The sequence below is a fragment of the Tsukamurella serpentis genome, assembly GCF_054780975.1.
Map to the genome: position 1 here is coordinate 450,590 of NZ_BAAGVH010000003.1, position 111,704 is coordinate 562,293.

Sequence of the window (111,704 nt, forward strand, 5' to 3'; positions counted from 1 at the left end):
GTGACCAAGCAGGTCACCCTCGACAGGTTGGATCGGTGACGCAAGGAGATGGGCATGACCACGGATCTCAATGACGGTAGGGGAGCGGCGCAGCCGTCGTGGCTGCGGGACGACGCCCTCGACGTGCCGCAGTTCGACGAGGCGGCCGACGGCGCGGGTGCCACCGGCCGGGCGCTGGTGATCGTGGTCGACGACCACCTCCAGCCCGGTGCCGCGGGTTCGGGCAAGTCGGTGGGCTCGCTGGTGACGGAGCTGCTGGAGGAGGCCGAGTTCGAGGTGGACGCCGTGGTGGTGGTCCCCGCGGAGGAGGTCGACGTGCGCAATGCGCTCAACACTGCGGTGATCGGCGGCGTCGATCTGGCCGTCACCATCGGCGGTGTGGGTGTGGGCGCACGGGATGTGACCCCGGAGGCCACGGAGGAGATCCTGGACAAGAAGCTGCCCGGGATCTGTGAGGCGCTGCGGGCCTCGGGTTTGGCGGCCGGTGCCCCGGATGCGGGCCTGTCCCGGGGCCTGGCGGGCGTCTCGGGCAGCACGGTGGTGGTGAACCTGGCGAGTTCGCGGGCCGCGATCCGGGACGGTATGGCGACGTTGACGCCGCTGGCCGGACACGTGATCCGACACATCGCGGGTGGGGATGACCAGGCGCGATGAGTCCGAGCCGGGCAGGGTGCCCGGCCGCAGGTACAGCGCGAGTGACATCGCGCGGATCTTCGGTGACGTCCTGCCCTCGCAGACCAAGGACGATCTGCCCGACGGTGCCGCTTCCGGTGCGGAGGCGGCACCGTCCGCATCTGCGGATTCTGATGCTATCGCACAGCGAACGGAACGCTGGTACCGCGAAAACCGGCCGCCGCATCACGGTGGCTGAGAATGCGCGCAAGGGCTGAAAAGCCCAGATTACGGACATCGCCGCAGGTCGTGTGACCAAGGACACACACCGCCTGGATGACGGGGAGGTTAAGAGGTTGGGTTGCCTGAGTGAATTCTCAGGGGGAGATAACCCCAACCTCTGTCCAGGTCAGGGCGGTTTGGGCACTGTGGGTGACCTAATAACCGCTGGATGCGCGCGATTATCTCGGTTGCGCATCGAGAATATGGCGTTCCGCAACGTGGAATTAACAATCATTGAATCCGTTGCGCCCCTGAGAATCCTGAGGATATGCTCCGCGTGAACCGAAGGCCCGCGAAGGCCTGCGGGGAACCGATAGTGATTCCGGGCGCCACGCCCGGGATTCGGCGAGTGGCTGGGTGAGCCGCGATCACGCCGACCGCCCCCACCGGGGCGGCACACGATGATTCCTGGTGAGGGGAACGAATGAGCAAGATGAGTAAGGTCGCAGCGCGCACTGGCGTCGTCGCGGTCGCGGTGGCGGCAGCCGCTTCGATCGCTGCAGGCTCCGCCAACGCCGGCCCGCTGCCGAGTGGTGAGAAGATCGTCCCCGCTCCCGCGGGCTGGTCCGTGAAGCTGAAGTCGACGGGTAACTCCTTCGCCATTCAGGGGTCGCTGGCCACCGCGCAGTCGCGGAGCGCCTGGTACACCTCCAACGGCTCGGTCGAGGTCAAGGCTCCGGCGGACGCCAAGGACATCAAGGGCAAGCTGGGCGTCGGCGTGATCGTCGGTTGCCAGTTCCCCGGCCAGATCGGCGGCGAGATCGGCGTGACCGGTCCCGGTGCGTCGCTCGGCACCTCAGGTCCTAAGGCAACGTTGGGTGGAGCCACGGGTGGCATCTCGGTGCCGCTGACCCCGGGCGCCACCTCCAGCGTCTCCGGCTACGGCCGCCAGGATCAGCTGGGCTCCACCGACTCGATCAGCTTCTCCAAGTCCGGCACGTACAACGTGGCCATCAAGGACCAGAACATCGATATCAAGTTCTGCTCCGGTTACGCGCAGGCCCGCGTGGTGACCTGGGTGGAGATCAAGGGCAGCAACCGTGTGCAGGGCTTCCTGTACGGTGCCCCGTTCTCGCTGGGCTGATTCCGGCTTCCGACTGACCTGACTCTCTTGCCCGCCCTGCGGGGCGGCGAAACCTGAAGGAACTTCATGAAGAAGATCGCGATCCGCGGCGCCGCTGTGGCCGCCGCGGCCGGTGTTGCGCTCGGCGCCCTCTCCACGGGAGCGGCCAACGCCGATACGTTCATCCCGCTGCCCACCGACAGCACCACCAACAAGGTCGGTGACGCCACCGTGACCGTCACCGTGAGCAACCAGTCCGCGAAGCTCTCGCCGGGCATGGTGGCGCTGCCCACCACCCGCAACGCGTGGGTCTCCGGTGTGGTCACCGCCAAGATCGCCGGCGGCAAGCCGGACGGTGGCTCCATCTCGGCCGGCTACGCCGTGGGCTGCCAGATCGACGTGGGCTCGGCCGGTGTGAAGGCCGGTGTCGAGGCCAAGTCGGGTGCGTCGGTGACCTTCAACGGCCCGACCATCGAGCCGTCGGTGGAGGGCACCACCGGCGCCTCGATCAAGCTGGCGGCGGGCAGTGTGGGCACCCAGATGCTCACCTACGACCGCGCCACCTGGCCGGCCGCCGGTGACGAGGTCGCCCCCGACTGGGCCGATCCGTCCACCAGCTTCAAGTTCAAGGGCGCCTCGGGCTCGCTGGCCTACACCGAGCAGACCATCGGTGTGGACGGCTGCGCCGGTTACGCGCAGGCCCGCTTCTTCGCCAAGGTGAAGACGAAGGTCGGCAACACCCAGGGCACCACCATCCTGTGGAGCAAGCCCTTCACCCTGGGCTGATCCGGATGCCTCGCGAAGGCGGTGCCCGGCTTTCGGGCACCGCCTTCGGCGTCTTGATCGATTGGTACGAACGTACAACTGGACCCGGCGCCGGCCAGTTGTGAGCTAGATCAGGGCGCCACCTCCGAATGGCTCTACGAAAGCTGAAGAAATGAAGAACAAGGCCCTCTCGTTCACCGCGCTCGCCGCAACGGTGGCCATCGTCGCCGCTCCGGTCTCCGGTGCGGTCGCCGCCACCACCAACCCCGTCACCCCGGCGGTTGTCGTCCCGGGCGCCACCGCCGCCCCGGCCGAGGTCGTCAAGAACATCGCCCCCGCCACCGGCCCGGCCGCCGCACTCGGCGCCTTCACCGTGGTCACCGATGAGGTCATCGGCGCCGCCAAGTCCGCCACCGGCGTGGTCGAGCTGGCCGCTGTGCCGCAGCCGGTCACCGACATCCTCAACGCCGCGGGGCTGCCCGTGCAGGCCGTCTACCGGGTGCTGCAGACCGCCCAGGGCGTCTACACCATCTGGTACAAGATGCTCACCTCGGTGCCGCAGGCCATCTTCAAGGGCGAGTTCGGTTCCGTTCCCACCCTGTTCCAGAAGGCCATCGGCGACTCGCTGACCTGGATCACCACCGGCGCCGGCCCGAAGGCCCCCGCCGCCCCCAAGGCCGCGGCCGTCGATGCCGCCGCCGCGCCCACGGCCGTTGCTCCGGTGAACCCGTTCACCGCCGCGCTCGACGTGATCGGTATCCCGGTGGCCAGTGCCTATGCGGCCGGCCAGGTGGGCCTGACGATCTACAAGACCTTCTACGGGCTGCTCACCTCGGTGCCGCAGGCGCTGTTCAAGGGCCAGTTCGGCGACGCCGCCAACCTGGTGGTCGACGCCTTCACCAGCTCCGCCAAGGCGATCATCGAGTACCCGGGCAAGCAGCTCGCGGATGCCACCAAGAAGATCACCACCCTGATCACCTCGCTGACCCCGGCCACCGTCGCCCCCACGGTGACGGCGACCTCGCTCACCTCCGCCTCCGAGAACACCCTGCTGAGCGCGCGCACCCTCGGTGCCGACACCGTCTCGGACGTCACCGCCAAGCCGGGCGCCGAGAAGAAGTCGGTCCTCGACTCCGTCGATTCCGCCGATTCCGCGCCGGTGCTGGGCAAGAAGGACGAGAAGAAGGACGAGAAGAAGGTCGTCACGAGCAGCGTCCCGGCCACCGTTGAGCCGTCGGAGACCGCGAAGCCGGGCGCCCCGAAGACGGATGCCCCGAAGACGGACTCGCCTGAGGCCGCGCCCACCTCCGGCGCCTCCGAGGCGAAGCCGGGCAAGGTCGACAAGACCGAGACTCCGAAGACCGAGAAGGCCGAGACCCCGAAGGTCGAGAAGACCGAGACCGCGAAGGTCGAGAAGACCGAGACCGCGAAGGCCGAGAAGGCCGACAAGGCCGACAAGGCCGGCACCTCGTCCTCGACCGGCTCCACGTCGGGCGCCTCCGAGGAGTAGTTCCCCCCGGATCTCCATTCGGAGATATCTCACTGCGCAGCGCGCGTTCCCATTGCGGGAACGCGCGCTGTGCCGTTTCCCGCATCATTGATTGCCCATATGTGAATATGTAACCCGTTGTGCAGCAATGCGATTCGAGAACCTTGTGCAATCGCGGATTGGATGCATTGTGCATTCAATAGCGGTTCTTCAACTGTTTGTTTCTGTGGGCGTCAGGCCGTACGATCTCTTTCATTCAATGGCATTGCCAAGAGATCGCAAAGCTGCTAAGGTTTGCCTGCCCTTATGTGTTCGCGCCTGTGGTCAGACCATGACCGGAGCCGCACCGAAGGGTCTCGGATGCACAGGCTCCGAGTCGAACAGGTGAGGTGGAAACTTGGCAACAGGATGGAAGATCGGTGCCGCAGTGGCGGCCGCAGCGGCGATCGCAGCGGTCTCGGCACCGTCGGCGAGCGCAGGACCCCTGCCCTCCGGTGAGAAGATCGTTCCCGCTCCCGCGGGCTGGTCGGTGAAGTTGAAGTCGACGGGGAACTCCTACGCGATCCAGGGATCGCTGGCTACTCCGCAGTCGCGCAGCACGTGGTTCACCACCACCGGCTCGGTGGAGGTCAAGGCTCCGGCCGATGCCAAGGACATCGACGGCAAGCTGGGCGTGGGCCTGGTGGTCGGGTGCCAGTTCCCCGGCCAGATCGGCGGCGAGGTCGGCGTGACCGGACCGGGTGCCGGACTCGACAGCAAGGGCCCGTCGCTCTCCGTCGGCGGTGTGAAGGCGGGGATCGGTATCCCGCTGACCCCGGGCGCCACCTCCAGCGTCTCCGGCTACGGTCGCGCGGACGCGCTCGGTGCGATGGATTCGATCAAGTTCAAGAAGGCCGGCACGTACAACGTGGCCATCAAGGACCAGAACATCGATATCAAGCACTGCTCCGGTTACGCGCAGGCCCGCGTGGTGACCTGGGTGGAGATCAAGGGCGGCAACCGGATTCAGGGCTTCCTGTACGGCGCCCCGTTCTCGCTCGGCTGATCAGTCCGATTCCCCTGACCGCCCGTGAGGGCGGCCGATCCTTGAAGGACCTCCCATGAAGAAGATCGCGATCCGCGGCGCCGCCGCGGCCGCTGTGGCCGGCCTGGCCGTGAGTGCATTCACCGCAACGGCCGGCGCCGATACGTTCATTCCGCTGCCCAACGACAGCACCACCGCCAAGATCGGCGACGGTACCGTGACCGTCACCATCACCAACCAGTCCGCGAAGCTCTCGCCGGGCATGGTGGCGCTGCCCACCACCCGTAACGCGTGGGTCTCCGGTGTGGTCACCGCGAAGATCAAGGCCCCCAAGGCCGACGGTGGCTCCATCTCCGCCGGGTACGCCGTGGGCTGCCAGATCGACGTGGGCTCGGCCGGCGTCACCGCCGGTGTGGCCGGCGAGACCGGCGGTAGCGTCGACTTCAACGGCCCGAAGTTCGAGCCGTCGGTCAAGACCACCACCGGAGCCTCCATCAAGCTGGCCGCGGGCAGCGTGGGCACCCAGATGCTCACCTACGACCGCGCCACCTGGCCCAAGCCGGGCACCGAGGTCACGCCGAGCTTCGCCTCGCCCAGCTCGAGCTTCTCCTTCAAGGGATCGAGCGGCTCGCTGAGCTTCACCGAGCAGACCATCGGCGTGGACGGTTGTGCCGGCTACGCGCAGGCCCGCTTCTTCGCCAAGGTTCGCGCGAAGGTGGGTAACACCCAGGGCGCCACGATCCTGTGGAGCAAGCCCTTCACTCTCGGCTGATCAGTACCCCCAACGCGAAGGCGGCGCCCGGCGGGTGCCGCCTTCGTGCTTTCCGATCGCCGGAAATCTCCAAGGAGTAGACCGTTTTGAACCCGAAGACATCCATTGCGGCGGCCATCACCGCCGTCGCGGTGGCCCTGACCCCGCTCGCCGGCGTGAACGCCGGTATCGGCTCGGCGGCGATCGCCGCACCGGAGACCGCGCGCGAGATCCGCGCGACGGCAACCGGACTCGCGCCCATCCCCGGCGTGGTCATTCCCCGTCCGTGGGTATCGGCGAACTCGCTGATCGTCTTCGACGCCCTGCGTGATGTGGGCGTCACCGAGGCTCCGATCAGTGATTCCACGCGAGTGGGTATCAGCGTGCGCGAGGTGCTCCGCACCGTCTTCGCCGGTGTCGACGAGGACGTGCTGTTCTCCAGCTGGCCGAAGGATCTCCCGACGCTGCCGGCGTTGATCTCGACCGGCCACTACGGCACCGCCACGCTGATGATCGGCGCGGCGGCGGACCAGATCCGTCGGCTGACCCAGCCGGTGCAGGGGCCCACGGTGAAGGCGGCCTTCGCGTCTTTGCCGACGGCGTCCGAGGTTCTGCTCACCCGCGCCGGCCAGGTGTTCATCGCCGGCCTGAACCTGATCGGGCTGCCCTGGCAGGTGGTCACCGCGGCGGGCGGCGCAGGGGCGCGGATCCTGGCATCGCTGCCGGAGGTCTTCGCCGCCGAGTCCGCGGCCGCGCGCTGGGACGTTTTCAACGCCAAGGTGAACCAGGTGGGCGACGAACTGCGCACCACGATCGATCGGAGCGTGGCCGATTCGATCGGAGCCCTGCGGAACTCGGTGAATGCGCCGGACCCGTCGACCTTCGGTCGCGTGTCGCCCGTGCGTTCTGCGGCTGAGCCGTCTGCGCTGCCTGCGCTTGCTTCGGTGGCTGAGCTGCCCGCGCTGCCGCTGCCGCAGCCGCGTAGTGCCCGCGCTGCCGATACGGCCGGCACTGCTGATACCGGGTCCGCCGCTCCTGTCACCGGCGCTGCTGTCACCGGCGCTGTGGTCGCCGGTGGCGCTGCTGGGTCCGGTGGCGCAGCAGCACCGGGTGCTGCTGCTGGCGGTGGCGTTGTCGAGACGTCCGCGAGCTCGCCGGTTGTCGCCGCGAGCACCGCGGGTGAGGTGGTGGAAGCCGATTCGTCTGCCGGTCCGGCAGGCGCGAACGCTTCCGCCTCGGGCGGGAGTGAGGAGGTGTCCGGTGGATCCGGTGCACCTGCGTCCGACTCGGTCACCACGGCTCCGGCCGCCGAGTAAGACCCCTCGCACCTGTTCGGAGCACACATCGGCGCGGTGCACGTCCTCTCACCGGGAGGTGCGCCGCGCCGATGGAGTTACAGCTTGCGCCCTCGTGTGAACGCACGGTTAACCCGCGGGGCGGAAATGAACACGTGGTGGTACTTTGCTTTCTCAACCGAGACGACGAGGGTCGTGCGGTTGGCGAAAGGAATCTGCCTATGTCGAGAAGAACGCTCTGCGCTGCAGCAACGGCGACCGTGGTCACCGTCGGACTGCTGGTACCGGCCTCCGCTGGTGCCGACACCGTGATCCCGCTGCGGGACTCGGTCAAGAGTGTGAAGGCCGGTTCCGGCTCCATCACCGTCTCGGTGAAGGGGCATTCGGCGAAGCTCTCACCCGGGATGGTGGCGCTGCCCACCACCCGCAACGCGTGGGTGTCCGGCACGATCAGCGTCAAGGTCGACGGTGCCGAGGCCGACGGCGGTTCCATCGAGGCCGGGTACGCCGTGGGCTGCCAGATCGACGTGGGGGATGCCAGCCTCGATCTGGGCGCGGGAGTGGACTCCGGGGTGACGGTCGGTGCCGGTGGCGGTGTGGCTCCGTCGGTGACCGGAACGACCGGTGGCTCCCTGAAGTTGGCGGCCGGGTCGATCGGTACCCAGTCGCTGACGTACGACCGCGCCACCTGGCCCAAGCCCGGCGATGAGGTGACCCCGGATTGGGCGTCCCCGTCCACCAGCTTCGACTTCACCGGATCGGGCGGCGGTTTCAGCTACGCCGATCAGACCATCGGTGTGGACGGCTGCGCCGGCTACGCGCAGGCCCGGCTGTACGTGATCGCCGCGGCGCAGGTGGGCAACACCAAGGGGCGGGTGCTGCTCTGGGGTGATCCGTTCACCCTGGGCTGACCGGACGAGAAAGCCGGCCTCCCCGTGCGGGGAGGCCGGCTTCCTCTGTGGTGGTGTTGCGGTAGTCGGAGACTACGGATGGTGCGGTAGTCGGTGGCTACTGCTGCTGCGTGGGGAACTGCCCGGTCGGGGGCAGGGCGGCGTGCGCTCCACCGCGCGACGGGCCGGCCTGAGCGGCCAGCAGGTCGCGGATCTCGACGAGCACGTCCACCTCGTCCTCCGAGGCCAGATCCTCGGGTGCGAAACGCTCCTTCATGCGGGTGTACGGCATGATCAGCAGGAAGTACACGACTGCGGCGACCAGCACGAAGTTGATCGCAGCGGTGAGCACGGCGCCCAGGTCGACGATGGTCTTGTCATTGCCGTCGACGATCTGCCAGGCCAGGCCCTGCACGTCCTTGCCGCCGCCGATGGAGGCGATGAGCGGCTGAACCACGTGCTCGGTGAACGCGGTGACGATGGCGGTGAAGGCGGCGCCGATGACAACGGCGACGGCCAGGTCGAGAACGTTCCCCTTGAGGAGGAAGTCTTTGAAGCCCTTCAACATGTGTGGTCCTTCGGTCGCGTGTAACTAGAGTTACGGATGGGACATACCTCGCGATTATGCTAACTGGTATGCACCGCTTCCGTGTAGTGGACGTGGGCGTTTCGACCGTTGTGTTCCTACTCGTGTCCGGTCTTGCAGCCGGGTGGTACGGGCTCGAACGCGCTGTTCCCACGCCTGTCACCGATGTCTCCGGTTCGACGATCAGCGTGGGCCCCGGCGCGCGCGAGGTCGAATTCCGGGCGCCGCAGGGCTGGAGCCGGGTACCGACCGGCCGCGCCGAAGCCGTGCGCCTGGTACATCCGACCGGCAGCACCCTGCTGGTACAGCTGACCATCGGCCTGACCGATTTCGACACCGCAGCGCCGCGCCGCCTGCGGGAACTGTCCGCCGGTGGAGTGCACGCGAGCTTCACCGGTGACCTGCGGGCCGCCTCCTTCTCCGGCCGCGCCTGCACCGCCACCGCTCCCGGCCGCAGCGGGGAGTGCGCGGTGCTCGGCCGCGACGACCTGCTGGTCACCGTCCTCACCCTGCGCCGGCCCGACGGTGCCGTCCCCGACCTCGGGGTTCTGGCCGACTCCCTGCGGGAGGCGTGATGCGCGCCTGGTCCCGCACCGTCAGCTTCTGGATCCTGCTACTCGGCTTCCTCCTCGGTGGTTTCGTGCTGGTCCGCGATCTGGCGCCCCGGATCGGTGAGACCGCGGTCGCCGTCGCGGCCGCGCTGCCGATCATCGTGATAGCCGCGCTGCTGGTCGCGGCCCTGATCTGGCTGCTCGACCGATCACACGCACAGATCCGCTCGGCGTGGGTGCTGGCCTTCGGGTGGGGCGCGATCGGTGCCTGCGGGCTGGCGCTGGAGATCAACGGCTTCGCGCTCGACGCCCTGGGCGACACCCTCAACGATCCGACGGCCACGCTCTGGGGACCGGCCATGGCGGGGCCGCTCAACGAGGAGACGATCAAGGGTGCCGGGGTGGCGCTGCTGCTGGTGCTCTACCGCGACCGCCTGCGGCGGCCGATGCAGATCTTCGCCGTGGGCGCCTTCGCCGGGCTCGGATTCCAGGTGGTGGAGAACATCTCCTACGCCACGACCTTCGCCCTGCGTGATGCCCAATCGGACGTGCAGGGCGCGCTGATGGTCACCGCGATGCGCGCGCTGTTCGGCTTCCAATCGCACTGGGTGTACACCGGTTTCTTCGCTCTGGGACTGGCACTGCTGCGGTACCGGGCCGGCCTCGCCCCGGTGCCCCTGCTGCTGTCGTACCTGCTGCACTTCTGGTGGAACAGCCCGAGCGGTGAGCAGCCCGCGCTGATCCTGGTGCTGGTGCTGGCCAAGTGCACGGTGGTGGTTCTGGTACTCGGCCTGGCCTGGCTGTGGATGCTGCGTGAGCAGCGACGATGGCTGTACTACGCGATCAGCACCCCGGTGGCCGCCACGCTCGCCCCACCCGGTGAGCTGGCGACGCTGCCCACCCGTGCACAGCGCGTGGGCAGCCAGGCGTACATGCGCCACTACTACGGCCCCGCGTACGCGGAGGTGACGAAACAGCGCCAACGCTGGCTGCTGCGGGAACTGACCTACCGGGTGCGCTGAGCTCATCGGAAGACCACCGAGACCGGGGAACTGAGCGCCGCGGCCGCCACCGCGTGCGCCTCGGCCTCCGACATCGCCAGCATCACCGTCCGCGCCTGCTGCCGGGCCGCGGGCGCCGCCGCGGCCACCGCCACCGTCGCCGCACGGGCCAGCACCGCGGGGCCACCGTCGTCCCGGTCGCCGGGGCGGGGTTTGCGCTGCGCGACCACGTCCACCACGTCACCGGCGCGCAGCAGATCCATGGTCGCGGCGTCCTGCAGGGCCACCGGTACCAGCCGCGATCCCGGTCTGATCCGGTCCGCGGTGCGATCGGTGAGCACCCGCCCGGAAGTGAGGATCTCACCTGCACCCACCGGGCCGGTCACACTGCGGCCCACTGCCGCATCGGCGCCGGTCAGCGCCTCGCGCGGTGCCAGCTCCGCGGGCACCGTGCGCAGCGCGACATCGTCGTCGGTGAGTTTGCCGCCGGGGCCGAGCTCCCGGGCGGCCACCAGCACCTGCACCTGCGGACCGCTCGGGCGGCTGGTGACGGCGACGATCAGCGCGAGCACGGCCAGTGCGGCGGCGGCCGCCCGGCGCGCGGTCAGTGTGCGCGCCCACCCCGGCCGCAGCGCGGCGCGGATCCGTTCGATGCCCGTCGGCTGCAACGACTCCATGCCCGCACGCTACGACCGCCCACCGACAGGAACCGCCCGGCAGTGCCCGAGAACGGCGGTCAGAAGAGCAGCCTGTGGATAACCCGGTTCCTGTGGAGGAACCGGGTCGATCAGGCCTGCGGATCCTTGTAGTAGACGATCTGGTGGGAGGTCGCCAACAGGGTGCCGTTCCGGCCCCAGAGCTGCGCGTACTGGTCGAAATGGCCGTGTCCGAACCGGGCCCCGCGGGCGGTGCCGAGCAGGTGGTCGTCGGACTGTTGTGCGATCTCGTCCGGGCTGGCGTGGAAGTACGTGGTGAGGGAGATCGTCCCGGCCGGGAGGTACGCGCCCCGGCGCAGGAAGACCCGGGGGAAGAAGGCGTCCGCCACGCTCGCCAGGGCCGGGTAGTCCAGCGGGCGCGGCGGCTGATCGCGCACCCATAGCGTGCTCAGTGAGGATTCCTGCTCACCGTCGACGACCGGGCTGCCGGCGGCGAACCGGAACTCGTACTGCTTGGCCCACTCGATGAACTCCGGGAACGGCACCGCGGGATGCTCGTGCGGCGCCCCTGCCTGCGGGAACGGTGATTCGGTATGGCCCCAGGTCTCGCGGCGTGTGCCGAACACCGCGGTACCGGAGGCGACGGCACCGTCGCCCTGGTCGATCAGGAAGGTGAAGTGCTGATTGGTGCGGTTGGTGCGCAGCACGGTGACTGCGATGTCCCACGCGCCCTCGCGGATCGGGGCGGCGTAGTTCAGGGTCAGGCTCAGAGGGTGGCCCTGCGCCTGCGGATGCGCCTGCAGTGCGGCGACCACGGTGCCGGCGGTGATCCCCCCGAACGGTCCCACCATGTTGTTGTAGGCCGGGTGGGTGTGCGCGCGGAAGCCGCCGTCGATCGGCTCGACGGCGGTGGCCTCGTCGAAGACGTGAGTCATCGGCTAGGAACTGGTGGCCTTCTCGACCTTGGTCGCGGTATCCGACGAGGCCGGGGACTTCGCCGTGGTGTCGGACTTCGCGCTGGTGTCGGCCTTGCTGCGGGAATCGGTGCGGTAGAAACCGCTTCCCTTGAAGACCACGCCCACGGAGTTGAACAGCTTGCGCAGCGGTCCGCCGCACTCGGGGCACACGGTGAGGGGTTCGTCGGAGAACGACTGCGCGATGTCGAAGGCGTTGCCGCACTCCTTGCACGCGTATGAGTAGGTAGGCACCTGGCGATTCTACCTGGCACTCTGGTGATTCGAGTGCCAGGGCCGCGAGCCGATACGATGGGGCAATGACGGTCTCTGAGCGCACGCCGTCGCCTGCCCGCCGAATCGTCGACGCGGCCCGCGAGGTGATCGCCGAGAACGGTATCCCCGGGGTCAGCATGGACCAGGTCGCGAAGCAGGCGCGCGTGTCCCGCAGCACGCTGTATCGGATCTTCCCCAATCGTGATCAGTTGATCGCGCGGGTGGTCGCGATCGAGATCCGCACCCTGCGCCGCAAGCTGGACAAGGTCATTGTCGGGTACACGCCGCGGCAGACGCTGGTCGAGGTGTTCGTGCTCAGTGTGGAGCAGGCGGCGGCGAACCTGGCCGTGTCCAAGGTGCTCGCCGCCGAGCCGGAGTACTTCCTGCGCATCCCGCGCGGCGTGTGGGACCTGCTGATCCAGGGCATCGTGATCCGGCTGCGCAATTCCGGCGCCGAGCAGGATTACGCGGATCTGTGCTCGGTCACCGACCTGATGCTGCGGATCACCGGCTCGCTGCTGTCCAATCCGCCCACCGGCCTGGACATCGAGGATTCCGCCGCACTGCGCGCCTACGGCGAGAAGTACATCTCCCGCCTGCTCGTGTAGCTGTGAAATCAGCTGATTTCTTCGCTACGAGGCCAGATCCGGCTTCGTAGCCCAAGAATCCGCCGGTTTCACAGGCCGCACTCGCCCGGTGTGCCGATCGGAGCGCACGATCTCCAGGATCTCGGCGAAGATCGCATCCCAATCGGCCATGATCTCGCTGTAGTCGAAGCGCATCACCCGGTAGTCGCCGCGGACAGCGGCCCGGTCCCGTCGGTTGTCGGTGATCCGCTGCCGGTTGTTGTGGTGGCCGGCGCTGTCGCACTCGATGATCAGCTTGTCGCCCACCAGCAGGTCGACTCGGCCCACGCCGGGGATCACCACCTGGCTGCGGACCTTGATCCGGGCGCACTGCAGCCGGAACCGGGTGATCGACTCCGTCCCCGAACCCGACTGCGGATCGAGGTGGTCCAGCAGCCGGGTGACCCGGGCCGGCCCGGTGAACAGTTCCCGCAGCGCCCCGAGCGTGTACACCCGCAACCGCAGGGTGGAATCGAGGACCGCGACCAACTCGTCGGCGGCCAAGCAGTTCGCGGTGCACAGCAGTGCCTGCGGCAGCGGGTCGATCGCCCGCGTGGGGACCGGCAGCCCCCGCGCCCGGCAACCCACCGGGGGCTGAGCCCGCCGCATGTGCGTCCGGGTTCTCGGCGGGGTCCACAGTCCGTAGTGGGCCAGCGCGTCGACGCAGGTGATGACGGCGCCGCTGCGCACGGCCGCCACCACGGCCGGATCCGCACCGGGGAGGCGGTACCAACCGCGGCGGATGTTCCTCAGGTGGCCCTTGCTGCGCAGGCGCTCGATCTCCACCGGGTCCGCGCCGTGGGCCAGAGCCGCACGCCGCGAAACCACGCCACCATCGGCCGCTGCGATCCGTTCGAGCAGATCACGGGTATCCATACCGGCATCCTCACCCGTGGGGCCGCACGGCAGGACCGTTGCCGCGGTCACCTGTGGAGAGAAGAAGTTTCGTACGCGAAGTTGTGGACAGCGCGTGTGAATCCGCCGGATTCCTGCACTACGAAGCCGTTTTGGGCCTCATGGCGCGAAAATCCGCGAGATTCACAGCTCGACCAACCCCGACGGGGTCAGCGCCGCGTGAACCGGCACGTCCGTCGGCTCCGACGGCAGGTGATCGACCAGCTCGTGGTCGTAGACCACCGCGATCAACCGGGCGGTGCACCCGGTGAGCGAGCGGTCGTAATAGCCCGCGCCACGCCCGAGTCGAACACCATCTCGGGAAACTCCCAAAGCGGGCAATAACACCGTGTCAACGGAGTGCAGGGCGTCCGGTCCGAGCCGGTCTCCGGTGGGCTCGCGCAAGCCGAACGGACCGCTGCCCAGGGAGCCGGTGTAGAGCGCCCAGTCCAGGGGTCCGGGCTCCGGGGGAGTCACCGGCAACAGCACCCGCGGACCCAGAACGTCCAGCATCGCCGCCGAACCGGGCTCCGATCCCACCGGCACATAGGCCGCCACCGGCCCCAGCTCCAGCTCCGCGAGCACCGCCAGCAATGCATCCGCCGTGGTCGCGGGATCGACCTTCGCGCGCGCCGCTCGCAGGTGCCGCCGCCACTGCGCCTTGGTTCGCTCCACCATCACCTCTGCACGGTAGTCCCGGTACTCGCACCCGTGGCCGGGCGTGTCCTCACATATGGTGGAGCAATGACTGAAGAGCCGTCCATCCCGAAGACTGCTGTCGTCCCCGCCGCCGGATTGGGCACCCGTTTCCTGCCCGCGACCAAAACGGTCCCGAAGGAACTGCTCCCCGTCGTGGACACCCCCGGCATCGAACTCGTGGCCGAGGAGGCCGCGGCCGGTGGCGCCGAGCGTCTGTGCATCGTCACCAGCCCGGGCAAGGACGGTGTGGTCGCCCACTTCGTCGAGGACCTGGTGCTCGAGGGCACGCTGGAGAAGCGTGGCAAGCAGGCCATGCTGGACAAGGTCCGCCGCGCCCCGAACCTGATCCACGCCGAGGCCGTGGTGCAGGACAAGCCGCTGGGCCTGGGCCACGCGGTGGCCTGCGTCGAGTCCGCCCTCGACGACGACGAGGACGCCATCTCCGTCCTGCTGCCCGACGATCTGGTGCTCCCGATCGGGGTGCTCACCACCATGGCCAAGGTGCGGGCCAAGCGCGGCGGCTCGGTGCTCTGTGCGATCGCCGTCCCGGAGGAACAGATCAGTGCCTACGGCGTGTTCGACGTCGAGACCGTGCCCGATGCCGCCAATCCGGACGTGCTCAAGGTCAAGGGCATGGTGGAGAAGCCGAAGGCGGAGGACGCACCGTCGAACTACGCGGCGGCCGGACGGTACCTGCTGGACCGGGCCGTCTTCGACGCGATCCGCCGCACCGGTAAGGGCGCCGGCGGCGAGATCCAGCTGACCGACGCCATCGCGCTGATGATCAGTGAGGGGCATCCGGTGCACGTGGTGGTGCACCGCGGAACCCGACACGACCTCGGAAATCCCGGTGGCTACCTCAAGGCTGCGGTTGACTTGGCGTTGGACCGTGACGACTACGGCCCCGGCCTGCGCGACTGGTTGCAGGACCGTCTGAACCGATAGGGAGGCTGCGGACATGCGCTCCGTTGAGGACCATCTGGCTCGGGTCACGGCGGCGGCGGTGGCTCCGAGGCCGGTGCGCGTGGGCATTTCCGAGGCGCAGGGTCTGATGTGCGCGGAGGAGGTCGTCGTCGAAAGTGCCCTCCCCGCCTTCGATCAGGCCGCGATCGACGGTTACGCGGTGCGCTCGGTGGACGTCGCCGATGCCGGTGCCAGCGACGAGGAGACCGGCGAGCCGATCGTGGTGGGTCTGCCGGTGGTCGGCGAGGTGCGCGCGGGCAACCGCCAGCCGATCCGGCTGCAGCCCGGCCAGGCCGTCAAGGTCGAGACCGGTGCGCCGCTGCCGACCCTCGCCGACGCAGTGCTGCCGGACAAGTGGACCGACGGTGGCCTCTCGCGCGTGCGGGTGGGGCACTCGGTGCGCTCGGGCCAGTACGTGCGCCGCACCGGTGATGACGTGCAGCCCGGCGATGTGGCCGTCCGCCGCGGCACCGTCGTCGGATCGGCGCAGGTGGGCCTGCTCGCCGCGGTGGGCCGGGACAAGGTCTCGGTGCATCCGCGGCCGCGGGTCGCGGTGATCTCGGTGGGACGCGAACTGGTGGACATCGATCGTGACACCGGCGCCGGACAGGTCTACGACGTGGCCTCCTACGCGCTGGCTGCGGCCGCGCGGGACTGTGGTGCCGAGGTGCACCGGGTGGGCATCGTCGGGGCCGACGGTGTCCGCGAGGCGGTGGAGGCGCAGTTGCAACGCTCCGAGGTCGTGGTGATCACGTCCGCGCTGGGCGGTACCGCTTCCGACGAGATCACCTCTGCACTCAGCGAACTCGGCGATCTGGCGGTGGAGCGGATCGCCATGCACCCGGCCTCGGTGCAGGGGTTCGGCACCCTCGGCCAGGACGAGGTGCCCACCTTCCTGTTGCCCTCGAATCCGATGAGTGCGCTGGTGGCCTTCGAGGTGATGGTGCGCCCGCTGATTCGTATCGCTCTCGGGAAGCGGCAGCCGATGCGCCGATTGGTCACTGCGAAAATCGCTGCGGCACATCAGTCCCCGGCCGGCCGCCGGGAGTACGTGCGAGGCCAGTTGATGCGCGACGAGGAGACCGGCGAGTTCATGGTGGCGCCGATCCCGGACAACGGATCGCACCTGTTGGTGAGCCTGGCCGAGGCGAACTGCCTCATCGTGGTGGACCCGGAGATCACCGAGGTCCGCGCGGGTGACGACGTCGTCGTCGCCTTCCTCGCCCAGCGCGGCTGACGTGCTCGGCGGAAACTGGCGGGTCCGGCTCGGGCCGCTCACGACATCGGCCGGCGAGGTGGTCCTGCGCCCGATCCGTGCCCGCGACGGCGGGGCCTGGTCCCGGCTCCGGCAGGCGAATCAGGCCGAACTGGAGCCCTGGGAACCGTCGGGGGTGGTGGACTGGACTCGGCGGCACTCCCCGTCGTCCTGGCAACCGATGTGCGCTTCCCTTCGCGCGCAGGCGCGTTCGGGCACGGTGGTACCGATGGTGATCGAAGTCGACGGTGCCTACGCCGGGCAGATCACGCTGGGGAACATCACCCGGGGGCAGTTGCAGAGCGCGTGGGTGGGGTACTGGGTGGACCGCCGGGTGGCCGGGAACGGGGTGGCGACGGTGGCCGTGGCGCTGGCGGTCGATCACGCCTTCGGCCGCTTGGGGCTGCACCGGGTGGATGCCACGGTGCGGCCGGAGAACCTCGGCTCGCGGGCGGTGCTCGCGCACTCCGGGTTCCGGGAGGAGGGGCTGCTGCGCCGGTATCTGCACGTCGACGGTGCCTGGCGCGATCACCTGCTGATGGCGATCACGGCGGAGGAGATCGCCGATTCGATGGTGGCGCGAGTGGTGCGATCGGGACGCGCCCGCTTCTGAGTCTGTTACTGAAGTGACTGATTGAGATTTTTGGGGTTTCGCTTCGGCGCGTCGAGTGGGATCGTCTGCCCAGTTGAAATAGCCTTCAAGGCGACTTACACGGATGTGATCCGTGCTCGCTATGCCGGAGGGAGCCGACATGATCCCGCAGACACTGCTCTGGGTGGGGCTGATCGTCGCGTGGCTGGTGGTGCTCGTTCCGATGCTCGCCGCGCGGCACCCCAAGGTGAACCAGGTGTCCGATGCCACGCTCAAGACTCGACTGCTGCACCGCGGCGGTTCGGCGAAACTGGCGCTGCGCCGCAAGATCCGCCCGACCGGACAGTCGGCAGAGCGGGACGAGCCGGCGGAGTCGGAGTCCGGAACCGCCCTGGAGGCCGAACGCGCAGCCGAGCTGACCGAGGACGACGAGGTGCTGTTCACCTCGCGGGCCGATGATCCCGCCGAGCAGGCGGACGAGGAGGCCGAGGCGCACGCCTTCGTCGACTCCGATGTGGATGATCTGCACGCGGTGAGCCCGATGGACGGTGAGACCACCCCGATCCGCACGGTCCGGCGTGCCGATATGACCGTGCCCGTCGAATCTGCGGAGCCCGACGAGTCTGCCGAGCCCGTCGAGTCTGTGGAGCCCGTCCGGCGTGCGGAGCCCGCCGAGCTCGAGGTCCGGCCGGCCGACGCCGCTGACCTCCCGAGCGAGACCTCGGACGAGGTCGCTGACGAGTCGAGCGAGCTCGCGGACGAGGTCGATGAGGTCGATGAGGCGTCCGGCGAGATCCCCGCCGACGAGGCGCTCACCGAGGAAGTGACCCCGGTCGACCGCGCCGCAGTGGAGCGGATCGACGGTACCCGCAGTCGCCGTGGCGGCTTCGACCCGGAGAACGACGCACGGATCACGGAGGCGCGCTTCCGGTTCCGCCAACGCGTGACGCTGGTGCTCGGCGTGCTGGCCGTGGTCGCGCTGGGCGCCGGACTGATGAACGTGCCCTTCGCCTGGTACGGACTCGGTGCCGTGGTGCTCGCGCTCGCGCTGTACCTGACCTACCTGCGCCGCACGGTGCGGATCGAGGCCGAGATCCGCCGGCGCCGCACCGCCCGGCTCGAGCGGGCCCGCCGGGAGCGTGCCCGTGAGGCGGAGGAGTTCGACGGGGTGCCCGCGCACCGTCGGCGCGGCGGCTGCATCGTCATGGAGATCGACGACGAGGACCCCGCTTTCGACCACCTGCCGCGCTACCGGGCCGAGGAGTTCGAGTTCCTGCACCGACCTGAGCTGCGCGAACCGATGGAGCGCAAGGTCGGTTAACGGTTCGCCGGGCGGACTTGCTAGAGTGGTCGAGTTCCGCAAGGGGCTATAGCGCAGTTGGTAGCGCGCCTCGTTCGCATCGAGGAGGTCAGGGGTTCGATTCCCCTTAGCTCCACAGAGGAAACCGCAGGTCAGGCGGGGTTCTGAGTAATCAGAACCCCGCCTGATCCGTATTCGCACCGCTGACCGCCCCACGCGGGTCTCGCAACTGTGGTGTAAAGCAACTCCGGTTGATAGGTTTGCCCAGTTGGTATGTCAGTGACTGGAGGAGACCATGACGCAGCCGCCGAACTACCCCGGCGACAACCAGGGCCAGGGTCCGCAGGATCCGTATCAGGGGGGATACCCGCAGCAGCCCCAGCAGCCGGACTACCCGCAGGGCGGATTCCCGCCGCCCGCCGGTGGTTTCCCGCCGCCGCAGGGCGGTGAGCAGGGCCAGGGCGGATTCCCGCCTCCTCCCGCCGGTGGCTACGGGCAGGGCGGATTCCCGCCTCCGCCCGGCGATTACGGGCAGGGCGGATTCCCGCCTCCTCCCGGCGGTGGATACGGACAGCCGCAGTTCGGTGGTCCGGCCCCGTTCAGCATCGGTGACGCCTTCAACTGGGCGTGGAACAAGTTCACCAAGAACGCCGTCCCGCTGATCGTCGCGACGCTGCTGTACGGGCTCGCCATGGGTGCGCTGCTGGGAGCGTTCTACTTCCTGCTGTTCTCGTACCTGGTCAACACGGCGGAGACGGATCCCGACGCCATGGCTCAGTTCTCCACCACCGGGTCGGTGGGCATGATCGGCGCCTCGTTCGTGGCCGCGATCGTCTTCGCGGTGATCGGCTCCCTGATCAACGCGGCCTTCTTCACCGGCCTGCTGGACATCGCCGACGGGCGTGAGGTCTCGATCGGCTCGTTCTTCAAGCCGCGCAACGTCGGGCAAGTGGTCATCGCGGCGCTCATCGTGGGCCTCGTCACGGCGATCGTCACCCTCATCCCGCTCCTCGGAATGATCCTCGCGTTCGTGCTCGGCTTCCTGACGATGTTCCTCATCCCGGTGATCGTGGACCGCGGAGTCAACGCCATCGACGGGTTCAAGCAGGGCTTCGGCATCATCCAGGGCGATGCCGGAAACTCGATCCTCACCTACCTGCTCATGGTGGTGATCACCCTGATCGGCGCTTGCTTGTGCGGCGTCGGCCTGCTGGTCGCCGGACCGGTCGCCGGCCTGCTGCTGGCGTACACCTACCGCCGTCTCTCCGGTGGTCAGGTGGCTCCGCTCACGCCGTAACGGACCCCAGCGCCGAGGCCCGCTCCGTATCCGGAGCGGGCCTCGTCGTATCAGCCCAGCCAGTAGCTCAACGCCACGCACACCCCGGTGCCGGCCATGATGGACAGCACCGCGTTGCGCCGCCACAGGTGCGCGAGCACCGTCGCCGCCACCCCGGCCAGCTGCGGAACGCCGTGCCCGGGAGCGGAATAGTCCACCTGCGCCATGCAGTACACCGCCAGCACCATCACCGCACCGGCCGGCATCCAGCGCCCGAGATCGGTGAGCAGGGGCGAATCCCGCAGCACCGATGCCAGCGCGAAGGGCGCGAGCCGCAGGGCGAAGGTGATCGCCGCGGCCACCGCGACCCCCGCCAACAAGTACCCGGTACTAGCCATGAGCGGCCTCCCGTCGTGCCAGCAGGTGCCGCACCACCAGCACGCCCGCGAACGATCCCATCGCCACCAGGAGCATCGCGCCCGGCGCGATCGCCAGCGCGATCGCGGCAGCGCCCAGCGCCAGGGCCACCGTCGTCCGATCCGGGTACTCGCGATAGGCGTCCATCGACAGCACCACGAACAGCGCGGTCAGCACGAAATCGATGCCCGGCACATCACGCAGGAAGGCGCCGCCGGCCAGGCCGCCCACCAGTGAACCCGCGGCCCACGCCAGGTGCAGCCCCACCTGCGTGGTCAGGATCCGCCGGCTGGTCAGCGTGGCCGACGGTGCCGTCGCCACCAGGGCGTACGCCTCGTCGGTGAGCGCGTACACGCTGTAGGCCTTGGCGAAAGGGCCCTTGACCTTCCCTAGCGGGAAGGTCAGTCCGTAGAACAGGTGCCGTGCGTTCACCAGGAAGGTGGTGGCTGCGATCGCGGCCAGCGGCATGGTGGCCGCCAGCATTCCCGCCAGCAGGAACTCCACCGAACCGGCGAAGACCACCGTCGAGATCACCGGGGCGAGCCACCACGGCAGGCCGTTGCCGGTGACCACTACGCCGAGCCCGATGCCCAGGACGAACAGGCCCAGCCATACCACCGCGATCCTGGACGGAACTTTCACGCAACAATCCTATTTCAGATGTCACGCAATATGCTTGCGTAAAAGTGCTCATAGGAGACTGCTGTGGCAATATGTACCAGGTGGATTCGCTGGATAGAGCAATAATCGCCGAGTTGGTGCGCGACGGCAGGCTCACCAATCAGGAGCTCGCGCTCCGGGTCGGTCTCACCCCCGCACCGTGCCTGCGCCGCGTCCGCCGGCTCGAGGCCGACGGCGTGATCACCGGCTACACCGCCGTCCTCGACCCGGCGTCTCTGGGGCAGGGATTCGAGATCCTGATCAACGCCGACCTGTCCGCGAACGACCGCGCCTCGGTCGAGGCCTTCGAGGCCCGGGTGGCCTCCTTCGACGAGGTGATCGAGGTGCGCCGCATGTTCGGGCTTCCGGACTACCTGATCCGGGTGCGGGTGCCCGACGCCGACGCCTACGAGCGCTGGCTCACCACCCACCTGATGGGCGATCCCGCGATCGTGCGGGTGGATTCGCGGATGACGATGAAGGTGGTCAAGTGAGCAGCGATGTCGCCGCGGCCGCGCAGCGGATCGTCGACGATGCGTTCCCCGGCGCCCACGCCGAACCGCTCCTGGTCAGTGAGAACGCCACCTTCCGGGTGCGCGGCGCAGACACCCCGGCGGTGCTGCGCGTGCACCGTCCCGGCTACCAGGGCGACGCCGCGATCGACAGCGAACTGGCCTGGATCACCGCGCTCCGCCGCGACACCACCGTCGCCGTGGTGCGCCCGCTCAGCGGAGTGCTCATCGACCCGCCCACCGGCCGGCGCGCGGTCCTGTTCGAGTCGGTGCCCGGCGGCCCCGTGCCCGAGTCGGCGCTGGACAGCGCGCACTTCACCGCGCTCGGGGAGATCGCCGGAACCTTCCACGATCACGCCCGGACCTGGAAGCGCCCCACCGGGTTCCAGCGATTCGGCTGGGACCTGGCGGACATGATCGGCCGGCGGCCGCGGTGGGGCTCGTGGCGAGAGGGCCTCGCCGTGCAGGAGCGGCACTGTCGGGCGATCGAACCGGCGGCGCAGCGGGCGGCGCAGCGGATCGACGCCTTCGGCCGCGCAGCCGACCGGTTCGGCCTGATCCACGGCGACCTGCGCGCGGCCAATCTGATCACCACCGGCGCCGGGTTCACCGTGATCGATTTCGACGACTCCGGATTCGGCTGGCACCTGTTCGAATTCGCGGCCGCGGCCTCCTTCGTCGAGACCGATCCGCGGCTACCGGACTGGGCGCACGCCTGGGTCACCGCGTACCGCGACCACCGGTCTCTCCCCGAAGCGCACGCCGCGCTGCTCGCCGATTTCGTCCTGGTGCGCAGACTGCAACTGTTGGGCTGGCTCGGCACCCACGGGCACGCCCTGGAGGCCGACCCGGAGTTCGCGGACGGCACCGTCGAGGTGGCGGGGAAGTACCTGGCGGGCCGGCTGCTGTGACCCGGCGGCAGAAGTGCGGTCACCGGTGGCCACGATCGTCGGTCCAGATCACCGCACTCGAGGCAGGACGTCAGGGCAGGAAGCGGTAACCCATCCCCGGCTCGGTGACGAAGTACCGCGGATGCGCCGGATCCGGCTCCAGTTTGCGGCGCAATTGCGCCAGGTAGACCCGCAGGTAGTTGGTCTCCCGCGAGTACGACGGTCCCCACACCTCGTGCAGCAGCGTCTGCTGCGAGACCAGTCGGTCGGCGTTGCGGACCAGCACGTCCACGATCTTCCACTCGGTCGGCGTCAACCGCACCGGCGCACCGCCCCGGGTCACCGTCCGGGCCTCGAAGTTCACCTCGAAGGCGTCGGTGCGCACCGGCGCCGGAGCGTCCACCAGCCCGGTGCGCCGGACCTGCGCCCGCACCCGCGCCAGGAACTCGTCCATCCCGAAGGGCTTGGTCACGTAGTCGTCCGCACCGGCGTCCAGCGATTCCACCTTGTCGTCGCTGCCGTGCCGCGCCGACAGCACGATCACCGGTGAGGCGCAGTACTCACGCAGTTTCGTCAGTACCGTGACCCCGTCGATGTCCGGCAGACCCAGGTCCAGGATCACCACGTCCGGGGTGCGCTCGCGGGCGATCTGCAACGCCGAGCGTCCGTCCCCGGCGGTCTCCACCTCGTAGCCGCGGGCCTTGAGGTTGATCCGCAGGGTGCGGCAGATGGCCGGCTCGTCGTCCACCACCAGTACGAAGGTCACGAGATCACCTCATCACCCGTCACCGCGTGCGCCGCGGGCAGGTCCACGATCATGGTCAGTCCACCGCCCGGAGTGTCCTCCGCGGTCAGAGTGCCACCCATCGCCTCGGTGAGCCCGCGCGCCACCGCCAGCCCCAGCCCCACACCGTTACCGGCCGGCGCATCACCCATCCGCTGGAACGGCGCGAACATCGCATCGCGCTGCTCGAGCGGCACCCCCGGACCGTGATCGCGCACGTGCACCTGCAACCGGTCACCGGCCGGGGTGTGCACCCCGGAGACGCCGACGGTCACCGCGGCGCCGTCGCAGTGCCGCACCGCGTTCTCCACCAGATTCGCCAGCACCCGCTCCAGCAGACCGGGATCGGCCAGCGCGGTGGGCGCATCGTCGGCGAAGTCGAACGCCAGATCGGCGTCCGGGAGCGTGGTCCAGATCGCCGGCAGCACCTCCTCGATCCCCACCTCGCGGGTCAGCAGCGTCAGCGAATCCGACTGCAACCGCGACATGTCCAGCAGGTTCCCGACCAGCGAATCGAGCCGGTCCGCGCTCTCCTCGATGGTCGCCAGCAGCTCGGCCTCGTCCTCGTCGGACCACTCGACGTCGTCCAGGCGCAGCGAGGTCACCGCCGCCTTGATCCCGGCCAGCGGAGTGCGCAGATCGTGCGAGACCGCGCTGAGCAGCGCCGTCCGCGCCCGGTTGCCCTCGGCCAGCGAGCGGGCCTGACGCGCCTGCACCGACAGTTCCTCCCGGTCCAGGCGGGCCGCGGCGTGCGCCGCGAAAGCCACCAGCAGCCCGTGCTCGGACGCCGACAGCGGCGGACCGTCGACCACCAGGGCGACGGTGCCGGACACCAGCGCGGTGTCGGTGCCCGCGTCCGGTGTGAGCGGTGAATCACCGCGGCCGGCCACCAGTTTCCACTCGTCGTCGGGTGTCTCGCGGCGCAGCAGCGACGCGCCCCGCAGGCCGAAGGTGGACACCGCCTCGTCGAGCAGGGCCGGTAGTTCGTCGTCGGCGGCGAGCAGGGTGTCCGCCAGGCCGGCCAGGACATCGGCCTCGGCTCGGGCGCGCGCCGCGCGTGAGGTCTGCCGCGCCGCGAGGGAGACCACACTGGCCACCGCGATCGCGGTCAGCACGAACATCAGCACCGCGAACACGTTCTCGGCCGCGGCGATGGTGAACGTGTACAGCGGCGGCGCGAAGAAGAAGTTGAGCAGCACCGAGCCGAGCAGTGCCGCGGGGATCGCCGGACGCAGCCCGCCGACCAGTGCCACCGCCACCGTCAGCATCAGGAAGAGCATCATCTCGGTCGGTAGCGAATGCCACTGCCGGGTGTGCGCCAGCACCGTCGTCAGCAGCGGGGGACCGGCCAGTGCCAGCGCCCAGCCCAGCAGTGTCCGACGGCCACCGAGCAACTCGGCGTCGTTGCGTTCGACCCGCGGCAGCATCCGGCGGCCCGCCCCGGCGGCCCGCTCATGGGTCACCAGTTGCACGTCGATGTCCCCGGAACCCTCGATCACGGCATCGGAGACCGGCCTGCGCACGATCGAGGTCAGGGCCCGGTGCCGGGACGTGCCGAGCACGATCCGGGCCGCGTTCACCGACTTCGCGTACTGCAGGATCGCCGAGGCCACATCGTCACCGGTGACGATCTGGAAGGTCCCGCCGAGTGATTCGGTGAGCTGGCGCAACTGCGCCAGCGAGGCCGGCGACGCTCCGGAAAGGCCGTCGCTGCGGGCGACGTACACCGCCCGCAGTTCGCCGCCCGCACCCTTGGCCGCGATCCGCGCCCCCCGCCGCAGCAGCGTTCCGCTCTCCGGGCCGCCGGTCAGCGCGACGACGGTGCGGTCCCGAGTGGGCCACACCGCGGAGATGCCCTGCTCCGTGCGGTACTGCTCGAGTCGCTCGTCCACCCGGTCGGCGAGCCACAGCAGTGCCAGTTCCCGCAGCGCCGTGAGGTTCCCGATCCGGAAGAAGTGCGAGAGCGCGGCGTCCACCTTGGACGGGTGGTAGATGTTGCCGTGCGCCATCCGCCGGCGCAGTGCCTCGGGCGTCATGTCCACCAGTTGCACCTGTTCGGCGCGGCGCACCACGGTGTCCGGGATGGTCTCGCGCTGGCGCACTCCGGTGATCGACTCCACCACGTCGCCGAGCGATTCCAAGTGCTGGATGTTGACGGTGGTGACCACCGTGATGCCCGCCTCCAGCAGCTCGGCGACGTCCTGCCAGCGTTTCTCGTTGCGGGAGCCGGGGGCGTTGGTGTGCGCGAGTTCGTCGACCAGGGCGACGGTCGGATGCGCGGCGATCACCGCGTCGACGTCCATCTCCTCCAGGACCGCACCGCGGTACTCGAACCGGCGGCGGGGGATCACCGTCAGGGCCTGTCCGCCGGCGCGCAGTTGCGCCTCGGTCTGCGGGCGGCCGTGCGTCTCGACGTAGCCGACCACCACGGACGTCCCGCGAGAGGCGCGCCGCACCCCTTCGGTGAGCATGGCGTAGGTCTTGCCCACACCCGGCGCCGCGCCCAGGTAGATGCGCAGTTGCCCCTTCGGCATCGTCGCCTCCGTCCTGGTCCGTCCGCTACCTCGCGCCGGCGAGTGCGGCGAGCGCGCTGTTCAGCGTCACCACGTTAACCCGCTCCTCGCCGAGGAAACCCAGTTGGCGTCCGGCGGTGTGCGCGGCCACCAGCTCGGTGACCTTCTCCGCGGGGAGACTGCGCGCCTGCGCCACCCGGGCGATCTGCTGCCGCGCGTACGCGGGGGAGATGTGCGGGTCGAGCCCGGAGAAACTGGCCGTGACCGCGTCGGCGGGCACGTCCGACGGTGCCACCGCCGCCCCCGGCACCGAGTCCTGCGCGGCGACGGCGGTGCGCCGCTTGGCGATCTCCTCGGCCAGCTCGGCGCTGTCCGGGCCCAGGTTGGAGCCACCTGTGGCGAGCGGGTCGAAGTCACCGGCGGACGGACGCGGGTGGAACCACTGCGGTCCCTCGAACTTCGAGGCCAGCAGCTCGGACCCGACCACCGTGCCCCGCTCGTCGCGGATCTGGGAGCCGTTCGCCGCCGACGGGAAGGCGACCTGTCCGATACCCCAGATCAGTAGCGGGAACAGGGCCCCGACGATGACGGTCATGACGATCAGCATGCGCAGCCCGGCCAGGAGTTGGCGGGGCGCCGCGGCGATGGAACCGGAGAACATGTCAGTGCCTTTCAGGACAATCCGGGGAGCAGGGAGACCACGAGGTCGATCAGCTTGATCCCGATGAAGGGAGCCACGATGCCGCCGATGCCGTAGATCGTGAGGTTCCGCGCGAGCAGTTTGTCGGCGGACTTCGCGGTGTACTTGACCCCGCGCATGGCCAGCGGGATCAGCGCCACGATGATCAGCGCGTTGAAGATCACCGCGGACAGGATCGCCGATTTCGGGCTGTGCAGGTCCAGGATGTTGAGCACTCCCAGTTGCGGTGCGATCGCCAGGAACATCGCCGGGATGATCGCGAAGTACTTCGCGATGTCGTTGGCGATGGAGAAAGTGGTCAGCGCGCCGCGGGTGATCAGCAGCTGCTTGCCGATCTGCACCACGTCGATCAGCTTCGTCGGGTCGGAGTCCAGGTCGATCATGTTCCCGGCCTCCTTCGCGGCGGAGGTGCCGGTGTTCATCGCCACGCCCACATCGGCCTGGGCCAGTGCGGGTGCGTCGTTGGTGCCGTCACCGGTCATCGCGACCAGCCGGCCGCCCTCCTGCTGCTGCTTGATCAGCGCCAACTTGTCCTCCGGGGTGGCCTCGGCGAGGTAGTCGTCGACGCCGGCCTCCTCGGCGATGGCCTTGGCGGTGAGGGGATTGTCGCCGGTGATCATCACCGTGCGGATGCCCATCTCACGCAGCTGCTCGAAACGCTCGCGCATACCGGCCTTCACCACGTCCTTGAGGTGCACCACACCCTGGAGGACGGGTGCCGCCCCGGGCTGCGCGTGTGCCACCACCAGGGGAGTACCGCCGGAGGCGGAGATCTCGTCCACGGCCAGTCGCACGTCGACCGCGCCGAGGGCCTCGACCTCGTCGGCGTGCGGTGCCGCGTCCCCGCGGTGCTCGGCCGCCACCCACGCCAGGACCGCGGCGGAGGCGCCCTTGCGGATGCGGGTGCCGTCGGGCAGGTCCACCCCGGACATCCGGGTCTGCGCGGTGAACGGCACGAAGCCGCCCAACTGCACCGTCGGGCGCTCGTGCCCGCAGGTGGTGGCCAGATCGACGATGGAACGGCCCTCCGGGGTCTCGTCGGCGAGCGAGGCCAGCAGAGCACTCTCGGCCAGCGTGTGCTCATCGACGCCGGCCACCGGATGGAACGAGGTGGCGCGACGGTTGCCGTAGGTGATGGTGCCGGTCTTGTCCAGCAGCAGCGTCGAGACATCGCCCGCCGCCTCCACCGCGCGGCCGGATTTGGCGATCACATTGCGCTGCACCAGCCGGTCCATCCCGGCGATGCCGATCGCGGAGAGCAGCGCGCCGATCGTGGTGGGGATCAGGCACACCAGCAGCGCCACCAGGATCACCACGTCCACGGCCCCGCCGGAGTAGATCGCCATCGGCTGCAGGGTCGCCACCGCCAGCAGGAAGATGATGGTGAGCACGGTGAGCAGGATGTTCAGTGCGATCTCGTTCGGCGTCTTCTGCCGGTTCGCGCCCTCGACCAGACCGATCATCCGGTCGATGAAGCTCTTGCCCGGTTCGGTCTTGATCTCCACCACGATCCGGTCCGAGAGCACCCGCGTGCCGCCGGTCACCGCACACCGGTCACCACCGGATTCGCGGACCACCGGCGCGGATTCGCCGGTGATCGCGGACTCGTCGACGGTCGCCATGCCCTCGATCACGTCACCGTCACCGGGGATCACCTCGCCGGCGTCGACGATCACCACGTCACCGACCGTCAGCTGCGAGCCGGGGACCTGCTCCTCACCGCCGCCGGGCCGGCGACGCCGGGCCACGGTCTCGGTCTTGGCCCTGCGCAGCGAATCCGCCTGCGCCCGGCCGCGGCCCTCGGCGACCGCCTCCGCGAGGTTCGCGAACAGCACCGTCGCCCAGAGGAACAGAGCAACCGCCCAGGCGAACACCGAAGGGTCGGCGATGGCCAGCGCCGTGGTGAAGACCGAGGCGATCCACACCACGAAGACCACCGGCTGGCGGAACTGGGTGCGCGGGTCGAGCTTGGCCAGTGCCCGCGGCAGCGCCGATTTCAGCTCCGCGAGGGAGAAGGCGCCGTGGCGCGTGGGTTCCGGTGCGGCGGGGCCGGTCTCCGGAACGCGGGTGAGGGTGTCGCTCATCGGGTGACCTCCGAGATCGGTGCGAGCGCGAGGGCGGGAACGAAGGTGAGGCCGGCCACCAGGACCACCACACCCACCGTCAGGCCCACGAACAGCGGTCGGTGGGTGGGGATGGTGCCCGAGGTGGCGGGCACGGGATGCTGCCGGGCGAGCGCGCCGGCCAGGACCAGGATCGCGAGCATCGGTGCGAACCGGCCGAGCAGCATCGCCGCACCGAGCGTGTAGTTGAACCACGGGGTGTCCACGGCCAGGCCGGCGAAGGCACTGCCGTTGTTGTTGCCCGCGGAGGCGTAGGCGTACAGCACCTCCGACAGGCCGTGCGGCCCACTGTTGGTCATCGCGTCCACGCCCTGCTGCTGGATCACCGTCGCCGCGGTGCCCACCAGGACCAGTGCGGGCATCACCAGGATGTACAGCGCCGCCAGGGTGATCTCGGTGCGGCCGATCTTCTTGCCCAGGTACTCCGGGGTACGACCGACCATCAGCCCGCACAGGAAGACGGTGAGTACCGCCACCACGAGCATCCCGTACAGACCCGATCCCACACCGCCGGGGCTGATCTCACCGAGCAGCATGTTCGCCAGCGCCGCACCGCCCGCGCCGGGGGTGAGGCTGTCGTGCGAGGCGTTCACCGCACCCGTCGAGGTGTTGGTGGTGGCGGTCGCGAACAGCGCCGTGGCCCACTGCCCGAAGCGCATCTCCTGGCCCTCCAGCGGGGCGCCGGCTGCGCGGGCGGCAGTTCCCTGCCCGCCGAGCTGCGAGGCCACCGAGACGGCCAGGGAGATCGAGAAGATGGTGCCCATCGCGGCCAGGATCGCGTAGCCCTGACGGTGGTTGCCCACCAGATTGCCCAGCATCCGCGGCATGGCGACCGGGATCAGCAGGATCAGGAAGATCTCGAACAGGTTCGTCGCCGGTGTGGGGTTCTCGAAACCGTGCGCCGAGTTGGCGTTGAAGTATCCACCGCCATTGGTCCCGAGCAGCTTGATCGCCTCCTGCGAGGCGACCAGACCTCCGGTGATCAGTTGCTTCTGGCCGTCGAGTCCGGTGATCTCCTGCTGCTGCCACAGCGTCTGCACGGCGCCCTGCGCCATCAGGATCACCGCGGCGATCGCCGAGATGGGCAGCAGCACCCGCAGCGTGATCCGGGTCAGGTCCACCCAGAAATTGCCCAGGCGGTCGGTGCGCGAGCGCACGAAACCGCGGACCAGGGCCACCGCCACGGCGATGCCCACGGCGGCGGAGACGAAGTTCTGCACCGCGAGGCCGATCGCCTGCGCGATCAGGTTCATCGCCGACTCCCCGGAGTACCACTGCCAGTTGGTGTTGGTGACGAAGCTGATCGCGGTGTTCAGGGCCTCGTCGAGGCGCCACTGCTTCGGAGTCGTGCCGGGCAGCAGTCCCTGCGCGAGCAGGATCACCGTCAGCACCGCGATGCACACGGCGCTGAACGCGAGCGCCGCCACGGCGTAGGTGCGGTAGCCCTGTTCGGCATCCGGATCGGCGCCGACGGCCCGGTACACCAGCCGTTCCACCCGCCAGTGCTTCGGCGTACTCACCACGTGCGCGAGGTAATCGCCCAGCGGGCGGTAGCTGATCGCCAATGCGGCGAACAGCGTGGCGACGGTGAGCAGGCCCGAGGTCGTCCCACTCATCAGAACCGCTCCGGGCGGATCAGTGCGTACAGCAGGTACGCCAGGGTGGCGATGGTGGCGGCGAGTGCCAACGCGTTGGAGATGTCCATGTGACCACCAGATCACCCCGGAGGTGGCGAATCGCCGGTTGTTAACGGCCCCCATGCAGGTCTTGACGGCGTCTTAGCGGATGATGTGGGCCGTGACGAAGGACGCCGGAGGCGCACCGGCCCCGGCCCAGCGGGTGCCCGGTGAGGTGTGGGTGCTGGTCGCCGCCGCCTTCGTGATCGCCCTCGGGTACGGCGTGGTCGCGCCCGCGCTGCCGGCCTTCGCCCGCACCTTCGACGTGGGTGTCGGCGCGGCCTCGGCGGTGGTCAGCGCCTTCGCGATCATGCGGCTGGCCTTCGCGCCCGCTGCCGGGCCGCTGGTGAAGGCCTTCGGGGAGCGCTGGGTCTACATGGCCGGACTGCTGATCGTGGCGGCGTCGATGCTGGCGGTCGCGTTCGCCCAGACCTACTGGCAGTTGATGGTCTTCCGCGGTGTCGGCGGTATCGGATCGGTGATGTTCACCGTCTCGTCGATGAGCCTGATGATCCGCATCGCGCCGCCACCGATCCGCGGCCGGGTCAGCGGTGTGTACTCGTCGAGCTTCGTGCTCGGCGGAATCTGCGGGCCGCTGCTCGGCGGTGCCCTGGTCGGTTTCGGGTTGCGGGTGCCGTTCGTGGTGTACGCGATAGCCCTGGTCGTGGCCACCGCGGTGGTCGGGATCGCATTGCGCGGGAGCACGCCGGCCGGCCGGGGAGAGACGTCACCGGTCCCCGGTACCACCGTGCGGGAGGCGCTGCGCGACTCCGCCTACCGGGCCGCGTTGCTCACGTCGGTGGTCTTCGGCTGGGTGTTCTCCATGCGGGTGTCGTTGCTGCCACTGTTCTTCGCCGAGGTGCTGGGCCAGCCCGCCGCGATCGCCGGCTACGCGCTCGCCGCGTACGCCGCCGGTGACGTGCTGGCCATGTTCCCCGCCGGCCGGGCCTCCGACCGGTACGGACGCCGCCCGTTCATCGTGACCGGGATGCTGGTGATCGGCGTGGGCACCGTCGCTCTCGGGTTCACCGACTCGGTGCTGGTGGCGTTCGCGGTGACCGTGATCGCCGGTGTCGGCACCGGTCTGGTCGCGCCCGCGTCACAGGCCGCGCTCGCGGACGTCCTCGGCGGTAAGGGCCGCAGCAGGGGAGCGCTCTCGGCGTTCCAGATGGCGCAGGACGTGGGCACCATCTCCGGTCCGCTGCTCGCCGGGGCGATCGCCCAGTACTTCGGTTTCACCTGGGCGTTCGCGGTGACCGGCGGACTGTGCGTGCTGGCCGTGATCGCCTGGACGACGGCCCGTGAGACCCGACCGGTCGCAGCGGACACGGCGGGGTAGCCCGGATCGCCCGGCGGTCACTGCCAGCTGGGCAGCCACAGTTCGAGCCGCCACCACCACGACGGGATCGGGGTGGCGGTGAGGATCGGCCACAGCCAGGCGTAGTTCAGCACCACCACACCGGTGTAGATCACCACCAGCCAGCGGCCCAGCCGCAGGCGCTCGAAGCCGAAGAAGCGTGAGCGCCCGTCCAGGCCCAGGACCTCACGGCAGATCAACGCGATCATGATGCACAGGAAGGGCATCAGGGTCAGCGCGTAGAAGTAGTACATCTGCCGGTCCAGGTTCAGGAACCACGGCAGGTACGTCGCGAAGTACATGGTCACCGGCGCCGCGTAGGCCCAGTCCCGTTTGACGAACATCTTCCACAGCGCCCACAGCAGCACCGGGACCGCCAGCCACGCCAGGCTCGGGGTACCCACGGCCATCACCGCACGGACGCACGGACCGTCGCCGCACATCCCGTTCGACTGGTCCGAGGTGTAGTGGTAGAGCATCGGCCGCAGCCCCATCGGCCAGGTCCACGGTTTCGATTCCCACGGATGCCGGTTGCCCGCCGAATTGGTGAGGCCCTCGTGGAACCGCATGATCGAGCCCTCGTAGTAGAACAGCGAGCGCAGTGCCGCGGGCACCCACGCGAACGGGCCACCGGTTCCGATCTGATTGCCCTCCGCGTACCGGTACACCGAGGTCTCCGAGCCGAACCACGGCCAGAACGTGCCCAGGTACACCAGGACCGGCAGCGCCCCGAGCGACATCCCCGAGGGCACCAGGTCGCGCAGCAGCACCCCGCGCAGCGGCCTGCGCACCCCGTAGGCGCGGCGATTGGCGAGATCGAAGGCCACCGACAGCACCGCGATACCGACCAGGAAGTACAAGCCCGACCACTTCACCCCGCACGCCAGGCCCACCATGAGCCCCGCGGAGAACCGCCACCACCGGAAACCCAGCCGCGGACCGTACGGGGAATCGTCGATCCGGCCCTGCAGCGCGGCCAGGTGCAGCCGGCGCCGCATCTGGTCGCGGTCGACCAGGATCATCGAGAACGCGGCGAAGCCGAAGAACACCAGGAAGATGTCCAACAGCGCCACCCGGGACGAGACCATGGTCAGGCCGTCGCAGATCAGCAGCAGCCCCGCCAGCCCGCCGATCAGGGTGGAACGGGACAGCCGGCGCGCCGCCCGGATCACCAGGAACACCAGGAGGGTGCCGCAGACCGCGGACATGAACCGCCAGCCCATCGGGCTGTAGCCGAACATCGCCTCGCCGAGCGCGATCATCCACTTGCCCACCGGCGGGTGCACCACCAGCCCGAAGCCGGGATTGTCCTCGATCCAGCCGCCGCCGGTGAGCACCTGCCAGGCCTGCGGCGCGTAATGCTTCTCGTCGAACACCGGGGTCTGCACCGGGGTGCTGCCGACGAAACCGGTGTTGCTCGGGTAGCCCAGGGTGAAGAAGCGGGTGGCCGCCGCGACCGCGGTCAGTACCAGGGTCACCGTCCACCCGAAGGCGCGGTCGGTGGCCCCGAACACCGCGGGCGGAAGGGTCGGCCCCGGACTGACCAGGGTCCGCTCCTCGGGCGATGCCACAGTGCTCACGCGGCCCATCGTAAGGTGTGTGGCGTGGGATCCGAGGATACGAGCGGTGTGCTGATCGTCGCCGGGGTCCCCATGGGCAATCCCGGCGATGCCACCGCGCGGCTGACCACAGCACTGCGCGAGGCCGATGTGATCGCCGCCGAGGACACCCGCCGCGCCCGCTCCCTGGCCGCCTCCCTGCAGGTCGAGCCGCGCGGGCGGATCCTCAGCTTCTACGACCACAACGAGCAGGGCCGGATCCCCCAACTGCTGACCGCTCTCGAAGCCGGTGAGACAGTGCTCCTGATCACCGACGCCGGTATGCCCTCGGTCTCCGACCCGGGATATCGCCTGGTCGCGGCCTGCGTCGAGGCCGGACACCGGGTGACGTGCCTGCCCGGACCGTCGGCCGTCACCACCGCGCTGGCGCTGTCCGGCCTCCCCGTGGAGCGGTTCGCCTTCGACGGTTTCGCGCCCCGCAAGTCCGGTGCCCGGCGGTCCTGGCTGGCGGAACTGGTCGGCGAGCGGCGCGCGTGCGTGTTCTTCGAGTCCCCGCACCGTCTGGCCGAGACCCTGGCCGACGCCGCGGACGTGCTCGGCGCGGACCGCCGGGCGGCGGTCTGCCGGGAACTGACCAAGACCTACGAGGAGGTCCGGCGCGGCGGCCTCGGCGAACTCGCCCAGTGGGCCGCGGACGGGGTGCGCGGTGAGATCACCGTGGTGATCGCCGGCGCCGATCCGGCCTCCGCCGACCCGGAGGACCACGTGGCCGCGGTGTTGGCGCGGGTCGAGGCGGGGGAGCGGCTCAAGGACGCCTGCGCCGCCGTCGCCGCCGACACCGGCGCCTCCAAACGCGAGCTCTACGAGGCGGCGCTGGCCGCCCGGTAGCCCACGATCGTCGCGGCCTTGTCCAGGCATTCGCGCCACTCGGCGTCCGGCTGCGAGTCGATGGTGATACCGCCGCCCACCCCGAGCCGGAGGATGCCGCCGCGCGCCTCGACGGTGCGGATCGCCACGTTGAGGTCCAGGCCGGTCAGCGGATGGTCGATGCCGATCGCACCGCAGTAGGTGCCGCGGCTGTGCCGCTCCCAGGTGGTGATGCGTTCGCGGGCGGCGAGCTTCGGAGTGCCGGTCACCGAGGCCGGCGGGAAGGTCGCCTCCAGCAACTCGGCGCGGGTGGTGCCGGGCCGGGCGGTCGCGGTCACCGTCGACACCAGGTGCCATACGCCCGGCGCGGCGTGCACCCGCAGCAGCTCCGGGGTGCGGACGGTCCCGACCTCGGCGACCCGGCCCAGGTCGTTTCGGACCAGATCGACGATCATCACGTTCTCGGCGACGTCCTTACCGCTCGCCCGCAGGTCCTGCGGTGGTCGGCGCAGCGGCAGGGTGCCCTTGATCGGTCGTTCGGTGAGCGCGCCGTCGCGGTCGGTGAGGAAGGTCTCGGGGGAGAACGACGCCACCGCGCCCCAGTCGCCGTCGAGGTAGGCGGCCTTCGCCGGGCCGGTCGCCGCGGCGATGTCCGCGAACAGGTCGAGCGGGTCACCGGTGAGGGTGCCGTCGAACCGGGTGCAGATGTTCACCTGGTAGACGTCGCCGGCGCGGATCGCCTCCTGGCAGGCCAGCACCGCGGCGCGGTGATCGCCACGGTCCGGGGCGGTCCAGGCGGCGGTCCACGGCCGCGCTGCCGGCGCGGTGTCGGGGACGTCGAACTCCGGATCGGTGCAGGTCCAGCGTCCGTCGTCATCCAGGAGCAGCAGTGGTCCGGGGTCGCCGCCCACGACCTGCGGGACCAGGCGGGAGTCGCCGGTGGTGTCCGGGTAGCCGAGGAAACCGAGCCACGGGCCACCGTCGGGCAGTGCACCAGGACGCAGTTCGGGAGTCGGTGCGATCACCGCGCGGTAGCCGCCCCAGGAGCCGAGGAGTGCGGCGGGGCGCAGCCCGCGTTCCCGCAGCGCCCGCAGCAGCTCGACCGGTTGCACTGCGCCATCCTGTCACGCGACCGCACCCGGACTGGGGGAAGGATGGGGGATTCACCGGATGTGCCGGACCGGGTGCGCCCGGCAGGGTGAGAAGTGGCCGGCGGATCTCTCCCACTCACCCCGATCCGCCTGCCACCCATCTCCCTAGAACGTCCGAGCATCCACCTGAGGAGCTGTGATGAACGCGGTGATCGACGGCGGCGCCACCCTGGGTGGGCGTCTGACCTGGGTGCATGTGCGGCACGGTGCTCGCAGCCGGGTCCGCTTCTACGTGGCCGGGGAGTTCGCGGGCTCCGCGGCGACCGGTCCGACGCCGGACACCGAGGTGCTCGGTGTGGACGTCGATGTGGTCTACGTGCGTTACGGCCGCGAGATCGCGCGGTTCCAGCTCGAATCCGGATCCGTGCTGGCCCTGGACTCGGTGCCCGCGGTGCCGCCCTCAGCCGCTGTACCCGGAGAGCCCGCACGAATGTCGGTCTGAGCGGCGCACCCCCTCTGTTTTCCCAGGTCGCAGAACTCGAGCGCCGTATGCACCGACATTCGTGCGGCCACCGCCGGTATCACGGCCGGTAATCGGTCTCCCGCAGGTGATCGCCGGCCGCGACCTTCCTGGCGATCGCCGCCGCCACCGCAGGAAACCGGGTGAACACCTGCTGGTAGGTCACTCGCAGCACCTCGAATCCCAGCGTGGTCAGCACCAGATCCCGGTCCCGGTCGGTGTCGATCGCATCCCCGGCGTGATGCGCGCGGCTGTCGCACTCGATCACCAGACTGCGTCCGACCAACAGATCCACGTATCCGACACCAGGGATGAAGACCTGCGTGCGGTGGGGTAACCGCTCGCGCCGCAGATGCAGCCGCACCTGTGTCTCGGTGCCGGACTCGGCGGAGCCGTCCACCGCCAGCAGTGCCCGGTGCACCCGCCGCGAGCTGCCGCGCAGCAGTCCGGCCAGCTCGCCCGGTTGCAGGAGCCCGCGATTGCACACCGAATCGAGGACCGCGACCAGCGCATCGCCACGGACACAACCGGTGGCCGCGCGCACCGCCACCGGGACCTCGTCGACCGGTGCGATCGGTGCCACGATCGACGGCCCGCACACCCGTAGTCCCTTGTGCCCCCGCTGCCGGGACCGTTCACTGAGCCGCACGTGCAGTCCGCGCGCCGACTCCGGTACCCACACCCGGTGCCTGGCCAGCGCGGATACACAACTGACCCCGCCGCCCGCGGTGACCGCGCGCACCACCTCGGCATCGGCGCCGGTCTCGGCGTACCAGCCGCGGCGCAGCAGGGTCAGCCGCTCGCTGTGCAGGGCCCGCCGGATCTCCCGGGGTGAGTAGCCGCCCGCCAGCAATTCGGTCCGTGTGATCACCCCGTGTCCGGCCATGCGATCAGACTGCTCCGCCACGACCGGCGCACCCCCGCGCTCGGGCCCCACCTGTGGAGAGAACCGCTCCGTCCACAGGCGCCCCGGCGATTCCCGCCCGAGGCCGCCCGCGACACCGGCGATAAGCTGGGCGCATCATGGCTGCAGACAAGGCTTTCTACATCACCACGGCGATCGCCTACCCCAACGGTGTCCCGCACATCGGGCACGCCTACGAGTACATCGCCACCGACGCGATCGCGCGGTTCAAGCGCCTCGACGGCTTCGACGTGTTCTTCCTGACCGGCACCGACGAGCACGGCCTGAAGATGCAGCAGACCGCCGCGAAGGAGGGCATCGAGACCAAGGCCCTCGCCGATCGCAACGCCGCCGCCTTCGAGTCCCTTCAGCGTGCAGTGGGGTCGACGTTCGACCGGTTCATCCGCACCACCGATACCGATCACTACCAGGCGTCGAAGGCCATCTGGCAGCGGATGGTGGACGCGGGCGACATCTACCTGGGCAAGTACTCGGGCTGGTACTCCGTCCGCGACGAGGCCTACTACGCCGAGGACGAGACCACGGTCACCGAGAACGGTGTGCGGGTGTCCACCGATACCGGCACCGAGGTGGAGTGGACCGAGGAGGCCTCGTACTTCTTCAAGCTGTCCGCCTATCAGGACAAGCTGCTGCAGATGTTCGAGCGGACCCCCGGCTACCTGGAACCGGCCACCCGCCGCAACGAGATCGTCAGCTTCATCTCCGGCGGACTGAAGGACCTCTCGATCAGCCGCGACACCTTCGACTGGGGCGTCCCGGTACCGGGCGACCCCGAGCACGTCATGTACGTCTGGGTGGACGCGCTCACCAACTACCTCACCGGCGCCGGATACCCGGACACCGATTCCGAGCGGTTCCAGGCCTACTGGCCGCCGAAACTGCAGATCATCGGCAAGGACATCATCCGCTTCCACGCGGTGTACTGGCCGGCCTTCCTGATGAGCGCGGGCATCGAACTGCCTGAGCGGGTCTTCGCACACGGCTTCCTGTTCAACCGCGGCGAGAAGATGAGCAAGTCGGTCGGCAACGTCGTCGACCCGCACGCCCTGATCGCCGAGTACGGACTGGACGCGCTGCGCTTCTTCCTGCTCCGCGAGGTCAGCTTCGGCCAGGACGGCAGCTACAGCCACGAGGCCATCGTCGGGCGGATCAACGCCGACCTCGCGAACGAGCTGGGTAATCTCGCACAGCGGTCACTGTCGATGATCAACAAGAACTGCGCGGGCACGGTGCCCACGCCGGGCGCGTTGACTCCCGACGACGACGCCCTGCTCGCCAAGACCGACGCCCTGCTGGCGACGGTGCGCGGGCACGTCGACAACCAGGCCCTGCACCTGTACCTGGAGGCGGTCTGGGAGGTGCTCGCCGACACCAACCGGTACTTCTCCGCGCAGGAGCCGTGGAAGCTCAAGGCCAGTGATCCGGACCGGATGGCGACGGTGCTGTACGTGACCGCGGAGGTGGTGCGGCAGGTCTCGCTGCTGCTGCAGCCGGTGATGCCGGAGTCCTCGGCGGAACTGCTCGACCTGCTCGAGCAGCCGCGCGAGGAGCGCAGCTTCGCCGCGCTGACGGACCGGTTGCGCCCGGGGACCGCACTGCCCAAACCGCAGGGCGTCTTCCCTCGCTACGTCGAACCCGAGCCCGCCTGACGGCACCCGTCCCGGGCTGTTGCCCCCCCCGGGGCTACCTCGCGTTCGCCAGGATCACGTACTGCGCCGAGGCCTTGCGCTGCGCCTCGATCAGTGAGCTGCCGTTCGCCGTTCCCACCCAGCGGCCGACCACGACCACGCAGGCGAAGACCTTCGAGTCGGAGCGCTGGTAGCACGGCGACTGAGGCAGCTGGGCCGGTGACGGTGCCTTCGGCTGCGCCCGCGTCGGGGTGGACTTGGCCAGTTCGGCGGCCAGGGTCTGCGCCGCGGACTCATCCGAGGTCCGGTACACGACGGACCCGCGCTGGGCCGCACTGTCGACTCCCGCGGCGCGGTAGACGTCGGCCGACCGGATGTCGGAGATGCGGTGCAGGACCCCGTCGATCCCGAAGGCTCCGGTGGACAGTTCCTGCTTCTCCGTGTCGGAGTCCTGCGGCAGGGTGCGGCCCAGGGCGCCGTTGACGTCGGTCGCGAGCCGCCCGATCTCGGCGTCCGGGGTGGGGGTGAACTTCCGGAGCTGCGGCAGCTGCTGTTCGTACCCCTTGGCCACCAGCTGCGCCGCCGCGGCGGTGGTGGAGTCGGTGCCGCTGATGTTGATCACGAACGGGCCCTCGGCCCGGTACGAGTCGACGGTGCCCGGTTTGAACTCGGCGGCGCTGACCCCGTCGGTCCCGGTCACCGGGATCGGCCGCAGCCGGGCGGTCGCGACCTTGACCGCCTCGAAGGCCTTGGTGGCCGCCTCGGGTGTACCGAACCGGTACAGGCCGATCCGCATGGCGATCCGGGGTGACTCCAGGGTGTCGCCACGGGTGGTGGTCATGCCCACCCGCATTCCGCTGCGCTGGAAGACCTCGGCGGTCGCATCGGGGACGCGGGTGCGCAGCTGATTGCCGCTGAGCACCGGGAACGACCGCAGCGCGGCGCCGCCGATCACCATCCGCGGATCGACCTGGTTCACCTGGATCAGCGCGTCCGCCATCCGGTTGCCCTCCATCACCCACGCCGATTCGGGCGTCGGCGCGGGTACCGGCACGGCTGTGGTGGGGTACCCGCCGGTGTCCAGTCCGGCCGGGACGGCGTGAGTGGTTCCGGCCGGCGAGCCGCCCGACGGCGCCCCTGACGGGGTGTTGACCGGCTCACCGGCGGTGGTGCTGCACCCGGTGAGCAGTGCGGCGAGGCCGAGTGCGGCTGCGGACAGGATGGGCCTGTTCATATACGTCTTCTCCTCGTGTGTACTACCCGTCGAGCCCACCGGAGCGCGCTTCGCGGTCGCTTAACATCGGATTAAACATGGTCCGAAGGTCGGGCGCGCGAGCACGACGGCGACAATGGACGTCATGGGGAAGAAGAAGCCGCCGCCTCCGCTGCCCACACCGCTGCCCGGCCTGGTGGATGCGCACACCCACCTCGACGGATGCGGCGCCCGCAGCCCGGAGGCGGTGCGCGAGCTGCTCGACCGGGCCGGAGCCGCCGGCGTCGGCCGGGTGGTGACGGTGGCCTGCGATCTGGATCAGGCCCGGTTCGTGATCGACGCCTCCCGTTGGGACGAGCGGGTCTTCGCCGCAGTGGCACTGCACCCCACCGATGCGCACCAGCTCGAACTCGACGGTGCCGCGGCGGAACTCGAACGGCTCGCCGCGGACCCGCGGTGCGTGGCGATCGGTGAGACCGGTCTCGACTGGTACTGGCTGGGCAAGCGTGACTCGGTGGCCACACCGGAGCAGCAGCACACCGCCTTCGGCTGGCACATCGACCTGGCCAAGCGGCTCGGCAAGCCGCTGATGATCCACAACCGGGACGCCGACGCCGACATCCTGGCCGATCTGGACCGGTTCGGCGCCCCGGAGCAGGTGATCTTCCACTGCTTCTCCGGTGACGCCGCGATGGCCCGCGAGTGCGTGGACCGCGGGTACGTGCTCAGTTTCTCCGGCACCGTCACCTTCTCCAATGCGACGGAGCTGCAGCAGGCCGCCCGCCTGGTGCCCGGGGATCAACTGCTGGTCGAGACTGATGCGCCGTATCTCACCCCGCATCCGTACCGGGGCGCGCCGAACGAATCCTACTGTGTGCCCTACACCGCACAATTCCTCGCTGACCTGCGGGAAATGCCGGTTCAGGAGCTGGTGGCAGAGTCCACGGCGACGGCGGATCGTGTGTTCGGCGCCACATTCTCGGCGGATGTTTGACGCGGAAGTGGCATGAGTCCCGGTTCTCCGTTACCGTACTGTGATGTAACGGCGACCTAAACGACGCCGTATGAACAACATCGCATGAATCCACGGGAAGTCACCAGTGCCTGAACTCGACGCAGACGACAACGCCATCACCGACGATCAGCGGATCGCTCGGCAGCGCCGCGGCGCGTTCAGCCGGACCGGCGAGCGCACCGCGGAATTCGACGTCGACCAGGTGCTGGCGCGCAGCAGCGCCGCCGGCCCGGTCGACCAGGAGCTGGTCGATCTCGAGGTCGAGGTGTACGGCCACGAGACCGTGCAGGAGGCCGAGGCGCTGACCCACGTCGCCGACTCCGCGCCGCAGCCCGGCGCCCAGGAGCTCGATTCCCAGCAGGGTGAGGCTCAGGCAGCTCGTGCTCAGCAGGCCGAGGCGGAGCAGGGTGCTCCCAGGAGCGGTCTCGCGGCCCGTCTCGACGCGCTGCACACCCGCCCCGTGCAGGCCGTCACCGGCGCCATGCTGATCGCTCTCATGGCGACCGGCGGCACCGCCATCGCGATGTACGAGGACGTCACCGTCACCGTCGACGGACAGCCCCGCGAGGTCTCCACCATGAGCCGCTCGGTGGAGTCCATCCTCCGCTCGGCCGGTATCGAGGCCGGCGGCGCCGACAAGGTGACGCCCGCACTGAACCAGTCCCTCGGCGCCGACAGGACCATCTCTGTCCAGCGCGCCCGGGACATCGCGGTCAACGTCAACGGGCAGGTCCGCACGGTCAAGACCACCGACCTCACCATGGGGGCCGCGCTGGCCTCCGCGGGTCTCGGTGGCGCGAAGAACTTCGTCTCCGTCCCGCTTGACGGTGCCGTTCCGCTGACCGGCGGTGCGGTCTCGGTGGTCACGCCGGTCGCGGCCACCGTCGTCGACGCCGGGAAGACGGTCAAGGCCGACGCGGCCGGGCGCACCGTCGGCGAGTACCTCGCCAAGATGGGCGCGCCGCTGATCCAGAACGACAAGGTCACCCCGAGCGCGTCGTCGCCGATCACACCGGACATGACCATCACGGTCTCGCGTGACCGGGTCTCCGACGTCACCGTCACCGAGCCCTACACCGCGCCGCCGAAGAAGATCGACGACCCGAAGCTCACCAACGGCAAGACCCAGGTCGTGAACCCGGGGAAGCCCGGGACGCAGGAGGTCCAGTACCGCGAGCGCGTGGTCGACGGCAAGGTCGTCTCCCGCGACAAGATCACCTCGAAGGTCACCGACCCGGGCGTGGCCGGTGTGACGGCCACCGGCACCGCCCCGGGTGCGCCGTTCGTGGCTCCCGGCTCGGTCTGGGATCGCCTGGTGCAGTGCGAGGCCACCGGCAACTGGTCCATCAACACCGGTAACTCCTTCTACGGCGGCCTGCAGTTCACGCACTCGACCTGGCTGGCCTTCGGCGGCGGCAAGTACGCCCCGCGCGCCGATCTCGCCTCCCGCGAGGAGCAGATCGACATCGCCCGCAAGACCTTGGCCGAGCAGGGCTGGGGCGCCTGGCCGACCTGCTCGTCGAAGCTGGGTCTGTCCGGCCGGTCGGAGTAGCCCAGTACAGTCACATGCTGTGACCGGCGCCGAATTCAAGAACAAGGCACGACTGCTCGGCCCCGCGGAGATCCGCGCGCTGGCCGGGCAGTTGTCCGTTCGCCCCACCAAGACGCTGGGGCAGAACTTCGTGCACGATCCGAACACGGTCCGCAAGATCGTCGCCGCCGCCGATGTGCGCCCCGGCGACATCGCCCTCGAGGTCGGCCCGGGACTGGGTTCGCTGACCCTGGCACTGCTGGACGCCGCGGCCGCGGTCACCGCCATCGAGATCGATCCGGTGCTCGCGCAGCAGCTTCCGCAGACGGTGGCCGAGCGCGCCCCCGAGCTCGCCGCCGGCCTCACCGTGATCGGGCAGGACGCGCTCAAGGTGTCCGGTGCACAGGTCGCTGCCGCCGGCGCTCCGACGGTGCTGGTGGCGAACCTTCCGTACAACGTCTCGGTGCCGGTGCTGCTGCACCTGCTGGCCGAGGTCCCCACCCTGCGCACGGTGCTGGTGATGGTCCAATTGGAGGTGGCGGACCGGCTCGCCGCCGCCCCGGGGTCGCGGGTGTACGGCGTCCCGTCGGTCAAGGCCGCCTACTACGGCGCGGTCCGCAAGGCCGGCACCGTCGGCCGGGCGGTGTTCTGGCCGGAACCCAACGTCGAATCCGGGCTGGTGCGGATCGATCTGCTGAGCCCGGACCAGCGCCCCGACGTCGACCGCATCCAGCTCTGGGCGGCCGTGGACGCCGCGTTCGCGCAGCGTCGTAAGACTCTGCGGGCGGCGCTGGCCGGCTGGGCCGGTTCCCCCGCGGCGGCGGAGGAACTGCTCGTGGCGGCGGGGATCGATCCGCGCGAGCGGGGCGAGAAGCTCGGTATCGACGGTTTCGCCGCGCTGGCGCGCGCGAAGGCGTTGCGCGGTTGCGGGCCCGCTGCGCCGTAGGGTGGACCGCGTGCTGTCCGTCGTCCCCAGTTCCCTGACCGTGCGCGCCCCCGCCAAGGTGAATCTGCACCTGGGCGTCGGTGATGTGCGTCCGGACGGCTTCCACGAACTGGTGACCGTCTTCCAGGCCCTGTCGTTGCACGACGACGTCACCCTGACCCTCGCGGACGAGCTCAGTGTCGAGATCATCGGCGACGGTGCCGGCGAGGTACCCGGTGACCGGACGAATCTGGCGGCGCGCGCGGTGATCGCGCTGGCGCAGCGGTACCACCGGGATCCGGCGGTGCGGATCAGGATCGCCAAGGGCATCCCGGTCGCGGGTGGGATGGCCGGTGGGTCCGCCGACGCCGCCGCCGCGCTGCTCGGTGCCGCCACGCTGTGGGGGCTCGACGTCTCCCGCGACGAGCTCGACGACATCGGCACGACCCTGGGCTCGGACGTGCCGTTCTCGTTGCACGGGCACACCGCGCTGGGCACCGGCCGCGGCGAGAGCCTGGTGCCGGTGCTGGCCCGCGGCGAGTTCCACTGGGCGCTGGCGCTGGCTCGCGACGGACTCAGCACCCCGGCGGTGTACCGCGAACTGGACCGGTTGCGCGAGGCGGGTGATCCGCCCCGAGCGGGGGATCCGGACGAACTGCTCGCGGCTCTGGCATCCGGTGACCCGCATCGGCTGGCTCCGCTGCTGGTGAACGATCTGCAGGCTGCGGCGTTGTCGCTGCAGCCGGGTCTGCGGCGCACACTGCGAGCGGGCCTGGATGCCGGCGCGCTCGCCGCGATCGTCTCCGGCAGCGGTCCGACCTGCGCGTTCCTGTGCGCCGGACCGGAGCACGCGGTCGACGTGGGCAGTGAGCTCGCCGGTGCCGGAGTCAGCCGGACGGTGCGCGTGGCCTCCGGTCCGGTGCCCGGCGCCACCGTGGCTCCCTAGCGGGGCGGTCGGCGCTCCCTAGCGGGGCGGTCGGCGTCCCCTAGCGGGAGCGCGTGCGCTACTCCAGCGCCTCGGACAGTTCCAGCCAGCGCAGTTCCTGCTCGGCCAGCTCGTCCTCGAGTGCGGCGATCTTCTTCATCTCCTCGGCCAGCCCGGCGTAATCGTTCTGGTCGTGATCGGCGAGCGCGGTCTTGGCGGTGTCGATCTGCCCGGACAGCTTCGTCATCCGCCGTTCGACCGCACTCACCTCCTTCTGCGCCGCCCGCAGCTCCGCACCGCTGAGCCCGGTCTGCGTCCCGCTCTCGACCCCGACCCCGGTCCCGCTGTCGGCTCCCGGACCGGCACCGGCCTGAGTCCCGGCCCCGTGCTGTGCGCGGCGCAGCGCGAGGTACTCGTCGACACCGCCGGGCAGGTGCCGCAGCCGCCGCTCCAGGATGGCGTACTGCTGATCGGTGACCCGTTCCAGGAAGTAGCGGTCGTGGCTGACCACGATCAGCGTCCCCGGCCAGGAGTCGAGCAGATCCTCCATCGCGGCCAGCATGTCGGTGTCCAGATCGTTGGTCGGCTCGTCCAGGATCAGTACGTTCGGCGAATCCAGCAGGATCAGCAGCAGTTGCAGCCGCCGCTTCTGCCCGCCGGAGAGGTCCTTGACCGGCGTGGAGAGCTGCGCCGAGGCGAAGCCCAGCCGCTCCAGCAACTGCGAGGGGGTGAGCTCCTGCGCCTTCGAACCACTGCCCACGGTGAAGCTGGTCGCCAGGTCCGCCAGCACCACCCGCACCGGATCGTCCCAGTGCTGCTCCAATTCGTCGAGCCGCTGGGTCAGCGTGGCGACCTTCACCGTCTTGCCCCGCTTGACGGTGCCGGACGTGGGGGAGGTGCCACCGTCGATCAGTCCGAGCAGGGTGGACTTCCCGGCGCCGTTGACCCCGAGGACGCCGGTGCGCTCACCGGGTGCGATGCGCCACTCGATCTCGGAGAGCACCTGCTTGTCGCCGTAGGCCACCGAGACGTCGAGGATGTCGACGACGTCCTTCCCCAGGCGGGAGACCGCCAGTGACTGCAATTCGGTGCGGTTGCGGATCTCCGGGACGTCGGAGATGAGTGCGTTCGCCGCGTCGATCCGGAACTTCGGCTTGCTGGTGCGCGCTGGTGCGCCGCGCCGCAACCAGGCCAGTTCCTTGCGGGCGAGGTTCTGCCGCTTCTGTTCGATCGACGCCGCCTGGCGGTCCCGCTCCACGCGCTGCAGGATGTACGCCGCGTACCCGCCCTCGAACGGCTCGACGATCCGGTCGTGCACCTCCCAAGTGGTGGTGCACACCTCGTCCAGGATCCACCGGTCGTGGGTGACCATCAGCAGGCCGCCCTGGTTCGCCGGCCAGCGCTTCTTCAGGTGTCCGGCCAGCCACTCGATGGCCTCGACGTCGAGGTGGTTGGTGGGCTCGTCGAGGATCAGGACGTCGTGCTCACCGGCCAGCAACTGCGCGAGCTGCACCCGCCGCCGCTGCCCGCCGGACAGGGAGCCCAGCACTGCGTCCCAGGCGATCCCGCCGAGCAGCCCGGCGATGATGTCGCGCACCTTCGGATTGCCGGCCCACTCGTGTTCGGGGGTCTCGCCCACCACGGCGCGGCCGACGGTGGCAGTGTCGTCGTTGTCGTCGGTCTGGGTGAGTACGCCCACGCGGACGCCGCCGCGCCGGGTGACCCGGCCGGAGTCGGGTTCGCGGGTGCCGGCCAGCATCCCGATCAGCGACGATTTACCGTCACCGTTGCGGCCGACGATGCCGATCCGGTCCCCGTCGTTGACGCCCAGGGACACCGAATCGAAGACCGTTTTGGTCGGGTACTCGAGGTGCAGCGCGTCCGCGCCGAGAAGATTCGCCATCGCCGCTCCAGATTACGCGGGTGCCTGTCAGACTGAACTAGTTGGATATGCGACCAATCCTGGAAGGCGTGCAGTGAGCGAGACCGAGATCGTCACCACCGTGGCCGGCGGCACCGGGCACATCGAGCTGAATCGGCCCAAGGCGCTCAACGCGCTCACCATGGACATGGTGCGCGCCATCGACGAGGCCCTGCAGGCCTGGGAGTCCGACGAGGGGGTCACCCGCGTGCTGATCACCTCCGGCTCACCGAAGGCCTTCTGCGCCGGCGGCGATATCCGTGCGATCCGCGACCAGGTGGTCGCCGGGGAGGACTTCACCCCGTTCTTCCGCGCCGAGTACGAGATGAACCTGCGGCTCGCCGAGTTCGGCAAGCCGGTGATCGCCCTGATCGACGGGGTGGACATGGGCGGCGGCATCGGTGTCTCGGTGCACGGCTCGCACCGAGTGGTCTCGGAGAAGGCCCTGCTCGCCATGCCGGAGGTGGCGATCGGGTTCCTGCCGGACGTGGGCGCGACGTACATCCTCAGCCGGCTGCCGCAGGGGGTGGGCGAGTTGATGGGTATGACCGCCGCGCGGATCGGCGCCGGTGACGCGCTCGCCGTCGGGCTCGCCACGCACTTCGTCGCCTCGGAGTCGATGGAACAGGTGAAGGCGGCGCTGCTGGCCGGCCGCGACCTCGACGTGGTGCTCGCCGAGTTCGCCGCGCCCGCACCGGCGCCGGTGCTGCCGCTCGATCAGGTCGCCGAGGTCTTCGGCCGGGGATCGGTCCCGGAGATCCTCGCCGCGCTCGCGGTCACCGAGGGCGGATGGGCCGACACCGCCCGCGAGCAACTCGCGACCGCCTGCCCGACATCGGTGTTCGTCACCTTCGACCTGATCCAGCAGGCCCGCGAGCGCACCCTCGCGCAGTGCCTGGCGGAGGAGGCCGTGGTCGGTGCCCGCCTGATCCGCCGCCCCGACTTCGTCGAGGGCATCCGCGCGGTCCTCGTCGACAAGACCCGCGATCCGCACTTCGATCCGGCGACGGTCAACGATGTCGAGGAGTCCCGGATCGAGAAGATCATCGGCGATTCGTAACGGCTGTGAGGTAGACATCGATAGACGGGACACACGAGAGCGGCTGTTCTCGCGGCGGTGACCACGTTCGTGGGCGCCGCGGGCGGGGCTTCGAGACCACGGAGCGGCGAGCCGCCCGCGAACCGGGTGATCTGCGAACTCGCTGGAGGTGGCCGCATGCAGGTGTTGGGCCCGTGGACGGACCCGCAAACGCTCACGACGATCGGCGGCGGAAAGAGTCGGGGGCTGGCCATCCTGCACGCGCGCGGTCTCCCTGTTCCGGCCTGGTCGGTGCTCGGCACCGACGTCTTCGACGCCTACGCCGGCACTGCCCTCCCCGGACTGATCGATGCGCTCGCCGCCGCCGAGGACGAGGCCGCCGCGCAGCGCGGTGCCGCGGACATCCGTGCGGCGATCCTCGCCGGCGATCTGCCAGGCTCCCTGCGCGAGCTGATCGCCCGCGCCTATCGGGAGGCCGGTGGGGGCGCGATCGCGGTGCGCTCGTCGACCACCGCTGAGGACGGCGCGCAGGCCTCCTACGCCGGTCAGTTCGACACCTTCCTCAACGTCGACGGAATCGAGGAGGTGATCGCCGCGGTGCGTCGTTGCTGGGCGTCGGCGTTCTCCGAGCGGTCCATCACCTACGCCTTCGCCGGCGGGCACCCGCGAACCGGCGGGGTCGCAGTGGTCCTGCAGAAGCTGGTCGACGCCCGCACCAGCGGGGTGGTCTTCACCGCCGACCCGGTCACCGGAGCAGCGGACCGGATGGTGCTCAGCGCCGTGTACGGGCTCGGTGAGGGACTCGTCTCCGGCGCCGTCGACGCCGACACGATCACCGTCGGCGCCGGCGGTGCCACTGAGGTGGTGATCGGCGAGAAGGCCACCAGCTTCCACCCGCAGGACCGAGGCGGCGCGATCGAGCACCCGGTCGACGCCGCGGCCCGCGCGGCTGCGGCCCTGACACCCGAACACGTGCGGGAACTCTCCGCGACGGCACGCGAGCTCGCGGAATCCCTCGGTGCGCCACAGGACATCGAATGGGCGCACGACGGTGCCGGGTTCTGGTTCCTGCAGACCCGCCCGATCACCGCTCTCGCGGTGCCGGCAGTCGATACGCCGGTGCTGCGCGGAGCCGGTGAGCCGCTCACCCCGGGGGAGCAACGGATCTGGGACAACTCCAACATCATCGAGAGCTTCAGCGGCCTCACCTCCCCGCTGACCTTCACCACCGCCGCCGACATCTACAGTCGTGTCTACCGCGGTTACGCCCGGTCCCTGCGGGTGCCGCCGGCGCAACTGCGACAGGTCGAGGAGTGGACGCCCTACCTATTGGGCTGCTTCCACTCCCGGGTCTACTACAACCTGCTGCACTGGTACCGCATGGTGGGCATCGCGCCCGGCTACCCGCTCAACCGCAAGGTGCTCGAGACCGCGCTGGGCGTCAGTGAACCGCTCGACGGTGCTCGGGCCCGAGCCCTGCGCCCGTTCCACTTCGACGGGCCGCTGCAGCGGCTGCGATCCAGGGCCGTCACCACCGCCACCTACCTGCACCGGCTGCTGACCATCGACTCGATGGTCGAGCAGTTCCTGCGCGAGTTCTACCGTGTCTACGACGAATTCGAGGCTCTGGACCTCGATGCCATGACCGGTGCGGAGGCCTTCGCCGCGTACCAGCGGGTGGAGGGCGATCTGGTCCGGCGGTGGGGGCCGATGATGGTTCTGGACGCCGCGTTGCTGACTCTCACCGGCTCGATGTACCTGCTCACCAAGGCTCTGCTGCCGCGGGCCCCGGAGTGGTTCCTGTACGCGGTGATCGGGCCCGGCGCCGAGGTCCAATCCGCGGAACCGGCGCGCGCGATGACCGCACTCGCCCGAACGGCTGTCGCCGAACCGGCGCTGCGGGAGCTGATCGAGACCGCGGATCCCCAGGCCGTGCACTCCGTCGTGTCGTCCGGTGCGTACCCGGAGTTCGCCGCCGATCTCGCCGAGTACCTGCAGCGGTACGGCTACCGAAGTCTGGACGAGCTCAAGCTGGAGGTGCCGGACCTGCGGGAGGATCCTTCGTCGGTGTACCTGATGCTGCGCAGCGCACTGGCTCGCGTGGCGGAGGGCGCTGTGGCTGACTCCGCTGCGGGTACGCCGTCGGGTTCCACTCGCAGCGCGGACGAGTATCTCGATGCGCACCTCAGTGGGCTGCGATTGCGGCTCTACCAGCGGCTGCGAGGCAAGGTCTCCCGGTGCGCCGCACACCGCGAGCGCCTGCGGTTCTGCCGCACCCGAGCCTTCGGCATGGTCAAACGGCTGATCCGGGTGATGGGGCGGGATCTGGTTCGGCGCGGTGATCTCGACGCGTTCGGCGACGTCTTCGAGCTCACCGTCGACGAGCTGCGTGACAGATTCCGCGCCGACGATCCCGGGCCGGGATCGGACCTGCGGGCGGTGGTCACCGCGCGCCGCACCGCCCGAGCGCGCGACGCCGCACTGGTCGCACCGGAACGTTTCGAGACCACCGGGCCACAGCTCACCGAGGCCGAGCTCGCCGCGCAGGGCTGGGTTCCGGTCGCCGAGGTCGACGCGATCGGGGAGGGCGTGGTGCTGCAGGGCACGCCATCGGCCGCGGGAGTGGTGGAGGGCCGGGCGGTGGTGATGACCGAACCCGGTGACGTCGCCGGGGGCGTGCTGGTCGCCTACCGCACCGACCCGGGCTGGGTCGCTGCTCTGCCCTCGGCATCGGCGCTGGTGATCGAGCGGGGCAGCCCGTTGACCCACGTCGCGATCGTGGCCCGTGAACTCGGTGTTCCCACGGTGGTGCAACTTCGCGGCGCAGCGGGCGGTATCCGCACAGGTATGCGGGTGCGGGTGGACGGCACCGCCGGCACCGTCACCGTCCTGAAGGGGGGCGACGATGCGTGATTTGGCCCGGCTCGACCCGGTCGACGCGGTGCGCGGCTGGCTCACCGCTCCGCACCGGGAGCGCGGTATCCATCTCGCGCGCGACGGTGCGGGTGAGGACCTCCAGGACTACGGCGCCCTCGCTGACCGCAGCCTCGCCATCGCCGATCGGCTGCGACGGTGCGGCCTGCGTTCGGGTGACGTGGCCTGTGTGATCATGCCCACCGATTTCGAGTGCGCCGCAACCATCTACGCGGTGTGGGCGGCCGGCGGCGCGGTCACTCCGATCACGCCGCCCAGTTTCACCGACCTCGACCGCTACGGCGAGCACGTGGCCGCCATTGTCGATCAGGCGTCGCCTCGGTTGGTCGTCACCTGTTCGGCGCTGGCGCAGGTGGTCGACGATGCCCTGGCCCGCAGTAGGTCCGGTGCCCGCCGCATCACGCTCGACGATCCGGCCAGCGACCCGCAGGACGTGGCCGTGCCCGCTGGACGCACCGCCGGTGGGCTCAGCACACCGGGCCGGTATGCGCTGCTGCAGTTCACCTCCGGCTCCAGTGGCACCCCGCGCGGGGTGTTGATCACATGGTCGGCGCTCGCGGCGAACATCGACCTGATCGCGCAGACGCTCCACTGGCGCGACGGTGAGGCGATGGCTTCCTGGCTGCCGCTCTACCACGACATGGGGCTGATCGGCGGTTTCCTCACCCCGGTCACTCTGCAGGAGGACCTGCATCTGCTGCGTCCGGATCAATTCATCCGTGACCCCGCACGCTGGCTGCGCGCGATGACCGTCGCCGTGCACTCCCCGTCGCCGTCGTTCGCGCTCGGCTACACCGCTGCCCGGCTGCGAGCCGAGCACATCGAGGAGCTGGACCTGTCCGGCTGGAAGACCCTTGCCGTCGGTGCCGAGCCGGTCCAGACGGCTGATCTCCGGTCGTTCTGCCGGCTCACCGAGGATCGGGGCTTCGACCCCCGCGCGATCATTCCTGCCTACGGTCTGGCCGAGTCGACGTTGCTGGTCAGCGGCGCGGGCCCGGACACCCCTGCGGGGGCGGTGCGGCCTCGCTCGTCGAGCCTGCGGTTCGGCGAGCCGGTCCTGATCGACCGGCGCGGTCCGGCGGTCTCCGCGGACACCGGCGATGGGCGCTGGATCGTCGGCCTCGGTCGCCCGCGGCCGCAATCACCGGTGCGGATCGTCGACGCCGACGGTGGGCCGTTGCCCGACGGAACGCTCGGCGAGGTCGTGGTCGCCGGGACCTCGGTGGCCGCCGGATACGTCGACGACGCCCAGGTGGAGGGAGGGACTCGCATCACAGGCGGCGAGGTTCACACCGGTGACGCCGGATTCCTGCTCGACGGTGAGCTTTTCGTGCTCGGCCGGATGGCCACCAGTATCAAGGTCCGCGGTCGTTCGGTGTTCATGGAGGACATCGAATCCGCGGTCTCCGCCGAATGCGGGATGCACAAGGGGCGTCTCGCGGCGGTCGCGCTCACCGATGCCGGTTCCCAGGGAGTCGCCCTGTTCGCGGAGGAGGCGCCGGGTGAGTGGATCGCTCGGGCCCGCACCCTCATCCGCGGCGAACTCGGTCCCGCTCAGACGGTCACCGTCGTCACCGGGCCACGCGGACTGATCCACAGGACCTCCAGTGGGAAACCTCGGCGCAGGCACATGTGGCGGCTCTACTGCGACGGGGCGATGCCCGGTGCCGTCACCCATCACGCCGACGGCACCGCCGGAGCCGATGCGGTGGCGACCGCTGCCGGAGACCGGGACGTCCGCCGGCCGAGCCTGGACCCGCACCGAGTAGCCGAACTGCTGGACCGCGCACTGGAATCGGTGGTGGTTCCGGCCGACTGTGCGGTGCTCTTCGAGGGCTCCCTCGCCGAAGGGTTCGGCAATGAGGGGTCCGATGTGGACTTCCTGGTGGTCGCTTCCGGTGCGGAGGAGATGCCCACCCTGCCGTCGGTGCTGTTCGGGGACGGACGCCGCCTGGAGATCCGCACCCGCTCCGTGGCGCAGGTCCGCGCGCAACTCGACACCGTCGCCCGGGCCGCCGCGCAGGACCGCATCGCCGACCTGACCGAGGACGTACTCAACCGGTGCCAGCGATTCCTGCGATCGACCACCGTCCGCGGCTCCGAGAACGTCGATCCGGCGGCGCTCCGGGCGATCGTGCCGCACCGGGAGTTCGCGGGGATCGTCGCTCAGTGGTGGACGCTGCGCACCATCGCGGTCACCCGGCAGATCGTCGCGCTACGCCTATTGGGCGAACCGGAGGAGGCCCGCGGCTGGGCGGGCGACGCGCTGGTGCAGGCCGCGAAGGTGTGGTGCGCGCGGCACGGCGAGACCTACCTGGAGACCAAATGGCTCCCTCGCCAGCTCGATCGGGCGGGCGCCGAGAGCATCACCGCGGGCACGCAGAGCGATGTCCCGGTGGCCGCCCGGCTGCGCGGCGCCGAAGCGGAACTCGCTGGAGCGGACGAGGACTGGTGGGACGGTGTCCAGCACCTGCTGGCGGATCTGCTCGGCGACGCCGCAGACGGAGCGTGGCAGGACTGCGCTTCGGTGCGCCTGGCCCGCGTCCCCGGGGTCACCACCTGGGAAGTGGGCGGCCGGGTTCATGTGATCCGCGGCGGGGAGGATGTCTTCGCCCTGTCCGAGGACGCGGCCCGGAGCTGGCGCACCGTGGTCTTCCGGCGTCCACTCGCGCAGATCGCGGGTGCCGCGCCGAGCGGTGTCCAGGAGGGTGCACACCGGGCCGCACTGGCGGAGTTCGTCCGGCTCGGACTGATCGGGCTCGAGTGGGGGAGTGACGGGCCGATCCGTCCGGCACTGGCGATGTGCGAGGCTCAGAAACCGTACACGCCACCGCCTTTCACCGGTGATCCCGTGCTGTGCCTGGTCGGAGCGGTGACCACGGGAACCGGTGCGCCGGTGGTTCTGGCGCCGCTTCCCGCTCCGCGGTTCGCTTCCGCGGCTTTGGACCTCACCTGGGCGAACATCGTCGCCGAGAACGCCCGCGAGGATCTGGTCGGCGCGGTCAAGAGCGCCCAACCACAGGTCGCGGCAGTCGCCGCACACCGGTTGATCGCCATGTGCGTGCGGATGGTCGCCGCATCCCACGGCGTGCATCCGCTGCCCGCCGATATCGCCCCGGTCCGCACAGTCGCCCGCCTGGTGCCGCCGAACGCCGCCCAGCGGGACCGCCTGCTGGCCGACCTGGATGCTGCGATCGGCGTCGACTTCCCGGCCCTGTTCGATACCGGAACAGATCCCCTGGACGGGCTGCGCGCCGTCGACGCCCTGTTGACGACGGTCCGTGAGATCACCGGAGGCATCGAGTTCCCGCCGTCCTTCGACTCCCGCGAGCAGTGGCGACGCACCCTGGAGATCAGCTACGACTGGGTGCGGATGGGCACGCACCTCGGTGTGGAACTTCCGCTCGCCGAGGCCGGCGATCTGATGGATACCGGCGGTGGGCAACCGCACGCCGCCGGCGAATCGTGAAGGAGTGCAGATGAGCGCGACGGACTACATCGCCACCACCGCCCGCAAGGTGGTGGCCGCCATGGCGCCCGGTACCACCGGCAGCGAGGTCACGGCGGCGTCGCTGGGAGCTCAGGACCGGCTGCGCGAGGACCTCGGCTTCGACTCGGTACGCCTGATCGAATTGACGGTGGCCCTGGAGCAGGTCTTCGACCTGCCGCCCTTCCCGTCCGAGAGACTGGCGGCGGTCCTGCGGGTCGGTGATGTGGTCGACCTGGTCGTCGGCGCGGTGGCCGCACCATGACCGGCCGGGTACTGCTGACCGGAGCCAGCGGCCTGGTGGGCGTCGAGGTCGCCGATCGGCTCGAGTCCGCGGGCGTCCCGGTGACCGCGGTCCTGCACACCGCACGCGAGCTGGTCGGCAACGACGGTGCCCCGCGCACGGTCTCCGAGCGGGTGGACGGCGACATCCGCACCCCCGGATTCGGGCTCGCCGGCCGGACCGGGCTCGCCTCCGGCATCTCCGCGATCGTGCACTGCGCCGCGACCACCGATTTCGACGCCGATGAGCAGACCTACCAGCGACTCAACGTGGCCGGTGCGGAGCACGCCGTCGAACTCGCGCTGGCCTGGGATGTGCCGTTGGTGCACGTGAGTACCGCGTACGTGTGCGGGCTGCGTGGCGGCACGATCGCCGAGGGCGAGTTGGACGCGGGTCAGTCGTTCGGGAACGGCTACGAGCGCAGCAAGTTCAGGGCGGAACAGATCGTCCTCGCGGCCCGCGGGCGGGGTCTCCGGGCGGCCGTGGTCCGTCCGGGCATCGTCTCCGGCGCGAGCACCGACGGCACGATCCGCGATCACAAGAACCTCTACACCGTGGTCAAGCTGATGGTCGAGGGGAAGCTGCGGACCCTACCGGGACGGTACGACGCCACCCTCTCGCTGGCGCCGGTCGATCACGTCGCCGAGGTGATCGCAACCGTCACCACGCGATTCGTCGACGGTCGCGGCGGCGAGGTCGAGGGGGCGACCTTCCACGCGGTCGGAGCCGATGTGCTGACTCTGCGCCAACTCTCCGACGTCCTGGCCGAGTATCCGTCGTTCCAGGTGGCCACGTTCGTCCCCGAATCCAGCTTCGACACCGACGCCCTGGACCGGATCGAGCGTGAGTACTTCCGGCGAGTCGGATCGCTCTACACCAGCTACTTCGCCCGCAGACTGGCCTTCAGCACCGCCGCCACCGACGCACTGCTCGGTCAGGCGCCGCCGCCGTCCGGACCGGAGTACCTGCGGCTGTTGCTCGACCACTGCCTGGAGGTGGGATATCTCGGGGCGCCGCTGCCCGATATCGCGCAGGTCCTCGAATCGGTGCGGGGGTGACCGCCGTGCTCGACCGGCTCGATCGCCCCGCCGCCGACGTGGACACCTATGTGATCGAGTCGGTGCAGCAGTTGCGGCAGTTGGGGATCGACCCCGTCGATTTCGGACAGCGGCACTCGTTGCTGCTGCTCAAGCCGGATGCGATCGTCGCCCGGGCGGTCGAGCCCACCCTGCACTGGCTGGCCGGCAACGGGTACCGGGTCGACCGCGCCGAGCGGATCACCGCGGACCGGCACCTGGCGCGGGCGATGTGGCGCCGCTCCTGGATCGGGGCGTCCGTCGAGCGACGACGCCTGGCCGACCTCCTCGTGGGAGTGTGCGACGCCCTGGTCCTGCTGGTCTCCCGGCCCGGTGACGACGGGCGAAGGTCGGTTCCCGAGCGGCTGACCGCAGACAAGGGCGCCACCGACCCGCGCGGGCGCGGCCCCGGAGATCTGCGCTACGCGCTGGGCATCGACAGCCATTTGCTGAACCTGGTGCACACTCCGGACGACCCGTTCGACGTGCTCCGGGAGCTGTCGATCGTCTTCGACGAGTCGACTCGCCGCCGCGTGCTCACCTCACCGTCCGGCGACGGTGCGCGGAGGGCACGGGAACTCGCGGGCGATCTGTACGCGCAGGTTCCCGCGCTCAGTTTCGACCGAACCCGGGCGCAGCAGCGGATCCTGGCGGATCTGTCGGCCGCGCAGGTGGACCCGCCGGTCTCCACCGGCGATCGGGACACGGACGCGCAGAACCTGCTGCGGCTGGTCTTCGACGGTGCCGTGTCCGCCGACCGGTGGTCGGTGATCGTGCTCGGCTCGTACGTCCTCCCGTTGAGTGCACCGAACCCACTGTCAGGCAACACGAGCGGGGCGGTTGTCGCTGCGCCGCGGACCGGAGGACCCCATGACGCGCAGTAGCGCCTCACCGGGCGGCGATCGGCTCATCTGCCCCGGTGCCACCGCACACGATCGGACCGTGCCCCGGCAGTTGGTGCACCGGTGCGCGGTTTCCGAGGTCTTCCTGACCTCGCTGGCCGACCGGCCGCACCGTGACGACACCAGTGAGCAGGTGTACCTCCTGGGGGCGCAACTCCCGCGTTCGCACGCCTACTACGGTGACCACCGTGGTCCGCAGCGCGGCCACCACGATCCGTTGGCGGTGATGGAGGTCGCGAGACAGTCCGCGATCGCCGTTAGTCACCAGTTCTTCGACGTCCCCCTCGATCACGCCTTCCTGGTCCGGGTCTTCGACGGTGTCGCGGTCGCGGGCGCGCGCTGGCAGGTACGACCGGAACCGGCGAACCTCACCGTCGAACTGCGGGTGACCCGCGAGCACCGGACCGACGGTCGGCGCACCGGCCTGGACGTGGTACTCGACATCGCCGGTGAGGGCGAGCCGATGATGACGGTGCTGGGATCGTTGAGCTGGATGCCGCCTCGGGCCTGGGCGGCGATGCGCACCGCTACCCGTCGGCGGATGGACCTGGGGCCCCGGCCCACGGGCGTGGCCCCGGCGACAGCCGGACCGGCCGGGAGGGTCGGGCGGGAGGTGCAGCGCAATGTGGTCCTCGGCCCTCTGCGGCGCACGGCTGCCCAGATCGGCGCCGAGCTGGTGGTGGACCCCACGCATCCGTCGTTGTTCGACCATCCACTCGATCACGTCCCCGGCAGCCTACTGCTGGAGGCTGCGCGACAGTTCGCGGTCGCCCTCGCCGGCTCGCCGAACCGTCGCCCGGCCACCCTGCGCAGCAGGTTCGACGCCTTCGTGGAGCTCGACCTGCCCACCACCTGCCACACCGGGATCGGCGATCCGGCTGCCGGAACGCAGGCCGAGGACGACCCGGACTCGGTGGTGGTGCGGGTGGAGCAGGCCGGGCGGATCTGCGCCGAGATCGAAGTGGAGTTCGCCGCCGCCGGCTCGGACGGTCACGGTCCGCGGTGAAGACCGCAGGGGGTGCCGAAACGCTCCGGAGCTCCGGAGGCGGGGTCTCCGCGGCGCGGATCGCACGATTCACGGCGGTGATGTACAAGCCGCACTACGTGCTCTACGGCGTGCTGTGGGTACTGGCACTGGAGGCGATCGCGGCCGTCACCAGCGGGGCGCGGTGGGTTCCGTCGGCAGCCACCGCGGTGCGTGTGATCGTCGTGGTATTCGTCCTGCTGTACCTGCGGATGGTCGACGAGCAGAAGGATCTGGAATACGACCGCCGGTACAACCCGGACCGCCCGTTGGTCACCGGTGCCGTGACCGCGAACGACCTGCGGGCCGCCATGGCGGTGATCGCCGCTCTCTCCGTGGCCGGGTCCGCGATGTGCTCACTCGGCTCAGTGCCCGCGATCGCCGCGGTACTGCTGTACGGGCTGCTGCTGTGGGCGCTGGAAGCGCACTGGCCCGCGATGGGCGCGTCGGTGGTGCTGAACCTGGTGGTCACCTACCCGGTGCAACTGTTGGTCACCGGGTACGTGCTGGTCTCGGCGATGGACACCGGCCAGGTGCCGCGTTCGGTCGGTGTGGTGTGGGTGGCGGTGATCTTCGCCGGGGCGTTCCTGCAGTTCGAGTTCGCCCGAAAGACCTCCCGCGCCGAGCGTCACGGGCAGGCCTACTACTCCGGCGAAATCGGGGTGGCAGGCAGCTGCATCGTCGGTATCACCTGCGCTGCAGCGGCAGTGGCCACCGCGACGGCACTGATCCGGCCGTGGGAATACAGCGGCGCTGCCGCCGTTCTGGGCTGGATCCCCGCTGTGCTGCTGCTACTTCCAGCGGCCGGAACCATCCGGTTCTGGCGCTCCGGGGCGGACGAGCATCCTGTGGTTCCGGCGCTCGTATTCGTGCTCGCGCTCTACATCTGCCTGATCGCGGTCGCCGTGGTGGTGCCGCCCCGATGACGACGACCACTTCCGCCTCAGTCGTAGCGTCGGGGGCCGAGCAGCACCGGCAACCTCGACGGTGCCGGCACGAAGTCCGTGGTCGACGGACGAGGGGCACCGCCGACGGGACGGGGTTCGCGCTGCGCGTAGAGCGATGCGGTGGCCAGCAGGATGATCGTCATCGCGAAACTGCTTCCCGGACAGTGTCGCTCGCCGACTCCGAAGGGAAGGACGGCGCGCTTGTCGATCTCATGCGCGCGATCCTCACGCCACCGGTCCGGGTCGAAACGCTCAGGGTCGGGGAAGTGCCTCGGATCGTGGTGGATGAGATACGGGCTGAACACGATCATCGAATCCGGCGGCAGCGTCAGCGTGGTCCCGTCCGCGGTGGCGGCGTCGCCGCGGCCGAAGACCACTTCGCCGTCGGCGTTCTGCGAGCTGATCCACGGACCCCACATGCGCAGCGTCTCCTGCACCACCCGGCGCAAGTAGGCCAACCGGGGAAGGTGGTCGGGGGTCACCGGTCCGGTGCCCACGACCTCGGTGATCTCGGTGCGCACCTGAGCCGCCACGGTCTCGTCGGACATGATCTCGTGCCACACCCATGCCAGGATGGAGGCAGTCGAGCCCACGCCCGCCGCGATCATCAGGATCAGCTCGTCGACGATCTCGTCGTCGGACAGCCGGGCCCCGGTCTCCGGATCGATGTGGCCGACCAGCGCCGAGAGCACATCGTGGCGGTCCTGTCCGCCGACGCGGTAGGCGGCGACGACTGCGCCGATCTCGCGGCGCAGCGCTGCGGCACTGTCGGTGAACCGCCGGTTGGCGCGCACGCGCATCCGCTGCACCGATGTCGGCAGGGCGCCACGGATGATCACCTGCGACAGCAACCACGGCATGTCCTGCCGAATGCGTTCGGAGGCAGCCGCGCCCAGATCTGCGGTGAACAGTGTCGACGTCACGATCTGCAGGATCAGTCCGTGTGCCTGCGTACGGAGGTCGATGCGCCGCTCGAAGGGCAGCGAGGTACTCCACCGGTCCACGATCGCTGCTGCTGCGCCGGCGTACTCGGCGATCCGTCCGCTGCGCAGCGCGGGTGCGATCATCCGGCGGCGCAGATCGTGCTCCTGGCCGCAGAGTACGTTCGTCGCGCCCTGGACGGCCTCGCGCATGGACTCCTGGACGTCCCTGCGGTGGAACTGTCCGGCCGTCCGGAAACCGACCTCCCGAACCAGTTCGGGGGTGGTCAGCACGTACGCGCGCTTCGGCCCCAGGGTCAAGCGCACCACCGGGCCGGCGGTCCGCAGATCCCGGATGAAGTGCAGTCCGCGGGTCAGGGCGACGGCGCTGTGGCCCAGAAGCGGCAGCGCCCCTTCGGCCTGCGGGACCTCCGCGGCAGTCGCGGGAAGGGGGGTGGCCGTGCGCCGGTGATCGGTGATCACCGTGCGGTAGAGCCGTTCGATCTCGTCGGTGCGCGGGGCCTGCCGCAGATCGGTTCCGCGCAGTGCCGATCGCGCCGCGGCGAGCAACTGCGGGTCATCGTGTACTCGACGGAGCATCTCGGAGAGTGCTTCGACGCTCGCATCCCGCGACCGCAGGCCGGCGTCGCCGGGAAGGCTCTCCTCCAGGTTCGGATCGCAGTACAGCACCGGGGTCCCGACAGCGGCGGCTTCGAGTGCCACCAGGCCCTGCGTCTCGTAGCCGGAGGAGTTGAAGATCACCAGATCGTGCTCACGCATCGCGGTGAGCACTGCTGGCCGGTCGAGGCGCCCGTGCACCCGGATCCGGCGATCGCGAAGGGCGAGCAGCCGGGCTGCTTCTTCGAGTGGTCCGTCACCGAGCAGGTCCAGAGTGACCCCGGGGGTGGCCAGGACCGCCTCGATGGCCTCCAGCGGGCGCTTCTCCGGCGAGAGTCTTCCGCACCACAGCACGCGCAGCTCGCCCCCGCTGTAGACAGGACGCTCCGGGGAGAGGCCGCCGAGGGGCAGATCGTCCGCGTCGACACCCCCGGAGATCACCGTGACCTGGTTCGCCAGACCGTGTTCGCGCAGCGCAGCGGCGAAATGGGCGGTGGGGGCGATCACCGAGTCGGCGGCGCGGGCCTGATTGATCATCACCCGCCAGGCATCGCGGGCGGCAGGGGATTCGGGGACCTCGGCGATGGCGCGGTGCGGCACGAACGCCGAATGCAGCAGCCGAAGGGCCCGAGCGGACACCCCCGGAACCGCGGAGTTGGCCTCGATGAACACGTCGTCGCGGCTGTGCATCGTCTGCACCAACGGAACCCCCAGGAGGTTCGCGGTTCGCATCCCGATCGCAGCGACCCCGTAGGTGGTGTGCACGTGCACCACGTCCACGCGGGGCAATCGCGCGAGAGCGGCGTCGATGAGGCGGGCGTTCGTCCGGGTCGGCAGAGTCGCCGGGAATCCGTTGACCCGCACTCCCAGCACAGGGCGAAGTGTCACCACCTGATCGCCCGCACCGGAGCGCGCGAGCTCCGAGTCTCCGGCGGGCGGGGTGAACAGGGTTACCAGATGCCCGCGTCGCTCGAGCTCGCGCCGCTGATCGTTCACCGAATTCTGAATGCCGCCCAGGGAACTCGGGTGGAAGTCGGAGAACATCGCGACGTGCAGTTCGTCTCCAGCCATGACCCGACGATAGCCACTGACTACGAAAGGTGCGAGAAGTGAGAGTAGCGATTCCGCTGACGGGGACCCGTGGGGATGTGCAGCCGGCCGTCGCTCTGGGACTGGAACTGCAGCGCCGCGGCCACCGGGTGATCGTCGGTGCGCCACCGAATCTGGTCGACTTCACCCGGGCGGCGGGCCTGGAGGCGGTGCCGTGCGGTCCCGATGTGGCCCGACTCTATTCATCGGAGGAGGGACAGCGGGCACTCGCCGCGGGCAGCAGCCTGAAGCTGATGCGCATGGTGGGTCAGCAGATGGACGACTACGGCGAGCAGATGAACCGCGAGGTCGTCGACGTCTGCGAGGGCTCCGACGTGGTGGTCTCCACCCTCCTCACGGAGGACCGCGCCGCATCGGTCACCGAAGCGACCGATACCCCGCTGGTGACCATGCACGGATTCCCCGGCAGAGCCTGCCGCAGCTACCCGTTCCCGGGTGCACTCTCTCCCGACCGGACCTACCCGTCGCTGGTCAATGCCGCGACCTGGGGGCTCGCCGAGAACGTCCGCCGTGTGGTCTTCCTGAAATACCTCGCTGCGCTGCGTAAGAGTCTGGGGCTGCGGTTCTCCGCGGCGACACCGTCGGAGATGCTGGCGCACCGCGGTGTGCCGGAGGTGCAGATCTACGATCCTGCGTTCGTGCCCGGGCTCGATCAGGAGTGGGACGAGCGGCGGCCGCTGGTGGGCTTCCTGGAACTCGACCGAGGCGCTCGTGAGGCGATCGGCGAGGGCCGTGAGCGGCACGCCGACGTCCTGGAGTGGATCGACGCCGGTGAGCCGCCGCTGTACTGCGGCTTCGGCAGTATGCCGATCCGGGACGCGGCGTCGACCATGACGATGGTGGAACAGGTCGCGCGATCACTGGACCTGCGAGTACTGGTCAGTGCCGGCTGGAGTGACCTGGCTGCGGGGCGATCGCGAGCGGATGACCGTGTGTACTACACCGGCGCCCTCGCACACGATCTGATCTTCGACCGGTGCGTGGCGGCGGTGCACCACGGCGGCATCGGCACCACCTTCGAGAGCCTGCGGGCCGGCTTGCCGACTCTGGTGTGCTCGGTCTCGTTCGACCAGCCGATGTGGGGTGGCCAGCTCACCAGGATGGGGGTCGGCGCGCACGTGCCGTTCGTGAAGCTCGATCCCGAACGGCTCACCGAGGGAGTGCGGACGCTGTTGCGAGCCGACACCGTCCGGCGGGCCGGAGACATCGGAGCCCGGCTGCGCGCACGCACCGATGCCACCACGCGCACCGCGTCGATCGTGGAGCACGCCGCCCGCTGACCGGGCCAGTGCCCCGGGATTGGCTATGGACCGCGACATCGGCGCAGGGCAGGGTGTCCGTCATGATCGTGTCATGGACCGCCGCGACCGCGATGGCGGTGACAGCGCTGGCGATGGTGCTCACCCCGGGACCCAACATGGTCTACCTGGTGTCCCGGAGCATCGGCCAGGGCCGGACAGCCGGGCTGGTCTCGCTGTGCGGCACCGTGGCCGGGTTCATCGTGTACCTGAGCCTGGCGAACCTCGGTCAGGCGGTGGTCTTCGTGGCGGTGCCGTGGCTGTTCATCGGATTCAAGGCGGCGGGGGCGCTGTACCTGGCCTACCTGGCATGGCGGGCGCTGCGTCCCGGCGGCCACGGACTGTTCGAGACCAGCGAGCTGCCGCGGGATTCGACCGCGCGACTGTTCCGGCTGGGTCTGCTGACGAACCTGCTCAATCCCAAGACGGCGATCATGTACCTGGCCCTGATCCCGCAGTTCATCGACCCCGCACGCGGGCACACGACCGCGCAGGGGTTCCTGCTGGGCGGCGTCCAGATCACGGTGTCGGTACTGGTGAACGCGGTGATCGTGATCGGCGCCGGTGCGGTGGCGGCGGTGATCGCCCGGAGACCCTCCTGGGCGGTGTGGCAGCGCCGACGCGAAAACTCCGGTCACCGGCCCGCGGTATCGGTGGGTCGGTGACCGGAGATTTCGCAGCGGTCAGTCGGCGGCGGCGACCAACGGTTCGAGGGTGAGCGCGGGGTGCTCCTTCTCGATGTACTGCAGCCGCCACTTGTCCGAGAACAGGGCCAGTAGGGCGCCGTCGTTGCGTTCGAAGACCTCCACGCCACGCTGCCGATTCAGTTCGTCGGCGCTGGCGGCGTCGGTCCGGCGGGCCACCGAGTACCCCAGATGCTCGACCTGGACGTCCACGTTGAACTCGGTCTTCATCCGGGCGAGCACCACTTCGAACTGCATCGGCCCGACCGCTGCCATCACCGGTGAGGCGTCGCCGCGAACGTCGTTGCGCAGCAACTGCACCACGCCCTCGGTGCCGAGCTGCTCGATGCCCTTCCGGAACTGCTTGTACTTGCCCGCGGAATCGGCGCGGACCACCGCGAAGTGCTCCGGAGCGAACGAGGGGATCGGCGGGTACTGGACCTTCGCGCCGTCGTAGAGGGTGTCGCCGGGGGCGAGGGCATTGGCGTTCACCAGGCCCACCACATCACCGGGATAGGCCGTCTCGACGGTCTCTCGGTCACGGCCGACCACCGTCATCGCGTACTTGGTGGCGAAGGGCTTTCCGGTCTGCGCGTGCTGGACCACCATGCCACGCTCGAACTCACCGGAGACGATGCGCATGAACGCCAGGCGGTCCCGGTGTGCGGCATCCATACCCGCCTGCACCTTGAAGACCACGGCGCTGAACGGATCGGTCACCTCGCGCTCGGACTCATCGATCGCGGTCCGCGAGTGCGGCGCGGGTGCCAGCTCGACCAGGGCCTCCAGCAGTTGCCGCACACCGAAATTGAGGATCGCCGAGGTGAAGATCACCGGCGAGGTCTGCCCGGCCAGGAACATCTCCTGATCGTGGCTCTGCCCCATCTCCGTCATGAGGTCGGTCTCCTCGACCGCCTCGGCCCAGACGTCCCCCTCGCGGTCGAGTGCGATATCGGTCGAGAGGTGATCCTCAGGTGCGATCTTGGCGCCGCCGGCGGTGCGCGTGAAGTGCACGTACTCGTCGCGGCGCACATCCCGCAGGCCGCGGAAGTCACCGGCGATCCCGACCGGCCAGAACAGCGGGGTGGGGGTCAGTCCGATGCGCTCGGAGATCTCGTCGAGCAGCTCCAGCGGCGTGCGGCCGGGCCGGTCCCACTTGTTGATCACGGTGATCACCGGGATACCGCGGTGACGGCACACCTGGAAGAGTTTCAGGGTCTGCGGCTCCAGCCCCTTCGCGGCGTCGATCAGCATGACGGCGGCGTCGACGGCCGTCAGCACGCGGTAGGTGTCCTCGGAGAAATCGGCGTGACCGGGGGTGTCCACTAGGTTGATCACCGACGGCTGCGCGTCCTCGGCGGCGCTCGACGACGTGTAGTTGAACTGCAGTGCGGTGGAGCTGACCGAGATGCCGCGAGCCTTCTCCATCTCCATCCAGTCGGAGACGGTCGACTTGCGGCCCGCCTTGCCGTGGATGGCGCCGGCCTCGTTGATGACGCGCGCGTGCAGGGCCAGGGCCTCGGTCATCGTCGACTTACCCGCGTCGGGGTGCGAGATGATGGCGAAGGTGCGGCGGCGGGAGACCTCGTCGGCAATGGAACTCACGAGGGGCCAGTCTACCCGTCGGCGCAGGTCGGCCCGGTCACGGCCGTTCCGGTCACCAGGCGTGGACGGTGTTCTGCGCGGCCTCGAGGTCCAGGTCGCGGGTGATCAGCAGTTCCACCGCGTCGGCGGCGTTGGTCACCAGCAGCGGAACCTCCTTGCGCTCGGCGGAGGAGAAGGGTTTGAGTACGTAGTCCGCGGGATCCTGGCGGCCGGGCGGCCGACCAATCCCGGCGCGCACCCGCAGGTAGTCCTTGGTGCCCAGGTGCTGGGACATCGAGCGCAGGCCGTTGTGTCCGCCCTCGCCGCCTCCGCGCTTGAGCCGCACCAGACCGAAGTCGATGTCCAGCTCGTCGTGCACGGCGATCACGTCGGTCGGTTCGACCGAGTAGAACCTGGCCAGAGCGGACACCGGCTGGCCCGACAGGTTCATGAACGACTGCGGCTTCGCCAGGTACACCGCCCGACCCGCGAGCCGCGCGCCCGCGACCTCCGCCCCCGACTTCTTGTGCCGGGAGAAGGAGGTGCGGGCGCGCGATGCGAGCTCGTCGACCACGTCGAAGCCGATGTTGTGGCGGGTCGCGGCGTACTTGTCGCCGGGGTTACCCAGTCCCACCACGATCAGCGGCCGGTCCGTCATGGTCGTTACTCGGCGGCCTCGGCGGCGGGAGCCTCGCCCTCACCCTCGGCGGCGGCCTCGGTGCCGTCGGCGTCGGACTCGGTCTCGGCGGCCGCGATCTCGGTGATGTTGACGATCAGCGCCTCGGGATCGGTCAGCACGGTCACGCCGGCCGGGACCTTGAGGTCGCCCGCGGTGATCTGGCTGCCCAGCTCCAGGCCGTCGACCGAGACCACGATGTTCTCGGGGATGTGCAGCGCCTCGGCCTCGATCTCGACCTCGTTGAGGTCCTGCGCGAGCTGGGTGCCGGGGGCGGAGTCACCCTCGACGATGACGGCGACCGACACGGCGACCTTCTCGCCCTTCTTGATCACCAGCAGGTCGGCGTGCTCGATGTAGTTGCGCAGCGGGTGCACCACGACCTGCTTGGTCAGCGCGAGCTGCTCCTCGCCGTCGATCTGCAGGTTCAGCACCGCGTTGGTGCCGTCCTTACGCAGGATGGTGGCGAAGTCGCGGGAGTTGACGGTGAAGTGCTGCGGCTCGGTGCCGTGGCCGTACAGCACGGCGGGGACGAGGCCCTCGCGGCGGACGCGGCGGGCGGCGCCCTTGCCGAACTCGGTGCGGACGGTGGCGGCCAACTTGTTGGTCTCGGACATGGTGCTCCTACGTGCGATTCTGCGGCCTCGGCGTGACGAGGCGGCCCGCACCTGCACCGGCGGGGATCCGCGGGACGAAGTGCCGTTCGCGTCGATCACGGCGGCCGGAGCCGCCCTCGCCGAGAAGGTCGCCGCAGAGTCTACCGAATTCCCCGCTCAGCAGTGAAATCGAACCTTCGCCAACGCGTCATATCGAGTTCGTGCGGACGCCACGCCGCGTCGGGACCATCGATCCCGTGAACAACTCCCCGCTGTGGTCCCCGCAGGACGTCGCCGAGCGCTTCGTCGAGGCGCTGGGCAGCGGTGACATCGACATCGCCGAGCACCTGCTGGCGAAGAACGTGGTGTACACCCGTTCGTCGTGGCGGACCCTGCGCGGCCGCGGGGCGGTGGCGCGACACCTGCGCCACCGCGCCAATTCGCACGTGGTGCTCGAAGCGATCCTGCTCTCGGCGACCGGGGACGACGGGATCGCACTCACCGAGCGGGTGACGGCGCTGACGTACGGGCCGCTCCGGCTGCAGTTCTGGGTGTGCGCCCGGTTCGAGGTGCGCGAGGGCCGGATCGTGGCCTGGCGCGACTACGTCGACACCGTCGACGTGCTCAAGGCGGCGGCCCGGGCACTGGCCGGAGCGGTGTACGCCCCGGCCCGGCCCACACCGCCGCGGCCGGCGATCTGATCGCCGCGAGCTCTACGAGCTGCCCTCCTCGGTTTCCGGAGCGGCGTGCTTACCGCCCTGGGTCTCATCGGAGCCGTCGGTGCTCTCCGCCGTCTCCGCCGGCTCGGCGGCCGGATCGGGCTCGGCGGCACGCACAGCGAGTGTGAGGCCGTCATCCTGTGCATCCACCCGCACCGTGTCGCCCGGCACCACATCTCCCTTGAGCAGCATCGACGACAACCGGTTGTCGATCTCCTTCTGCACCGTGCGCCGCAGCGGCCGGGCGCCGAACTCGGGCTGGAAGCCCTCGTCCGCGAGCCAGTCCTGCGCCGCGGTGCTCACCTCCAGTTCCACGTCCTGCGCGCGCAGCAGGTGACGGGTGTCGTCGAGGATCAGCTCGACGATGTTACGGATCTGCTCCTTGTTCAGCCGGTGGAAGACCACCGTGTCGTCGATCCGGTTGAGGAACTCGGGCCGGAAGTGCCCGTGCAACCGCTCCTTGACCTGGTCTATCACCGCGCCCGTGAGGTCACCGTCGGGTGCGGTGAGGATGATGTCCGAGCCGATGTTGCTGGTCAGGATCACGATGGTGTTCTTGAAGTCCACGGTGCGCCCCTGCGCATCGGTCACCCGCCCGTCGTCGAGCAGTTGCAGCAGGATGTTGAACACATCCGGGTGTGCCTTCTCGATCTCGTCGAACAGGATCACCGAGTACGGCTGCCGGCGCACCTTGTCGGTGAGCTGCCCGGCCTCCTCGTAGCCCACGTACCCCGGAGGTGCGCCGACCAGCCGGGAGACGGTGTGCTTCTCCTGGAACTCGCTCATGTCGAACCGGATCAGCCGGTCCTCGTCGCCGAACACCGACGCCGCGAGCGACTTCGCCAGCTCGGTCTTGCCCACACCGGTCGGTCCGAGGAACAGGAACGAGCCGATCGGCCGGCTCGGGTCCTTGAGTCCGGCACGAGCGCGTCGCACCGCTTCGGCGACGGCGAGCACGGCCTCGTCCTGGCCGATCACTCGCGCGTGCAGATCGTCCTCGAGCCGCAGCAGCTTCTCCTTCTCCTCGGAGGTCAGGTCGGCGACCGGGATGCCGGTGCGGCGGGAGATCACCTCGGCGATGTCGACGACGGTGACCTCCGGCTCGGTCTCGGTGCCGCCGGCGCCGGCCAGGCGTTCCTCGGCGGTACTGATCTTCAGCTTCAGCTCGTCGGCGCTCTTGTAGTCCTCGGCCTCGACGGCGCTGTCCTTCTCCCGCTTGAGCGCCGCGATCTCGTCCTCGATCGAACGCGTATCGGCGCTGGGGGTCTTGGTGCGCAGCCGCACCCGTGAACCCGCCTGATCGATCACGTCGATCGCCTTGTCCGGCATGAACCGGTCGGTGATGTACCGGTCCGACAGCTCCGCAGCGGCGACCAGTGCGGCGTCCTCGTAGCGGACCTGGTGGTGCTCCTCGTAGACGTCGATCAGGCCGCGCAGGATCTCGATGGTGTCGTCCACCGACGGCTCACTGATCATCACCGGCTGGAAGCGCCGTTCGAGTGCGGCGTCCTTCTCGATGTACTTGCGGTACTCGTCGATGGTGGTGGCGCCGATCGCGTGCAGTTCACCGCGGGCCAGTGCGGGTTTGAGCATGTTGCCGGCGTCCATCGAGCCCTCACCGCCGCCGCCCGCGCCGATGATGGTGTGCAGCTCGTCGATGAACACCACCAGTTCGTCGGAGTTCTCCCGGACCTCGTCGAGCACCTTGGTCAGCCGCTCCTCGAACTCGCCGCGGTACTTGCTGCCGGCCACCATGGAGCTGAGGTCGAGCGCGATCACCCGCCTGCCGGCGAGGGTCTTGGGCACGTCGTCGTTGACGATCCGCTGCGCCAGGCCCTCGACGATGGCCGTCTTACCGACACCGGGATCGCCGATCAGTACCGGGTTGTTCTTGCGCCGCCGGGACAGGATCTCGATGGTCTGCTCGATCTCGTCGGCGCGGCCGACCACCGGATCGACCTTGCCCGCCCGGGCCTCGGCGGTGAGATCGCGGCCGTACTCGTCGAGCGTCGGAGTGGTGCTGTCCGGCTGCGCGCCCGCAGCCGCGCCGCTCTGTTTCCCGGCCTTGCCGGGCTTTCCGGCGACGGTCTGGCCCGCACCGATACCGCCGCCGGAGAGAGCTTGCGCCGCTACCGTATCCGGGTTGTCGGCGATACCGAGCAGGATGTGCTCCGGACCCACGTACGACTGGCCGTTCTGCGCGGCCTGCTGCTGCGCCACTCGCAATGCGCGGCGTGAGGCCGGACTCAGCGACGGCGGTCCGTCCATCGCCTCCGGGTTCGAACCGGCCTGCGCGGCGGTCCGCATCGCCGTGGCCACCGTGTCCGGATCGAGCTTGAGCCGGGTGATCACGTCGCGGGTGGGTTCGTTCATCGACGCGGCGTACAGCAGGTGCTCCGGCGTGATCTCCGCGTTGTCCCAGTCCGATGCCGCGATCTGGGCCTCGGCCAGCAGGTTCTTGGCCTGATCGTTGAGCAACCGGTTGAGGTCGACCCGCTGCACCGAGGGGCGTGGTACGGAGTTGCCGAAGAACCGCTGGAAGATGTCGTCGAACATGCCGTCGAGTTCACTCATCTGGGGTCCCTTCGTCGGAGTATCGGTGGGGAGGATTTCCTGTGGCGGAAGTGGATTCAGGCAGAGAGAGTGACCGCGGCCTCGGGGGTGTAGGCGAGGAAGGTGAACGTCTCCTGCAGATACAGTTCGACGGTGTCGGCGTCGTGGCTGAGGTAGCCGATCTCGACGTCACTACCGAGTCGCAGATCGAAATCGCCGCCGCGGGTGGTGAGTACGAAGGCTCCGTCGATCGCCGGGGCCCAGATGATCTCACCGTCCACCAGCCGGTTCAGGTGTTCACGCACCGGATAGCCGTGGTCGGAGGTCTCGCTGACCTTGGTGTAGACGTCCGCCGACAGCAGCACCGAGTACGGGCCGTCCACACCTGCCAGCCTCAGGTCCGACAGCGCCTGCGAGAGCACGTCGGGAAGCTCCCGCGGGTCGTCGGGCACCTTGAGGTCACCGGCCGAGGAGGTGTTGCGGATCCCGGGGATCGACGCGGCTGGGTAACCCTCGAAGACGGCGCGGTCCTCGGCGAAGGCGAGCTTCTGCGCGGCGTCCTTGACCGGATCCCAGTCGGCGTCCTGCGCGCCCCGCTCGACCGAGTCGATCGCCTTGCGGCTCACCGTGAACGGAACCCGCAGTCGCACCATCGGCCGGCTGTCGCGCAGGTGCGCCTGCACTCCGTCCTCGGGACCGGAGATCCCCATCAGGTGACCGGTCCCGACCGCGGCCGTGGCCGGTCCCGAGGGCTCGCTGACGTCCACCACCCGGCGACCGGCGATGTTGCGCTTGAAGGTGCGGGTGGCCTCCTCCTCGATCTCGGTCCACGCCGCACCGGTGACCGGGGCGAGATCGCGATACAGGTTGTTCATCGTGTACGTCCTTTCAAGCTGCCGATGTTCAGTGACCCGTCCGCAGCCCCGACAGCGCCGACGGCGTCTTCGCCGCCGACGGAGCCGGATCCGGGGGAGCCGGTGCCGGCGAAGGCCGGCGGATCGTCGAGCATGTCCACCGGTGGGGTGAAGAAGAGGCACCCGGTGTGTGCGGTGGAGAAGTCCAGGATCCGGTCGGTGTTCCCCGGCGGATCGCCGAGGAACATGTTGCGCAACAGGCGTTCGGTGACCCCGGGATCGCGCGAATAGCCGATGAAGAAGGTTCCGAACTCGCCCTTGCCCACTTCACCGAAGGGCATGTTCTGCCGCAGGATCTTCAGTTCGTCGCCGTGCTCGTCGGTGATCACGTTCAGCGCGATGTGCGCGTTCGGAGGTTTGCTCTCGTCGCTGAGCTCGATGTCCTCGAGCTTGGTCCGCCCGATCACCCGCTCCTGCTCCTGCACCGAGAGCGATCGCCAGGAGGGCATGTCGTGCAGGTACTTCTGGATGTGCACGTAACTGCCGCCGGCGAAGGCCGGGTCCTCGTCACCGATGGTGGTGGACCGCCGCGCCAGCTCGCCCGAGGGGTTCTCGGTGCCGTCGGCGAAACCCAGCAGGTCCCGGTTGTCGAAGAACTGGAAGCCGTGCACCTCGTCGACCACCTGCACCGAGTCTCCGAAGGCGTCGACGATCCGGGAGGACAGTTCGAAGCACATGTCCAGCGACTCCGCCTTGATGTGCAGCAGCAGGTCTCCCGGCGTCGACGGTGCCGTGTGCCGCGGGCCGTCGAGTTCGACGAACGGATGCAGGCCCTGTGGCTTGGGCCCGGAGAAGAGCCGGTCCCAGGCGTCCGACCCGATCGAGGCGATCAGGGTCAGGTGCCGCTCAGGGTACCGGAATCCGACGGAGCGGACCAGCGCGGACAGCTCACCGAGAGTGTCGTGGACGCGTTGCTCACCCCCCGCGGAGACCGTGGCGACGAGGAACATCGCCGCCCGTGACAGTGGTGTGAGAACTCCCTGGGGTTGTGCCACGATCCCCACATTAATCGCGCCCATGACATGATGCGAGGGAATCGTCGGCGCCTCGCGAAGCCCTGCGGGACGCCCGCCGGTCAGCCCGAGGGGAGCCGAGGAGAATGAGCTGGATCATCGTCGCCGTGCTCGCGATCGGATCGCTGGCGGGCCTGCTCGCCGCCTGCCTGATGTCCACTCCGCGCCGCCCCGAGACCGACGCCACCTACGCCGGTCGAGCGATGCTCGCCGCGGGTGCGGTCTCCGGCGCTGCGGTGTGCGCGATCGCCGCCGCGGTGCTCGCCGCGTCCGCGTGAGCCGATCGGGCGCGCTGTCGATACCGCCGTCCCTGCGACCGGACCTCGCCGACGGTAGCCACGCACTGCGGGTCGCGCTCGCACTCGTCGTACCCGGTGTGCTGCTGATCGCGTGGGGGCGAGCGGAACTGCTGGTGTACGCCGAGTTCGGTGCGTTCGCCGGGATGTACGGCCGCAGCCGGCACGGGCGCTCGCGGATCACCGAGCAGGTCCAGGCCGCCGGACTGCTGATCGCCGGGGTGTCGCTCGGTGTCACCCTCGCGGTCAACCACGCTCCGCCGTGGGTACTGGTCGCGGTCGGTATCGCGCTGGCGACGGTCGGCTCGGTGCTGGCCGACGCGGTACGGCTGCGACCGGCCGGCCCGTTCTTCTTCGTCTTCGCGATGGGTGCGACGGCGACCCTGCCCGCCGATCTCGCTCCGCCGGCGCTGGCGCTGGCGGTCTGCGCCGTCACCGCTGTCTTCGCGGTCGTCGTCGGTACCGTCGGGCGGCCCGATCCGCTGCACGGGCGGCCCTGGTGGACGGGACTGGCGCTGGTACTGCGCCGCCCGGCACCGGCGGTGGGTCTGCACGCGGTGCGGTACGCGCTGGCCGTCGGGACCGCCGGTGCACTGGGCGTGGGGCTCGGAGTGGATCACGCGAACTGGGCGATGTCCGCCGCGGCGGTCCCGCTCGCCGTGATCGACACCGCGCGGACGTCGAGGATCGTGCCGTCGACGGTGCTCACCCGGGCCGCGCACCGCACCGTCGGGACGCTGCTGGGGATGGCGCTGACCGCGGCACTGCTGGCGATCGATCCGGGGCCCGCGGCACTGGCACTGATCGCGATCGTGCTGCTGTTCCCGACGGAACTGTTCATGGCCCGGCACTACGCCGTCGCCATCGGCTTCTTCACTCCACTGATCCTGCTGCTCACCGAGCTCGCGGCACCGTCGGATCCGCTGCAGATGCTGATCTTCCGCGGCGTGGACACCGTGCTCGGGGTGACCGTGGGGCTGGCGGTGGCGCTGTCGATCGGCGGCCCGCGCGGCTAGAGGATCTCGTCGATCGCCTCAGTGGGCCGGGCCATGCGGGTGCCCTTGCTAGTGACCACGAAAGGCCGCTCGATCAGTTTCGGATGCGCGACCATCGCCTCCAGCAACTGATCGTCGGAGGCATCGGCGAGGCCGAGCTCCTTGTACTGCGGCTCCCGGGTGCGCACCGCCTGCCGGACGGTGAGCCCGGCATCGTCGATCAGCGTGCGCAGCTGCGCCTTCGTGGGCGGGTCATCGAGGTAGTTCACCACGGTGACCTCGGCGCCCGCCTCGTTCAGGCGGGCGAGCGCCTGCCGGGACTTGCTGCACCGGCTGTTGTGGTAGATCGTCGCGTCCATGCCGGGCTCCCGTTGGTCGGTCAGGCGTTGCCGTTGAACAGGCTGGTCACCGAGCCGTTCTCGAAGACCTCGCGGATGGTGCGCGCGAGCAGTGGGGCGATCGAGAGAACCGTGAGCGTGTCGAAGTGCTTCTCCGGCGGGATCGGCAGGGTGTTGGTGGCGATCACCTCGCGGGCACCGCAGTTGGCCAGGCGTTCGGTGGCCGGCTCGGAGAACACGCCGTGCGTGGTCGCGATGATCACGTCCTTCGCGCCGGCTTCCTTGAGCACGCCCACCGCGCCGGCGATGGTGCCGCCGGTGTCGATCATGTCGTCGATCAGCACGCAGGTGCGGCCGGCCACGTCGCCGACCACGCGGTTGCTCTTGACCTGGTTCGGGACGTTCGGGTCGCGGGTCTTGTGCACGAAGGCGAGCGGGGCACCGTCGAGCGCATCGGCCCACTTCTCACCCACCTTGACGCGTCCGGCGTCGGGGGAGACGACCACCATGTTCTCGGTGCCGTAGTTCTCGCGTACGTAATCGGCGAGCATGGTCTGGGCGTGCATGTGGTCGACGGGGCCGTCGAAGAAGCCCTGGATCTGATCGGTGTGCAGGTCGACGGTGATGATCCGGTCGGCACCTGCGGTCTTGAACAGGTCGGCCACCAGGCGCGCGGAGATCGGCTCGCGGCCGCGGTGCTTCTTGTCCTGGCGGGCGTACGGGTAGAACGGCAGGATCGCGGTGATCCGCTTCGCCGAGCCGCGCTTGAGCGCGTCGATCATGATCAGCTGCTCCATGAGCCACTGGTTGACCGGGTACGGGTCGCTCTGCAGCACGAAGGCGTCGCTACCGCGCACCGACTCCTCGAACCGGACGAAGATCTCGCCGTTGGCGAAGTCGCGTGCCGTCTGCGGGGTGACCTCGATGCCGAGCTCGTCCGCGACCTGCTGCGCCAGCTCGGGGTGGGCGCGCCCCGAGAACAGCATCAGGTTCTTCTGGTTATCGATCCAGTTGTTCACTGCTCGTCAATCCTCGCGATAGCCTTGCGGGCCGCCTCGGCCGAACTCGTGCCCGGACGCTTGCGCTGTACCCATTCCTCGATGTTTCGCTGATCCGCGGCGGAGACCGCCAGGGCTCCGGGCGGCACGTCGCGCTTGATAACGGTACCCGCTCCGCTGTAGGCCCCGTCGCCGACCTCGACCGGCGCGATCAGCATGGTGTCCGATCCGATGCGCACGTGGTCGCCGATCACCGTTCGATGCTTGTTCACCCCGTCGTAATTCACCGTCACCGAACCGCAGCCGATGTTGCTGCCGGTGCCGATCACGGCATCGCCCACGTAGCTCAGGTGCGGGATCTTGCTGCCGGCGCCGATCTGCGAGTTCTTGGTCTCGGCGAACGCCCCGATCTTGCCCTTGGCGCCGAGTTCGGTGTTCGGCCGCAGGTAGCTGAACGGGCCGACCTTCGCGTGCTCGGCGATCACCGACGAGTGCACCTCACTGCGGGTGACCACGGCGCCGTCGCCGACGCGGGTGTCGATCAGCGTGGTGTCCGGTCCGATCACCGCGTCCTCACCGATCGACGTGGCGCCGCGCAGATGCGTGCCGGGTTCGACGGTGACATCGGCCGCGATGCGCACGCCCACGTCGATGTACGTGCTCTCCGGGTCGATCACGGTGACCCCGCCGAGCTGGTGCTGCTCGACGATGCGCCGGTTGAGTTCGCGGGCCAGGCGGGAGAGCTGGATCCGGTCGTTGCAGCCGGCGATCAGCATCTCGTCCTCCACGTGCCCGCCGCGTACCTGCAGCCCGGCGGCACGGGCGATGCCGATCACATCGGTCAGGTACAGCTCGCCCTGCGCGTTGTCCGGCCGCAGCTGCTCCAGCGCCGCGGACAGGTGCGCGTGGTCGAAGGCGTACACCCCGGAGTTGATCTCGGTGATCGCCAGCTGCTCCGGGCTGGCGTCCTTCTGCTCAACGATCTCGGTCACTTGGCCGTCCTGGGTGCGCAGCACCCGGCCGTACCCGGTGGGATCATCGACGGTGCTGGTCAGGACCGTGACCGCAGCGCCCTCCCCGGCGGTGTGCTCGGACACCAGCTCGGTGAGCGTGGCCGAGTCCAGCAGCGGGACGTCCGCGGCGGTGACCACGACGGTGCCGGTGAACCCGGCGGGCAGGGCCGCGAGTCCGGCCTGGACGGCGTCGCCGGTGCCGCGCTGCTGCTCCTGGACGGCCACCAGGATCTCGTGATCGAGTTCGGCCGCGGTCGCCAGAGCGGCCTCGGAGACCCGCTCACGGTCGTGGCCGACCACCACCACCAGGTGAGCGGGATCGGTGCCGGCGGCCGCGTGCAGCGCATGCCCGAGCAGAGTGCGGCCCGCGAGCGAATGCAGCACCTTCGGGGTCTTCGACCGCATCCTGGTGCCCGCTCCCGCGGCGAGGATCACCACCGCCGTGCCGTTCGTCATCGACTGCTCCTCCGGGGTACTTCTGGGGTTCGCCATCGAGCTGAATCCTACGAGAGCGACCCGTGACCGCGTGCCGTGGCACAATGCTTGGCGACGGTTCCGGGCGGCGTCCGGACCCGGTCTCCCGTGGTGTAATCGGCAACACTTCTGATTTTGGTTCAGACATTTCAGGTTCGAGTCCTGGCGGGAGAGCAGAAACGCGGGGGTGGGTATGAGCCGCACACCCCTTTTTTTTTTGCGTCCCGGCCCTGCTTGTTCCCGCCGTGCTTGTTCCTGCCCTGCTCACAGGCGGCTGCGGACCGCGCGTTCCCAATGCTCGACCTCGCCCGGCACCACAGTGAAACTGGGATGCGGGTCGGGGCGCTCGACCTCACGCCAGCGCATCGCGAGGTCCGGGGAGCGGGCGCGCAGTTTGGTCATCAGGTGATCGAATTCCAGGTCCAACTGCCCGGCCGTGACGGTGATCGGTACGGATCCGGGAGCCGGTGAATCGATCCGGGAGCGGTCGAACCGGTAACCCCGGGCGTCGGCCTCGTCGGCGACCGAGTGCAGGTACCCGCCGATCGCCGAGGAGGGATCGGCGCAGCTGCGGAACCGTTCCAATTGCGGATGTCGCGTGTACCCCCGGGTGCGTCCGGCGATCACTGCCTGCGCCAGCAGGGATTCCCGCCAGCACGCCACGAGGGCCTGTCGGTCGAGGTAGCGCGGGTGCACCGACCAGATCCGCATGTTCCCCACTCTAAGCGGTTGACAGGAATGCGTATCACCCATAACGTGAAATCTGCTCGGAACGATATAGATTTTCGGATGGGAGCAACGATGATCGAGACATGCGCGGACCCGAGGGTCGGCGACGCGGAAGCACCTGTCAGGGCTGCCGAGCCCCTGGTGCTCCACCCGCGGAGCGGACTCGTGATCGGAGCGCTGCTGCTGATCATCCTCATCACCGTGATCGCCATCGGGGTGCAGTAACACGTGCGGCAACACGTCCAGGGGACGGCACGGACACCAGCTGTGACTCCACCGGCCACCGAGCGATCGACCACCACCGAACAAGGAGAGTGACATGGGTTTCACCGACGACGCGAAGAACAAGGCGCAGGATCTCACCGGACGCGCCAAGGAGGCCGCGGGCTCCGCGCTCAACGACGACGAGCTCCGCACCGAGGGCCGTGCCGACCAGGCCGAGGCGTCGATCAAGGACAAGATCACCGACGCCGCGGACCGCGTCAAGGAAGGCGTCGACGACCTCAAGGACAAGCTCACCGGGCGCTGACCGGCCACCCTGCCGGTCTCGCCGGGCCGGCCATCACACACAGATCGGAGCTGCACATGATTCGTCGTATCGCACGTCCACTACTCGGATCGATCTTCATCTACAACGGCTACACCGGCCTCACAGGTGATCCCCGGGCGAGGGCCGAGGCGGTCGCCCCGCTGGTGAACAAGGCCACCGATTCCCTCCCGGAATCGTCGATGGTGCCCACCGATCCCGGTACCTGGGTGCGCATCAACTCCGGTGTCCAGCTCGGCGGCGGCCTGCTGCTGGCGGTCGGGCGGGTGCCGCGGGTGGCCTCCCTGGCGCTGGCCGGCACGCTGGTGCCGGGCACCGTCATGGACCACGCGTTCTGGAACGAGACCGATCCGGTCCGCCGCCGGGAACAGCAGGTGGAGTTCGTCAAGAACCTCTCGCTGCTGGGCGGACTGCTCATCGCCGGATTCGACACCGAGGGCAAGCCGGGTGTCGCCTGGCGTGCCCGCAAGGCCGCCGAGCAGGCCTCGACGAAGGTCTCCGGTGCAGTCGCCGCCATCGCGCCGGGCGATCAGGACCAGACCGGCTGGCGCGATCGCGCCCACGCCGCCCAGGAGGCCGCTCAGGAGTACGGCCACCAGGCGATCGACAAGGTCCGTCCCGCCGTGACCGACGCGGTGGACAAGGCCAAGCCGGTGGTCAGCGACGCCGTCGACAAGGTCCGTCCCGCCGTGACCGACGCGGTCGAGAAGGCCAAGCCGGTACTCAGCGACGCCGTCGACCGGGCCCGGCCCGTCCTCGCGGACGCCGCCGATACCGCATCCGGTCTGCTCAGCGCCGCCGGCGAGAAGCTGCAGGATCTCCGTGACGAGGCCTCCGGGGAGGCGGCCGGCGCCGCCCGCTCGGTACGCCGCAAGGCTCCCGTCGTCGCCGAGCGCGCGCGGGCGCTGGGGCACGCAGCCGTCGCGGAGGGCAAGCGCGTGGGCATCGCGTAACGTGGGCGTCCGGTCGGACAATCGGCCGCTGGCGGGCCGAGCAGAATCGAGTGACACGTGTCCCACAGGCCGGAGCTGACCGGACGGTACACGGACGCCCTGCGGGCGCTGGAGGTTTCGACGCAGCGCGAAGCGCGAGTGGAGAAGGTGGGCGAGCACTTCGCGCTGCGCGTCGATTTCGAACTGGGCCGCTACCTCCTGGCCACCACCACGGAGCAGTTCGCCGGCAACGGTGACGGCGACGCCGGCACGCCCTGGCGGGTGCGGTTCTTCGACGGTGCCCTCGACGACGGTGACGACGTGCTTATAGCGGACCGGTCCGGGGCCTGGCTGATCGACGCCTACGACGCCGCGCTCGCGGACCTGCCGCCGCTGACCGACCTTCCCCGCAGCTGAACCGATCTATACTCATCGAATCAGATTTTCGCCGTCCGGGCGTGCCGGTGTGCGTCCGGGCGGAGTGAACCCGAAGGAGGAGTGCGATGACCGAACCGTCGCACCTACGCTCCGACCTCGGCGTGTACAGCATCTCCGTGGCCTCCGAGCTCTCGCAGGTCGGCCTGCAGACGCTCAGGCTCTATGAGCGGCGGCACTTGATCACCCCGCAGCGCACCGCGGGCGGAACCCGCCGGTACAGCGAGAACGACATCGCGCGGGTGCGGCGGATCACCGAGTTGGTCTCCACCGGCGTCAACCTGCAGGGCGTCGATCGCATTCTGACGCTGGAGGACGAGTGCGCCGATCTGCGTGCGCAACTCGACTCGTGCCGCGCCGCGGACTGACCGGCGCTCGCGAACCGGGCAGCCGCGCAGCAGCGATCAGGGCTGGACGTTGATCGAGTACGCGGCGGCCGCGTCCCGCACGTCGAGGACGTACTTGCGGGACTGGTTGTAGACCATCACGCCCTTCTCCCAGCCCTTCGCGGTGGTGAGGTCCTTACCGGAGACGCACAGGTACCGCGCCGCGGTCATGGCGGCGTCGTCGATGTTGTCCGGATCGGCCTTGCCGTCACCGTTGGCGTCCACTCCGAACCGCTGCCAGGTCTCGGGGATGAACTGGAACGGCCCCATCGCGGCGTCGAACTTCGCATTCGGCCGCAGCGGATCGGTGCCGGTGGCGAGGATTTCCCGGTTGCCGTTCGTCCCGTCCAGAGGCACGCCGCGGATCGGCGGCGAGACCTTGCCGTCCGCGGCCACCGTCGCCCCGTGATAGGTGCCGTGCTTGCTCTCGATGAAGGCGATCCCGGCGAGAGTGGTCCACGTGATACCGCACTCCGGGGTGCGCTGGCGCAGCGCCTCCGCAGCGTTGCCGTAGGCCTGCAGGGAGATCACCGGAATGCCGGTGGCCACGCTGATCGGGGTCGCCCAGTTGCGCAGCAGTTCGGCGGTGCGGCCGGGTCCGTTGACGTTGATGTAGGGCACCGGAACGCCCGGCCCGGGCGGGATGCCCTGCGGGATGTCCGGGCCGGCCAGCCTGCCGCAGGAGGCGAGCACGGTCGACGCGAGGCCGATCGCGACCGCCGCGCGGATACGGGAACTGACCATTGCTCTGCGTGAACTCTCTCGAACTTGCTGTGTGCTGACGTGATCTCAACGTCCGGGCTGAGCCTGAGGGTTCCCGGTGTGATCCGCATCCCAGGCGTCGGCCCACGAGTCTACCCGCCCGGACGCCCTCGACGCCGCCATGACGGCCTCCGCGGCACGCACCCGATCCATGAAGGCGAGAACCCGGCGCCGGTAGTCCAGCTCGAACGCCGCGTCCTGCTGCGCCGGGTCGACGGTGACGGTGCGCAGCTCCGCCGGCACCAGCGAGCTGGGGAAATCCACGGACCGCAGTCGCTCGAAGACCTTCGCGACCAGTGCCAGTGCGGGCTGGCCGAGGGAGATCGAGTCGAGAACCGAGGTGCTGTGCTCGCCGCGTTCGAGCTGCTTCTGCCGCTCCCAGTTCCGCGCCTGGGTCGCCACGTCCACCTCGCCGCCGTCGGACAGGTGCGGCGTGCGCCGGCGCACCTTCGCCGACAGGGTGCGGGCGACGTCGTCGATGTCGAAGGGCTCCGGATGGTCCTGCGCGATCCGCGAATGAAAGACGACCTGGAGGAGGAGGTCACCCAGTTCGCTGCGCAGTTCGTCCCGGGCACCCGGTTCGGGGCCGTCGAGCGCCGCCACCGCATCGGCCACCTCGTAGGTCTCCTCCACCAGGTAGCGCAGCAGGCTCGCGTGGGTCTGCTCGGCCTCCCACGGGCCCTCCGTACGCAGTCGGTCGATCAGGGCGACGGTGTCGAGCACCTCCAGCCCGGTGGGGTTGGGAGCCGTGATCACCTCGGCGCCCGCCTCGCGCAGCGCGAGCACCGCGGGGTGGCCGGGATCGGAGGAGAGCAGAACCGCGCCGTCGGGAATGCTGTCGCCGCGCAGCGGCCGGCCGTTCGGCAGGTTCGAGGTGAGCGTTCGCGGCAGTTCCCCGGTGTAGTAGACCGTCCCGGTCAGGGCGGTGATCGCGGCCGCCGGGACCAGCGCGGGCAGCGCCGGGCCGACCAGGACGACGGTGCTCACCCGGCCGCCGCCGGGGTGGTGCGCGGCGGCTGGTCGAGGCGCCAGTAGCCGGCGCCCTTGCCGTCCATCGCGGCCAGGAAATCGGCCACCGCCTGCAACACCTCGATGTCGCGGACGCGTTCACTGCCCACACCGCCGCCGCCGACTCGAGGCAGCGGGAAGGTGACGGTGCGGGTGGCCGCCCGGAAGGAACCGCCGGGGTACAGGCGCTTGAGTCGCATCTGCTGCGAGTCCCGCAGCTCCAGTGGTGCGACGCGCAGGTTCGTGCCGGTGAGGGTGATCTCGGTGACGCCCATCGCGCGGGCCAGCGACCTCAGCCGTGCGATCGCGGCCAGTCGCTGCACCTCCACCGGCGGGGGACCGTACCGGTCGTCGAGTTCGGTGAACACCTCGGCAACGGCGGCATCGTCGTGCGCCGCTGCCAGCTTGCGGTAGGCCTCCAGGCGGAGCCGGTCACTGGTGACGTAGTCGGGAGGGATGTGCGCGTCCACCGGTAGGTCGATCCGCACCTCCTTCTGCTCCTCGGGTGCGGCGACCGGCCGGCCGTCGGCGGCGGCCCGGTAGGCCTGCACCGCCTCACCCACCAACCGCACGTACAAATCGAATCCGACACCGGCGACGTGCCCGGACTGTTCGGCGCCGAGCACGTTACCGGCGCCGCGGATCTCCAGATCCTTCATCGCCACCGCCATGCCGGCGCCGAGGTCGTTGTTCTGCGCGATGGTCGCGAGCCGGTCGTAGGCGGTCTCGGTGAGCGGCTTCTCCGACGGATACAGGAAGTAGGCGTAGCCGCGCTCGCGGGAACGGCCGACGCGCCCGCGCAGCTGGTGCAGCTGTGACAGACCCAGGTTCTCCGCCCGCTCCACGATCAGCGTGTTGGCATTGGAGATGTCCAGCCCGGTCTCGACGATCGTGGTGCACACCAGGACGTCGAACTCCCGGTTCCAGAAGCCCTGCACCGTGCTCTCCAGAGCCTCCTCGCCCATCTGGCCGTGCGCCACCACCACCCGGGCCTCGGGCACCATGTCCCGGATCTGCTTGGCGGCCTTGTCGATCGAGCTGACCCGGTTGTGCACGTAGAAGACCTGACCGTCGCGCAGCAGCTCACGCCGGATGGCGGCGGCCACCTGCTTGGCGTCGTACGCGCCCACGTACGTCAGCACCGGGTGCCGTTCCTCCGGCGGCGTGAGGATCGTCGACATCTCCCGGATGCCGGCCATCGACATCTCCAGCGTGCGGGGGATCGGGGTGGCGCTCATGGTGAGCACGTCCACGTTGGTGCGCAGCGCCTTGATGTGCTCCTTGTGCTCGACGCCGAAGCGCTGTTCCTCGTCGACCACGACCAGGCCCAGGTCCTTCCAGCGGACTCCGGTCTGCAGCAGCCGGTGCGTTCCCACCACCACGTCGACGCTGCCGTCCGCGAGGCCCTCGAGGACCTGCTGCGTCTCGAGTTTGTCGGTGAACCGGGACAGGCCCTTGACGGTGACCGGGAAGCCCTGCATCCGGTCCTCGAAGGTCTTGAGGTGCTGTTGCGCGAGCAGCGTGGTCGGTACCAGCACCGCCACCTGTTTGCCGTCCTGGACGGCCTTGAACGCCGCGCGCACCGCGATCTCGGTCTTGCCGTAGCCCACGTCGCCGATCACCACGCGGTCCATCGGGACGGGCTTCTCCATATCGGCCTTGACGTCGCCGATCACCGTCATCTGGTCCACGGTCTCGGTGAACGGGAAGGCGTCCTCCATCTCGCGCTGCCACGGTGAATCGGCGGCGAAGGCGTGTCCCGGTGCGGCATTGCGGGCCGCGTACAGCTGCACCAGCTCGCCGGCGATCTCGCGGACGGCCTTGCGTGCCTTACGTTTGGTGTTCTGCCAGTCGCTGCCGCCCATCTTCGACAGTGCCGGCATCTCGCCGCCGACGTACCGGGAGAGCTGGTCCAGCGATTCCATCGGGACGAACAGTTTGTCGCCGGGCTGGCCCCGCTTGCTGGGCGCGTACTCGATCACCAGGTACTCGCGGCGCGCTCCGGCCACGGTCCGTTCGATCATCTCCACGAACTTGCCGATGCCGTGCTCGTCGTGCACCACCAGGTCCCCGGCGGTCAGGGCCAGTGGATCGACCTGGTTGCGTCGCTTGGCCGGCAGTCGCCGGCCGTCGCCCACACCGGCGACCCGGTTGCCGGTGAGATCGGGTTCGGCGAGGACGACCAGCTTCTGTGAGGGCAGGGTCAGGCCGGTCTGCAGGCTGCCGCGCAGCACGCCCACGGTGCCGGGCTGCGGCGGTGCACCGGTTCCGAGTTCACCGGCGGGGACCTCGGCGTCCCGCAGCCGCTCCAGGATCCGGGTGCGGGTGCCCTGGCCGGCGACCACGATCACCGCGGAGCCACCGGACGCGGTATGCGCACGCAGGTTCGCGAACAGCTTCTCCGCCTCGGCCTCCGAGCCGCGGGGCGACGGTGCCTGCTCGGCCCGGATGCTCAGGTGGCCGTCGCCGGTCTCCGGTCCGGCGGCCAGCGGCGAGACGGTCCACCAGGGGATCCCGAGGGCGACGGTGCTCGCGCGAACGTCGTCGAGGTCGCGGTAGGCGCTGGCTCCGAGGTTCATGCCACTCGGGTCCAGGGGCGCGGCCGAACCCAGCGCCGCGGCGGTCCAGGAGGCTTCCAGGAACTCCTGTCCGGTGCGGGCGAGGTCGGCGGCCCGGGTGCGTACCTTCTCCGGATCGAGCAGCACGGTGTGGGTGCCTGCGGGCACGACATCGGTGAGCAGTTGCAGTTCGCCCGGAGACAGTGCGGGGATCAGCGCTTCCATACCCTCGACCGGGATGCCCTGGGCGAGCTTCTCCAGCATCTCCACCAGCGCGGCGTCGGACTCGTTCTCGGCTTTGAGCGTCTGCGCACGGTCACGGACCTCTGCGGTCAGCAGGAGTTCGCGGCACGGATACACGTGCACGGTGCCGACCTCGACCTCGGGCTGTGAGCGCTGATCTGCGACCGAGAAGGCCCGCAGATCGGTGATCTCATCGCCCCAGAACTCCACCCGGACCGGTAGGTCGGTGGTGGTGGGGAAGACGTCCAGGATGCCGCCGCGCACCGCGAACTCACCACGCTTACCGACCATGTCGACGCGGGTGTAGGCGAGCTCGACGAGGGTCTCGATGAGGGTGTCGAAGTCGTACTCGACGCCCTCGCGCAGGGTGACCGCAGGGGCGTCCCCGAGACCGGGCGCCATCGGCTGCACCAGGGAGCGCACCGTCGCCACGACGGCCCGCAGCGGCGCCCCGTACTGTGCGTCGGCCGGGTGCGCCAGGCGCCGCAGCACCTGTAACCGCCGCCCGACGGTGTCCGCGCCGGGGGACAGCCGCTCATGCGGGAGGGTCTCCCAGCTGGGGAACTGGGCCACCGCATCCGCACCGAGGCTCTCCCGCAACTCGGAGGTCAGATCGTCGGCCTCACGGCCGGTGGCGGTGACCACCAGTACCGGGGCGCGGCTCGCCAGCGCTGAGATCAGGAACGGACGGGCACCGTCGACCGCGGTGACGGTCAGCTCACTCCGGCCCGCTGCCTCGGTGAACGCGGTGACGTCCGGATCGGCGGCGACCGCCCCGGTCAGTCCGGACAGGGCTGGGACATCAGTGGGGGCGGGGTTGGACACGGCACCAGTCTATGGGCGTGGTCCGACACATCGGGACCGGCCCGCAGGGTTGCGAGACGGTCGCGATTCAGTCGGCGGCCACGCCATCCGGAGCGCCGTCGGCGACCTTGAGGTGACTGGGTGCGATGGCGCCGGGGTTCTCCTTGAGGCCGATCAGGCCGTACCAGGACAGGTTCACGATGTGCGCGGCCACCGCCTCCTTCGGCGGAACACGCACCTCCAGCCACCACTGGGCGGTCATCGCGACCATCCCGACCAGGGCCTGTGCGTACAGCGGCGCCAGGCCGGGGTCCAGGTTCTTGGCCGCGAACTCACCTTCCAGGTGACTCTCCACCTGCCCCACCAGGTCATTGAGCAGCGTCGAATAGCCGCCGGAGTGCTCGACGGAACTGTTGCGCGTGAGGATGCGGAAACCGTCGGCGCGATCCTCGACGTAGGTCAACAGCGCGAGTGCGATCTGCTCGATCCGGGTCTTGGAGCGGTCTTCGAGCATCGCCCGGGAGAAGACCTGCAGCACGATCTCCATCTCGCGGTCCACCACCACCGCGTACAGGCCCTCCTTGCCGCCGAAGTGCTCGTACACCACCGGCTTGGAGACGCCGGCCTTCGCCGCGATCTCCTCGATGGTGGCCGCCTCGTACCCGCGGTCGGCGAACACCGAACGGGCGATGTCCACCAACTGATTGCGGCGCTCGGCCGCAGGCATCCGCTTACGTGCGGGCTTGGGAGTACTCACTGCTGGTCCGGCTGCTGCTTCTGCGCCTCGACCTGCGCGGCGATCTGCGCCCGGTACGCGGCCTCCGCCCGGTCGTGCTGGCGTTTGATCAACTTGCTGGCGTAGATCAGACCCACGAAGAAGAGGATCTCGAAGATGATCGCGGCGACGATCAGCACCCGGGCGCCGGTGGTCGTGGCGTCGGTGAGCCGCCAGATCAGCACGCCGAGTACCAGCAGCAGGACGGCACCCATCGACTTCAACTGCAGGCCGTTGCTGAACGGAAGCGGCTTCTCACTCATGACCTACGATTCTACGTGCCGCCGCTCACCGCAGCCCCAACACCGTGAGCTCACCGAACAGATCGAGCGCCGGCTGTGGGAAGACCCCCAGCGCCACCACCACGACGACGCCGAGCCCGATCGTGAGACCGGTCAACGGATCCACCGGCGGCACATCCGGCTCGAACTCCGGCGCGGGCGCGAAGTACATCACGGCCAGCACCCGGAAGTAGAACGCCGCAGCCACCGCACTGGCGAGCACACCGACCACCACCAGCCACCCACCGCCGCGCTCCGCCGCCGCCGAGAACACCGCGAACTTCCCGGTGAAACCGGCGGTCAGCGGAATGCCCGCCAGCGACAACAGGAACAGTGCCATCGCCGCCGCCAGCACCGGACGGCTCCGGCCGAGCCCCGCCCACTGAGCCAGATCCCCGGCCTCCACCGAGCCGCCGTCGGGCCGGGTATCGCGGACCGCACCCGCGAGCGCGAACGCGCCGACGGTGCTCAACCCGTAGACGGCGAGGTAGAAGCACACCGCCCCCACTCCGCGGACGGTGCCCGCGAACACCCCGATCAGTAGGAAACCGGTGTGCGCGATCGCCGAGTACGCCAACAACCGCTTCACGTCGGACTGGGTGAGCGCCATGACCGATCCGGCCACCACACTCAGCACCGCCACCGTCGCCACCACCGGACGCCACGGGACCTCGCCGAAACCCACCAGCACCAGCCGCAGCAGCACCCCGACCGCCGCGATTTTCGTGGCCGCGGCCATGAATGCGGTCACCGGTGTGGGCGCTCCCTGGTACACGTCCGGCACCCACGAATGAAACGGCACCGCACCCACTTTGAACAGCAGCCCCACCCCGATCAACGCCGCACCCGCGGTCCCGAGCACCATGTCCTGCGGCACACCGTCCAGTGCCACCACGCCGGTGGAGGCGAATCGCAGAGCTATCCCGAAGAGCAGGATCGCCGAGCTGAAGGCGCCCAGCAGGAAGTACTTCAGCGCCGCTTCCAACGGCAACAGTCCGCGGCGGCGCGCCAGCGCGCACATCAGGTACAGCGGTAGCGAGAACACCTCCAACGCCACGAACAGCGTCAACAGGTCCTGCGCGGAGACGAAGGCCATCATCCCGCCGAGTGCGAACAGTGTCAGCGGCACCGCCTCGGTGTGCGTCAGAGCCTCATTGCGGGCCACCATCAGCGCGATCGCCGGGATCGCCGACGCCAGCAGCAGCCCCTGGAGGGCCAGCGCCAGACCGTCCACCGCGACCGAGCCCGCGAGCACGGCCCGGGCGGCACCGTCGGAGCGTGCCAGCACGATCACGCAGACCAGCGCCGCCACCACCGCGCCGCCGCCCAGCACCCCGTGGACGACGGTACGCATGCGCGCCGGAGCGAACGCCTCCACCAGGACACCGGCGACCGCGGCACCGAACACGATCAGCGTCGGCGCGACCTGCGCGTACTCGATCGAGGGGTTCATCGCGTCACCTCCGTGGTGGTCGGTGCCACCGCGGGGCCGATCACATCGAGCGCCGGACCGGGGAACACGCCCAGGCCCAGCAGTGCGACGATCAGCGGTACCAGCACCACCAGCTCTCGCCCCCGGGCGTCGTCGACGGTGCGCTCGACGGGCTCGGACACCGGACCGGTGAACATCCGCTGGTAGGTCCACAGCACGTACAGCGCCGAGAGCACCAGCGCGGTCACCGCGACGATCGCGGCCACCGCCCACCGCGGGTAGGTGCCCACCACCACCAGTAATTCGGACACGAACGGTCCGAGACCGGGCAGCGACAACGTCGCCAGCCCGGCGATCAGGAAGACCGCCCCGAAACGCGGTGCCCGCGACCACACTCCGCCGAAGTCCTCGATCCGCCGGCTGCCGCGTCGCGCGACCAGGTACCCGGCGGTGAGGAACAGGGCGGCGGTGGCCACCCCGTGATTGACCATGTACAGCACCGAACCCGCCTGGGAATCCGGTGTCCGCGCGAAGATCCCCAGGATGATGAAACCGAAATGACTGATCGAGGTGTACGCGATCAGGGCCATCACATCGCTCTGCCCGATCGCCAGGATCGCCCCGTAGACGATGCCCACCACCGCCAGGCCCGCCACCCACGGCGCGAATCGCGCTGCGGCATCCGGGAACAGGGTCAGGCAGTAGCGCAGCATGGCGAACGTTCCCACCTTGTCCACCACCGCCATCATCAGCACCGCCGTCGGCGGTGTGGTCTGCACCGCCGCGCCGGGCAGCCAGGTGTGCAGTGGCCACAGCGGCGCTTTCACCGCGAAGGCCACCATGAAGCCCAGGAAGATCAGGTCCTGTGCGGTGCCCGGACCGGGCCGGGCACCGTCGAGCAGCACGCGCAGGTCGAAGGTGCCGGCCACCCGGTACAGCGCGATCACCGCCGAGAGCATCACCAGACCACCGGCGAGGTTGTACAGCAGGAACTTCACCGCCGCCCTGGTCCGGACCCGGCGCTCGCTGCCGGTGCCGCCGAAACCGTTCAGCAAGAGGTACAGCGGGATCAGCATGGCCTCGAAGACCAGGTAGAACAGCAGGACGTCGGTGGTGACGAAGCTCAACAGCACCAGTGACTGCACGGCGAGCGTGAGCGCGGTGTACCCGGCCGACCGCTCCCGCTGGGCGAGCAGCAGCACCGGCACCAGCGCGGTGGTGAGCAGCACCAGCACCAGCGCCGTGCCGTCGAGCCCGAGCCGATAGCCGGCGCCGAACGACGGTATCCACTGCCGGGATTCGACGAACTGGAAGCCGCTTGCCGGATCGAAGGCCACCGCCAATCCGACACTGATCGCCAGCGCGCCCAGTGCGGTGACGGATCCGGTCCACCGGGCCATCCGCGGCAGCGCCGCCGCGACGACGGCGCCGGCCGCCGGCAGCAGCCACAGCAGGGTCAGCCATGCGACGGTCATGACAGCCACACCGCCGCGGCGCCGATCAACACGGCGGTACCCGCCAACATGGTCAGCGCGTAGCTGCGTGCGTAACCGCTCTGCCAGCGGCGCAGTAGCACCGACGCGCCGCCGACACCCGGACCGAGCGCGTCGACGGCGCCGTCGACGCCCCGAGTCTCGACGGCCACCAGTGCCGAGGTGAGCCGCTGTCCGGGACGCATGAACACCGCCTCGTTGACCGCGTCGCCGTACAGGTCGCGCCGCGCCGCTCGGGTCACCGCACTGACTGTCGACGGTGCGGTGCGCGGCACGACCGCGGTGGTGCGCACCGCCACCACGACACCGATCGCCACCGCCCCGACGACCAGCGCCGTCACCGCCCACACGGGGAGCAGGTGGTGCGCCGGCGGCGCGGACCCGACTGCGGGCGCGAGGAACTCGGCGAGACGTCCACCGAGCACGAGCAGCGCACCCGCGCCGATGCTGCCGATCGCGAGCACGACCATCGGGGCCGTCATGACCGCGGGAGACTCGTGCGGATGCGTGCCCTCCTGCCAGCGAGGCTCGCCGAAGAAGGTCATCACCATCACCCGGGTCATGTAGTAGCCGGTGATCGCCGCACCGAGCACGCCGACGGCGCCGAGCACGATCCCCGTCGGACCGCCGCGGCCGAGGGCCGCCTCGATGATCCCGTCCTTGGTGAAGAAGCCCGACAGTGGCGGGACCCCGATGATCGCCAGATATCCCAGGCCGAAGGTGACCGCGGTGACCGGCATCGCCGAGCGCAGGCCCCCGTAGCGGCGCATGTCGGTCTCGTCGTCCATGCCGTGCATCACCGATCCGGCGCCCAGGAACAGCCCCGCCTTGAAGCAGCCGTGCGCCAGCAGGTGCGCGATCGCCAGCGCGTACCCGGCCGGCCCCAGTCCGGCGGCCAGCACCATGTACCCGATCTGGCTCATGGTCGACGCCGCGAGCGCCTTCTTGATGTCGTCCTTCGCACAACCGATGACGGCACCGAACAGTATCGTCACCGTACCCACCCCGAGCACGAAGGCCTGCGCCACCGGGGCGGCTTCGAACACCGGGCCGGTGCGCACCAGCAGGTACACCCCGGCGGTCACCATGGTCGCGGCGTGGATCAGCGCGGACACCGGCGTCGGCCCCTCCATGGCGTCGCCGAGCCAGCTCTGCAACGGCACCTGCGCCGACTTCGCGCACGCCGCCAGCAGGAGCAACAGGCCCAGCCAGGTGAGCGTGCCCTCGCCGGCCGCGCCGGCCCGGGGGAGGAACTCGGTGAACGTGGTGGTGCCGAACGTGGTGACGGTGACCGCGACCGCCAGTGCCAGCCCGATATCGCCGACCCGGTTGACCACGAACGCCTTCCGCGCAGCAGTCGCCGCAGAGCGCTTGTGCTGCCAGAAGCCGATCAGCAGGTACGAGGCCAGGCCCACGCCCTCCCAGCCCAGGTAGAGCACCACCAGATCGCCGGCGAGCACCAGTATCAGCATCGCGCCGAGGAACAGGTTCAGGTAGCCGAAGAATCTGCGCCGGGCGGGATCGCCTGCCATGTAACCGATCGAGTAGACGTGGATCAGCGTGCCCACGCCGGTGATCAGCAGTGCGAAGCACACCGACAACTGGTCCAGCCGCAGTGCCAGATCCACCGACCACCCACCGCCGGTGAACCAGTGGCGGAGAACCACATCCACGGACCTGTCAGCGGGATCCCGCGCGGTGAGCGCGAGGAAGGACGCTGCCGCGACCACGAACGACGCAGCCGCGGCGACGGTGCCCAGCAGCGGGCCGACCCGGTCGATCCGTCGGCCGCCGAGCAGGAGCAGCGCCGCTCCGGCGAGGGGGATCAGCGGCAGAGCCGCGAGCAGTCCGGTCACCGTCACCGCCTCAGCAGATGAGGCTCGTCGACGGACACCGACCGTCGCACCCGGAAGATGGCGATGATGATCGCCAGCCCCACCACCACCTCGGCGGCCGCGACCACCATGGTGAAGAACGCGAGCACCTGTCCCTGTGGGACGGCGTGCATCCGGCCCGCGGTGACCAGCGCGAGGTTCGCCGCGTTGAGCATCAGCTCCACGCACATGAACACCACGATGGCGTTGCGGCGCAGCAGCACACCGGCCGCACCGATGGAGAACAGCAGGGCGGCCAGGTACAGGTACAGGTGCGGATTCACGCCGGACCTCCGCCCCGTCGCACCGCCGACGGTGCCTCGTCGTCGAGCGTCGGCGGACGGTCGGGCAGTGCCCGTCGCTGCCCGGGCACCCGCGGCGCGAGAGTGTGGTTCACCGAGTCAGGGGCGGGAGAACCGTCCGGCAGCAGAGCGGGCAGGTCGACGGCGTTGCCGAGCGCGTACACCCCGGGGTTCGGCAGAGGTGTGGCGCGCCGTCCCTCCCGGAACCGCAGGATCGACCGTTCCCGCTGGGACAGTGCCGCCTCCAGCCGCTCGCGATGAGCGAGGATCATCGCGCCGAGCGTGGCCGTGATCAGCAGTGCCGCGGTCAGCTCGAAGGTCCACAGGAACCTGACGAAGACGGTCTCCGCCAGGGCTTCGACGGAGTTCGGTGGGTACCCGTCATGGGACGGGAAGGGGGCCGAACCGGTCGACGGGCCCGCCTGCAACGGCCGGCCGGGCAGTGACGCACGGGCGATCAGTCCGACCATCAGCATCCCGAATCCGAGGCCGGCCACTGCCGCCGCGATGCGGTGCCCGCGCAGTGTCTCCACCAGGGAGTCCGAGGCGTCCACGCCCACCAGCATCACCACGAACAGGAACAGCATCATGACGGCGCCGGTGTACACCACCACCTGCACCACACCCAGGAACATCGCGCCCTGAGCCAGGTAGGCGACGGCCAACAGGATCATGGTGGCCGCCAGGCACAGTGCGGAGTAGACCGCCTTCGACGCCAGTACCACGCCGAGTGCGAACAGCACCGCCGGAACCGCCACCACCGCGAACGTGATCTGCTCCCCGGTCACGAATCCACCTCCCCCCGGTAGTAGTCCGCGGCGGTGAGCCCCTCGCGCAGCGGGTGCGGTGGCGGCTCCTCGCCCTCGTGTAAGGGGGCCAGCAGGTCGTCCTTGTCGTAGATCAGGGCGGCGCGGTCACCGTCGGCCATCTCGTAGTCGTTGGTCATCGTCAGTGCCCGGGTGGGACACGCCTCCACGCACAGGCCGCATCCGATGCACCGCAGGTAGTTGATCTGGTACACCCGTCCGTAGCGTTCGCCGGGCGAATAGCGCCGTTGCTCGGTGTTATCGGCGCCCTCGACGTAGATCGCGTCCGCGGGGCAGCTCCACGCGCACAGCTCGCACCCGATGCACTTCTCCAGGCCGTCGGCGTACCGGTTGAGCTGGTGCCGGCCGTGGTAACGCGGCGCCGTGGGCTCCTTCTGCTCCGGGTACTGCTCCGTCACCGGTTTGCTGAACATGGTGCGCAGGGTCACGCCGAAACCGGCGAGCCCGAGCGGATCAGCCATGAGTGGCCTCCTTCTTCGTTCCGCGCGGCAGGGGCGCCCGCGTGGACTCCGGTAGGTACTGCCCCGGAAGCGGTGGCACCGGGAACCCCCCGGCCATCGGGTCGAAGGGCACGGAGTAGGACTGCGGATCCGGGTCGCGGCTCGGGCCGCTCGCTCGCTGCCGGCGGTGCCGCAGCACCAGCACCGCCAGCACCGCGGTGGTGAACGCGGCCGAGACCGCCGGGGCGAGAAGCGTCGTCGAATGCCCGGCCAGCGCCCACGCCCGAACCGCACCCACGACCAGGACCCACGCCAGCGCAGTGGGGATCAGCACCTGCCATCCGAACCGCATGAACTGGTCGTACCGCAGCCGTGGCAAGGTGGTGCGCAGCCAGATGAAACCGAACAGCAGCACCCACACCTTCGCGGTGAACCACAGCACCGGCCACCATCCGGTGTTCGCGCCGCTGATCACGCCGACCGGCCACGGCGCGTGCCATCCACCCAGGAACAGAGTGACGGCCAGTGCCGAGACAGTGGTCATGTTCACGTATTCGGCGAGCATGAACATGGCGAACTTCAATGAGCTGTACTCGGTGTGGAAGCCGCCCACCAGTTCCCCTTCGGCCTCGGGGAGGTCGAACGGGGCCCGGTTGGTCTCACCGACCATCGACACCAGGTACACCACGAACGAGGGCAACAGCAGGAAGACGTACCATGTGTTCTGCTGCGCGGCGACGATCCCCGACGTGGCCATGGTGCCCGCGTACAGGAAGACCGCGGCCAGGGAAAGACCCATCGCCACCTCGTAACTGATCACCTGCGCCGTCGAGCGCAGACCGCCGAGCAGGGGATACGTCGACCCGGACGACCAGCCGGCCAGGACGATGCCGTACACCCCGATGCTGGTGACCGCCAGAAGATAGAGCACGGCCACCGGAAGATCGGTCAGTTGCAACGGGGTTCGGGTGCCGAACACCGAGACCTGCGGACCGAACGGGATCACCGCGAACGCCAGGAACGCCGGGACGGTGGCGACGACCGGCGCCAACAGGTACACCGGCTTGTCGACCCCGGACGGGGTGATGCCCTCCTTGAGCGCCAGCTTGATCCCGTCGGCGAGGGACTGCAGAATACCGAACGGCCCCAGCCGGTTCGGACCGTAGCGGTGCTGCATCCGGGCCATGACCTTGCGTTCGATCAGGATCGCGGAGAGCACCGTCAGCACCAGGAAGGCGAACACCGCCACCGCTTTCGCCAGGATCAGCCACCACGGATCGTGACCGAACGCGGACAGGTCCACCGGCAGACGGGGCGCGGCCGGCGCGTTCATCGGTGGGCCTCGATCCGCACCAGCGCGCCCCATCCGGCGCCGAGGCTCTCGGACACCGTGCTCCCCGGCGAGTTCCGTGGCAGCCACACCACCCGGTGCGGCATGTCGGTCACCACGAGTGGCAGCGTGATCGCACCGCGGTCAGTGCGGACGGTGACCGGTTCGCCGTCGGTCGCGGCGATCTCGTCCGCGGTCGCCGCCGACATCCGGGCCACCGGCGGCCGTGCGGTGGCCGCGAGGTTCGGCTCACCGTCCTGCCCCCGGCCCAGGTCCAGCAGGTGCCGCCAGGTGGCCAACAGTGCTTCACCGGGCCCGGGTGCGAGTCCCGGTTCCCGCTCCGCCGGGTCCGTCACCGGGTCCGGTGGCCCGGCAGGTGCAGCGGCGGCGGCGCACGCAGGTCCGCCCAGTCCCTCCAGGGCGCGGGCGGCACCGTCGGAGTCGGTGAAACCGAGATCGGCGTGCATGGCCCTGGCGAGCATCGCGAGCACCCGTGCATCGGCTGCGGCGCCCGGCGAGGGCAGTGCCGCCCGGAACCGGCGGGGCCGCCCCTCCCAGTCGAGAAAGGTGCCGGCGCGCTGCGCGACGGTGGCCACCGGGAGCACCACATCGGCGCGGTCGGTCACCTCGGACGCGCGCTGTTCCAGGCTCACCACGAAGGCGGTGTCGAGGGCACGGCGAGCGTCCCGGGGATCCGGCAGGTCGCCGATATCGACGGCCCCGCACACCAGTGCGGTCAGCTCACCCGACACAGCGGCCGCGAGGATCGCCGAGGTCTCACGTCCCGGCACGGCGGGTACCGCAGCGCCCCAGTGCCGCTCCACCTCCCGGCGGTGCCCGGCGTCGCCCACCGACCGGCCGCCGGGCAGCAGCGCCGGTAGCGCACCGGCGAGTACCGCCCCCGGTTCCCCGGCGCGCCGGGGGATCCACGCCAGCCGCGCACCGGTACCGCGGGCGAGCCGAGCCGCGGCGGCCAGCGCCCCCGGCGCCTCAGCCAGCCGTTCCCCGGCCAGGATCACTGCGCCGTCTGTGAGCTGTGCGGCCAGCTCCGGATCGGCGAGGGCATGCGCCTCCGAGCCGGGAGGGCAGGGCAGCAGGGTGCCGCTCAGCCGGGACAGACCGCGGGAGCGCAGCGGCGCGATCGAGAGCACCCGCGTACCCCCCGAGCGCACCGCCTTCCGCAGCCGCAGGTGGACGATCGGTGATTCCTCCTCCGGCTCGAAGCCGGCGAGCAGAACCGTCCTCGCCCGATCCAGATCGGCGTAGGTCACCCCGCCCGCCGCGCCGGATGCCAGGAACCTCTGCTCCTCGGCGCTGTGCGCGCGGATGCGGAAGTCGACGTCGTTGCTGCCCAGGGCCACCCGCGCGAAGGCCGAGTAGGCGTACAGGTCCTCGACGGTGCCGCGGCCCCCGGCCAGTACCGCTGCCGGCCCACCCGCGAGTCCTTTCGCGGCGGCCGCGACGGCCTCCGGCCACGACGCCGGGGTCAGCGCACCGTCGGCGCTGCGGATCAGCGGACCGGTCAGCCGGTCCGCTGCGGTGGCGTAGGTGAACGCCCACCGCCCCTTGTCGCAGTTCCACTCCTCATTGACGTCCGGGTCGTCCCCGGCCAGGCGACGCAGTACCGTGCCTCGACGGTGATCGACCCGCAGGCTGCAACCGCTCGCGCAGTGCTCACACGCCGACGGGGTGGACGTCAGATCGAAGGGCCTGGCCCGGAATCGGTACGCGGTGCCGGTGAGGGCGCCCACCGGACAGATCTGCACCGTGTTGCCGGAGAAGTAGGAGTCGAGCGGCTGGTCACCGGCGGTGCCCACCTGCTGTGCCGCGCCTCGGTCGAGCAACTCGATGAAATCGTCCCCGGCGATCTCGTCGGCGAACCGGGTGCAGCGGGCGCACAGCACGCACCGCTCCCGGTCCAGCACCACTTCCGCCGAGATCGGGATCGGCTTCGGATAGGTGCGCTTATCGGCCGCCGGGAAACGGGACTGCGGCCGGCCGGCTGACATCGCCTGGTTCTGCAGCGGGCACTCACCGCCCTTGTCGCACACCGGGCAATCCAGTGGATGGTTCACCAACAGCAGCTCCATCACGCTGCGCTGCGCGCCGGCGGCGATCGCGGAGGTGGCCTGGGTGCGCACCACCATGCCTTCGGTGACCGTGGTTGTGCAGGATGCCAGCGGCTTGCGCTGGCCCTCGACGTCCACCAGGCACTGCCGGCACGCGCCCGCCGGGGCGAGCAGCGGATGATCACAGAACCGGGGTATGGCGATGCCCAGCTGCTCCGCGGCGCGGATCACCAGAGTTCCCGGTGGGACCTCGATCTCGATCCCATCGATGCTGGCGTGGACCGGTTCCGGCGTCATCGCGGACCTCCCGAGGATGCCACCGGTGCCTCCCGCATCGACGCGACCGGATCGAACGGGCAGCCGGCTTCGGTGATGTGCCGGATGTACTCGTCCCGGAAGTGCTCGAGCGAACTCATGATCGGACTCGCCGCGCCGTCGCCGAGCGCACAGAAGGCCTTTCCGAGAACGCCGTCGGCCACGTCCGTCAGGGTGCTCAGATCCTCCGCTCGGCCCTCGCCCTGTTCCAGCCGGCGCAGCAGCCGCACCAGCCAGTACGTCCCTTCCCGGCACGGGGTGCACTTGCCGCACGATTCGTGCGCGTAGAACTCCAGCCAGCGCAGTACCGCACGCACCACGCAGGTGGTCTCGTCGAAGACCTGGAGGGCCTTGGTGCCCAGCATCGAACCCGCGGCGGCCACCGAGTCGTAATCCAGGGGCAGGTCCAGGTGCTCCGGTGTGAGCAGCGGGGTCGACGAGCCGCCCGGTGTCCAGAACTTGAGCCGGTGGCCGGGCCGCACCCCACCGGCGAGCTCCAGCAGTTCCCGCAGCGTGATCCCCAGAGCGGCCTCGTACTGTCCGGGACGGGCCACGTGCCCGGACAGCGAGTACAGCGTGAAGCCGGGGGACTTCTCGGTGCCCATCGAACGGAACCACTGCGGACCGTTGTCCAGGATCGCCGGGACACTGGCGATGGACTCGACGTTGTTCACACAGGTCGGGCACGCGTACAGGCCCGCCACCGCGGGGAACGGCGGACGCAGACGGGGCTGCCCGCGCCGGCCCTCCAGTGAGTCGAGCAGCGCCGTCTCCTCACCGCAGATGTACGCTCCGGCGCCGCCGTGCACCACCAGATCCAGCCGGAAGCCGTTCGGCCCCAACGGTGCGCCCAGGTAGCCGGCGGCGCGCGCCTCGGCGACGGCGGCCCGCAACCTGCGCTGCACGCCCAGCACCTCGCCGCGGACGTAGATGAAGGCGCGCTCCGCCCGGATGGCGTAGCCCGCGATGATCGCGCCCTCGATCAGCGTGTGCGGGCTCGCGAACATCAGCGGCATGTCCTTGCAGGTGCCGGGCTCGGACTCGTCCGCGTTCACCACCAGGTAGTGCGGCTTGTCGGCGCCCGGCTTGGGCTCCTCGCCGGCCCGCAACTGCGGGATGAAACTCCATTTCAGGCCGGTGGGGAAGCCGGCGCCTCCGCGACCGCGCAGACCGGAGTCCTTGACCACCTCGATCACCTCGTCGGGCGTCATGGACAGTGCGCGTTCGAGACCGGTGTAGCCGCCCGCAGCCAGGTACCCGGTCAGCGTCCACGGCTCGGGGTCGCCCCAGTGCGCCGACAGGACCGGGGTCAGCTGCCCGCTCACGGCCGCACCTGCGGTGGATGCGGGGCGGCCCGCAGGCCGGCCGTCGTCGGCGCCCCGCCGGCACCGGACGCCGAGACCGCACCGGGGCGTTCGTCGTCGAATCCGGCTAGCAGCCGGGACGTCTCGCGGAAAGTACCCAGCGGCGCGCCGCGGGAGGGCGACGGTGGCCGTCCGGCGCGCAAGGCATCGACCAGGTCGCGGGCACCGGCGACGGTCTGATCGTCGAAGAACTCCCAGTTCACCATGACCACCGGTGCGTAATCACAGGCCGCGTTGCACTCGATCCGCTCGACGGTGACGGTGCCGTCGGCGGTGGTGCCCCCCGGCTGCACATCGAGGTGCTCGCACAGCGAATCCAGGATCGCATCGCCGCCGAGGACCGCACACAGCGTGTTGGTGCACACACCCACCAGGTAGTCGCCGGTGGGACCACGCCGGTACATCGAGTAGAAGGTGGCCACCGAGATGACATCTGCTGTGGTGAGGTCCAGTGTGCGGGCGCAGAACTCGATTCCGGCGGGGGTGATGTAGCCGTCCTCGGACTGCACCAGGTGAAGCAGTGGTAGCAGCGCGGAACGGGCCTGGGGATACCGGGCGATCAGCACTGCGGCATCGTCCTCCAATCGCTGCACCACCTGCGGCGGGTACTCGGTGCGGGCGCCCGGCCGGTACAGCTGTACCGACTCCTGTGCCCGGGCGCCGAACATCGGACCCAGCTCCAGATCGGTCGGATCACTCATCGGTCGACGCCTCCCATCACCGGGTCGATGCTGGCGACGGCGGCGATCACGTCCGAGACCATGCCGCCCTCGCACATCGCTGCCACTGCCTGCAGATTCGTGAACGACGGGTCGCGGAAGTGCACCCGGTACGGACGGGTGCCGCCGTCGCTGACCGCGTGCACCAGCAACTCGCCCCGCGGAGCCTCCACCGACACCGCCACCTGCCCGGGCGGCACCGCGAAGCCCTCGGTGACCAGCTTGAAGTGATGGATGAGTGATTCCATCGAATCGCCCATGATCTCGGCGATGTGTTCGCGCGAGTTGCCCAGCCCGTCCGGCCCCACGGACAGGTCGGCCGGCCAGCCGAGCCCGGCGTCGTCCACCATCACCGGTCCCGGCCGCAGGCGCTCCAGGCACTGCTCCACGATCCGCAGTGACTGCGTCATCTCCAGTACCCGGATGAGATACCGGCCGTAGCAGTCGCATCCGGTGTCGGTGATCACGTCGAACTCGTAGTCCTGGTAGCCGCAGTACGGATCGTCGCGGCGCAGGTCGTGCGGCAGGCCGGTGCTGCGCAGCACCGGTCCGGTGATGCCGAGAGCCATGGCGCCGGTCAGGTCCAGGTAACCGACGTCCTTGGTGCGGGAGATCCAGATCGGGTTCGAGGTCAGCATCGACGCCATCGCGTCGAGCTGTGGCGGTAGCAACGTCAGCAGTGCTCGGATCTGCGGCACTGCCTCGTCCGGCAGGTCCGCAGCGAGACCGCCGGGCCGGATGAAGGCGTGGTTCATCCGCAGGCCGGTGATGGTCTCGAAGACGTCCAGGATCTGCTCGCGGATCTCGAATCCCCTGAGCATCGGGGAGACCGCGCCCAACTCCATTCCGCCGGTGGCCAGTGCCACCAGATGACTGGTGATCCGGTTGAGCTCCATCATCAGTACCCGGATCACGGTGGCGCGTTCGGGGATCCGCTCGGTGATCCCCAACAGCTTCTCGACCGCCAGGCAGTAGGCGGTTTCGTTGAACAGCGGCGCCAGGTAGTCCATGCGGGTGACGAAGGTGGTGCCCTGCGTCCAGTTCCGGTGTTCGAGGTTCTTCTCGATGCCGGTGTGCAGGAAGCCGATTCCGCACCGCGCCTCGGTGACCGTCTCACCGTCGAGCTCCAGGATCAGGCGCAGCACCCCGTGCGTGGACGGATGCTGCGGGCCCATGTTCACCACGATCCGCTCACGTCCGAGCGCCTCGGCGGCGATCTCGTCCCAATCCGCTCCCATCGCGGTGAACTCGGTGAATCCGGTGGTCACGGGTACGACCTCCGAGTGTCGGGTGCGGCGACCTCGGCGCCGTGGAACTGCACCCCGATACCGCCGAGCGGGTAATCCTTGCGCTGCGGGTGACCGTCCCAGTCGTCGGGCATCTCGATCCGGGTGAGTGAGGGGTGATCGTCGAAGACGATCCCGAAGAAGTCGAAGGTCTCCCGCTCGTGCCAATCCACCGTCGGGTACACCGAGAACAGGGACGGCACATGCGGATCGGTGTCCGGGCACGAGGTCTCGAGCCGCAGCGTGCGGGAGTGGGTGATCGACCGCAGGTGCGTCACCGCCCGCAACTCGGCGTCCGGATCCTCCGGGAAATGCACCCCGGAGGTACCCAGGCACATCTCGAACCGCAACGCGGGCTCGTCCCGCAGCGCTCGTGCGACCGCGACCAGGTGCTCGCGCGCCACCCGCAGGGTCACCTCGCCGCGATAGCAGGTCACCGACCGCACCATCGTGGTGAACGGCGGCCCATCGCCGGGCCGTTCGAGGGCCGAGCGCAGGTCCTCCAGCACGCCCCGGTACCCCTCGGGCACGGGCTCGGCGCCCGGGCCGGGCATCACGACGGATCGGCGGATCCGCCCGTACCCGGAGGTGTCGCCGGTGCCCGCACCGAACATGCCGGTGCGGGTGCGGACCACCTCCGGCGGCGACACCGGTTCCACGGCCGCCCCCGGCTCGGGGAGATCGGGTGAGTCCGTCATCGCAGCAGGCCTTTGAGTTCGATGGTGGGCCGGGCGGCCATCGCCGCCTCCTCCGCGGCCCGGCGGGCCTGTTCGCGGTTGACCCCCATCGGGGTCTGCGCGACCTTCTCGTGCAGGGCGATGAGCGCGTTGAGCAGCATCTCCGGCCGGGGTGGGCAGCCGGGCAGGTAGATGTCCACCGGGACCACGTGGTCAACGCCCTGAACGATGGCGTAGTTGTTGAACATGCCGCCCGAGCTGGCGCAGACGCCCATAGCCAGAACCCATTTCGGTTCCGCCATCTGGTCGTAGACCTGCCGCAGGACCGGTGCCATCTTCTGGCTGACCCGACCGGCCACGATCATCAGATCGGCCTGGCGCGGTGAGGCGCGGAAGGCCTCCATCCCGAACCGGGCGATGTCGAACCGCGGGCCGGTGGTGGCCATCATCTCGATCGCGCAGCACGCCAGCCCGAACGTGGCCGGCCACAGCGAGCCCTTGCGCGCGTATCCGGCGACGACCTCGAGCGTCGACAGTAGGAAGCCGCCGGGAACCTTGTCCTCTAGCCCCATGCCAGCCCGCCTCGCCGCCACTCGTAGACGTAGGCGACCGTGACGTTCAGCAGGAACAGGGCCATCACGAGCAGCCCGTAGGTGCCCAGGACGTCGAAATGCACGGCCCACGGATAGAGGAAGACGATCTCGATGTCGAAGATGATGAACAACATGGCGGTCAGGTAGAACTTGACCGGGAACCGTCCGCCACCGGAGGCGGGAGCGGGGGACGGGTCGATACCGCACTCGTAGGCCTCGAGCTTGGCGCGACCCGGCCGGCGGGGACCGACGAACCGGGCGACACCCACCGAGAACACGGCGAAAGCGGCGGCGATCGCACCCAGTACCAGGATGGGTACGTACAGGTTCACGGCGACGCTCCTTCCGCGGGGTGTCCGAAAACCCAGCCGGGAGAGCCGGTTAGATTCCCCGAATCACGTTGTGAGCTACACCACAACTATAGGTGTGCGGTGGGGGTGCGGGTCCGGATCGTGGCAAATTCCGGGGAGCGTGTCGGTCAGGGTGCGGGTGTGAGCAACCGGGCCGCTGCGGCGGCCAGCTCGAACGGGTCCAGGGGGTGACTCACCGACGCGTCGGCATGGGACCACCGTGCCAACCAGGCGTCGGCGCTGCGCGCAGTGATCACCAGCAGGGGCGGGCACGGATCCACCTCGTCCCGGACTTGACGGGCCAGGCCGAGCCCGCCGACCGGGGACGATTCGCCGTCGAGCACCGCCAGCGCGAACGGATCGGCGGCGAGCAGCGCCAGGACCGACGGTGCGGTGGCCGCCTGCACGATCTCGATCACGGGTCCGCCGGCAGCCGGGCGCGAGCCCAGGGCGGCGACGATCTCCGCGCGGTGCCGCGCGTTCGAGCTGTACACCAGGACGAGCGGTGCTGCGCCGGTCATGTCCCCACCATAAGGAGGAGGGCGCTCGAAGTCAGGCGGTTCGTGCGGCCGGTCCGCGCGCCGGGCTTCGCGCCCCGGCGGGCGGGCACTAGGCTGGCGGGTGAGTTGCCCCCGAGCTCGGCCAGTGCATAAGGAGAGACCGTGTCCGAAATCATCCAGGTAGGCGCCCGCGAGATCCTCGACTCCCGCGGTAACCCCACGGTGGAGGTGGAGATCGTTCTCGCCGACGGCAGCTTCGCCCGCGCGGCCGTTCCCTCGGGTGCATCGACCGGTGAGCACGAGGCGGTGGAGCTGCGCGACGGCGGCGACCGCTACCTGGGCAAGGGCGTGGAGAAGGCGGTTGAGGGCGTTCTCGACGTCATCGCCCCCGAGGTGATCGGCATCCCCGCCGACGAACAGCGGATCATCGACCAGACCCTGCTCGACCTGGACGGCACCCCCGACAAGAGCCGGCTCGGCGCCAACGCACTGCTCGGAGTCTCGCTGGCCGCCTCGAAGGCCGCTGCCGAGTCGGCGGCGCTGCCGCTGTTCCGCTACCTGGGCGGACCGAACGCGCACATCCTCCCGGTGCCGATGATGAACATCCTCAACGGTGGCGCCCACGCGGACAGCGGCGTCGACGTGCAGGAGTTCATGGTCGCGCCGATCGGCGCCGAGACCTTCAAGGAGTCGCTGCGCTGGGGCGCGGAGGTCTATCACGCGCTGAAGTCGGTGCTCAAGAGCAAGGGCCTGGGCACCGGCCTGGGCGACGAGGGCGGCTTCGCGCCGTCGGTCGCCGGAACCCGCGAGGCGCTCGACCTGATCTCCGAGGCCGTCGGAAAGACCGGCCTCAAGCTGGGCTCCGACGTCGCGCTCGCGCTCGACGTGGCCGCCACCGAGTTCTACGGTGAGCAGGGCTACGCCTTCGAGGGCAAGGTGCTCAGCGCCGCCGAGATGGCCGAGTTCTACCGCGGACTGGTCGGCGAGTTCCCGCTGGTCTCGATCGAGGACCCGCTCTCGGAGGACGACTGGGAGGGTTGGGTCGACCTCACCGACGCCATCGGCGACAAGGTTCAGCTGGTCGGCGACGACCTGTTCGTCACCAACCCGGAGCGTCTCGAGGACGGCATCGCCCGCGGTGCCGCGAACGCGCTGCTGGTGAAGGTCAACCAGATCGGCACCCTGACCGAGACTCTCGACGCCGTGGCGCTGGCCCACAACAACGGCTACAAGACCATGATGAGCCACCGCTCGGGTGAGACCGAGGACACCACCATCGCCGACCTCGCCGTCGCGGTGGGCAGCGGCCAGATCAAGACCGGTGCGCCCGCCCGCAGCGAGCGCGTCGCCAAGTACAACCAGCTGCTGCGTATCGAGGAGGAGCTCGGTGATGCCGCGCGTTACGCCGGCGACACCGCGTTCCCGCGCTTCGAGTTCAACAGCTGAACCGGGTTCGAGAGGAGCAGAGCGTGAGTAGCAGGTCCCGCCTCGTGCGCACCCTGTCCGGCGGCGACGGCCGCTCGGACGGGAGGGGAGCCGGGCGTACCGTCGTCCTGCTGCTGGTGCTGTGCGTACTGGCGCTGACCCTGGCGGTCCCGGTTCGGACCTACCTCTCCGAGCAGGCCCGGGAGGAGAAGGTGGTGGCCGAGAACGCCCGGCTGCAGGCCGACATCGCGCGCCTGGAGGAACAGCGCCGGCTGCAGGAGGATCCGGAGTACATCAAGGCACAGGCCCGGATCCGGTTGCAGTACGTGATGCCCGGTGAGACCGCCTACCGGGTGCAGGTGCCGGGGGCTCCGGCACCGACCCCGGAGCAGGTGCAGGCCGAGCAGGCCAAGCAGAACCCCTGGTACACCAATGTCTGGCGCACGATCGCGGTCCCGCACTGATGAGCGCGAACTCGGAGAATGCAGTGGCCGCCGCCGACCTCGACCGGGTCGCGCAGCAGCTCGGCCGTGAACCGCGCGGTGTCCTGGCCGTGGCCTACCGCACGCCGGACGGCGAACCGGCGGTGGTGAAGACCGCGCCGCGCCTGCCCGACGGCACCCCTTTCCCGACGCTGTACTACCTCACCGATCCGCGGCTGACCGCGGAGGCCAGCCGGCAGGAGAGTGCCGGAGTGATGCGCGCGATGGAGGCCCTGCTGGCCTCCGACGAGACGGTGGCGCAGAACTACCGAGATGCGCATCAGCGGTACCTGCGCGAGCGGAACGCCCTGGAGGACTTGGGCACCGACTTCACCGGTGGCGGAATGCCGGACCGGGTCAAGTGCCTGCACGTGCTGATCGCCTATGCCCTGGCCGAGGGCCCCGGTGTGGTGACGCTCGGCGACGAGGCGGTCGCGCTCGCTGCGGAGGCCGGGCTGCGGGGCACTGCCATCCCGGCCGAATGGCCCCGTGCGCAGTTCCCCTGGGGCGGCGAGTGAGCGCACCCGACCGGGTGGTCGTCGCCGCGATCGACTGCGGCACCAACAGTATTCGCCTACTGGTCTCCCGGGTGGAGGCGGACGGGCTGGTCGAACTACACCGTCAGATGCGGATCGTCCGGCTGGGGCAGGGCGTCGACGCGACCGGCGAGTTCGCCGCCGAGGCCCTCGACCGGGTCCGGGTGGCATTGCACGACTACGTCGATCTCGCCCTCGAACTCGGCGTGACCGCGGTGCGGATGGTCGCCACCTCGGCGGCCCGCGACGCCGCCAACCGCGACGAGTTCTTCGCCCTCACGGCAACCGAACTGGGCCGGATCACCCCGGGCGCGCAGGCCGAGGTGATCGAGGGGACCGAGGAGGCTGCGCTGTCGTACCGCGGAGCCACCGCGGGCCTGGCGGCCACCGATCCGGTCCTCGTGGTGGACCTCGGCGGCGGTTCGACGGAGCTCGTCGTGGGATCCGGCGGCACCGTCGAGCGCGCCTTCTCCGCGGACATCGGCTGTGTGCGGATCACCGAGCGCGCCCTGCACTCCGACCCGCCGACCGATGCCGAAGTGGCCGTGGCACAGGCGGCGATCACCGCCGGCATCGACGAGGCGATCAGGCGGGTTCCGCTCGACGGGGTGCGCACCTGGATCGGGGTGGCGGGCACCTTCACCACGCTCGCTGCGCTCGCGCACGGGTTGAGCGACTACGACCCGGCGCTGATCCACGGTTCACGGGTGTCGCTGGGGGAATTGACCGATCTGTGTCGGCGACTGGTGGCCATGAGTGCGGCGCAACGGCTGGAACTGGGGCCGATGCACCCCGGTCGTGCGGACGTGATCGGCGGGGGAGCCCTGGTGGTGATCGCCCTCGCGCAGGCCCTGACCGCGGTGGGGGTCACTGAACTGGTGGTCTCCGAGCACGACATTCTCGACGGTGTGGCCCTTGAGCTCGCTGGGCCGACACTCGCCGAATCCGACGGCGGGCCCGTCGCGGAGAATTAACGCACTGTTGACGAACTCACCGCCTCCTGACACTGCAGCAGAAGGTTTCGTATCCTAATGTCTACCGCAGTCGGCGAAGGGAGTTCCGCAATGGAGAACACGACTGCATCGAGCGCCATCGTGGTGCTGGACGGAACGGACGCCACCGCGCGGCTCGTCGGTGAACTCACGCAGGCGGGAACCGCGGTGACGGCAGTGGGAGCGACATTCCGCGACGTGGTCGCGGTGCTCTCGGGCGACGTGTACGTGATGGTCGCCGATGTGACCGATCCGGAGCAGTGGGACGCAGCGGTGGCACGCGCGCAGGCGCGGCACGGCGTGGTCGGCCAGGTGGTGGATCCGTCCGGCAAGGTGGCTGCGCGCGCGGCCTGACCCGGCTGGGCCGGTCAGTGGGCCAGTTTCAGCCCGATCACGCCGCCCACGATGGCCAGGATGCACAGGATCTTGACCAGCGATGCGCTCTCCTGGCCGGTGGCCATGGCGTAGACGACGGTGAGCGTGGCCCCGATCCCCACCCAGATGGCGTAGGACGTGCCCACGGGCAGTTCGCGCATCGCATACGCGAGACCGGCCATGCTGGCGACCAGGGCCACCAGGAAGACCATCGACGGAGCCAGTTTGGTGAATCCCGCTGATCTGCCGAGCGCGGTGGCCCACACCGCCTCCAAGATGCCGGAGACGACCAGAACGATCCATGCCATGACGCGAACCTCCTTGGTTCACACCGTCTTTGCAGGCCGGGTACGGTGAGCCTCGTCCGGATGTCGTGGTACGCCCCGAGGATACCCGACCCCGCCGGCGGTGGCCTCGCGCGTGGCTACCAGCTGCGCTGTGCGCCCGATGCGTCGATCAGATCGGCCATGTCACCGAGCAGTTCGAAGACGCAGTCCTCGCAGTACAGGGAGGTCGGACAGGCCCCTGGCCGCGGGGTGCCGGGGGTGTCGCGGTCGCGTCCCCACTGCTCGGCGTAGTACTCGGCCAGTTCCGCCGCGAGAGCGTTGAGCCGGGTCAGATCGGGTGTGCCGGTAGCGGAACTGGCCGCGGTGTACTCGGCGTGCGCCTGTTCCAGGAGGCCCTGGTAGTGCTGCGCCCGTTGTGCGGTGCTCATCGTTGCTTCCTCCGTGCGTCGGGTTCGTGCGTTCTCAGGTGACTCGATGGGGGACGGTGAGTGCGACGCGGAAGCCACCCGTGCCGGTGGGCCCGGCCTCCAGCGAACCGCCGAGGTTCTCGGCGCGTTCACGCAGTCCCAGCAGCCCCACTTTCGATCCGGGCAGGTCCAGAGCCACGCGCTGGGAGGCGTCGTTCTCGATGCTCACCGTCAGCTCGCGTGCCGAGGGGCTGATCCGCACCGTCGCCGCTGCCCCGGGGGCGTGCTTGCGGACGTTGGTCAGCGCCTCCTGGACCGTGCGGTAGACCGCGCGGGCGATCGCGGCACTGGTGTCCTCGGGGAGGTGGCCGTGCAATCGCACCCGGACGCCGCTGTCCCTCAGCAGGGCCGGGATGTCCCGTGCGGTGGGCTGCGGGGACAGGCCGTTCGGGTGGCTGCCGGAGGCGCGCAGCACACCGACCATCTGGCGCAGTTCCTCCAGGGTGCTCACCGCCAGGCCGCGAATGGAACGAGCCGATGCCTCAGCCGCGGAATCGGCCGTGGTGACCTGCAGGGCGCCGGCTTCGACGGCGATCAGGCTCACCTGGTGCGAGACCACATCGTGCATCTCACGCGCCAACTGGGCCCGTTCACGGGCCAGCACCGTGGTCTCGTGCAGCCGGCGCTGTTCGTCGTGCGACTGCTCGAGCTCGGTGAGCTGGGCAGCGATCTCCCGGCGGGCGCGCACCAACCTCCCGAGCGCGAACGGGGCGCCTGCGGCAGCCAGGCTGTACCCGATCACGAAGACCGCCTCGCGCGGCGACGGAACGGCACCGTCGGCGATCAGGGTGGCGGCCGACGAATACCAGAACGCCACGATCATCACCGCTGCGGACGCTGCGGGGACGGCCAGCCGGCGGAAGTGCAGGGCCACGGTGTACACCGCGAGCACCGGTGCGGCGATCAGGTTCGCGAACGCCGCGACGACGGCGATCGCGCACACCGGTAGCGGCAGCCGGTTCCGCAGCGGGATCGAGATCAGCACGATCACCGCCAGGACGTCGAACTCGACGCCGGCTCCTTCCCGAAGGATCCAGACGTCGGCGAGTACCGCTAGGAGCACCAGGACCTCGGGCCCGATTCGGCGGAGCCAGGGGACGAGCCGGGGGACGAGGCTGTTCATCGCTCGTCCAGCAGCCCGGCCCGCTGCGCGATGAGCGCGGCCTGCACCCGGTTCGCCACTCCCAGCTTGGCCAGCACGGTGCTGACGTGGTCCTTGACGGTGCCCACGCTCAGGTGCACGGTGCGGCCGATCTCCACGTTGGTCAGGCCCTCCGCCAGCAGCACCAGGATCTCGCGTTCCCGGGCGGAGAGCTGATCGGTGCCCAGGGGCTCGACCACCCGGCCGCCGAGGAACCCGCTGACCACCTGTGCGGCGATGTCGGCGGAGAACACGGTGCTCCGTTCGGCCAGAGCGCGGACCATCTGCACCAATTGCTCGGGGTCGGTGTCCTTGACCAGGAAGCCCTGCGCACCGCGGCGCAGGGCCTGGGCAACGTACTCGTCGGAGTCGAAGGTGGTGAGCATGGCGACCACCGGCGGCTCGGGCATGGCGGTGAACCGGTCCAGCAGGGTCAGGCCGTCGACATCGGGCATCCGGATGTCGAGCAGCACCAGGTCGGGCCGCTCGCGCTCGACCACCTGCTCGGCCTGACCCCCGGAAACCGCGGCCACCACGTCGATGTCCGGGGCGTGGCCGAGCATCAACTCGAATCCGCGGCGGACCAGCGCCTCATCGTCGACCACGACGACCCGTACCATCACTACCTCCGGTTGTACGGCGCTGCGCGCCGGTGCCTGCTGCCCATCTTCCTATCGCACGGTCGCCGGGGTCTTCTCCCGCGCCAGGAAGGCGTACATGCGCTGCCACAGCATCTCAGCCGGCCCGCGGTCGAAGCGGCGCAGCCACAGCCACGAGAACACGATCAGGATGGCCGAGATCGACACCATGGCCACTGTGGTGGCGGTGAGGTAGCTCATCTGCGTGAACCAGGTCTGGTTGAAGATCAACCGCGAGCCGATCACGCCGAGGATGTTCTGCAACAGGTAGCAGCTCAGCGCCATCCGCCCGACCAGCGAGACGGTGCGCCCCATCCACCCGAACTCCCGGCGCAGTGCGTACTCGGCGACCAGGGCCAGCAGCGCGAAGGACACGCCCCAGGCGAAGAAGTAACGCGCCCAATGGCTGTGGTCTCCGCCCAGGAACTGCGAGGCCACGAAGTCGAGCGGGAGTGCGATGCCGAATCCCACGGCCATCAGGATGTAGCGGAGCTTGCGCCGGTGCGCCTCGAACAGCCCGTGCCGGTAGAGCAGGCCGCCCACCAGGAACAGTGCGGCGGCCATGAACACCACCGTGGTGAACTCGGCGTTCACCTTCAGTGCGTCGGGGAAGTTCCGGAGATTGACCAGCACGGACTCCCACCAGCCCACCTGCGCCGGGTCGGCCTGGTCGACGATGCCCGCCACCTGGTCCTCCGGTCCGGCCGGGGGCCTGGGGCGATCACCTCGCGTGTCGCCGAAGGTCGGCGGGCGGAAGCTCAGCATGGCCATGTAGCCGATGTGCACCGCCATGAACAGCGCGGCGAACCAGATCTGGAAGCGGTCCGCGAACAGCACCAGGAAGGCCACCACGAACGCGACCACGGCGTAGGCCCGCAGGACGTCGAACTGCACGACCAGGATGTAGTTCAGGATCCCGTCGAGGAACAGCAACAGGCAGCGGATGGGGTACTTCCCCGGCCAGCGCTTGCCCCGGCGCACCGCGGAACCGTGCTGGATCGCCAGCCCGATGCCGAACATGATGGTCAACAGGCCCAGGAACTTCCCGTTGGGGAACCACTGGGCGAACCCGGAGAGATCGCGACCGCGATCCGCGGGATCCTGGGCGGCGGCGGTGAAGATCCAGATGTTCGACGCCAAGGTGCCCAGGATTGCGATGCCGCGCAGCACATCGAGCGCGGCCAATCGGCGACCGGGACCCGGCGGTGCCGACTCGGAGACGGGAAAGAGTGGAGTTACGTGACTCATGCTCTCGATCCTTCGGCGTCCCGCCCCGATGCGGTACCGGTGACCCGGCCGTAAACCACCCGCCAAGTGGCTGGAATCCGCGTGTGGTGCCCCCAGTCGGACTCGAACCGACACTGCGCGGATTTTAAGTCCGCTGCCTCTGCCAATTGGGCTATAGGGGCGCGGGTGCAGCGTAGCGCGCGACCCGTAACCGAAAACTGTCAACGAAGGTTGACAGGCTCAGAGTGTCAACGTAGATTGACGGATGTGAGCTCACCACCCACCCTCGTCGGATCGGCGGCGTCGGAGGACCCGTCCCAGGGACTCCGGGCCGTCGTGGCACTGCGCAAACTGGCCGACCAACTCGAGGCCGTTCAAGTGGCCAACGCCAGGAACCTCGGATGGTCCTGGCAGGAGATCGCCGAACACCTCGCGGTCAGCCGGCAGGCGGTGCACAAGAAATACGGCAGATAGCCGGAAAGCTGAAAGGAAGGTCACCATGTTCGATCGTTTCACCAAACGCGCCCGCATGGCGGTGGTCGCCTCGCAGGAGGAGGCCCGCGACACCGGCGCCGACCGGATCAACCCCGTCCACCTGTTGCTCGGTGTCCTGGAAACCGCGGACGGCGCCCTCGCGGCGGAACTGGCCGAGGTCGGGCTCACCGGTGACGCCGTCCGGGACCGCGCCGAGCGTGTGATCACCGATCAGGACGCCGAAGACCTCAAAGGGATCGGCATCGACATCGTGGCGATCGCCGATTCGGTCTCGCAGCGATTCGGCTTCGACATCCTGCGACCCGTTCGCAAGCGGCTGCGCACCGGCAACATCGCCTTCGGGCCCGGCGCCAAGACCTCCCTGAAACTGGCGCTGCGCGAGGCCGCCGACCGTAAGGACCGCACCATCGACGGAACGCACGTCCTGCTCGGTGTGCTCGCTGCCGGCGACGACGAATCGCTCGCCGCCGTCGAGGCGGTGATCCCCCGCGACGAACTGCGCCGTCGCCTCCACGGCCTGCTGGACCGGCCGGCCGCCTGAACGGTTCTGCACGCTCGCCGGTGATTGTTTAAGCTGTTCCTAAAGGACGGGTCCTTCCGGGAACTCCGGGACGGTCGCGTTCGTTGTACGGCTAGTAGGTGCACGACCAGGGAAAGGACCCCACTGTGCGCGAGAGCAGCAACCCGATCTTCCGCGGGCTGTCCAAGGAGACCCGCCAGTCCGGCGCGCCTGCCGGCCAACCGGGCTTCGGGCAGCAGGGCGGCTTCAACCAGGCGACCACCATGGGCATGGGTGCAGCCGGCGCCGCCCAGGGCATGCAGTTCAACCAGTTCCAGCAGCCGCAAGCCCCCTACCAGCAGGGCACCGGCTCGCGGGCCATGACCATCGACGACGTGGTCACCAAGACCGCCTCCACGCTGGGGCTGCTCATCGTCTTCGCGATCGGTGCCTACGCGCTGGTCTCGATGAACCCGGGCCTGGCGACCCCGCTGATGCTGGTCGGCGGAATCGGCGGTTTCGCGCTGGTCATGATCGCCAGCTTCGGCCGCAAGCAGGACAACCCCGCCATCGTGCTCGCGTACGCGGCGTTGGAAGGCCTGTTCGTCGGCTCGATCTCGTTCGTCTTCGCCAACTTCATGGTGCAGGGCGTCAGCGCCGGCGCGCTGATCGGGCAGGCCGTGCTGGCCTCGATCGGCGTGTTCATCGGCATGCTGGTGGTCTACAAGACCGGCGCGATCCGCGTCACCCCGCGCTTCACCCGCATGCTCTTCGCCGCCATGATCGGCGTCGTGGTGCTGGCACTGGGCAACATGGTGATCGCACTGCTGACCGGCGGCTCGACCAACCCGCTGCGCGACGGCGGCACCATCGCGATCATCTTCTCGCTGGTCTCCATCGCGATCGCGGCGTTCAGCTTCCTGCTGGACTTCGACCAGGCCGATCAGCTGATCCGCGCCGGTGCACCGTCCAAGGCCGCGTGGGGCGTGGCCCTGGGCCTGACCGTCACCCTGGTGTGGCTGTACGTCGAGATCCTGCGTCTGCTGAGCTACTTCTACAGCAACGACTAACACGATCCACACCGAACGCCCCGCTGCACCAGCGGGGCGTTCGGCGTATACGGAGGCGGTAGCACCGAACGCGGTGCCCGCGGCGCTCAGCGTCGGCGCAACGTCCGCAGCACCCGCGCCGTGATCCCGTGGGAGTCCGCGGCCTCGGAGATCTCCGGCGGCGAGGGGAGTGGACCGTGCCATTCACCGAGTGCCGCCAGGACCTCCGGCAGCAGCAGCTTCGCGGCGAGCTCGTACCCCGCTGCCGAAGGATGGAAGTTGTCCGGGGAGAACATCGTCTCCGGCGCCTCCAGGAACTCCGGGGCCAGCGTGTCGGCGAAGGGCACCGGATGCCCGCCCGCAGCGCTCACGTGCGCCCGCTGGCGCGCCGCCAACCGCAGGCCGTAACTGCGGATCACCGACCGCAAGGGCTGCGGGATCGCGTGGACCACACCGATGTCCGGGCAGGTGCCCACGATCACCTCGGCGCCCGCGCCCCGCAACTGAGCGACTGCGGCCCCCAGCCGGCGCGCCGAGGTCTCGATGCCGTTGAGCGCCGTCACATCGTTCGCGCCCACGATGATCACTCCCACATCGGGGATCTGACCCGCGACGATCGCCGCCTCGATCTGGCCGGCGAGTCCCTTCGACGTCGCCCCCACTATCGCCTTCACCGCAAGCCGCACCGACTTCCCTGTCTCGGCCACCAGCCCGCGCGCGAGCAGCACGCCCGGGGTGTGCTCGGCATCGTCGACCCCGAGGCCCGCCGCAGTGGAATCGCCGAAGACCATCAAGCTCACGTCCGCCGGATGCGACGGCCCGGGCCGGCGTACATCCGCGCTGCCGGGCAGGTAGACGCCGTCCTTCGACGGGGCCTTGTCGGTGCGGTGCGGGATGACGGTGCGCGCGGTCCGCGCCTGCCGGTTGAGGAAGGCGTAGGCGCCCCACGTGGCCCCCGCGCCACCTGCGGCGGCAGCCGATGTGTACAGGGCGTCACGGGCGATGCGGCGTCGGGAGAACCCCATGACTACCAATCTAGCCGGGTCCGCACGGACCGGCCGTGAGGTCACGCGGACGGTTCTGCAACGATGGAGGTATGCGCATCGCAGGACACGTGAGCGAACTGATCGGCGACACCCCACTGGTGCGACTGAACTCGGTGGTCACACCCGGATCCGGCCTGGTCGCGGCCAAGATCGAATACCTCAACCCGGGTGGGTCCAGCAAGGACCGGATCGCGGTGAAGATGATCGACGCCGCCGAGCGGTCCGGTGAACTCAAGCCCGGCGGAACGATCGTCGAGCCGACCTCCGGCAACACCGGTGTGGGCCTGGCCATCGTGGCCCAGCAACGCGGCTACAAGTGCGTCTTCGTGTGCCCGGACAAGGTCAGCGAGGACAAGCGCAACGTGCTCAAGGCGTACGGCGCCGAGGTCGTGGTGTGCCCCACGGCCGTGCCGCCGGAACACCCGGACTCGTACTACAACGTCTCCGACCGGCTCACCCGGGAGATCCCCGGCGCGTGGAAGCCGAACCAGTACTCCAACCCGAACGGGCCCGCCAGCCACTACGAGACCACCGGACCGGAGATCTGGCGCGACACCGAGGGGGCGATCACCCACTTCGTCGCCGGTGTGGGTACCGGCGGCACCATCACCGGAACCGGCCGCTACCTCAAGGAGGTCTCCGGCGGGAAGGTCAAGGTGATCGGCGCCGACCCCGAGGGCTCCGTGTACTCCGGCGGCACCGGCCGGCCGTACCTGGTCGAGGGCGTCGGCGAGGACTTCTGGCCCACCGCCTACGACCCCGACATCCCGGACGAGATCATCGCCGTCTCCGACGCCGACTCCTTCGAGATGACCCGCCGCCTCGCCCGCGAGGAGGGACTGCTGGTGGGCGGCTCCTGCGGGATGGCGGTGGTCGCCGCGCTGCGCGTCGCCGAGCGCGACCCGGACGCTGTGGTCGTCGTCCTGCTGCCCGACGGTGGCCGCGGCTACCTGTCGAAGATCTTCAACGACAAGTGGATGTCCAGTTACGGCTTCCTGCGCGCACCGCTCGACCCGAACGAGCGGGAGGCCCTCGTCGGCGACATCCTGCGCGGCAAGTCGGGTGAGCTGCCCGACCTCGTGCACACCCACCCCTCGGAGACGGTGCGCGACGCCATCGAGATCCTCGCCGAGTACAGCGTCTCGCAGATGCCCGTGGTCGGTGCCGAGCCGCCGGTCATGGCCGGCGAGGTGGCCGGTGCGGTCACCGAACGCGAGCTGCTCTCCGCGGTCTTCGAGGGCCGGGCCGAGCTGGCGGACCCGGTGAGCAAGCACATGGGACCGGCGTTCCCGCTGATCGGAGCCGGTGAGCCGATCTCGGCGGCGAACACCGCACTGCGCGACTCGGATGCGCTGATGGTGATCGACGACGGCAAGCCGGTCGGCGTCATCACCCGGCACGACGTGCTGAACTTCCTCTCCCACGGCAAGTAGAAGGACGCGATCGACATGAGTGAGCGCAAGAGCGCGGCCGACCAGAGCGCGGCCCAGGGATTCTCGACCCGGGCCATCCACGCCGGATATCAGCCCGACCCGCTGACCGGCGCGGTGAACGTGCCGATCTACGCCAGCTCGACCTTCGCCCAGGACGGCGTGGGCGGTATGCGCGGTGGCTTCGAGTACGCCCGTACCGGCAACCCCACCCGGCGCGCCTACGAGGCGAATCTCGCCGCGATCGAGGAGGGCACCTACGGCCGTGGTTTCGCGTCCGGCATGGCCGCCACCGATACGCTGCTGCGCGCCACCCTGCGCCCCGGTGATCACCTGGTGATCCCCGACGACGCCTACGGCGGCACCTTCCGGCTGATCGACAAGGTGTTCTCGCAGTGGGGGATCGAGCACACCCCGGCGCCGATCACCGACGTCGACGCGGTACGCGCGGCGATCCGTCCCACCACGAAGCTGGTGTGGATCGAGACCCCGACCAACCCGCTGCTCAACATCGGTGACATCGCCGCTCTCTCCGACGTCGCG

The 111,704-nt window shown here is 69.7% G+C and carries 112 protein-coding genes, 3 tRNA genes and 1 riboswitch (2 of these 116 running past the window's edge); of the genes, 58 read left to right on the top strand and 57 right to left on the bottom strand.

Annotated features, from left to right (window positions below):
* The 10 genes from ACYVHG_RS10400 to ACYVHG_RS10445 all read left to right on the top strand — a co-directional run.
* Nucleotides 1-39 carry the final stretch of a S1C family serine protease gene (locus tag ACYVHG_RS10400; RefSeq protein WP_461167362.1) on the top strand. It extends 1,245 nt beyond the left edge of the window, so 39 of the gene's 1,284 nt are visible here — the last part of the coding sequence; its start codon lies beyond the left edge, outside the window; the stop codon is at nt 37-39.
* A 15-nt stretch (nt 40-54) separates the two neighbouring features.
* Nucleotides 55-654 carry a MogA/MoaB family molybdenum cofactor biosynthesis protein gene (locus ACYVHG_RS10405; RefSeq protein ID WP_461167363.1) on the top strand — a complete coding sequence of 200 codons (600 nt, stop codon included), beginning with the start codon at nt 55-57 and terminating at the stop codon, nt 652-654.
* Nucleotides 638-871: a hypothetical protein gene (locus ACYVHG_RS10410; protein WP_461167364.1), complete on the top strand. Its 234-nt coding sequence runs from the start codon at nt 638-640 to the stop codon at nt 869-871. The genes ACYVHG_RS10405 and ACYVHG_RS10410 overlap by 17 nt, the downstream gene beginning before the upstream one ends.
* Nucleotides 872-1,318: 447 nt before the next feature.
* Nucleotides 1,319-1,978 carry an MspA family porin gene (locus ACYVHG_RS10415; RefSeq protein ID WP_461167365.1) on the top strand — a complete coding sequence of 220 codons (660 nt, stop codon included), beginning with the start codon at nt 1,319-1,321 and terminating at the stop codon, nt 1,976-1,978.
* 66 nt (nt 1,979-2,044) lie between these two features.
* A complete protein-coding gene (locus tag ACYVHG_RS10420; protein WP_461167366.1) occupies nt 2,045-2,743 on the top strand; it encodes an MspA family porin in 699 nt (232 codons plus the stop codon).
* A gap of 151 nt (nt 2,744-2,894) precedes the next feature.
* On the top strand, nt 2,895-4,232 hold the full coding sequence (locus ACYVHG_RS10425; protein WP_461167367.1) for a hypothetical protein: 1,338 nt from the start codon (nt 2,895-2,897) through the stop codon (nt 4,230-4,232).
* A gap of 376 nt (nt 4,233-4,608) precedes the next feature.
* Complete coding sequence (locus ACYVHG_RS10430; RefSeq protein WP_461167368.1) at nt 4,609-5,256, top strand: MspA family porin; 648 nt, start codon at nt 4,609-4,611, stop codon at nt 5,254-5,256.
* Nucleotides 5,257-5,311: 55 nt separating this feature from the next.
* Nucleotides 5,312-6,007, top strand: coding sequence for an MspA family porin (locus tag ACYVHG_RS10435; protein ID WP_461167369.1), 696 nt, complete (start codon nt 5,312-5,314; stop codon nt 6,005-6,007).
* Between the two features lie 86 nt (nt 6,008-6,093).
* On the top strand, nt 6,094-7,302 hold the full coding sequence (locus tag ACYVHG_RS10440; RefSeq protein ID WP_461167370.1) for a hypothetical protein: 1,209 nt from the start codon (nt 6,094-6,096) through the stop codon (nt 7,300-7,302).
* Nucleotides 7,303-7,502: 200 nt separating this feature from the next.
* A complete protein-coding gene (locus ACYVHG_RS10445; RefSeq protein ID WP_461167371.1) occupies nt 7,503-8,192 on the top strand; it encodes an MspA family porin in 690 nt (229 codons plus the stop codon).
* Nucleotides 8,193-8,289: 97 nt separating this feature from the next.
* Here the strand turns inward: ACYVHG_RS10445 and mscL are convergent, their stop codons facing one another.
* Nucleotides 8,290-8,739: a large-conductance mechanosensitive channel protein MscL gene (gene mscL / locus ACYVHG_RS10450; protein ID WP_461167372.1), complete on the bottom strand. Its 450-nt coding sequence runs from the start codon at nt 8,737-8,739 to the stop codon at nt 8,290-8,292.
* A 68-nt stretch (nt 8,740-8,807) separates the two neighbouring features.
* On the opposite strand from mscL, the gene ACYVHG_RS10455 reads away from it, so the two are divergent.
* On the top strand, nt 8,808-9,332 hold the full coding sequence (locus ACYVHG_RS10455) for a hypothetical protein (protein WP_461167373.1): 525 nt from the start codon (nt 8,808-8,810) through the stop codon (nt 9,330-9,332).
* Nucleotides 9,332-10,330 (top strand): PrsW family intramembrane metalloprotease, encoded by a 999-nt coding sequence (locus ACYVHG_RS10460; RefSeq protein ID WP_461167374.1) that lies wholly within the window; start codon nt 9,332-9,334, stop codon nt 10,328-10,330. Before ACYVHG_RS10455 ends, ACYVHG_RS10460 begins: the two co-directional genes overlap by 1 nt.
* Before the next feature lie 2 nt (nt 10,331-10,332).
* Here ACYVHG_RS10460 and ACYVHG_RS10465 read toward each other — a convergent pair whose 3' ends face one another.
* The 3 genes from ACYVHG_RS10465 to ACYVHG_RS10475 form a co-directional block, all read right to left on the bottom strand.
* Nucleotides 10,333-10,986, bottom strand: a complete 654-nt coding sequence (locus ACYVHG_RS10465; protein WP_461167375.1) for an SAF domain-containing protein — start codon at nt 10,984-10,986, stop codon at nt 10,333-10,335.
* A 110-nt stretch (nt 10,987-11,096) separates the two neighbouring features.
* The gene (locus ACYVHG_RS10470) at nt 11,097-11,900 is read right to left on the bottom strand and encodes an acyl-CoA thioesterase (protein ID WP_461167376.1); all 804 of its coding nucleotides are present in this window, start codon (nt 11,898-11,900) and stop codon (nt 11,097-11,099) included.
* 3 nt (nt 11,901-11,903) lie between these two features.
* Nucleotides 11,904-12,173, bottom strand: coding sequence for an FmdB family zinc ribbon protein (locus tag ACYVHG_RS10475; RefSeq protein WP_461167377.1), 270 nt, complete (start codon nt 12,171-12,173; stop codon nt 11,904-11,906).
* Nucleotides 12,174-12,238: 65 nt separating this feature from the next.
* On the opposite strand from ACYVHG_RS10475, the gene ACYVHG_RS10480 reads away from it, so the two are divergent.
* Entirely contained in the window at nt 12,239-12,802 is a 564-nt protein-coding gene (locus ACYVHG_RS10480; protein ID WP_461167378.1) for a TetR/AcrR family transcriptional regulator, read from the top strand.
* Between the two features lie 24 nt (nt 12,803-12,826).
* Here ACYVHG_RS10480 and ACYVHG_RS10485 read toward each other — a convergent pair whose 3' ends face one another.
* Nucleotides 12,827-13,696 (bottom strand): endonuclease domain-containing protein, encoded by an 870-nt coding sequence (locus ACYVHG_RS10485; RefSeq protein WP_461167379.1) that lies wholly within the window; start codon nt 13,694-13,696, stop codon nt 12,827-12,829.
* Between the two features lie 162 nt (nt 13,697-13,858).
* On the bottom strand, nt 13,859-14,392 hold the full coding sequence (locus ACYVHG_RS10490; protein WP_461167647.1) for a 5-formyltetrahydrofolate cyclo-ligase: 534 nt from the start codon (nt 14,390-14,392) through the stop codon (nt 13,859-13,861).
* Between the two features lie 66 nt (nt 14,393-14,458).
* Here ACYVHG_RS10490 and ACYVHG_RS10495 point away from each other — a divergent pair, with 66 nt between their 5' ends.
* From ACYVHG_RS10495 to ACYVHG_RS10520, 6 genes are all read left to right on the top strand, one after another.
* Nucleotides 14,459-15,358, top strand: a complete 900-nt coding sequence (locus ACYVHG_RS10495) for a UTP--glucose-1-phosphate uridylyltransferase (protein ID WP_461167380.1) — start codon at nt 14,459-14,461, stop codon at nt 15,356-15,358.
* 13 nt (nt 15,359-15,371) lie between these two features.
* Nucleotides 15,372-16,613 carry a molybdotransferase-like divisome protein Glp gene (glp, locus tag ACYVHG_RS10500; protein ID WP_461167381.1) on the top strand — a complete coding sequence of 414 codons (1,242 nt, stop codon included), beginning with the start codon at nt 15,372-15,374 and terminating at the stop codon, nt 16,611-16,613.
* Nucleotides 16,573-17,244, top strand: a complete 672-nt coding sequence (locus ACYVHG_RS10505; protein ID WP_461167382.1) for a GNAT family N-acetyltransferase — start codon at nt 16,573-16,575, stop codon at nt 17,242-17,244. Before glp ends, ACYVHG_RS10505 begins: the two co-directional genes overlap by 41 nt.
* Before the next feature lie 139 nt (nt 17,245-17,383).
* A complete protein-coding gene (gene sepX / locus ACYVHG_RS10510; RefSeq protein ID WP_461167383.1) occupies nt 17,384-18,544 on the top strand; it encodes a divisome protein SepX/GlpR in 1,161 nt (386 codons plus the stop codon).
* Between the two features lie 42 nt (nt 18,545-18,586).
* Nucleotides 18,587-18,659 (top strand) — tRNA-Ala (locus ACYVHG_RS10515).
* A 159-nt stretch (nt 18,660-18,818) separates the two neighbouring features.
* Nucleotides 18,819-19,820, top strand: a complete 1,002-nt coding sequence (locus ACYVHG_RS10520) for a hypothetical protein (RefSeq protein WP_461167384.1) — start codon at nt 18,819-18,821, stop codon at nt 19,818-19,820.
* Nucleotides 19,821-19,870: 50 nt separating this feature from the next.
* Here the strand turns inward: ACYVHG_RS10520 and ACYVHG_RS10525 are convergent, their stop codons facing one another.
* Entirely contained in the window at nt 19,871-20,197 is a 327-nt protein-coding gene (locus ACYVHG_RS10525; RefSeq protein WP_461167385.1) for a branched-chain amino acid transporter permease, read from the bottom strand.
* On the bottom strand, nt 20,190-20,858 hold the full coding sequence (locus ACYVHG_RS10530; protein ID WP_461167386.1) for an AzlC family ABC transporter permease: 669 nt from the start codon (nt 20,856-20,858) through the stop codon (nt 20,190-20,192). The genes ACYVHG_RS10525 and ACYVHG_RS10530 overlap by 8 nt, the downstream gene beginning before the upstream one ends.
* 80 nt (nt 20,859-20,938) lie before the next feature.
* Between ACYVHG_RS10530 and ACYVHG_RS10535 the strand changes: the two genes are divergently transcribed.
* Together ACYVHG_RS10535 and ACYVHG_RS10540 are read left to right on the top strand one after the other, a co-directional pair.
* Nucleotides 20,939-21,370, top strand: a complete 432-nt coding sequence (locus ACYVHG_RS10535) for an Lrp/AsnC family transcriptional regulator (RefSeq protein WP_461167387.1) — start codon at nt 20,939-20,941, stop codon at nt 21,368-21,370.
* Nucleotides 21,367-22,299: a phosphotransferase enzyme family protein gene (locus ACYVHG_RS10540; RefSeq protein WP_461167388.1), complete on the top strand. Its 933-nt coding sequence runs from the start codon at nt 21,367-21,369 to the stop codon at nt 22,297-22,299. Before ACYVHG_RS10535 ends, ACYVHG_RS10540 begins: the two co-directional genes overlap by 4 nt.
* Nucleotides 22,300-22,369: 70 nt before the next feature.
* On the opposite strand, the gene ACYVHG_RS10545 is transcribed toward ACYVHG_RS10540, so the two are convergent.
* From ACYVHG_RS10545 to ACYVHG_RS10570, 6 genes are read right to left on the bottom strand one after another with little or no spacing between them, the layout of a single operon-like run.
* On the bottom strand, nt 22,370-23,044 hold the full coding sequence (locus ACYVHG_RS10545; RefSeq protein ID WP_461167389.1) for a response regulator: 675 nt from the start codon (nt 23,042-23,044) through the stop codon (nt 22,370-22,372).
* The gene (locus ACYVHG_RS10550; RefSeq protein ID WP_461167390.1) at nt 23,041-25,596 is read right to left on the bottom strand and encodes an ATP-binding protein; all 2,556 of its coding nucleotides are present in this window, start codon (nt 25,594-25,596) and stop codon (nt 23,041-23,043) included. The genes ACYVHG_RS10545 and ACYVHG_RS10550 overlap by 4 nt, the downstream gene beginning before the upstream one ends.
* A 25-nt stretch (nt 25,597-25,621) precedes the next feature.
* Nucleotides 25,622-26,236: a potassium-transporting ATPase subunit KdpC gene (kdpC, locus tag ACYVHG_RS10555; protein WP_461167391.1), complete on the bottom strand. Its 615-nt coding sequence runs from the start codon at nt 26,234-26,236 to the stop codon at nt 25,622-25,624.
* Nucleotides 26,237-26,247: 11 nt separating this feature from the next.
* Nucleotides 26,248-28,359: a potassium-transporting ATPase subunit KdpB gene (gene kdpB / locus ACYVHG_RS10560; protein ID WP_461167392.1), complete on the bottom strand. Its 2,112-nt coding sequence runs from the start codon at nt 28,357-28,359 to the stop codon at nt 26,248-26,250.
* Nucleotides 28,356-30,014 carry a potassium-transporting ATPase subunit KdpA gene (kdpA, locus tag ACYVHG_RS10565; RefSeq protein WP_461167393.1) on the bottom strand — a complete coding sequence of 553 codons (1,659 nt, stop codon included), beginning with the start codon at nt 30,012-30,014 and terminating at the stop codon, nt 28,356-28,358. Before kdpA ends, kdpB begins: the two co-directional genes overlap by 4 nt.
* Nucleotides 30,014-30,103 (bottom strand): potassium-transporting ATPase subunit F, encoded by a 90-nt coding sequence (locus ACYVHG_RS10570; protein WP_461167394.1) that lies wholly within the window; start codon nt 30,101-30,103, stop codon nt 30,014-30,016. The genes kdpA and ACYVHG_RS10570 overlap by 1 nt, the downstream gene beginning before the upstream one ends.
* A gap of 83 nt (nt 30,104-30,186) precedes the next feature.
* On the opposite strand from ACYVHG_RS10570, the gene ACYVHG_RS10575 reads away from it, so the two are divergent.
* Entirely contained in the window at nt 30,187-31,413 is a 1,227-nt protein-coding gene (locus tag ACYVHG_RS10575) for an MFS transporter (protein ID WP_461167648.1), read from the top strand.
* Nucleotides 31,414-31,430: 17 nt separating this feature from the next.
* Here ACYVHG_RS10575 and ACYVHG_RS10580 read toward each other — a convergent pair whose 3' ends face one another.
* Nucleotides 31,431-33,020: a dolichyl-phosphate-mannose--protein mannosyltransferase gene (locus ACYVHG_RS10580; protein ID WP_461167395.1), complete on the bottom strand. Its 1,590-nt coding sequence runs from the start codon at nt 33,018-33,020 to the stop codon at nt 31,431-31,433.
* Nucleotides 33,021-33,035: 15 nt separating this feature from the next.
* On the opposite strand from ACYVHG_RS10580, the gene rsmI reads away from it, so the two are divergent.
* Complete coding sequence (gene rsmI, locus ACYVHG_RS10585) at nt 33,036-33,878, top strand: 16S rRNA (cytidine(1402)-2'-O)-methyltransferase (RefSeq protein WP_461167396.1); 843 nt, start codon at nt 33,036-33,038, stop codon at nt 33,876-33,878.
* On the opposite strand, the gene ACYVHG_RS10590 is transcribed toward rsmI, so the two are convergent.
* Nucleotides 33,851-34,969 carry an aminodeoxychorismate synthase component I gene (locus ACYVHG_RS10590; RefSeq protein ID WP_461167397.1) on the bottom strand — a complete coding sequence of 373 codons (1,119 nt, stop codon included), beginning with the start codon at nt 34,967-34,969 and terminating at the stop codon, nt 33,851-33,853. The genes rsmI and ACYVHG_RS10590 overlap by 28 nt on opposite strands.
* Nucleotides 34,970-35,147: 178 nt before the next feature.
* Here ACYVHG_RS10590 and ACYVHG_RS10595 point away from each other — a divergent pair, with 178 nt between their 5' ends.
* On the top strand, nt 35,148-35,450 hold the full coding sequence (locus ACYVHG_RS10595; protein ID WP_461167398.1) for a hypothetical protein: 303 nt from the start codon (nt 35,148-35,150) through the stop codon (nt 35,448-35,450).
* A 79-nt stretch (nt 35,451-35,529) separates the two neighbouring features.
* On the opposite strand, the gene ACYVHG_RS10600 is transcribed toward ACYVHG_RS10595, so the two are convergent.
* Nucleotides 35,530-36,354 carry a DUF559 domain-containing protein gene (locus ACYVHG_RS10600; RefSeq protein WP_461167399.1) on the bottom strand — a complete coding sequence of 275 codons (825 nt, stop codon included), beginning with the start codon at nt 36,352-36,354 and terminating at the stop codon, nt 35,530-35,532.
* A gap of 137 nt (nt 36,355-36,491) precedes the next feature.
* On the opposite strand from ACYVHG_RS10600, the gene metG reads away from it, so the two are divergent.
* A complete protein-coding gene (gene metG / locus ACYVHG_RS10605) occupies nt 36,492-38,042 on the top strand; it encodes a methionine--tRNA ligase (RefSeq protein ID WP_461167400.1) in 1,551 nt (516 codons plus the stop codon).
* Nucleotides 38,043-38,076: 34 nt separating this feature from the next.
* Here metG and ACYVHG_RS10610 read toward each other — a convergent pair whose 3' ends face one another.
* A complete protein-coding gene (locus ACYVHG_RS10610; protein ID WP_461167401.1) occupies nt 38,077-39,255 on the bottom strand; it encodes a DUF7373 family lipoprotein in 1,179 nt (392 codons plus the stop codon).
* 124 nt (nt 39,256-39,379) lie between these two features.
* Here ACYVHG_RS10610 and ACYVHG_RS10615 point away from each other — a divergent pair, with 124 nt between their 5' ends.
* From ACYVHG_RS10615 to ACYVHG_RS10630, 4 genes are all read left to right on the top strand, one after another.
* Nucleotides 39,380-40,228, top strand: coding sequence for a TatD family hydrolase (locus ACYVHG_RS10615; RefSeq protein ID WP_461167402.1), 849 nt, complete (start codon nt 39,380-39,382; stop codon nt 40,226-40,228).
* 106 nt (nt 40,229-40,334) lie between these two features.
* Nucleotides 40,335-41,801 (top strand): transglycosylase family protein, encoded by a 1,467-nt coding sequence (locus ACYVHG_RS10620; RefSeq protein WP_461167403.1) that lies wholly within the window; start codon nt 40,335-40,337, stop codon nt 41,799-41,801.
* 19 nt (nt 41,802-41,820) lie between these two features.
* Nucleotides 41,821-42,726 carry a 16S rRNA (adenine(1518)-N(6)/adenine(1519)-N(6))-dimethyltransferase RsmA gene (gene rsmA, locus ACYVHG_RS10625; RefSeq protein WP_461167404.1) on the top strand — a complete coding sequence of 302 codons (906 nt, stop codon included), beginning with the start codon at nt 41,821-41,823 and terminating at the stop codon, nt 42,724-42,726.
* Between the two features lie 10 nt (nt 42,727-42,736).
* Nucleotides 42,737-43,651, top strand: a complete 915-nt coding sequence (locus ACYVHG_RS10630) for a 4-(cytidine 5'-diphospho)-2-C-methyl-D-erythritol kinase (RefSeq protein ID WP_461167405.1) — start codon at nt 42,737-42,739, stop codon at nt 43,649-43,651.
* Nucleotides 43,652-43,709: 58 nt separating this feature from the next.
* On the opposite strand, the gene ACYVHG_RS10635 is transcribed toward ACYVHG_RS10630, so the two are convergent.
* On the bottom strand, nt 43,710-45,533 hold the full coding sequence (locus ACYVHG_RS10635) for an ABC-F family ATP-binding cassette domain-containing protein (protein WP_461167406.1): 1,824 nt from the start codon (nt 45,531-45,533) through the stop codon (nt 43,710-43,712).
* 73 nt (nt 45,534-45,606) lie between these two features.
* Between ACYVHG_RS10635 and ACYVHG_RS10640 the strand changes: the two genes are divergently transcribed.
* From ACYVHG_RS10640 to ACYVHG_RS10675, 8 genes are all read left to right on the top strand, one after another.
* A complete protein-coding gene (locus ACYVHG_RS10640; RefSeq protein WP_461167407.1) occupies nt 45,607-46,611 on the top strand; it encodes an enoyl-CoA hydratase/isomerase family protein in 1,005 nt (334 codons plus the stop codon).
* Between the two features lie 156 nt (nt 46,612-46,767).
* On the top strand, nt 46,768-49,503 hold the full coding sequence (locus ACYVHG_RS10645; protein ID WP_461167408.1) for a phosphoenolpyruvate synthase: 2,736 nt from the start codon (nt 46,768-46,770) through the stop codon (nt 49,501-49,503).
* Entirely contained in the window at nt 49,496-52,993 is a 3,498-nt protein-coding gene (locus ACYVHG_RS10650) for a DUF6001 family protein (protein ID WP_461167409.1), read from the top strand. The genes ACYVHG_RS10645 and ACYVHG_RS10650 overlap by 8 nt, the downstream gene beginning before the upstream one ends.
* Nucleotides 52,994-53,003: 10 nt before the next feature.
* Nucleotides 53,004-53,276, top strand: coding sequence for an acyl carrier protein (locus tag ACYVHG_RS10655; protein ID WP_461167410.1), 273 nt, complete (start codon nt 53,004-53,006; stop codon nt 53,274-53,276).
* Nucleotides 53,273-54,352 (top strand): SDR family oxidoreductase, encoded by a 1,080-nt coding sequence (locus tag ACYVHG_RS10660; protein ID WP_461167411.1) that lies wholly within the window; start codon nt 53,273-53,275, stop codon nt 54,350-54,352. Before ACYVHG_RS10655 ends, ACYVHG_RS10660 begins: the two co-directional genes overlap by 4 nt.
* Nucleotides 54,349-55,254 carry a nucleoside-diphosphate kinase gene (locus tag ACYVHG_RS10665; RefSeq protein ID WP_461167412.1) on the top strand — a complete coding sequence of 302 codons (906 nt, stop codon included), beginning with the start codon at nt 54,349-54,351 and terminating at the stop codon, nt 55,252-55,254. The genes ACYVHG_RS10660 and ACYVHG_RS10665 overlap by 4 nt, the downstream gene beginning before the upstream one ends.
* Entirely contained in the window at nt 55,241-56,278 is a 1,038-nt protein-coding gene (locus ACYVHG_RS10670) for a ScbA/BarX family gamma-butyrolactone biosynthesis protein (protein ID WP_461167413.1), read from the top strand. The genes ACYVHG_RS10665 and ACYVHG_RS10670 overlap by 14 nt, the downstream gene beginning before the upstream one ends.
* Nucleotides 56,275-57,222 carry a hypothetical protein gene (locus ACYVHG_RS10675; RefSeq protein ID WP_461167414.1) on the top strand — a complete coding sequence of 316 codons (948 nt, stop codon included), beginning with the start codon at nt 56,275-56,277 and terminating at the stop codon, nt 57,220-57,222. Before ACYVHG_RS10670 ends, ACYVHG_RS10675 begins: the two co-directional genes overlap by 4 nt.
* A 17-nt stretch (nt 57,223-57,239) precedes the next feature.
* Here ACYVHG_RS10675 and ACYVHG_RS10680 read toward each other — a convergent pair whose 3' ends face one another.
* A complete protein-coding gene (locus ACYVHG_RS10680; protein WP_461167415.1) occupies nt 57,240-59,852 on the bottom strand; it encodes a cytochrome P450 in 2,613 nt (870 codons plus the stop codon).
* Between the two features lie 38 nt (nt 59,853-59,890).
* Between ACYVHG_RS10680 and ACYVHG_RS10685 the strand changes: the two genes are divergently transcribed.
* Nucleotides 59,891-61,171, top strand: a complete 1,281-nt coding sequence (locus tag ACYVHG_RS10685) for a glycosyltransferase (RefSeq protein WP_461167416.1) — start codon at nt 59,891-59,893, stop codon at nt 61,169-61,171.
* Between the two features lie 62 nt (nt 61,172-61,233).
* Nucleotides 61,234-61,854 (top strand): LysE family translocator, encoded by a 621-nt coding sequence (locus ACYVHG_RS10690; protein WP_461167417.1) that lies wholly within the window; start codon nt 61,234-61,236, stop codon nt 61,852-61,854.
* A gap of 18 nt (nt 61,855-61,872) precedes the next feature.
* Here the strand turns inward: ACYVHG_RS10690 and ACYVHG_RS10695 are convergent, their stop codons facing one another.
* From ACYVHG_RS10695 to ACYVHG_RS10705, 3 genes are read right to left on the bottom strand one after another with little or no spacing between them, the layout of a single operon-like run.
* Nucleotides 61,873-63,477, bottom strand: coding sequence for a peptide chain release factor 3 (locus ACYVHG_RS10695; RefSeq protein WP_461167418.1), 1,605 nt, complete (start codon nt 63,475-63,477; stop codon nt 61,873-61,875).
* Between the two features lie 52 nt (nt 63,478-63,529).
* On the bottom strand, nt 63,530-64,114 hold the full coding sequence (gene pth, locus ACYVHG_RS10700; protein WP_461167419.1) for an aminoacyl-tRNA hydrolase: 585 nt from the start codon (nt 64,112-64,114) through the stop codon (nt 63,530-63,532).
* A gap of 5 nt (nt 64,115-64,119) precedes the next feature.
* Nucleotides 64,120-64,749: a 50S ribosomal protein L25/general stress protein Ctc gene (locus tag ACYVHG_RS10705; protein ID WP_461167420.1), complete on the bottom strand. Its 630-nt coding sequence runs from the start codon at nt 64,747-64,749 to the stop codon at nt 64,120-64,122.
* Nucleotides 64,750-64,985: 236 nt separating this feature from the next.
* Between ACYVHG_RS10705 and ACYVHG_RS10710 the strand changes: the two genes are divergently transcribed.
* Nucleotides 64,986-65,429: a limonene-1,2-epoxide hydrolase family protein gene (locus ACYVHG_RS10710; RefSeq protein WP_461167421.1), complete on the top strand. Its 444-nt coding sequence runs from the start codon at nt 64,986-64,988 to the stop codon at nt 65,427-65,429.
* Nucleotides 65,430-65,441: 12 nt separating this feature from the next.
* On the opposite strand, the gene ACYVHG_RS10715 is transcribed toward ACYVHG_RS10710, so the two are convergent.
* From ACYVHG_RS10715 to ACYVHG_RS10725, 3 genes are read right to left on the bottom strand one after another with little or no spacing between them, the layout of a single operon-like run.
* Nucleotides 65,442-68,021 carry an ATP-dependent Clp protease ATP-binding subunit gene (locus ACYVHG_RS10715; RefSeq protein WP_461167422.1) on the bottom strand — a complete coding sequence of 860 codons (2,580 nt, stop codon included), beginning with the start codon at nt 68,019-68,021 and terminating at the stop codon, nt 65,442-65,444.
* A 56-nt stretch (nt 68,022-68,077) separates the two neighbouring features.
* The gene (locus ACYVHG_RS10720) at nt 68,078-68,875 is read right to left on the bottom strand and encodes a family 1 encapsulin nanocompartment shell protein (protein WP_461167423.1); all 798 of its coding nucleotides are present in this window, start codon (nt 68,873-68,875) and stop codon (nt 68,078-68,080) included.
* Entirely contained in the window at nt 68,872-69,864 is a 993-nt protein-coding gene (locus tag ACYVHG_RS10725; protein WP_461167649.1) for a Dyp-type peroxidase, read from the bottom strand. Before ACYVHG_RS10725 ends, ACYVHG_RS10720 begins: the two co-directional genes overlap by 4 nt.
* Before the next feature lie 149 nt (nt 69,865-70,013).
* Here ACYVHG_RS10725 and ACYVHG_RS10730 point away from each other — a divergent pair, with 149 nt between their 5' ends.
* Nucleotides 70,014-70,205, top strand: a complete 192-nt coding sequence (locus ACYVHG_RS10730; RefSeq protein WP_461167424.1) for a hypothetical protein — start codon at nt 70,014-70,016, stop codon at nt 70,203-70,205.
* Nucleotides 70,202-71,239 (top strand): FUSC family protein, encoded by a 1,038-nt coding sequence (locus ACYVHG_RS10735; RefSeq protein WP_461167425.1) that lies wholly within the window; start codon nt 70,202-70,204, stop codon nt 71,237-71,239. Before ACYVHG_RS10730 ends, ACYVHG_RS10735 begins: the two co-directional genes overlap by 4 nt.
* Here ACYVHG_RS10735 and arsC read toward each other — a convergent pair.
* The 3 genes from arsC to glmU are packed head-to-tail and all read right to left on the bottom strand — an operon-like array spanning nt 71,236 to nt 74,059.
* Nucleotides 71,236-71,577, bottom strand: a complete 342-nt coding sequence (gene arsC, locus ACYVHG_RS10740; protein WP_461167426.1) for an arsenate reductase (glutaredoxin) — start codon at nt 71,575-71,577, stop codon at nt 71,236-71,238. The two genes, ACYVHG_RS10735 and arsC, sit on opposite strands and share 4 nt — an antisense overlap.
* A 20-nt stretch (nt 71,578-71,597) precedes the next feature.
* On the bottom strand, nt 71,598-72,575 hold the full coding sequence (locus tag ACYVHG_RS10745; RefSeq protein WP_461167427.1) for a ribose-phosphate diphosphokinase: 978 nt from the start codon (nt 72,573-72,575) through the stop codon (nt 71,598-71,600).
* Nucleotides 72,572-74,059 carry a bifunctional UDP-N-acetylglucosamine diphosphorylase/glucosamine-1-phosphate N-acetyltransferase GlmU gene (gene glmU / locus ACYVHG_RS10750; RefSeq protein WP_461167428.1) on the bottom strand — a complete coding sequence of 496 codons (1,488 nt, stop codon included), beginning with the start codon at nt 74,057-74,059 and terminating at the stop codon, nt 72,572-72,574. The genes ACYVHG_RS10745 and glmU overlap by 4 nt, the downstream gene beginning before the upstream one ends.
* An 84-nt stretch (nt 74,060-74,143) precedes the next feature.
* Here glmU and ACYVHG_RS10755 point away from each other — a divergent pair.
* Nucleotides 74,144-74,215 (top strand) — tRNA-Gln (locus ACYVHG_RS10755).
* Between the two features lie 90 nt (nt 74,216-74,305).
* On the opposite strand, the gene ACYVHG_RS10760 is transcribed toward ACYVHG_RS10755, so the two are convergent.
* Nucleotides 74,306-74,752: a pyrimidine dimer DNA glycosylase/endonuclease V gene (locus ACYVHG_RS10760; RefSeq protein WP_461167429.1), complete on the bottom strand. Its 447-nt coding sequence runs from the start codon at nt 74,750-74,752 to the stop codon at nt 74,306-74,308.
* Nucleotides 74,753-74,842: 90 nt separating this feature from the next.
* Between ACYVHG_RS10760 and ACYVHG_RS10765 the strand changes: the two genes are divergently transcribed.
* From ACYVHG_RS10765 to ACYVHG_RS10785, 5 genes are all read left to right on the top strand, one after another.
* The gene (locus ACYVHG_RS10765; protein WP_461167430.1) at nt 74,843-74,995 is read left to right on the top strand and encodes a hypothetical protein; all 153 of its coding nucleotides are present in this window, start codon (nt 74,843-74,845) and stop codon (nt 74,993-74,995) included.
* Nucleotides 74,996-75,089: 94 nt separating this feature from the next.
* Nucleotides 75,090-75,299: a CsbD family protein gene (locus ACYVHG_RS10770; protein ID WP_461167431.1), complete on the top strand. Its 210-nt coding sequence runs from the start codon at nt 75,090-75,092 to the stop codon at nt 75,297-75,299.
* Between the two features lie 56 nt (nt 75,300-75,355).
* Nucleotides 75,356-76,270 (top strand): DoxX family protein, encoded by a 915-nt coding sequence (locus ACYVHG_RS10775; RefSeq protein ID WP_461167432.1) that lies wholly within the window; start codon nt 75,356-75,358, stop codon nt 76,268-76,270.
* A gap of 57 nt (nt 76,271-76,327) precedes the next feature.
* Nucleotides 76,328-76,666, top strand: a complete 339-nt coding sequence (locus ACYVHG_RS10780) for a hypothetical protein (protein ID WP_461167433.1) — start codon at nt 76,328-76,330, stop codon at nt 76,664-76,666.
* 86 nt (nt 76,667-76,752) lie between these two features.
* Complete coding sequence (locus ACYVHG_RS10785; RefSeq protein ID WP_461167434.1) at nt 76,753-77,052, top strand: MerR family transcriptional regulator; 300 nt, start codon at nt 76,753-76,755, stop codon at nt 77,050-77,052.
* Between the two features lie 36 nt (nt 77,053-77,088).
* Here the strand turns inward: ACYVHG_RS10785 and ACYVHG_RS10790 are convergent, their stop codons facing one another.
* The 20 genes from ACYVHG_RS10790 to ACYVHG_RS10885 all read right to left on the bottom strand — a co-directional run bounded on the left by ACYVHG_RS10790 (nt 77,089) and on the right by ACYVHG_RS10885 (nt 99,093).
* On the bottom strand, nt 77,089-77,814 hold the full coding sequence (locus ACYVHG_RS10790; RefSeq protein ID WP_461167435.1) for a lytic transglycosylase domain-containing protein: 726 nt from the start codon (nt 77,812-77,814) through the stop codon (nt 77,089-77,091).
* A 45-nt stretch (nt 77,815-77,859) separates the two neighbouring features.
* Nucleotides 77,860-78,819 carry a nucleoside triphosphate pyrophosphohydrolase gene (locus tag ACYVHG_RS10795; RefSeq protein WP_461167436.1) on the bottom strand — a complete coding sequence of 320 codons (960 nt, stop codon included), beginning with the start codon at nt 78,817-78,819 and terminating at the stop codon, nt 77,860-77,862.
* The gene (gene mfd, locus ACYVHG_RS10800; RefSeq protein WP_461167437.1) at nt 78,816-82,466 is read right to left on the bottom strand and encodes a transcription-repair coupling factor; all 3,651 of its coding nucleotides are present in this window, start codon (nt 82,464-82,466) and stop codon (nt 78,816-78,818) included. The genes ACYVHG_RS10795 and mfd overlap by 4 nt, the downstream gene beginning before the upstream one ends.
* A 67-nt stretch (nt 82,467-82,533) precedes the next feature.
* Nucleotides 82,534-83,172 (bottom strand): TetR family transcriptional regulator, encoded by a 639-nt coding sequence (locus ACYVHG_RS10805; RefSeq protein WP_461167650.1) that lies wholly within the window; start codon nt 83,170-83,172, stop codon nt 82,534-82,536.
* Nucleotides 83,173-83,198: 26 nt separating this feature from the next.
* Nucleotides 83,199-83,483, bottom strand: coding sequence for a hypothetical protein (locus tag ACYVHG_RS10810; RefSeq protein ID WP_461167438.1), 285 nt, complete (start codon nt 83,481-83,483; stop codon nt 83,199-83,201).
* A 25-nt stretch (nt 83,484-83,508) separates the two neighbouring features.
* Nucleotides 83,509-84,954 carry an NADH-quinone oxidoreductase subunit NuoN gene (gene nuoN, locus ACYVHG_RS10815; RefSeq protein WP_461167439.1) on the bottom strand — a complete coding sequence of 482 codons (1,446 nt, stop codon included), beginning with the start codon at nt 84,952-84,954 and terminating at the stop codon, nt 83,509-83,511.
* Complete coding sequence (locus ACYVHG_RS10820; RefSeq protein WP_461167440.1) at nt 84,951-86,408, bottom strand: NADH-quinone oxidoreductase subunit M; 1,458 nt, start codon at nt 86,406-86,408, stop codon at nt 84,951-84,953. Before ACYVHG_RS10820 ends, nuoN begins: the two co-directional genes overlap by 4 nt.
* Nucleotides 86,405-88,282: an NADH-quinone oxidoreductase subunit L gene (gene nuoL, locus ACYVHG_RS10825; RefSeq protein WP_461167441.1), complete on the bottom strand. Its 1,878-nt coding sequence runs from the start codon at nt 88,280-88,282 to the stop codon at nt 86,405-86,407. The genes ACYVHG_RS10820 and nuoL overlap by 4 nt, the downstream gene beginning before the upstream one ends.
* Before the next feature lie 2 nt (nt 88,283-88,284).
* On the bottom strand, nt 88,285-88,584 hold the full coding sequence (nuoK, locus tag ACYVHG_RS10830; protein WP_461167442.1) for an NADH-quinone oxidoreductase subunit NuoK: 300 nt from the start codon (nt 88,582-88,584) through the stop codon (nt 88,285-88,287).
* Entirely contained in the window at nt 88,581-89,390 is an 810-nt protein-coding gene (locus ACYVHG_RS10835; protein ID WP_461167443.1) for an NADH-quinone oxidoreductase subunit J, read from the bottom strand. Before ACYVHG_RS10835 ends, nuoK begins: the two co-directional genes overlap by 4 nt.
* The gene (gene nuoI / locus ACYVHG_RS10840; protein ID WP_461167444.1) at nt 89,387-89,890 is read right to left on the bottom strand and encodes an NADH-quinone oxidoreductase subunit NuoI; all 504 of its coding nucleotides are present in this window, start codon (nt 89,888-89,890) and stop codon (nt 89,387-89,389) included. The genes ACYVHG_RS10835 and nuoI overlap by 4 nt, the downstream gene beginning before the upstream one ends.
* Nucleotides 89,883-91,202 (bottom strand): NADH-quinone oxidoreductase subunit NuoH, encoded by a 1,320-nt coding sequence (gene nuoH, locus ACYVHG_RS10845; protein WP_461167445.1) that lies wholly within the window; start codon nt 91,200-91,202, stop codon nt 89,883-89,885. Before nuoH ends, nuoI begins: the two co-directional genes overlap by 8 nt.
* Entirely contained in the window at nt 91,199-93,565 is a 2,367-nt protein-coding gene (locus ACYVHG_RS10850) for an NADH-quinone oxidoreductase subunit G (RefSeq protein WP_461167446.1), read from the bottom strand. The genes nuoH and ACYVHG_RS10850 overlap by 4 nt, the downstream gene beginning before the upstream one ends.
* A complete protein-coding gene (gene nuoF / locus ACYVHG_RS10855) occupies nt 93,562-94,908 on the bottom strand; it encodes an NADH-quinone oxidoreductase subunit NuoF (RefSeq protein WP_461167447.1) in 1,347 nt (448 codons plus the stop codon). Before nuoF ends, ACYVHG_RS10850 begins: the two co-directional genes overlap by 4 nt.
* A complete protein-coding gene (nuoE, locus tag ACYVHG_RS10860) occupies nt 94,905-95,648 on the bottom strand; it encodes an NADH-quinone oxidoreductase subunit NuoE (RefSeq protein ID WP_461167448.1) in 744 nt (247 codons plus the stop codon). Before nuoE ends, nuoF begins: the two co-directional genes overlap by 4 nt.
* Entirely contained in the window at nt 95,645-96,904 is a 1,260-nt protein-coding gene (locus tag ACYVHG_RS10865; RefSeq protein ID WP_461167651.1) for an NADH-quinone oxidoreductase subunit D, read from the bottom strand. Before ACYVHG_RS10865 ends, nuoE begins: the two co-directional genes overlap by 4 nt.
* Nucleotides 96,905-96,930: 26 nt before the next feature.
* Complete coding sequence (locus tag ACYVHG_RS10870; protein ID WP_461167449.1) at nt 96,931-97,650, bottom strand: NADH-quinone oxidoreductase subunit C; 720 nt, start codon at nt 97,648-97,650, stop codon at nt 96,931-96,933.
* A complete protein-coding gene (locus ACYVHG_RS10875; protein ID WP_461167450.1) occupies nt 97,647-98,201 on the bottom strand; it encodes a NuoB/complex I 20 kDa subunit family protein in 555 nt (184 codons plus the stop codon). The genes ACYVHG_RS10870 and ACYVHG_RS10875 overlap by 4 nt, the downstream gene beginning before the upstream one ends.
* Complete coding sequence (locus ACYVHG_RS10880; protein ID WP_461167451.1) at nt 98,192-98,554, bottom strand: NADH-quinone oxidoreductase subunit A; 363 nt, start codon at nt 98,552-98,554, stop codon at nt 98,192-98,194. The genes ACYVHG_RS10875 and ACYVHG_RS10880 overlap by 10 nt, the downstream gene beginning before the upstream one ends.
* A 146-nt stretch (nt 98,555-98,700) precedes the next feature.
* Complete coding sequence (locus tag ACYVHG_RS10885) at nt 98,701-99,093, bottom strand: hypothetical protein (protein ID WP_461167452.1); 393 nt, start codon at nt 99,091-99,093, stop codon at nt 98,701-98,703.
* 141 nt (nt 99,094-99,234) lie between these two features.
* Between ACYVHG_RS10885 and eno the strand changes: the two genes are divergently transcribed.
* The 5 genes from eno (at nt 99,235) to ACYVHG_RS10910 (ending at nt 102,861) form a co-directional block, all read left to right on the top strand.
* On the top strand, nt 99,235-100,518 hold the full coding sequence (eno, locus tag ACYVHG_RS10890; RefSeq protein WP_461167453.1) for a phosphopyruvate hydratase: 1,284 nt from the start codon (nt 99,235-99,237) through the stop codon (nt 100,516-100,518).
* A 23-nt stretch (nt 100,519-100,541) separates the two neighbouring features.
* Nucleotides 100,542-100,961, top strand: a complete 420-nt coding sequence (locus ACYVHG_RS10895; protein WP_461167454.1) for an FtsB family cell division protein — start codon at nt 100,542-100,544, stop codon at nt 100,959-100,961.
* Nucleotides 100,961-101,497, top strand: a complete 537-nt coding sequence (locus ACYVHG_RS10900; protein ID WP_461167455.1) for a DUF501 domain-containing protein — start codon at nt 100,961-100,963, stop codon at nt 101,495-101,497. Before ACYVHG_RS10895 ends, ACYVHG_RS10900 begins: the two co-directional genes overlap by 1 nt.
* Nucleotides 101,494-102,489, top strand: a complete 996-nt coding sequence (locus ACYVHG_RS10905) for a Ppx/GppA phosphatase family protein (RefSeq protein ID WP_461167456.1) — start codon at nt 101,494-101,496, stop codon at nt 102,487-102,489. Before ACYVHG_RS10900 ends, ACYVHG_RS10905 begins: the two co-directional genes overlap by 4 nt.
* A 90-nt stretch (nt 102,490-102,579) precedes the next feature.
* Nucleotides 102,580-102,861 carry a hypothetical protein gene (locus ACYVHG_RS10910; RefSeq protein WP_461167457.1) on the top strand — a complete coding sequence of 94 codons (282 nt, stop codon included), beginning with the start codon at nt 102,580-102,582 and terminating at the stop codon, nt 102,859-102,861.
* Between the two features lie 14 nt (nt 102,862-102,875).
* On the opposite strand, the gene ACYVHG_RS10915 is transcribed toward ACYVHG_RS10910, so the two are convergent.
* From ACYVHG_RS10915 to ACYVHG_RS10940, 6 genes are all read right to left on the bottom strand, one after another.
* Nucleotides 102,876-103,190, bottom strand: a complete 315-nt coding sequence (locus tag ACYVHG_RS10915) for a DMT family transporter (protein WP_461167458.1) — start codon at nt 103,188-103,190, stop codon at nt 102,876-102,878.
* A gap of 17 nt (nt 103,191-103,207) precedes the next feature.
* A riboswitch (guanidine-III (ykkC-III) riboswitch) is annotated at nt 103,208-103,270 on the bottom strand.
* 36 nt (nt 103,271-103,306) lie between these two features.
* Nucleotides 103,307-103,597, bottom strand: coding sequence for a hypothetical protein (locus tag ACYVHG_RS10920; RefSeq protein WP_461167459.1), 291 nt, complete (start codon nt 103,595-103,597; stop codon nt 103,307-103,309).
* Between the two features lie 34 nt (nt 103,598-103,631).
* Nucleotides 103,632-104,759: a sensor histidine kinase gene (locus tag ACYVHG_RS10925; RefSeq protein ID WP_461167460.1), complete on the bottom strand. Its 1,128-nt coding sequence runs from the start codon at nt 104,757-104,759 to the stop codon at nt 103,632-103,634.
* Entirely contained in the window at nt 104,756-105,397 is a 642-nt protein-coding gene (locus ACYVHG_RS10930; RefSeq protein WP_461167461.1) for a response regulator, read from the bottom strand. Before ACYVHG_RS10930 ends, ACYVHG_RS10925 begins: the two co-directional genes overlap by 4 nt.
* A 51-nt stretch (nt 105,398-105,448) precedes the next feature.
* On the bottom strand, nt 105,449-106,663 hold the full coding sequence (locus ACYVHG_RS10935) for a DUF418 domain-containing protein (protein ID WP_461167462.1): 1,215 nt from the start codon (nt 106,661-106,663) through the stop codon (nt 105,449-105,451).
* An 84-nt stretch (nt 106,664-106,747) separates the two neighbouring features.
* A tRNA-Leu gene (locus ACYVHG_RS10940) sits at nt 106,748-106,824 on the bottom strand.
* An 85-nt stretch (nt 106,825-106,909) separates the two neighbouring features.
* On the opposite strand from ACYVHG_RS10940, the gene ACYVHG_RS10945 reads away from it, so the two are divergent.
* The 3 genes from ACYVHG_RS10945 (at nt 106,910) to ACYVHG_RS10955 (ending at nt 108,706) form a co-directional block, all read left to right on the top strand.
* On the top strand, nt 106,910-107,116 hold the full coding sequence (locus ACYVHG_RS10945) for an RNA polymerase subunit sigma-70 (protein ID WP_461167463.1): 207 nt from the start codon (nt 106,910-106,912) through the stop codon (nt 107,114-107,116).
* Nucleotides 107,117-107,141: 25 nt separating this feature from the next.
* On the top strand, nt 107,142-107,678 hold the full coding sequence (locus tag ACYVHG_RS10950) for a Clp protease N-terminal domain-containing protein (RefSeq protein WP_461167464.1): 537 nt from the start codon (nt 107,142-107,144) through the stop codon (nt 107,676-107,678).
* Between the two features lie 125 nt (nt 107,679-107,803).
* Entirely contained in the window at nt 107,804-108,706 is a 903-nt protein-coding gene (locus ACYVHG_RS10955) for a Bax inhibitor-1/YccA family protein (RefSeq protein ID WP_461167465.1), read from the top strand.
* Between the two features lie 86 nt (nt 108,707-108,792).
* On the opposite strand, the gene ACYVHG_RS10960 is transcribed toward ACYVHG_RS10955, so the two are convergent.
* Nucleotides 108,793-109,710, bottom strand: a complete 918-nt coding sequence (locus tag ACYVHG_RS10960) for an SGNH/GDSL hydrolase family protein (RefSeq protein ID WP_461167466.1) — start codon at nt 109,708-109,710, stop codon at nt 108,793-108,795.
* 71 nt (nt 109,711-109,781) lie between these two features.
* On the opposite strand from ACYVHG_RS10960, the gene ACYVHG_RS10965 reads away from it, so the two are divergent.
* Together ACYVHG_RS10965 and ACYVHG_RS10970 are read left to right on the top strand one after the other, a co-directional pair.
* Complete coding sequence (locus ACYVHG_RS10965) at nt 109,782-111,164, top strand: cystathionine beta-synthase (protein WP_461167467.1); 1,383 nt, start codon at nt 109,782-109,784, stop codon at nt 111,162-111,164.
* A 15-nt stretch (nt 111,165-111,179) separates the two neighbouring features.
* Nucleotides 111,180-111,704: the beginning of a cystathionine gamma-synthase gene (locus tag ACYVHG_RS10970; RefSeq protein ID WP_461167468.1), read on the top strand. The gene runs 648 nt beyond the window's last position; the window shows 525 of its 1,173 coding nt (coding positions 1-525); its start codon is at nt 111,180-111,182; its stop codon lies beyond the right edge, outside the window.

Bases quoted from the DNA above. Each gene is read 5' to 3' on its own strand.
- ACYVHG_RS10870 (WP_461167449.1), bottom strand. From the start codon at position 97,650: ATGACGGACTCACCCGATCTCCCCGAGCCGGGGGCGGCCGTGGAACCG.
- glmU (WP_461167428.1), bottom strand. From the start codon at position 74,059: ATGGCGAACCCCAGAAGTACCCCGGAGGAGCAGTCGATGACGAACGGC.
- pth (WP_461167419.1), bottom strand. From the start codon at position 64,114: ATGACGGACCGGCCGCTGATCGTGGTGGGACTGGGTAACCCCGGCGAC.
- ACYVHG_RS10595 (WP_461167398.1), top strand. From the start codon at position 35,148: ATGAACGCGGTGATCGACGGCGGCGCCACCCTGGGTGGGCGTCTGACC.
- ACYVHG_RS10570 (WP_461167394.1), bottom strand. From the start codon at position 30,103: ATGGACATCTCCAACGCGTTGGCACTCGCCGCCACCATCGCCACCCTG.
- ACYVHG_RS10960 (WP_461167466.1), bottom strand. From the start codon at position 109,710: ATGGGGTTCTCCCGACGCCGCATCGCCCGTGACGCCCTGTACACATCG.
- ACYVHG_RS10615 (WP_461167402.1), top strand. From the start codon at position 39,380: ATGGGGAAGAAGAAGCCGCCGCCTCCGCTGCCCACACCGCTGCCCGGC.
- nuoH (WP_461167445.1), bottom strand. From the start codon at position 91,202: ATGAACGCGCCGGCCGCGCCCCGTCTGCCGGTGGACCTGTCCGCGTTC.
- ACYVHG_RS10660 (WP_461167411.1), top strand. From the start codon at position 53,273: ATGACCGGCCGGGTACTGCTGACCGGAGCCAGCGGCCTGGTGGGCGTC.
- ACYVHG_RS10485 (WP_461167379.1), bottom strand. From the start codon at position 13,696: ATGGATACCCGTGATCTGCTCGAACGGATCGCAGCGGCCGATGGTGGC.
- ACYVHG_RS10610 (WP_461167401.1), bottom strand. From the start codon at position 39,255: ATGAACAGGCCCATCCTGTCCGCAGCCGCACTCGGCCTCGCCGCACTG.
- ACYVHG_RS10445 (WP_461167371.1), top strand. From the start codon at position 7,503: ATGTCGAGAAGAACGCTCTGCGCTGCAGCAACGGCGACCGTGGTCACC.
- ACYVHG_RS10790 (WP_461167435.1), bottom strand. From the start codon at position 77,814: ATGGTCAGTTCCCGTATCCGCGCGGCGGTCGCGATCGGCCTCGCGTCG.
- ACYVHG_RS10920 (WP_461167459.1), bottom strand. From the start codon at position 103,597: ATGAGCACCGCACAACGGGCGCAGCACTACCAGGGCCTCCTGGAACAG.
- nuoN (WP_461167439.1), bottom strand. From the start codon at position 84,954: ATGAACCCCTCGATCGAGTACGCGCAGGTCGCGCCGACGCTGATCGTG.
- metG (WP_461167400.1), top strand. From the start codon at position 36,492: ATGGCTGCAGACAAGGCTTTCTACATCACCACGGCGATCGCCTACCCC.
- ACYVHG_RS10715 (WP_461167422.1), bottom strand. From the start codon at position 68,021: ATGAGTGAACTCGACGGCATGTTCGACGACATCTTCCAGCGGTTCTTC.
- ACYVHG_RS10655 (WP_461167410.1), top strand. From the start codon at position 53,004: ATGAGCGCGACGGACTACATCGCCACCACCGCCCGCAAGGTGGTGGCC.
- ACYVHG_RS10580 (WP_461167395.1), bottom strand. From the start codon at position 33,020: ATGGGCCGCGTGAGCACTGTGGCATCGCCCGAGGAGCGGACCCTGGTC.
- ACYVHG_RS10910 (WP_461167457.1), top strand. From the start codon at position 102,580: ATGGAGAACACGACTGCATCGAGCGCCATCGTGGTGCTGGACGGAACG.
- ACYVHG_RS10760 (WP_461167429.1), bottom strand. From the start codon at position 74,752: ATGCGGATCTGGTCGGTGCACCCGCGCTACCTCGACCGACAGGCCCTC.
- ACYVHG_RS10645 (WP_461167408.1), top strand. From the start codon at position 46,768: ATGCAGGTGTTGGGCCCGTGGACGGACCCGCAAACGCTCACGACGATC.
- ACYVHG_RS10930 (WP_461167461.1), bottom strand. From the start codon at position 105,397: ATGGTACGGGTCGTCGTGGTCGACGATGAGGCGCTGGTCCGCCGCGGA.
- ACYVHG_RS10600 (WP_461167399.1), bottom strand. From the start codon at position 36,354: ATGGCCGGACACGGGGTGATCACACGGACCGAATTGCTGGCGGGCGGC.
- ACYVHG_RS10405 (WP_461167363.1), top strand. From the start codon at position 55: ATGACCACGGATCTCAATGACGGTAGGGGAGCGGCGCAGCCGTCGTGG.
- ACYVHG_RS10925 (WP_461167460.1), bottom strand. From the start codon at position 104,759: ATGAACAGCCTCGTCCCCCGGCTCGTCCCCTGGCTCCGCCGAATCGGG.
- ACYVHG_RS10460 (WP_461167374.1), top strand. From the start codon at position 9,332: ATGCGCGCCTGGTCCCGCACCGTCAGCTTCTGGATCCTGCTACTCGGC.
- ACYVHG_RS10435 (WP_461167369.1), top strand. From the start codon at position 5,312: ATGAAGAAGATCGCGATCCGCGGCGCCGCCGCGGCCGCTGTGGCCGGC.
- ACYVHG_RS10865 (WP_461167651.1), bottom strand. From the start codon at position 96,904: ATGGGAGCGGATTGGGACGAGATCGCCGCCGAGGCGCTCGGACGTGAG.
- mscL (WP_461167372.1), bottom strand. From the start codon at position 8,739: ATGTTGAAGGGCTTCAAAGACTTCCTCCTCAAGGGGAACGTTCTCGAC.
- ACYVHG_RS10885 (WP_461167452.1), bottom strand. From the start codon at position 99,093: ATGACCGGCGCAGCACCGCTCGTCCTGGTGTACAGCTCGAACGCGCGG.
- ACYVHG_RS10465 (WP_461167375.1), bottom strand. From the start codon at position 10,986: ATGGAGTCGTTGCAGCCGACGGGCATCGAACGGATCCGCGCCGCGCTG.
- ACYVHG_RS10525 (WP_461167385.1), bottom strand. From the start codon at position 20,197: ATGGCTAGTACCGGGTACTTGTTGGCGGGGGTCGCGGTGGCCGCGGCG.
- ACYVHG_RS10805 (WP_461167650.1), bottom strand. From the start codon at position 83,172: ATGCCTGCGGCCGAGCGCCGCAATCAGTTGGTGGACATCGCCCGTTCG.
- sepX (WP_461167383.1), top strand. From the start codon at position 17,384: ATGATCCCGCAGACACTGCTCTGGGTGGGGCTGATCGTCGCGTGGCTG.
- ACYVHG_RS10575 (WP_461167648.1), top strand. From the start codon at position 30,187: ATGTGGGCCGTGACGAAGGACGCCGGAGGCGCACCGGCCCCGGCCCAG.
- ACYVHG_RS10935 (WP_461167462.1), bottom strand. From the start codon at position 106,663: ATGAGTCACGTAACTCCACTCTTTCCCGTCTCCGAGTCGGCACCGCCG.
- ACYVHG_RS10425 (WP_461167367.1), top strand. From the start codon at position 2,895: ATGAAGAACAAGGCCCTCTCGTTCACCGCGCTCGCCGCAACGGTGGCC.
- ACYVHG_RS10770 (WP_461167431.1), top strand. From the start codon at position 75,090: ATGGGTTTCACCGACGACGCGAAGAACAAGGCGCAGGATCTCACCGGA.
- ACYVHG_RS10680 (WP_461167415.1), bottom strand. From the start codon at position 59,852: ATGGCTGGAGACGAACTGCACGTCGCGATGTTCTCCGACTTCCACCCG.
- ACYVHG_RS10690 (WP_461167417.1), top strand. From the start codon at position 61,234: ATGATCGTGTCATGGACCGCCGCGACCGCGATGGCGGTGACAGCGCTG.
- ACYVHG_RS10820 (WP_461167440.1), bottom strand. From the start codon at position 86,408: ATGACCGTCGCATGGCTGACCCTGCTGTGGCTGCTGCCGGCGGCCGGC.
- ACYVHG_RS10410 (WP_461167364.1), top strand. From the start codon at position 638: ATGACCAGGCGCGATGAGTCCGAGCCGGGCAGGGTGCCCGGCCGCAGG.
- kdpC (WP_461167391.1), bottom strand. From the start codon at position 26,236: ATGTTCTCCGGTTCCATCGCCGCGGCGCCCCGCCAACTCCTGGCCGGG.
- ACYVHG_RS10775 (WP_461167432.1), top strand. From the start codon at position 75,356: ATGATTCGTCGTATCGCACGTCCACTACTCGGATCGATCTTCATCTAC.
- ACYVHG_RS10470 (WP_461167376.1), bottom strand. From the start codon at position 11,900: ATGACTCACGTCTTCGACGAGGCCACCGCCGTCGAGCCGATCGACGGC.
- glp (WP_461167381.1), top strand. From the start codon at position 15,372: ATGCGCTCCGTTGAGGACCATCTGGCTCGGGTCACGGCGGCGGCGGTG.
- ACYVHG_RS10965 (WP_461167467.1), top strand. From the start codon at position 109,782: ATGCGCATCGCAGGACACGTGAGCGAACTGATCGGCGACACCCCACTG.
- kdpB (WP_461167392.1), bottom strand. From the start codon at position 28,359: ATGAGCGACACCCTCACCCGCGTTCCGGAGACCGGCCCCGCCGCACCG.
- ACYVHG_RS10900 (WP_461167455.1), top strand. From the start codon at position 100,961: ATGAGCGCGAACTCGGAGAATGCAGTGGCCGCCGCCGACCTCGACCGG.
- ACYVHG_RS10670 (WP_461167413.1), top strand. From the start codon at position 55,241: ATGACGCGCAGTAGCGCCTCACCGGGCGGCGATCGGCTCATCTGCCCC.
- ACYVHG_RS10420 (WP_461167366.1), top strand. From the start codon at position 2,045: ATGAAGAAGATCGCGATCCGCGGCGCCGCTGTGGCCGCCGCGGCCGGT.
- ACYVHG_RS10635 (WP_461167406.1), bottom strand. From the start codon at position 45,533: ATGGCGAATCTTCTCGGCGCGGACGCGCTGCACCTCGAGTACCCGACC.
- ACYVHG_RS10810 (WP_461167438.1), bottom strand. From the start codon at position 83,483: ATGAGTGAGAAGCCGCTTCCGTTCAGCAACGGCCTGCAGTTGAAGTCG.
- ACYVHG_RS10455 (WP_461167373.1), top strand. From the start codon at position 8,808: ATGCACCGCTTCCGTGTAGTGGACGTGGGCGTTTCGACCGTTGTGTTC.
- ACYVHG_RS10915 (WP_461167458.1), bottom strand. From the start codon at position 103,190: ATGGCATGGATCGTTCTGGTCGTCTCCGGCATCTTGGAGGCGGTGTGG.
- ACYVHG_RS10875 (WP_461167450.1), bottom strand. From the start codon at position 98,201: ATGGGGCTAGAGGACAAGGTTCCCGGCGGCTTCCTACTGTCGACGCTC.
- ACYVHG_RS10850 (WP_461167446.1), bottom strand. From the start codon at position 93,565: ATGACGCCGGAACCGGTCCACGCCAGCATCGATGGGATCGAGATCGAG.
- arsC (WP_461167426.1), bottom strand. From the start codon at position 71,577: ATGGACGCGACGATCTACCACAACAGCCGGTGCAGCAAGTCCCGGCAG.
- ACYVHG_RS10765 (WP_461167430.1), top strand. From the start codon at position 74,843: ATGATCGAGACATGCGCGGACCCGAGGGTCGGCGACGCGGAAGCACCT.
- ACYVHG_RS10490 (WP_461167647.1), bottom strand. From the start codon at position 14,392: ATGGTGGAGCGAACCAAGGCGCAGTGGCGGCGGCACCTGCGAGCGGCG.
- ACYVHG_RS10705 (WP_461167420.1), bottom strand. From the start codon at position 64,749: ATGTCCGAGACCAACAAGTTGGCCGCCACCGTCCGCACCGAGTTCGGC.
- nuoI (WP_461167444.1), bottom strand. From the start codon at position 89,890: ATGGCTGATCCGCTCGGGCTCGCCGGTTTCGGCGTGACCCTGCGCACC.
- ACYVHG_RS10725 (WP_461167649.1), bottom strand. From the start codon at position 69,864: ATGTTCCTCGTCGCCACGGTCTCCGCGGGGGGTGAGCAACGCGTCCAC.
- ACYVHG_RS10650 (WP_461167409.1), top strand. From the start codon at position 49,496: ATGCGTGATTTGGCCCGGCTCGACCCGGTCGACGCGGTGCGCGGCTGG.
- ACYVHG_RS10730 (WP_461167424.1), top strand. From the start codon at position 70,014: ATGAGCTGGATCATCGTCGCCGTGCTCGCGATCGGATCGCTGGCGGGC.
- ACYVHG_RS10785 (WP_461167434.1), top strand. From the start codon at position 76,753: ATGACCGAACCGTCGCACCTACGCTCCGACCTCGGCGTGTACAGCATC.
- ACYVHG_RS10495 (WP_461167380.1), top strand. From the start codon at position 14,459: ATGACTGAAGAGCCGTCCATCCCGAAGACTGCTGTCGTCCCCGCCGCC.
- ACYVHG_RS10520 (WP_461167384.1), top strand. From the start codon at position 18,819: ATGACGCAGCCGCCGAACTACCCCGGCGACAACCAGGGCCAGGGTCCG.
- kdpA (WP_461167393.1), bottom strand. From the start codon at position 30,014: ATGAGTGGGACGACCTCGGGCCTGCTCACCGTCGCCACGCTGTTCGCC.
- ACYVHG_RS10950 (WP_461167464.1), top strand. From the start codon at position 107,142: ATGTTCGATCGTTTCACCAAACGCGCCCGCATGGCGGTGGTCGCCTCG.
- ACYVHG_RS10480 (WP_461167378.1), top strand. From the start codon at position 12,239: ATGACGGTCTCTGAGCGCACGCCGTCGCCTGCCCGCCGAATCGTCGAC.
- nuoE (WP_461167448.1), bottom strand. From the start codon at position 95,648: ATGAGTGATCCGACCGATCTGGAGCTGGGTCCGATGTTCGGCGCCCGG.
- ACYVHG_RS10415 (WP_461167365.1), top strand. From the start codon at position 1,319: ATGAGCAAGATGAGTAAGGTCGCAGCGCGCACTGGCGTCGTCGCGGTC.
- ACYVHG_RS10550 (WP_461167390.1), bottom strand. From the start codon at position 25,596: ATGCCGAAGGGGCAACTGCGCATCTACCTGGGCGCGGCGCCGGGTGTG.
- ACYVHG_RS10720 (WP_461167423.1), bottom strand. From the start codon at position 68,875: ATGAACAACCTGTATCGCGATCTCGCCCCGGTCACCGGTGCGGCGTGG.